This window comes from Tenacibaculum litopenaei (genome assembly GCF_964514025.1).
GTDB classification, from domain to species: Bacteria; Bacteroidota; Bacteroidia; order Flavobacteriales; family Flavobacteriaceae; genus Polaribacter; species Polaribacter litopenaei.
Genome location: NZ_CAZEQT010000009.1, coordinates 286851 through 402193, shown reverse-complemented (window position 1 = coordinate 402193; position 115343 = coordinate 286851). Strand labels below are relative to the sequence as shown.

Genomic DNA, 115343 nt, shown 5'->3' with positions numbered 1-115343 from the left:
TTTATGGGAAGCTGGAACAAGGATGCTTTTGTATACGCCATGTATTCCTGTCCTGATTTTTTTGGTACGATTACCAGTGATGTTTTAGGAAATACGGCGAGCTTAACTCCGAAATTCATCGGAGCTTGGACTCAGGACACCGTATTGTATTGTGTGTATGCTTTTGTTTTTTTCGGTGGATTATTGCGCTCCTTTTTCGGTCCAACCATCTTTTCTTTAATTGCATTAATCGTACCTAAAAAGTTGTATCCCAATGCCGCTACCTGGAGCAGTACTACCTGGCAAGTAGCCACAGTATTAGGGCCTGCATTTGCCGGATTAACCATCGCGTTGTTCGGAGTTGCACCTTCATTAAACATCGTATTTGGATTGGTAGCGTTGTCTTTTTTGTTCGTGTTTTTTATCAAAAAGAAACCGATAATGAATCACAAAAAAGGAGAACCTTTTTGGGACAGTCTCAAGGAAGGGGTGACGTTTGTTTTTAAGACCAAGGTGATTCTCGGTGCCATTACTTTAGATATGATTTCGGTGTTGTTTGGTGGAGCCATAGCACTCTTACCCGTATTTGCTAGAGATATTTTACACGTCGGGCCTTCGGGCTTTGGGATATTGAGAGCTGCGCCCGCCGTAGGAGCTTTTATTACGATGTTTGTATCCGCACATATTCCGTTGAGTAAAGATGCCGGGAAAAAGCTGTTAATGGCGATTTTCGGTTTTGGACTGAGTATTATTCTATTTGGAGTTTCCACGTCCTTTTACCTGTCTATTGTTGCGCTGTTCTTGAGCGGTGTTACCGATGGCGTATCGATGGTAATTCGTCAAACGATATTGCAGTTGAAGACTCCCGACCACATGAGGGGGAGAGTGGCTTCTGTAAATTCGATGTTTGTAGGATCGTCAAATGAACTCGGTGCTTTTGAGAGTGGATTGACAGCAAAGTTAATGGGAACAGTGACAGCGGTCGTGTTTGGTGGGTGTATGACCTTATTGACCGTAGGACTTACGGCCTTAAAAAATCCGACGCTGAGAAATCTCGATTTAACCAAAGATATCGAAGAGCACGAACGAGAAGAAAGTACAGAAACTTCCTAGGATACCTTCGTAAATAAATCCCATAAAACAACGCCACAGCTCACAGAAATATTTAACGAGTGTTTGGTACCGTGCTGCGGAATTTCTATGCAATTGTCAGAAAGTGATACGACTTCTTGCTGAACGCCTTTTACTTCGTTTCCAAAAACTACTGCGTAGTGTTGGTTGGGTTCTGGTTGAAACGCATTAAGCATAGTACTGTTTTCTGCTTGTTCTATGCTGAGCACGCGAATGCCTTTTGCCTGCAATTCTTTGACTAGGCTTACCGTATCTTCAGCGTATTCCCAGTTAACAGACTCGGTAGCGCCGAGGGCCGTTTTGTGAATTTCTTTGTTGGGAGGCGTCGCTGTAATCCCGCAGAGATAGATTTTATCGATGAGAAAAGCATCAGAAGTTCTAAACACCGACCCCACGTTATTTAAACTTCTAATATTGTCTAAAATCACCGTGATCGGTGTTTTACTAGATTGCTTAAATTCTTCGACGCTGATACGTCCTAGTTCGTTGTTTTTCAATTTTCTCATATACCAAATCATTTAGCGTTAAAAAGCTGCATTTTAATGAAAACTAGCTTTCTTGAACAGCCTTACTATGTCACTTTTTTCTATCTTCGCAAAACTAATCGAAAAAATCCATAAACTTGGCAAAAACAAAGGCAAAAAAGGTAACCCCATTAATGCAACAATACAATGGAATTAAAGCAAAATATCCAGATGCTATGTTGCTGTTTAGGGTGGGAGATTTTTACGAAACCTTTGGAGAAGACGCAATCAAAGCTTCCGAGGTATTAGGTATTATCTTAACAAAAAGAGGTGCAGGTTCCGAGAGTGAAACTGCTTTGGCAGGATTTCCACATCACTCGCTGAATACTTATTTGCCAAAATTAGTGAAGTCGGGCTTGCGCGTGGCCATTTGCGATCAGTTAGAAGATCCGAAAATGACCAAAAAAATCGTCAAGCGTGGAGTCACCGAATTGGTAACTCCTGGAGTCGCCTTAAATGACGATATTTTACAGTCGAAGTCCAACAATTTCTTGGCGGCTGTACACTTTGGAAAAAAGCTATTAGGAGTGTCATTTTTGGATGTATCTACCGGAGAATTCTTGGTGGCGCAAGGAAATGAGGAGTACGTAGATAAGTTACTGCAAAATTTTGAACCCAGTGAAGTACTGGTACAAAAGCAATTTAAGCAGCGATTTTTAGAACTCTTTACCAATCGCTACCACAGTTTTTATTTGGAAGATTGGGTGTTTCAAAAAGATTATGGTTACGAAACGATTAGCAACCATTTTAAGGTAGCGAACTTAAAAGGATTTGGTGTTGAGGAACTCGAAGAGGGCATCGTGGCAGGAGGTGCTGCCATGTACTACCTTTCAGAAACGCAGCACAATAAAATTGAACACATCCAGTCAATAAGCAGAATTGCTGAAGACCGCTATGTTTGGATGGATCGATTTACCATCAAGAATTTAGAATTGTACGGAGGAAATTCATTGAATTCCGTATCCTTATTGAACATCATTGACAAGACCATTTCACCGATGGGAGGACGTTTATTAAAGCGTTGGTTGGCCTTGCCATTAAAAGAATTGGACGCGATTAAGAAGCGTCATGAAATGGTGGCCTACTTTGTAGAAAGTGAGGAGTTCTACGATACCGTACAGTACCAATTGAAACAGATTTCAGATATTGAACGCTTGATTTCGAAAGCAGCCACAGGTAAAATTTCTCCTCGAGAAACCGTGCTGTTAAAAAATTCATTGAAAGCGATATTGCCTATTAAGGAAGCTGCAGAACACAGTAAAAATGCTTCCGTTAAACTGATAGGGAAACAGTTGAATGACTGTACTGCTCTGATTGCAAAAATTACGGAGAGCTTGTTGGAAGACGCTCCGGTAAATATTAATAAAGGGAATGCAATTGCCGCGGGAGTTTCAGTGGAATTAGACGAATTGCGCAGCATCGCAAATTCCGGTAAGGAATACCTAGATGCCATGTTGGAGCGCGAAAGTGAACGAACGGGAATTCCGAGTTTAAAAATAGCGTATAACAACGTCTTTGGTTACTATATCGAAGTGAGAAATACGCATAAAGACAAAGTACCTGAAAAGTGGATTCGCAAACAAACCTTAGTCAATGCAGAGCGTTATATTACCGAAGAACTCAAAGAGTACGAAGCGAAGATTTTAGGTGCGGAAGAAAAAATTCAAAGCCTTGAAACAAACCTTTTTGCCGAGTTGATTTCGTATTTAATCAGTTTTGTGCAACCCGTACAAGAAAATGCACAGTTGCTGGCACAAATAGATTGCTTGTTGTCTTTTGCTGCGTTGGCAATTGAAAGAGAATACATCCGTCCAGAAGTTGATAAGAGTACAGATATCGAAATAATCAAAGGACGCCATCCTGTAATAGAACAGCAATTACCTATAGGGGATGAATACATCGCCAACGATGTTGTGCTCAATAGAAAGGAGCAACAAATCATCATGATTACCGGACCGAACATGTCTGGTAAGTCGGCTATTTTACGCCAAACAGCCCTGATCGTATTGCTAGCTCAGATGGGGAGTTATGTCCCTGCTGAAAAGGCCCGAATTGGGTTGGTCGATAAAATATTTACGCGCGTTGGTGCTAGTGATAATATTTCTATGGGAGAATCGACCTTCATGGTAGAAATGAATGAAACCGCTTCGATTTTAAATAATATTTCTGAACGCAGTTTAGTGCTGCTCGATGAAATAGGAAGAGGAACGTCTACCTATGATGGAATTTCTATCGCTTGGGCCATTACAGAATACCTACACGAGCACCCTTCCAAGGCAAAAACCTTATTTGCTACCCATTACCACGAATTGAATGAAATGACGACCACCTTTGAGCGTATTAAAAATTTCAACGTATCGGTAAAAGAACTAGAAGACAGTATTATTTTCTTGAGAAAGTTAGTAGCAGGAGGTAGTAATCACAGTTTTGGTATTCACGTTGCAAAGTTGGCGGGGATGCCTCCAGTTGTTATTAAAAGAGCGAATAAGATTCTAAAACAGTTAGAAGAAAATCACGCACATAAAGAAGTTAAGGATACTCTTCAAGCGGTATCTAATGAGGAAATGCAATTGAGTTTTTTCCAATTAGACGATCCGCTATTAGAAGATTTACGCGAGGAGATATTGACTACGGATATCGATACCTTAACTCCGATAGAAGCCTTGATGAAGTTAAATGAAATCAAACGCATGCTCAGCAAAAAATAGCAGCGCTGCTACCGATGACTTCGGGTTAATTGATAAAACATAACGATGGGGGAACACGATATAAGTTTTAAGCGCATCAATAAACTTGCTATACCGGCACTGATTGCTGGAGTGGCAGAACCTTTGTTATCGACAACGGATTTAGCCATTGTAGGTAATATTCCGGTACAAGCCACGGAAAGTATTGCAGCCATAGGTATTGTAGGCGCGTTTTTATCGATGCTTATTTGGGTTTTTGGACAAAGCAGAAGTGCCATATCATCGATCGTATCTCAGTATTTAGGAGCCAATCGCCTGGATGAAATCAAAGACCTTCCTGCTCAGGCCGTCGTGCTGGTTGTGGGCGTGAGTTTGCTTATTTTGGGGCTGAGTTTGCCATTGGCACGGCAAATTTTTCAGTTTTACAATGCAACAGGAGACATTTTAGATTTGGCGGAGTCGTATTACAAAATTCGCGTTTTTGGATTTCCTTTTACCTTGTTTGTCATTGCCGTATTTGGAGTATTTAGAGGCTTGCAAAACACCGTTTATCCTATGGTTATTGCCTTGGTGGGAACAGTGGTAAACATCGTTTTGGATTGGATATTGGTTTATGGAATTGAAGGAGTACTTCAACCCATGAATATCGAAGGAGCAGCTTATGCCAGTGTGATAGCACAGGCCGTAATGGCGCTAATGTCAGCGGTTTTACTCGTAAAAAAAACGAGTATTCGACTGCGATTTCACTTACCGTTTAACAAAGAAATTCCTCGCTTTGTGACCATGATAGGGAATCTTTTTATCAGAACCATTGCCCTCAATGTCGCATTGTATTTTGCTACGTCTTATGCCACAGCTTACGGGAAAGCTCATATTGCAGCCTATACCATTGGTTTAAACCTGTGGTTGATGGGAGCTTTTATGATTGATGGTTACTCCAGTGCTGGAAATATTTTAGCTGGAAAGCTAAAAGGGGCCAAAGCCTTTGATACCTTGTTAATGCTAGGAAGACAATTAATGAAATACGGCTTTGTATTCGGATTGGTGCTGACGGCAATTGGGGGGCTTTTATACGGATACATCGGACGTATTTTTACCCAAGAGACCTCAGTACTCCAACAATTTGACAGTACGTTTTGGTTGATATTACTCATGCAGCCGATTTGTGCCATCGCTTTTATCTACGACGGAATGTTCAAGGGATTAGGAGAAACCCAATACCTCAGAAATTTACTATTGCTAGCGACCGGATTGGTATTTATTCCTGTACTGTTAGTCTTTGATTATTTAGGATATCAATTGTACGCTATTTGGATGGCCTTTTTTGCGTGGATTATAGCGAGAAGCTTCCCGTTGATTGTCCTTTTCAGACGTAAATTTTCAAAACTAGCCGAAGCGTCATAAGGGTAAAAGAGTCGTTGAAAATTCCTTATTTTTGAGGAATCATAGAAACAAACACACATGACAACGACAAGACCTAATGGTAGTTTATACACAAAAATTGAAGGAAAAATAGCAACAGTTGAGTTCGGACATCCTGCGAGTAATTCTTTTCCCAGTGAATTGTTAAACCGTTTAGCGGCTGAGTTTGATACTTTATCGGTCAACGATGAGGTGGCTGTTATTGTTCTGAAATCAGAAGGAGATCGAGCCTTTTGTGCAGGAGCTTCTTTTGACGAGTTAATGGCAGTAGAAAATTTGGAGCAAGGAAAGATCTTTTTCTCTGGCTTCGCAAAGGTGATCAATGCCATGCGCAGCTGTTCAAAATTAATTGTGGGTCGCGTTCAAGGTAAAACTGTTGGCGGTGGTGTAGGTTTGGCAGCTGCCTGTGATTACGTATTGGCTACAGAGCACGCTGCAATCAAATTATCTGAGTTTACCATCGGAATAGGTCCTTTTGTTATTGCGCCTGCAGTAAAGCGCAAAGTTGGAGTTAGCGGATTGGCAGAACTTACCTTGGATGCTAGCAGTTGGAAAAATGCCTATTGGGCTAAGGACAAAGGACTGTACGCTCGCGTTTTTGAAACGAGCTCCGAGCTAGACAAAGAATTGGAATTCTTTACCGAAAAACTGGCCTCGTACAACCCAGAAGCGTTAACAGAAATGAAAAAGGCACTTTGGATGGGGACAGAACATTGGGAACAACTCCTACTAGAACGTGCTGAAACATCGGGAAAACTAGTACTTTCTGACTTTACCAAAAGTGCCTTAGCAAAATTCAAGAGCTAAAGAGCTTTCTTTTTTTTAAAATATTCGGGCTTCCATACCAGGTTTCCAAAGATGATTTTTAATCTGTGTTTCCAATTTTTACATTGGAGTACCTCCTTGTAAATATTGTAGTATTCTATAAAATTGATCGTCATTGGATTGTTGGTATGGATGTTCTTTGTTAAACCGTAGCGAACGCTTTCTTCTTCTCGTTGGAAAGTACCAAAGAGTTTGTCCCACAGGATCAGAATCCCTCCGTAATTTTTGTCGAGGTATTTTCTATTGGAACCGTGGTGGACTCTGTGGGTAGAAGGGGTATTGAATACTTCGTCGAGCCAACCGAGTTTGCCTATGCGCTCTGTATGTATCCACGTTTGATATTGGGCAACCAAAACAAGCGCTACAAGCGTTTGAAACGGACTGAACCCTATCAGTACCATCGGAATCAGAAAAAGCCACTCAAATAGCCCCTCAACGATGCTGAGACGCATGGCTATGGTTAAGTTATAGTCTTCAGATGAGTGATGAACGCTGTGACTGGCCCATAAAATTCGGTGCTCGTGTTCTAAGCGATGCATCCAGTAATAGGTAAAATCAGCGGCAATCACTGCCAACACCCATGACCCAATGGTCATTTCTATCGTAAAGAACTGAAGGTATTGCACCGCAGTTAATCCGAGTAAACCCAGGGTACCCACGATGGTTTTTTCCAGTAATTGGTTCATAAAAAAGATGGCAATATTAGCTCCGGTGTCCTTCCATCTGCGCGTTTTTCCCTGGAGCAGATCTCCGATAATTTCGATGCATATCAATCCCATATTGATGATAAAGAAGTATCCGATATAACTGATGATTGGAGCTTCTTCTAACAGATAGCTGAGTTGTGTTAGGTCCATATTACTTGGCTGTTGGAATAAAATAGGAGAACCATAAAAACCAGAGTACATTGAGCAATACCCAAAAGGAAGCTCCACAGGTAAAAAAGCAAAGTATTTCCGGAAGTTTGTAAATACCAATAATTCCTAAGAATCCGAGGTACCAATGCCTATCGAAGGTGTAGTTTTTCATGAGGTTGTATTTTTTTTCAAAACTACGGTCGAGGTCGTTGTTTTTGTTTGTCCGATTAGGACATTTACTCCACGGGGATGTAAATCTCCGTTAATAGTTCTTCTTGAGGAGTATCTTCTTCGTCGTTCAAATAAAATTCTAAGATGGGTGCATCGGCAAATTCTAAAGCAACCTCGGTAAGCCAACAGGCATAGATGCGTTCGTAGGTTTCGTAACAGCTTTCATGGCTTCCTTTGTGAACGAACTTGGCGTATTTCTGGGGGCGGTGAACCTTGAGGGCAAAATGTCCTTTGGTAGTTACTGCTTGTGCGGGGTCAATGATCAAACCAGCGTGATAGCGACAATGTATGGCGTCTGAAATTTCGTCATCGTCTAGTATTTCTGCGACGGGAATGGAATTCTCATCTAGCAATTGTTGTCGATGGGCAAAGGTCAATAACTGATTCCAGGTTTTTTCGATAGCGGCGATGTTTTCGTACGAACCCTGATAGGGAAGGTAGAGTATTGTAAATTCCGGTAGGGTTTCGACTTCGAAATTGAGTTGTGGCTCGGTGGGGGCTACGGGTATGTGCAAGAGTTCTTTGGTAATATTGAGTTGTAGGGCAGCACTTCTGCGGAAATTCGATGGAGAGCTTCGAAAGTGTTTTTTAAAAGCTTTACTGAAGGCTGCTACATCACTGTATCCAATTTCTAGGGCTATATCTGAAATTTCGTGCTCCGAGTACTTCAGGTATTCCGCTGCTTTTTCCAAGCGCTTTCTCTTGATAAATTGTCCGATGGTTTCGTGTTGCAGTGCTAAAAAAATACGATTGATATTGCGATAAGAGTAATGCGCAATATCTTCAATATCATCCGTACTTACCGGCGATTTAAATCGCGTTTCCAAAAACTGTACGAGCTTTTGATAGCGAGCTAGTTGTGTCTCGTTTTTCATGGAAGTGTTTTTACAAAGGTACGGACTAATACCGGTACTCATTTGTCCAAAAGCGACAGTATATACGCTTGTAAACTGTCCGAAATTGACAAACGCTAAGCGCGCTTCGCTGGGTACTTTTGGCAAAAAAGAAAAAATGACTGGAATTTTAAAAGGGAGCTTAGCACTGATTTGGGTAGTGTTAAGTGGTATTGTTAAAATCGATACCAAACAAATGAAGGGCACTTGGATTTTAAAAGGATACGAGGTTCAAGGAAAAGTGTATCCACCAGAAACAGCAGCGCAAAAAGATTTTATCACCTTTTTTACGCAGGGTACTTTTTGTAGTGTTTCGGAAGGAGAAAAAGAGGTTGGGCATTGGAAGTTTAACGAACAAACATCGGTGCTTCGAATGCTCGTTAACGGTAAGGTGCATTTAGAGGGATCGATTGTTCATTTGACAGCGACTACGCTCGTGGTCCATTGGGAAGTTGCCGGCTTAGAAGAGGTAAATGTTCATTACAAAAGGGCGGTCCAATGAGAATACTGTGGTGGTTAGTACTGTTTCAAGTGGGGAGAGTAATGGCTCAGGAGCAGGGGACCCAAGAAACCAAAGCTCTTGAATTATTGACTTTTCGAAAAATGGTCAGTGTAGCTTATGAAGGATATCAAATACGCTATGAGCACTTTAAGAATGTGAAGGAAACTTGGGTGGTTCCTACTGTATTTGCCTTTAGTAGGTATCGAATGCGACCCGAAACCTTAAAAAAAAGAGGGTTTTCTGATCAAGATCGCTGGGTTTTTGATATTGGGTTTTCTGGGTATTGGGTGGCACATCCAACACTATTTATTGGGATGGGCGCTAAGGTTCCCCTCGGATATGAACGAGTCCGGGAATATTCAGGCGTGCGGCGTTCCAAATTTTTGATTGGTTTGGGACTCCAACAGGGAGTACGCTGGGTGGCCTCTGAAGATTGGGGACTTGTATTGGGGGTACACAGTTCACAATACCTGATGAATTCGGAGGTTACCCGAGGGGGAATTCGTTGGGAGTTTGAAGTCGGGATTCAATTCTAAAGGGCTTTTAAGGGGGGAAGTAAAATCTAATTTGTATTTTCGGCGGATAAATTATTCAGAAAATATGGGAGATTTTTTATTCCTCGGTTTGGCGGTTCTTCTCGTGGTTGTGTATTTTTACAACAAATTTAGAAATAGACGCCGATGAGTACAATTAGAATTACTAAGCAATTTAGTTTTGAAACGGGACATGCGCTTTATGGCTATGACGGAAAGTGTAAAAATGTACACGGGCATAGTTATAAGCTTTCTGTAACTGTTGTCGGTACGCCTATTAGCGATACCTCAAATGTAAAGTACGGAATGGTGATTGATTTTGGCGATTTAAAAAAGATCGTTAAAGAAGAAATCGTCGATGTATTTGACCATGCTACAGTGTTTAATAAAAACACACCGCATATTGAATTAGCTAAGGAATTACAAGTTCGAGGTCACCATGTGATCTTGGTCGATTATCAGCCTACAAGTGAGATGATGATCATTGATTTCGCAGCTAAAATCCGTCAGCATTTACCTGAGACGATCCAACTACACTCGTTAAAACTGCAAGAGACAGATACGAGTTATGCGGAATGGTACGCAAGTGACAATTCTTAAAACCCAATAAAAAAGAGCAGTGATTGATTTCATTGCTCTTTTTGATGTTACTTATTATTGAAAGCATTCATGGTATTGGCCATTCCTGCATTGATAAACGAATTGACAGCATTGACGCTTTGCGGAATGCGCTCGATTAAGGCACTTTCTTCCTCGGCACTCCATTGGCCTAAAACAAAGTCTACCTGCCTTCCTTTTGGATAGGCTGCTCCAACACCAAATCGGAAGCGAGGATAGCTTCCAGAATTGCACTTTTCTTGAATGTCTTTAAGGCCGTTGTGTCCGCCGGGGCTTCCTTTCGACTTAAAGCGAATGGTTCCGAAGTCGATGTGAATATCATCGGTGATAATCAACACGTTTTCTAAGGCGATATTTTCTTTCTTCATCCAATACAAAACGGCTTTACCGCTGAGGTTCATATAGGTACTTGGTTTGAGTACAAAAACCGTTTTTCCCTTAACGCGCAGTTGCGCGAGTTCTCCCAGTTTCTCAGACTCAAAAGAGGCGCTGTGTTCTTTGACAAAGGCATCAACGATTTTAAAACCGATATTGTGACGTGTATTGTCGTATTTTTCACCGATATTACCCAAACCGACGATGAGAAATTTTTTCATGGAATGTGGAGTTTTAGTACTGGTATTCCTACCAAAAAATTGCTGAATAAATTTGAAAAATGACATAATATCATAAAAAAAGCGTTACCAAAGTAACGCTTTTAAAATACTCTTAATGAGTTAGTTTATTAACTTTCTGCTTCAGCAGCAGCTTTAGCCGCGTTACGAGACATACGTACTTGAGCTACCACAGTGTTATCTGGGTGTAAGAACGTGTAGTTTTCACTTTTTAATTCAGTAACGTATAACTTGTTACCGATTTCTAATTCAGTGATATCAGCTTCGATAAAATCAGGTAAGTTTGCTGGTAAAGCTTTCACTTTTAATTTACGTAAGTTGTGACGTAAAGCACCACCAATCATAACCCCTTTAGAACTTCCTACTAAACGTACAGGAATTTCCATAGTTACCGCTTTGTCTTCGAATAACTGGTAGAAATCGATGTGTAAGATTTCATCAGAAACTGGGTGAAATTGAATGTCTTGTAAAACAGCGTTGTAAGTTGTTCCTTCAAGTTCAATCGTTGCTGTATATACGTTTGGAGTGTATACTAACGGTTTAAACGCTTTAGCTTCCGCTGAAAAGTGTATAGGTTGATCTCCTCCGTATAATACGCAAGGAACCTTTCCAGCATTACGTAAGGCCTTAGTTGCTACTTTACCTACGCTTTCTCTTTTAGATCCATTGATTGTAATAGACTTCATTACTTGTGTTTTGTTTAAAATTTACATTAAAAATTCATCGCTGATGGATGTGTTGTCTTGGACTTTATGCATCACATCTGCGAATAAAGTGGCGCAAGATACAACTTTTATTTTAGATACGTTCTTTTTTAAAGGAATTGTATCTGAAACAATTAGCTCTGTCAATTGCGAGTTTTGGATGCGTTCGTAAGCTTCCCCTGATAAAATAGGATGCGTACATATAGCACGTACACTCAAGGCTCCGCGCTCCATCATAAGATCGGCAGCTTTTGTTAAGGTTCCACCGGTATCAATCATATCGTCAACTAAAATGACATTTTTGTCTTTTACGTCACCGATGAGTTCCATATGAGAAATGACATTGGCTTTTTTACGCTGTTTGTAACAGATAACGACATCACTGCTTAAAAACTTTGAATAGGCATACGCTCTTTTTGAACCTCCCATATCTGGAGATGCCATGGTCAAGTTGGTCAATTTTAAACTTTCGATATACGGTAAGAAAATAGAAGAAGCGTAGAGGTGGTCTACTGGCTTTTCAAAGAACCCTTGAATTTGATCTGCGTGTAAATCCATGGTCATGATTCTCGTAGCACCTGCCTCCTCTAAGAGTTTTGCTACTAATTTAGCTCCAATGGCAACTCTTGGTTTGTCTTTTCGATCCTGACGTGCCCAACCAAAATAAGGCATCACAGCAGTAATGTGTCTTGCTGAAGCTCTTTTGGCAGCGTCCAACATTAATAACATTTCCATGAGGTTGTCTGCATTCGGAAAAGTAGATCCGATGATAAAAACGCGTCTTCCGCGAACAGATTCTTCAAATGCAGGTTGGAATTCTCCATCACTAAAGCGTGAAATCTTTACTTTACCGAGTTTTGTACCGAATGTTTTAGCGATTTCTTCTGCTAATTCTGTACTTTGAGAACAAGCAAAAATCTTTGGGCTTAATTTATTTGTAAGCATTTACCAAGGTGTATTTAGTTCGTGTTGTTGTTGTTGGCAAAAATAGAAACTATTTTTTAGAGAATTAAAAGATTTTTGTGTTTTAAACATAAAAATTTTATTAGATTTGCACACCCAATAACAAGCCAAAGTGGTGGAATTGGTAGACACGTTGGATTCAAAATCCAATGTTCGCAAGGACGTGTGGGTTCGAGTCCCACCTTTGGTACAGAAAGAGAGATAGTTTTTATAATTATCTCTCTTATTTTTTTATCCTTATTTGACGCATAGCCATGTGCGCTTTTACTTCTGATAGTTTTTAAGTTACCGCAGTTTATTTCGTTACTTCATTCCAATAGGTTAATCAAATATGATTCTTACATATTCGTTATCCTCTAAAATTAAGTCACGCCAACGGTTTAAGTTTTGAAAGGCGTAAGAATTGAGCAAGAAATCTAAGAGTCTGAAATTAGAATTCCTTTATCTAAAATTTGCTTTTTTTGTTCTCCTTAGGTGTCCAGTGAATAACATTCATACTTTCTTTTTTAAAGTACATGAATTTTGCAATGAGCTCCTTGTTTTCAGTTGTCCGTTCCTTTTTCAACTTGTCGATCTTCTCAAATACCATATCGCAATTGCTTTCAGCAAATTTGGTAAACTAGTTAACCTGTTCTATGGAATCAAGTATATTGGTATTATCCTTCGGTATCCCTTTTTTTTTATTGTCCTTATGATATAAAGTTTAGGTATTCGTAGTACTGAGCCTGCTTCATTTAAAACGGGTTTTTGTGGTAGTATTTTTTGTCAGTAATGAACGCGATAAGTAGCTTCTTTTTTGAATCATTTTAGTTGAATTTGCCTTGTTTTTTTCAATACTTTTTTGAACTGTTTTTTTTAGACTTGAATGATGATGTGACTTTTTGGACTAAAAAAAGAAGGATTTTTACGTCTTATAAAAAGTGTTAGTAGTACGTTTTTTTGCAATTTTCGAGGGAGTGATGATTGGCAATTTTCTCGAGAACTTTATTTACATAAAACAACGTGTTTTTATGGTTAATTGCTTGTTTTTGAGTTGTTTGTTGTTTGTGGTGAAATAATGAATTTATAAATTTAAACCTATTATTTATAAATGTAAATCACCCTTGTTTTTCTAGACTCTAAGTATTTGGTAGGTTTGAATCGATCAAAAAAACGAAATAACATGTCAAGTAAATTAAGTGTATCATTTTTACTATTTATACTACCCTTATTTACCTTCAGTCAAAAACTACTACAAGGAACTGTTAAGGATGTTCAAAAGGAACCTATCGCTTTTGCGAATGTATTGGTACTAGACCATCAAGGTACTTTAATTACGGGAACGGTTACTGATGAAAAAGGAACCTTTGAGTTACGTGTAAAAGACAAAACTACCTTTAAGGTTAAAATTAGCTTTATCGGTTTTGTTGATTGGGAGAAAGACATTCGAGAGGGAGCTGAGTTCCAATTAGGGACTATCCTATTAAAAGAAGCGAGTAATGAATTAGAAACGGTGGTGGTAACGGCAAAAAAGCCAACCATAAAAAGAAAGGTAGACCGACTGGTATTTTCAATCGAAAACAGCATTGTTGCTTCCGGAGGTGATGCCATGGATGTATTGCAAAAAACACCAGGAGTTCGCGTGGATGGCAGTAGTATTGGTTTGATAGGAAAAAGTGCCGTGAGAGTATTGATTAACGGTCGTATTTCTCCATTATCGGGTGAAGATTTGGCAAGCTATTTACGAACCTTAAGTTCCGATGAGATTACTAAGATTGAAGTGATTACTAATCCACCAGCAAAATACGAAGCAGAAGGAAACAGTGGGCTTATCAATATTGTACTAAAAAAAGTAAAACGCGACTACTTGGGAGGAAATGTGCACAGTACCTACAGACAGGCAACCTATGCCAGTGGTTTTCTAGGAAGTGGTATTACCTATCAAAAAGATAAGTTGGCACTCTTTGCGAATGTAAATTCGGGATTAGGAGCTATTGAAGTGAATGAAACCAACAAAATTTATTACGCAAAGCAAACCTGGGATACGGATACAGACATAAAATACCATACCAAATTTCTTTCGGGAAGGGCGGGAATAGATTATGACCTGGGTAAGAATACCACGATAGGAATTCAATATTTAGGAGCTACTAGCAGGCCCAACAACGATGAAGTCACGAACACAACGCTCTTTAATACGAGTCGTGCCGTTGATTCATTGTTAGCAACCACGGCGGCATCCGCTGTAAAAACCTATTACCACTCAATGAATGCACATTTTAAAGCTGATTTAGATACGCTGGGGAGGAATGTTAGTATAGATGTAGATTATTTCACGTATCACAACAAGCAGGAGCGCAATAATACAACAGATACTTATAAAAATGGAAGCTTGGTATCAGCTGCTAGAAACCGTTTTAAAAATGCCTCTTTTCAAAATCCAGTGTCTTTTACGGCCCGCTTGGATGTCGCATGGCCTTCTAGTTTTGCGAATTACGATTTCGGTACTAAGATTTCTCACATCAAAAGTAACAGTGATGTAAAAGCTTTTAATTTCAAGAATAATGCTTTTGTAATCGATAACAATCAGTCTAATATTTTCGAATACCGTGAAAATACGCAAGCAGTGTATGCCAGTGCGAGTAAGTCGATAAATAAATGGGATTTTAAAGTGGGGCTTCGTTGGGAGTTTACCCAAACGGAAGGAAATTCGTTAACCTTGAACCGCATCAACAAAAATCACTACAACAAGGTATTCCCAACGGCTTATATCACACACAATCCAAATGACAACCACTCGTTATCATTGAGCTATGGAAAACGTATTAACAGGCCGAGTTACGGTGATTTAAATCCATTCCGATGGTATTCTAATCCGTTTTCTTATACCGAAGGAAATCCATTTTTACAGCCTTCATTTACCGATAATTTTGAAGTATCACATACCTATAAAAACAATTTAAACACCTCCTTATACGCCTCGATTACTGAAAATGGGCAAGATCAGATTACTTTGACGACTCCCAATTCAACTATTCAGGCAACGGTAAGAAGAAACTTTTTAGAACAGTACGCCTTCGGAGTATCACAGTCGTATACGTTAAAACCTGTCAACTGGATGGAAAGTTATATACAGTACGATCTCAATTACTCAAAAATTAGTTCGCAATTACCCAATACCATTAATGCACAAACCGGATTTAATTTTTACACAGGAATAGACAATTCCTTTCAGTTTAATACCGACAAAACGTTTTTGGGAGAATTTAACCTGTGGTATTCATCACCAGGAGTGAGTGGAGTAGATTATATCACGGAGAGTTACGCTGTCGATTTAGGGTTAAAAGGATTGTTCCTCAACAAAGATTTACAGGTGAAATTGGTAGTGTCTGATGTGTTTAAAACCAATAGAAACACCATTCGAAGTGTCATTAACGGCATTCGACAAGAGTACAGTAATTACTATGATAACAGACGACTAGTACTCTCCGCAACCTACAGGTTTGGAAATAAAAAATTGAGAAGTAAGAGAAAGCAATTCAGTAACGAAGAAGAAAGAAGAAGAGCTAATTAAATTGGATGTATACGTGTCAACTTACAGTAAATGGCCATTAGTAAGGAGACACCTATAGATACGCCTTCGGGCACCAAAGTCCACAAGAAGTCAATGACTTAAAACTTATGACTTTATAAAATCATAAATTAACTAAAATGAAATTACAATCATTAGAAAACGTAGAAGTATTAAACAACGAAACCATTAACGTAATCGCAGGAGGATCGGCACAAGAATCTAAGAAAAAAGATGTGACCTCTACAAGTAAAGACTCTGCGAGTAACGATCACTTTGACGCTATTCAAGCAAGGTAATAGCTGAGGTATAGTAACTTAATTTACAAGGGTAGACGTACGGCGGTATGCTATCGGTACCGAAACCCTTGTAAGTTTAGGATTCCTGTAACCAGGCCTTCGGAAAGGATGCCAATCCATCATTTATCAAAACCAAAACTTATGAAAATGAAATTAACTTCAATGAATAAATTGAATACTGACGACCTACCTGTAATTCTCGGAGGTACATGCAGAGATTCGAAGAAAAAAGATCAACCATCAAAAGTGCGCGATTGCAATTCAGACTTTAAAAAGTTACACAAGTAAAAATTACTCTGAAGAACTAAAAGAAGAGGTAAGTAAAAAAGAGCAAGCTAAGGAGTAATATCAAAAACTCATGGGGTAGTTAGTAACTTCTTAGTAACGAGCAGAAAGAAAAACCAATGAATCGAGGAACTGAGGATTCCGCCAAGTATGAGGAGTTCTAGGGGGTGATTACCCTGGTGATTACCATTGCCAACAACCAGGTTCCTCGCTATTTAAATACGATTTAAAAATGTTGACTTACACTAAATGGCCATTAGTAAGGAAACATTTCTAGATAGGCTTTCCAGCCACCGGTCCCTAAGGAGTCTATGACCTAAAACTAGTGACTTATCATCATTAAAATTAACTAAAATGAAATTACAATCATTAGAAACATTAGAAGTATTAAACAACGAAACTATCAACGTAATCTCAGGAGGATCAGCTCAGGAGTCAAAGAAAAAAGACGTTACCTCGACAAGCCAAGATTCAGCGAGTAACGATCACTTTGATAAAATCAAGCGATAGTCAAAAAAATAGCGAAGAAAGCAGCAGCACCCTCGGTGAGGCTATAAAGAAAACTTAAAAAAACAAAAGACATGAAATTACAATCATTAGAAACCTTAGAAGTATTAAATAACGAAACTATCAACGTAATCTCAGGAGGATCAGCTCAGGAGTCAAAAAAGAAAGACGTTACCTCGACAAGCCAAGATTCAGCGAGTAACGATCACTTTGACAAAATTAAGCGATAGTCAATAAAATAGCGAAGAAAGTAGCAGCACCCTCGGTGAGGCTCTAAAGAAAATTTAAAAAACAAAAGACATGAAATTACAATCATTAGAAACCTTAGAAGTATTAAATAACGAAACTATCAACGTAATCTCAGGAGGATCAGCTCAGGAGTCAAAAAAGAAAGACGTTACCTCAACAAGCCAAGATTCGGCGAGTAACGATCACTTTGACAAAATTAAGCGATAGTCAAAAAATAGCGAAGAAGAGACACTTTCGGTGTATTCACAAACAAATTTAAAAAACAAAAGACATGAAATTACAATCATTAGAAAACGTAGAAGTATTAAATAACGAAACTATTAACGTAATCACAGGAGGTTCTGCAGAGGAATCAAAAAAGAAAGATGTAACCTCAACGAGTCAAGATTCAGCGAGTAACGATCACTTTGACACTGTAAAGAGATAATAGCAATATTGCTTAGCAAAAGGGCGCCTTTCGGGCGCTCTCCAAAAAAATTACCATAAAAGATGAAACCAATAGATATGAAATTACCAGGATTAAACGAGTTTGAAGTACTCAACAACGAAACCTTAAATGTAATCACAGGAGGAGCTGGACAAGACACTAAAAAGAAGGATGTAAAATCTGAAAAGCAAGATTCAGCTAGCAACGATCACTTCGGTTTAGAACTCGCTCGTTAAACACGGTATGACAGAGAGGATATGTGCATATGCTCTCTTCATTTTCCTTTGCAACCTAAAGAAAAAGTAAGTTACTATGGAATTAAAGTCACTGCAAACATTTGAAGTACTCAACGAGGAAACCGTTCATTTAATTACGGGAGGGGCAAGCCTTGAGGATACTAAAAAAGGAGATGTAACATCGAAGAGTCAGGATTCTAAATCAGATGATGGGACGCCTAAAATTCGCACGGTACAGCGATGAGAAAAAAGTGAAGGGTGTACTGGCCATAGTATTGACCCTTGCACTTAAAATGAAATAAAATCATTAATCACAAAAATATACATTATGAAATTAAAATCATTAAAAAATGAGATAATTCTTAACAGCGAAGAGTTGTATTTTATCTCAGGAGGAACGGCAACAACCGAATCAAAGAAAAACGATATCAACCACAACGACAGTGATCGTTCTGACGGTGGGGGGTGTATTCCGCCATTCAGAAAAAAATAAGTTATGAAGTTACCATCGTTACAGTCATTTGAAGTATTGTCAAAAGAGACGATTCGCATCGTTTCAGGGGGAAGCTTTGATGCACCATCGAAAAAGAGAGATTACACAAGTACCAACAGGTTGGACTCATCGAAAACAGATGCCATGAATTAATCCAACCACTGGAAATTTAAAATTTTAGGACTATGAAATTAACATCATTAAAGCACATAGAAAAAATTAACGAAGAAGATTTAGTATTCGTTAATGGGGGGGCTAGTTTTAGCTATAACCATACACGTGGCCATGACACACTCAGAAACGATTCTCTTAGACAAGACGGAGGAGGAATGGACAAAGAAATCATGTCACTTAAATAATCAAATTACTTCATTATAAACGAATAAATTAAACACTATGAAATTAACAAAATTAGATTCTTTTGAATCATTGAACAGTCAAGAATTACAATACATTGTTGGAGGAGCATTTGCAGCCGTAGAAAGCGAATGTTGGGAAGATTCTACCAGTAGAGATAGTTATAAGAAAGATACTGGAGGATGCAGTAAAAAAAGAGATAAAGAAGCTTTGGCCGTATTGCGCTAATAGGCTTAGTTAGGGATAAAAGGTAATCGCTTGCTGTCATTACTTTTTTAGCCTTTGCATGCAATTTTCGATGTACGTATCGATTCCAAACACTTCCCGTGAACAGCAACAACTGGGTTTCGTTTCTCATATGGTAAAGATCTAGGTATTCACAAACACTAGAGGTACCGAAAAGGAGTTACCGACGACACAGGAATAAAGATCAGATAAACATACTAGTAAACCGCAAGTATTGAGGTCCCCTAGGACCTCGATAAGGGAAACCTATGCATGGTTTACAGGAGATCAAGGCGAAACTAACATATTCGACGGGAAGAAACACAGGTATTAATCAGTAAAAAAAATCAAGATGAAATTAAAGAATTTAGAAAAATTTGAAACCTTAAACGAAGAGCAGTTAAATTTTATTGTCGCTGGAAATGTAGCAGTGGTTCACGATACAAATACACCGGTTAAAAAGGGGCAATTGGGGTGCAATGACACAAAAAATAACGATTCTCACATCCAAGATACACCAAGAGTAAGGGTGAGTTAAGAAGGCTCCGTTCAACAGGAGCAAATAGGGGGAGCACAGAAGTGTACTGTTGCTGTACTCAATCACGAATAGTAAGTGGTATAAAAACGACAGGCAAAGCACAGAGAGCAGTACAAATTGCTATGGAAGTAGGGGGAAGAGCTTTGTAAAAAAACGAATAGATCATGAAAATTAAATTGACAGAATTAGAACAGTTATCTAAAGAAGAGACCTTTTACGTCATAGGAGGACAAGTTCATACCGATAAGAAGAAAAAAGGCAAAGCTAAAAAGGCGGAAGGCAAGCGAAAAAAATCAGGACAAAAAGGGAGTAATCGAGTGAGTTCAAACACTACGGATACCACTAAAAATGACACTTTTAAAATTTAAGACATGATTTTAGTACTATCATTCGATCATTATGAGCAAGGTACCGATCCCGTAATAGATTGGCTGCTCTATCACGATGCAAATTTTGTAAAAATTACCATTCAGGACCTGATTCGCAAAGACACGGCTTTTAAAATCGATATCAATAGAGGTAGAATTTTTGTAGAAGGCCAAGACATCACCGATGAAATCAAAGTAGTTTGGTACAGGCGCTTTGAGGCCGATCTCATGATTGATTTGCCCAAAGGGAAACACAGTGAACAGGCATTGTTTGAACTGCGAAATGAGGTAGATGTTACCGTATCCTTTTTAAAGAAAATCTTATCCGATAAAAAATGGATGCCCTACAACGAAGGAATTAGGTTAGAAAAACCCGAAGTTTCTTTTATGGCAGAACAGCAAGGTGTAAAGACTCCTAAGAGTATAATTACCAATAACAAACAAGATGTTCTTGCTTTTCAAAATGAGGTCGCTGCCGATTTAATTACCAAACCTATTCGACACAGTTCCTACTTTATTGACGGTGAATACACCTATAGTATTTACACCCAGAAAGTAAGCAAAGAGAATATAGAAGAGCTTCCTGAAAAGTTTGTTTTAACCCTGTTTCAGGAATGCGTAGATACGGATTTTGAAATTCGTGTTTTTTACCTGGATGGAAAGTTTTATGCTACTGCCATTATCATTACCGAAAAAGAAAGCAATGTCGTAGACGTTAAACTAAACTACGAATCTGAGGCTATCAACTGGGTACCTTACCAGTTACCGGAAGCCTACGAACGAGAACTAGACGCTTTTATGAAGTCTATAAATCTCAATACGGGTTCACTTGATATTATAAAAACGAAAAGTGGTGAATACGTAATGTTAGAAATCAATCCTGTAGGGCAGTTTAGTGCTCCAGGCTACAGATGTAACTATAATCTAGAAGAGAAAATCGCTAAATGGTTGATACAATATGATGAATAAAGAAAAGAAAAAATCTGTATTTACAGAAGCAGAACTAGCCCACCTTCCTATCACGTATAAAAAAATGGAAGGAGAAGTAACCAACAGTATAGGAGAATTGTACGTAGGGAGTTTGTACAGCAAAAGTACCAAGCACTTCAGTAATAATTACATGGTATACAACGCTCATAAACCAATTTCAAATTTTTTAATTGATGATGACTCAATCTAACAGCAACTTTTTAGTACTCTTTAGTTTCTGTAAAGTAATACAGGGTAAAGAAAAAAGCATTATTTGTGATTTTCAGAAAGGAAAGATTAAGTTCATTCCCAATGAAATGGCAGCCGTGATAGGAATGCTTCAGAAAGATACCTTTGAAAAGGTGAAAGAACAGTTCTCAGCAGATGCGGAAATTTTTGATTCGTATGTAGCGTTTTTATTAGAAAAAGGCTTTGCTTTTTTTACAGCGTCAAAAGATAATTTTGTTCCGATAGAAAACAGCTGGTGCAGTCCAGAGGTAATAAATAATGCGATGGTCGAATACGGGTTTGAGCAGTACGATATTCTCGATGTGTTGCAGCAGTTAGACAGGCTATTTGTCAAATTTATCGAATTCCGATTCACAAAGCTTACAGAAGAAGACATTCCGACATTCAAACGCATATTGGACTATTGTACCAGTTCGGTATTGCGCAGTGCAAGAGTATACCTCCCTTACGAATCCAAAGCGATGTCAAAACAAATCCTCGATTTGGTAAAACAGTATCCAGTAATCGATTGTGCCATCTTTTACAATAGTAAGTTTAACAGACTTATAGAAAAAGATGAACACCAAACTTTTTACATAGAGCAAACGCTAGAAGAAATTACCAAAGCCAATGTCAATCGCAAGTTTTTAGTAAATAACATTGAGTATTTCCACGAGGCACAACAGTTTAACCCGTACTACAATAAAAAAGTAGCCATCACGGCTAAAGGAGACCTTAAGAACTGTATTAAAAACAAAGCCGTTTTCGGAAATCTTCACCGACAAAGCATACGAGAAGTGGTTGCTACTGGAGCATTTCAAGAGTTTTGGAAGGTAACCCACGATCAAATCGAAGAGGTGAGAGACAGTGAGTTGAGGTACAACTATGTTATTACGAATGATTTAGAAAAAATTAACGATGGGAACTACAAAATTATCATATAAAAAATTCCCGTATTTCAAACAATTAGAGTCCGCAGATTGTGGACCTACTTGTTTGAGAATGATCGCCAAATATTATGGGAAAAAGGTCGATATTCACAGTTTACGCGAACTGTGCTATATCAATAAAAACGGAGTAAACTTTGCTGATTTAATCAATGCAGCGAATTCTATTGGACTCGATACCGTTCCGGTAAAGCTCTCTGTAAATCAATTGCTTTTTGAGGCACCAAGGCCCTGTATCTTACACTGGAAAGACAACCACTACGTCGTGTATTTAGGAACGACCAAGAACGATGAAATTATCATCGCAGATCCCGGTTTTGGAAAACTAAAATTGAGCAGAGAAGATTTTTACAAATTTTGGAAACGTGATGCTAACGAAAAAGGAGTAGCACTCTTGTTAGAACCCGGAACTTCCTTTACTACCGAGGAAATTAGAGTGGAAGAAGAGTTTGACAAAGTCAGTTATTTTACAGCCTATTTAAAGCCGTACAAAAAGAAATTCTTGTTGTTGTTAGTGCTGCTCTTACTCATTGCTGGAATCAGTATTTTTTACCCGCTAATCAATGAAAGCTTGGTCGATGACGGAATTAGCAATAACAATATTCGCTTTGTAGTATACCTGCTCTTAGCCCAGCTTATCCTTTATACGAGTACCAACCTACTCGAATTTTTTCAGGGGTGGATCTTTTTAAATGTCAATACGAAGTTGAGCATTCAGTTGATTTCTGATTTTTTGAAGAAATTGATTACCATGCCCTTGTCATTTTTCGATAGCAAGTTGACAACAGATATCATGCTTCGGGTAGATGATCACAGTAGAATTGAAGAATTCTTTTCGAACCATTCACTACAATTTTTAGTATCAATTATTGTCTTTTTGATCTATTCTACACTGTTGTTAAGTTACTCGATTCCCGTCTTTGCATTTTTTGTGGGGGTGTCTGTCATCTCTATAGTATGGGTGTACAAATTTCAAAACCAACGAAAGTACATCGATTACAAACGCTTTGAAATTGAAACGGAAAACAAAAACATACTCTACGAAATAGTCAATGGAATTTCTGATTTAAAAATTAACAATGCTACCAACTACAAAACGGAACAATGGCAAAAAACCGAGCAAAATTTATTCCGATTAAACAAGGCTAATATGTTGCTCGAGTTAAAACAGAGCATTGGGGTTAACTATCTTTCTCAATTGAAAAATACTGCGATTATGGGGTATATAGCCTATTTGGTTATTGATCAGCAGCTAACTTTCGGAGCGCTGTTAAGTATTTCTTTTATCATTGGCCAGCTCACGCTACCTGTCGAAGGCTTTATCGCCTATTTGTACTCGTATCAAGACGCTTCTATTAGCATCGATAGATTGTCGGATGTGTACAGAAAAAAAGACGAAGAGCAAATGTTTGATAAGTATATCAACAGTAGAGAAGAGGAACAACACATTGTAAGTACCAATGCCATTCAGTTTGTCAATGCGAACTACTCGTACCTGGGGCCTAACTCGCCTTCACTATTCGATAGTCTCAATATTGAATTTCCGTTGAATAAGGTAACTGCAATTGTAGGTACGAGCGGTAGTGGTAAAACCACGATCATTAAATTATTGCTTAAGTACTACCAGTTATTAGACGGAGAAATCAGATACAAAGGTGAAAATATCGACGCTATCAAACCTGAAAAATGGAGAGATCTCATCAGTGTGGTTTTTCAGGAAGGATATATTTTTTCCGATTCTGTAGTCGGTAATATAACCTTAGGATCGGAGTATGATGATGAGCGTTTTTTAAAAGCCATCCAGCTTTCAAATAGTCAAGAATTCATCGATCGATTGCCACAAAAAGAATTGACAAAAATCGGTGAAAACGGCTTGGGCTTAAGCAAGGGGCAGGTGCAGCGCATACTCATTGCCAGAGCCATGTATAAAGATCCCGAGATCATTATTTTAGACGAGGCTACCTCAGCATTAGACGCTGAAAATGAAAAAATTATTCACGACAATCTCCAAGAATTTTTTAAGAATAGGACGGTTATTATTATTGCTCACCGTTTGAGTACGGTAAAAAATGCAGATAAAATCATCGTTTTGAAAAATGGAGAAGTAATCGAAGAAGGATCACATGTCGGATTGGTTGCGGAAAAAGGAAGTTACTTCCATTTGGTAAAAAACCAATTAGAATTAGGTAATTAATACGACGAAACTCAGCAATGGAGTACTAGCACGGTTTGCTACTTGACAACGGCAGTACTCCCCTTACTGGGGTAACCAGACCACCAGAGATAAAGACTGTTATTCACGAGCTCTTTTCAAAAATAGCTGACTATTTTTTACGAGTATATCCAAAAGGTGAAATTTGTTTTCTGGTTTTAAATAGCGAAGATGGATTTGCTGGCCCTCACAAAATTCGAAAAACAGGGAATGCTGGTGTTCGGGAATACCGAGAGTAGTACAGAGTAAAGATTCATTAAAAAAGGCATTGTCGGTAAACAGAGCAGTAAATTCATCGTAGTTGATGAATTCACGAGCTTTTGCTTTCTTTTTAAATAGCGAGCCTACAAAATTAACCGCATCGAGGAGTATAGGCGTGCTGTTGGCCGTATTTCGATAGGCATTTGGATTTCTTTTTATGTCCTCTGCTATCATCGTGGTGAGGTCGGTATTAAACTCTTTTGCATTGAATTTTTTTACCGATTTTTCATTGGTGATAATTACTTCTTCCAGCTGGTTATTGCGCTCTTTTAATTGCACAACAAAGGAAGCGTTGTATTTTTCTCTATCAATTAAAACGCTTTGTTTTTCGTAGAAATTGGATTCAAAATGCAAGCTATCTCCCAGGTTTGCACGTAGGTAAAAATCGCCCAATACATTGGAAAAGGAAACCTCTTCGGTAGTACCATTGGTAATTTTTACAAAGGGAGCTACTTTTGAAGGTCCGTAAACACGCCCAGTTATTTTTTTTTGAGCATGGCATACGCTGAACACGAGCAGGCAAAAATAGAGACAACAACTTTTCATAGACGATCCTGTTTGGTTGCTCCAAAACTACTTGAATTCTCCAGAGAGAACTGCTATTGAAATGTTAAGGTTTGCCGGATCTAAGGACGAGTTTCCTAAAGTTTGTTAAGAAAACCTACCTCATTCCTTGAATTCTTTGCAGTACCTCTTGTTTTGATATTCCGTTGTAGTAATCGTGGATAAACGGATGTTCAAAACTCTGATGAGGAATAATATGAGGGCGTTTATTACCGAGTTGGGTAACGACATTACAAGGAATGGCAGAGGTATTTTGGTATTCGGCAATTTCATTACTCAACCAACCGAAGTAGACGGTTTCGTGTCCTTCATTTCGGAAATTTTCATAGTAGTTGAGAAAGCTCTTTTCACTCAATGATACCCAAACGCCGTATTCCAAATGGTCGCAGGCATCAGTAACTTCTTGTATCAATACCCCTCGGATAAAAAATTGCTGCGAATCACGAAATTGAATTTTGCAAAAATCGGCATCGATTTGAGCGGCATTTTCTTTGTGTTCTTCAGGTAGATTAAAGTAATGAATAGGAGCATCAAAGGCTAATGCTGGCCATTGCTCGTGGAGTTCCCCGCAGGATGAACAGGTAAATTTAGGTACTTTAGTACTGTTTTTTTTGTTCCAAAACATGTGTAATAGCTTCTTAACTCGAGTTTGTAGGGGGGAACTCAAGAGTGTTTTTTTAATAGTGATTAGCGTAAAGATAATTTTTTTTTAACAAAACTTTATAGGTCGTTGACAATCGGATCGAGGCAGTAGTTTTACCTTTGCAAGTATGTTTGGTAAAAACCAACATAGGGTAGTCATAACAATACTCTTATTGTTACTCGGGTTTCAACTCATAGGAAACTCAACTGCTATACAAGCAGCCGAGGCTACTAATACCCCATTTGAACTTGTTTTTTCAGAAACGGAAGTATTCCCAACGAGTATTCAAAATACGACGGATACTGAGGACGAGCCTTTGTTTGCGGAAGTTGAAGAAGATCTTGAAGAAGAAGAAAATACGCAGCCCAAAAAGCTGTTGGCGACGAGCTCATTTTTTTCAGGCACCGATTTTGGGAGCCTTCTCCTTATTTTTGACAGTGGTGATGAGCAGTGGCCTCTAGTGTCAAAAGGGAACCACTTATACCTTTTTTACGAAGTTTTTAGACTGTGATGTACTGAGTTTCCCATACTTGAAGTAGTACCGCATTTGCCGTACGAATCTGAACTCAATAAACATCAAATACAGAATTAAAAACACGAACAATGAAACACTTAGCATTGTTGCTGGTTGCTTGCGTCTTGTGCGTACGCTGCAATCAACATGAGAAAAAAAAGCACGAACATTCAAAACACCTAGTTACCAACCCGATACTTAAAGATACTGCGATTACAAAAGATTACGTTTGTCAAATTCACGCCATTAGGCATATAGAAATTAGAGCACTAGAAAAAGGATACTTACAAAGCGTTTTTGTAGACGAAGGACAAAAATTACGCAAGGGGCAACCCATGTTTAAAATCATGCCTAGCGTATACCAAGCAGAAGTAGGGAGGGCCAAAGCCGAGGCTTCTATTGCAGATATCGAACTTAAAAACACGCAACTGTTGGCCGACAGTGACGTCGTTTCTCCCAATGAGCTGGCATTGTCAAAAGCTAAATTTAGCAAAGCAAAAGCCGTTTTGAATTTGGCAAAAACACATTTGAAATTCACGGATATTTACGCGCCTTTTCCCGGAATTATGAACCGATTGGAAGCGCGTAAAGGAAGCTTGTTAGACGAAGGTGAATTGCTGACAACGCTATCTGATAATAGTAAAATGTGGGTGTATTTCAATGTTCCAGAAGCCGAGTATCTCGATTTTATGAACTCCGATCAAAGAGAACGACAACGCAACGTATCCTTGCTCATGGCCAACAATCAAGTATTTGATCAGGAAGGGGTGGTAAAAACCATAGAGGGAGAGTTTAACAACGAAACTGGAAACATCGCTTTTAGAGCTACTTTTCCGAATCCAAAAGGCTTGTTGAGACACGGAGAAACCGGAAGTATCTTGATGAAGATTCCCCTGAATAATGCCTTGCTTATTCCGCAGAAAGCCACCTTTGAAGTACTCGATAAAACCTATGTGTTTGTAGTGAGCAAAGAGGGGACAGTACATCAAAAAGAAGTACAGATTGGCGCCGAGTTGCCACATCTTTTTGTCGTATCTAAAGGACTGACAACAACCGATCGCATTTTGCTAGACGGCCTTCGCCTCGTGCGCGATGGACAAAAAATAGAACAGCAGTATACCGCACCAGCTAAGGTGCTTACGTCACTGGATTTATACGCTGAGTAATCACCTTAAAACGAAAGAACATGTTTAGTAAATTCATTAAACGTCCCGTATTGGCAATTGTAATTTCAATTGTAACGGTGTTTACAGGATTGTTGTCGATTAATAAATTGTCCATTGCACAGTTTCCTCAGATAGCCCCGACAACCGTAAATATATTTATAGCCTATCCAGGAGCAAGTGCTGATGTATTGGTAAAATCGACCTTGATTCCTCTAGAAACTGCCATCAATGGTGTACAAGGAATGCGCTATATCGCTTCCGATGCTACCTCAGCAGGTGAAGGAACGCTGCGCGTAATCTTTGAACCAGGTACGGATCCTAACCAAGCCGTGGTTCGCGTGAAAACCAGAGTGGATCGCGTGATGCCCCTATTGCCAACTTTAGTGCAACGTGAAGGTGTAATTATTACGCCTATTCAACCGAGTATGCTCATGTATGTAAATCTCTTTAGCGAAAACAAGAGCAACGATGAGAAATTCCTGTATAATTATGCCTATACAAAGTTAGTACCCGAATTACAACGTATTAAAGGAATTGCAAGGGCTAAAATTCTGGGAAGTAGAAAATACGCCATGCGCGTTTGGCTAAAACCCGACAGAATGAGAGCTTACAACATCGCTGCTGAAGAAGTGTTGGAAGCCATGCAGGAGCAGAGTATCATTGCGCGCCCCGGTCGACTGGGACGAAGTTCCGGGAAAACAGCACAGTCTTTAGAGTATGTACTGACCTATGAAGGTCGTTATAAAGAGGCCAAGCAGTATGAAGATATTATTATCAAGGCCAACGAAGAAGGGGAACTCGTTAAGCTCAAAGACATCGCCGATGTGGAGTTGGGAAGTGAATTTTTTGATATCTATTCTAACTTAGACGGCAAGCCTTCTGCTTCGTTGGTGTTAAAGCAAACCTTTGGTAGTAATGCAAGTGAGGTTATCGATGCGGTCAAAGATAAACTGCAAGAATTAAAAGGAGATTTCCCACCGGGTATCGATTACAAAATTAGTTATGATGTGTCGAACTTTCTCGATGCTTCCATAGAGCAGGTAATTCACACCCTACGAGATGCTTTTGTACTGGTTGCCATTGTAGTATTCTTGTTTTTGGGGGACTTACGATCGACTTTAATTCCTATTATAGCAGTGCCTGTGTCTTTGATTGGTGCCTTTTTTGTCATGCAGTTTTTTGGACTGTCAATCAATTTAATTACACTCTTTGCACTGGTGTTAGCCATCGGAATTGTGGTCGACGATGCCATTGTGGTGGTCGAGGCTGTCCATGCTAAAATGGAAACAACAGGACTGTCTCCTTATGAGTCCGTAAAACAGGTAGTAGGTGAAATAGGTGGAGCCATTATCGCCATTACCTTAGTCATGGTATCCGTGTTTATCCCCATTTCATTTATGACAGGTCCGGTAGGAGTTTTTTACCGTCAATTCTCTATTACGATGGCAGGAGCCATTATTATTTCGGCGGTAGTTGCCCTTACCTTAACCCCGGTGCTTTGCGCCATGATTTTAAAAAACAACCACGGAAAGCCACGACGTAAATCACTTGTAAATCGCTTTATTGATGCGTTCAATTCAAAATTTGAAAAGCTTACAGGACGTTATGTTACCTTCCTAAACCACATAGTTAATAGAAGAACAGTGACCTTTGGTATACTCATTGCTTTTTGTATCGGAATTTACACGACCAATAAGGTATTACCAGCTGGGTTTATTCCGAATGAAGACCAAGGAACGATTTATGCGATTATTCAAACACCGCCTGGAGCTACCTTGGAACGCACCAATGCAGTAGCTAAAAAGTTACAAGACCTCTGCGAAGAATTGGACGATGTCGCTTCAGTTTCTTCTCTGGCGGGGTATGAGATTATGACCGAAGGAAGAGGTTCGAATGCCGGGACCTGTTTGATTAATTTAAAACCTTGGTCGCAGCGAAAACACAGTGTTCACGAGGTTATGGAAACTTTGGAAGAGGAGAGTAAGAACCTAGGAGCTATTATTGAATTTTTTGAACCTCCCGCAGTACCTGGATTTGGTTCTTCTGGTGGATTTTCAATGCGTTTGTTAGATAAGACAGACGAAACGGATTACCACGAGTTTGAGAAGATAAACAACGAATTTATGGAGGCGCTGGGACAACGTAAGGAGCTTACTGGACTCTTTACTTTTTTCGCAGCCAATTATCCGCAATACAAGCTGGAAATTAATAATAAGGTGGCGATGCAAAAGGGAGTTTCTATCGGAAAAGCCATGGAAAACCTCAACATACTGATAGGGAGTACCTATGAGCAAGGTTTTATCCGTTTTGGACGCTTTTTTAAAGTGTATACCCAAGCGGCACCTGAATACCGCAGATTGCCATCAGATTTAGGCAAGCTCTTTGTAAAAAATGAACTGGGTAAAATGGTTCCGTATTCTTCTTTTATGAAAATTAAAAAGGACTTAGGCCCCAATGAAATTACTCGTTACAACCTGTATAATTCGGCAGCTATTCGCGGGCTACCAGCTCCTGGATATACTAGTGGTGATGCAATACAAGCAATCAAAGAGGTCGCGGCTGAAAAACTGCCCAGAGGTTATGATATTGCTTGGGAAGGGCTGTCGTATGACGAAGCCCAAAGAGGTAGTGAATCGCTGTACATCTTTGCAGTCGTACTCATTTTTGTGTATTTGGTATTGGCGGCTCAATACGAGAGTTTTTTACTACCGCTAGCGGTAATTTTATCCTTACCTGTCGGAATTTTCGGATCCATGTTATTACTGAAACTAATGGGCTTGGCCAATGATGTATACGCTCAAATTGGTTTGATCATGCTCGTCGGATTGCTCGGTAAAAATGCGGTGTTAATCGTTGAATTTGCCGTCCAGCGACGAAGGGAAGGAGCGACCGTAGTCGCCGCTGCGATAGAAGGGGCAAAAATGAGATTTCGCCCTATACTCATGACGTCATTTGCTTTTATTGCCGGATTGATCCCCTTGGTAATTGCTTCTGGAGCAGGAGCCGTAGGAAACCGAACCATAGGTGGTTCAGCCATGGGGGGAATGCTAGTAGGAACCTTTATTGGAGTACTCATCATTCCAGGTTTATATGTAATATTTGGTAAGCTAGCCGAGGGTCGAGGACTCATCAAAGACGAATCTTCAGAACCCATTTCGGAAGAGTTTATGAGAGCTTCAGAAGAGCTGACAAGTACGCAACGTCAATTGAAACAACTCCGTGAATTGTTGGCGAAATTCATCGGTAAAAAACCTCAAAGTAAGTAGATTATGAAAAGAGTAGTGATACGATTATTGGTGGCTTCTATCGCGTTCATCGGAGCTTGTACTCCTGTAAAAAAAGTGAGAGAAGTACGAAGAGAAATGCCGGCGTCCTACGCGGTTCAACAGCAAGACAGTCTGAATTCAGCCAGTATTCCCTGGACTGATTTTTTTGACGATCCCCATTTAAAAGGATTGATAACAGAGGCACTTTCGAACAATCAAGAGCTCAATGTCCTTTGGCAGCGTATATCCATTGCGAAAAATGAAATCAAGGCGCGCAAAGGAGAATACTTGCCTTTTGTAGGGTACCGTGCTGGAGCAGAACTCGAAAAATCGAGCCGATACACTCGAAATGGAGCTGTAGAAGAACAGCTAGAGTTGGAAGGGAAACCATTTCCCGACCCCTTAGGAAACTTGGGGCTTGGACTTGAGGCGAGCTGGGAATTGGATATTTGGAAAAAATTGCGTTCCGCTAAAAAGGCTGCGGTCATGGAGTACTTAGCCACCGTGGAAGGAAGGAATTTTATGATGACACAGCTGGTAGCGGAAATAGCCGAGAATTATTTTGAATTAGTTGCTTTAGACACCAAATTGGAGATTATCAATCAAAACTTACGAATTCAAGGGGCAGCACTTGAGGTTGTTCGTCTGCAAAAGAAGGCAGCGAGAGCCACGAATTTGGCCGTGAAGCGATTTGAAGCGGAAGTACTGAAAAACAAAAGTGAAAAATACGATTTGAAACAGCGTATTGTTGAGGTAGAGAATGCTTTAAACTTTTTGATAGGGCGCAAGCAACAAGTGATTTCTAGAAATACTGATGACTTTTTAAGGAGGAAGTTGCTTCCGGTACACGCGGGCCTACCGGCGAGTTTGTTGAGCAACAGACCTGATGTTCGCAAGGCAGAATACGAATTGGCTGCAGCAAAGCTCAATGTCAAAGTTGCCAGAGCACGTTTTTATCCGAGTTTAGGGTTGAAAGCAGGCGTGGGGCTGCAGGCTTTCAATTCTCAATTTTTGACGCAAACACCAGGAGCACTGGTATATCGATTAGGAGCAGACTTGGTGGGGCCATTAATAAACAGAAATGCTATTAAGGCAGCTTATAGTTCTGCATCTTCCGAACAATTAGCACGTGTCTTTGACTATGAAAAAACACTGCTAAAAGCCTTTTTGGAAGTCGAAAACCAGCTGGCAAAGGTGGAGAATTTAGCGCAGAGTTATCAACTTCAAAGCAAACAGGTACTAGCCTTGACCCAATCGATAGGAATTGCTAATAAATTGTACCAATCAGCGCGCGCTGATTATATGGAAGTACTGCTCACGCAACGAGACGCCTTGGAATCAAAAATGGCGCTGGTTGAAACTAAAAAAGAACAGTTCGTAGCCAGAGTTTCGGTATACAAAGCTCTGGGAGGTGGATGGAAGTAATGGCCATTGAATATAAAATGATGTTTAACTAAAATTTGCAATCATGTCAGTATCAGATTTATTTGAATCACAGGCGCAAAAGAAAAATGTACTACACTTTGCGATACTCGTGAAAATGGCCTTGGTTGACGGGGCTATCAATATCACGGAACGAGAGATGTTAGTGAAGTTTGCGAGAAAACTGAGCATAGCTGAAGATCAGGTAGCGTATATTTTGGAGCATATCGATGCTTATCCGTTACCCAGTGTAGCATTTAAGTTAGAGCGTTTAGAGTATTTGTACGAGTTGTTTCAAATGATTTACAGCGACCATGATATGGATCGTGAGGAAGAAGCGGCAGTGTTTAAGTACGCTATAGGACTTGGGTTTACCGAAGAGGAAGCAGCGAAAGTTATTGCCTGCTCTATCCGAGTTTTTGGAAAAAAAATACGCTTTGACGAATACTTGTTACTACAAGAAAAGGGATTGAAAGAAAACAATTGATTTTTATTTGTTTTTGGTGGTTGAAGGTGCAGAGAGGTCTAAGGATGTCCTTAGGACTCTCTCACCTTCTTTTGAGATCCTTGAAGAGAAGAACCAAAATCACTTATTTTGAAATAAGAATTATCTATTATTAAAACACAAACTATAATAATTCTATATTTAGTTTTGTGGTAAATCAATTAAAAGTTTACCAATGAAAAAAACGATTCTTCTAGCAGCAGTAACAGCGTTAGCGGTTTCCTGTTCTTCGGGTCATGATGGTGATCAGAAGGAAAAAGGAGCATGTCCTTTCGGTTTCGATAAGGGACATCAAAAAGAACAAGCCACACGTGGGCAAAAAAATAAGGATTGGTGGCCTAACAAACTCAATTTAGAGGTGTTGGCTCAAAATTCGAATCTGGTAAATCCATTGCAAAAGAACTTTTCTTATAAAGAAGCCTTTGCTAGCTTGGATTATCAGCAGTTGAAAAAAGATTTAACAAAAGTGATGACAACTTCTCAAGATTGGTGGCCTGCCGATTACGGACATTATGGCCCTTTGTTTATCAGAATGTCATGGCACAGTGCAGGTACTTATAGAACAGGAGATGGTAGAGGAGGAACTCGAATGGGGCTGCAGCGTTTTGCACCACAGAATAGCTGGCCCGATAATGGTAATTTGGACAAAGCGAGAAGACTGTTATGGCCAATTAAACAAAAGTACGGACAGAAAATTTCGTGGGCCGATTTAATGATTTTGGCAGGAAACGTCGCTATTGAATCTATGGGCTTACAAACTATAGGGTTTGCTGGAGGTAGAGAAGATGTATGGGTACCACAAGAAGACGTGTATTGGGGATCGGAAAAAGGTTGGTTAGAGAGTAGGCGTTTGAATGAGAAAGGAGAATTGGATTTAGAGGTTGAAAATCCGTTAGCAGCAGTGCAAATGGGATTGATATACGTAAATCCAGAAGGACCGAATGGAAATCCAGACCCTGTTGCTTCGGCAAAAAATATTCGTATTTCTTTTGGAAGAATGGGAATGAATGATGAGGAAACAGTAGCGTTAATTGCCGGTGGACATACCTTTGGTAAAACCCATGGCGCAGGACCTGCAGACAAGGTTGGAGCTTCACCAGAAGCAGCTGGTATAGAAGAACAAGGACTGGGATGGAAAAGCTCGTACAAGTCAGGTAAAGGAAAGGATGCAATTACTTCAGGATTGGAAGTAATATGGACCCCGACACCTACGCGATGGAGTCACGCATTTTTGAATACTTTATTTGATAACGAATGGGAATTGACCAAAAGTCCTGCTGGAGCTCATCAGTGGGTAGCAAAAGATGTAGGAGAGGTATTCCCTGATGCTTTTGATAAAAATAAACGACACCGTCCAACCATGTTGACTTCTGATTTGGCACTGAAGTTTGATCCGGCCTATAAAAAAGTATGTGAGAAATTTTTAAACGAACCTTTGGCTTTTGATAAAGCCTTTGCTAGAGCTTGGTTTAAGTTAACGCACAGAGATATGGGACCTAAAACAACCTATTTGGGGCCTGAAGTACCGAAAGAAGATTTTATTTGGCAAGACCCTATTCCGGTGGCTACTCACAAGAGTATTGATAAAGCTGCGGTAGTACAGTTAAAGAAAGCCTTGCTAAATGCTGGAATTCCTGCCAATCAAATGATCGAAACAGCGTGGGCATCAGCAGCGTCGTATCGAGGATCTGATAGAAGAGGAGGAGCCAATGGAGCGAGAATTCAGTTAGCACCTCAAGTAGATTGGGAAAGCAATAACCCAGCGCAATTGAAAAAGGTATTAGCAGCCTATAAAACGGTACAAGAGAAGTTTAATGCGAATAATGCGAATACGCCTGTATCGATGGCCGATTTGATTGTTCTCGGAGGAACGGCGGCTGTTGAGGCAGCAATAAAAAAAGGAGGCTATGATGTAGCAGTCGGCTTTACACCGGGCCGTATGGATGCCTTGCAATCGCAAACCGATGTTGCTTCATTTGCAGTGCTTGAACCTATGGCCGATGGGTTTAGAAATTATCAAAAAAAGAAGTACACCCTAACTACCGAAGAGTTATTGGTAGACAAAGCCCAATTACTGGGATTGACAGCACCAGAAATGACTGTGTTGGTAGGAGGATTACGCGTATTAGATGCCAATTATAAGCAAGCTAAAGAAGGGGTGTTAACCGAGACTCCAGGAGTATTGTCGAACGACTTTTTTGTGAACTTGTTAGACATGGCAACCTATTGGGAGCCTAAAGATGAGGAAGGTGTCGTATTTATCGGAAAAGATAGAGAGACGAAAAAAGAAAGATGGACAGCCACAAGAGCGGATTTAATTTTCGGTTCAAATTCAGAGCTGCGCGCCATTGCTGAGGTGTATGCAAGTAGTGATGCAAAACAAAAATTTGCGGAAGACTTTGCCAAAGCATGGGAGAAAGTAATGAACCTTGACCGATTTGACATAAAACAGTAGTAGTAGTTTAATGGTAACCACCTGTACTTGGAAAATTATAGCCAGTATAGGTGGTTTTTTTATTACAAATTGTATATTTGTCTCACACTGGGGATGTAGCTCAGTTGGCTAGAGTGTTTGACTGGCAGTCAAAAGGTCGCGGGTTCGAGCCCCGCCTTCTCCACAAAAGAACCCCGAAATTTTTCGGGGTTTTGTTTTTTATAAATACTGTTGCCGTTGAAGTAGTGTGAACATGAATTATTCCGGGGCTTAGACTTTGCAGGTATCTCCGGGAAGTTACCGAGCACGTCGCTGCGTAGGCAATGAACAAACCATTAAAATGACAATTACGAAGGTTAATATTAAGAGTCCACATCTAGCTGTATTTTACGTGTTATTTCTGTGTTTAGCCATAGGGATGTTGGGATATTATTTTAAAACGGATAGAGTAGATATTCTCTATGTTTCAGGAGGATTATTTTTGTTTGTAGGTCTCTTGATTTTTATTGGGACGTCGACTAAAATTCGCATTGAAAGGAAGGGAATTACACAGCGTACCCTGATGAAAGATTGCGGATTGCAATGGCACGAAATTAAAACCATAGGTGTGTACCGTATTAATAAATTTGGCCTGAAGGTTATGCAACCAGAAGAGTACGATACTTTTAGTTTGCTAGGACAAAAGTTTATTTACGTATCCAATCAACCGGAGTATGTTCCTAAGCAAAACGAAGCAGCTTCAGAAGCCTATGTAAGTTTCCATTGGAGAAAAGAAGCATGGGATGAAATTCAGAAGTACAAAACTAAAATGCAATAGCGATTAAAAGAGTTACTTCTTTGTAAAGCAGGAAGTCGCTACGAAAAATAAAAAAAACCGAAGAAATTCGGTTTTTTTTGGTATTAATCGTGCTTAATCTTTTAGAAAATCAAGGAGATTTTTGATGTTTTGTTGGGTAAGATCTTTAAATTGATGCTTGTAATTGAAGGTATTGGTACCTGCATTTATTTGTAAGGCAAGTGGATGCTGCTGTCGCAATAAGGAATCTTCAGCCCTAATAAATGCTCCGAAAATATCAGGAGGCATTTGGAGATTTCCCAAGGCAGGGCCGATGAGTTTTTTTGATACCTTATGGCAACTTGCACAAAGTGCTTTAAAAAGTTTTTTCCCTTCTTTTGTTTTAGGATTTTCTAAGGTACTATCAATGAATTCAGTGCCGCAGGTGGCCACTGAACTTGTTTCCGACGGCATAAAAGAATACAGCACCATAAAAATCAAGGTGGCGAATACTACAGAGTACGATATTAGTATTTTGGTCTTGATAGACATGTTTATCTTAAGGCTTGTTTTGCTCGCTCGTATTCTTCGGGAGTGTTGATATTTTGGATGTATTTTTCATCTACAGTTACGAGAGCAACGTCGGCATTGATGAGCATTTTTCGAGGACAGGAGTACCCTTGTGCTAGGTATTGTAACAATTTTCCGTAAGCTTTGGGTTCGTAAATACAAATAAGAGGCTCTGGAAAAGGTTTGTCAGTTCCAATAATCGCGGTTGCCACCTTACTCGGATCCCTCTTTTCCAATAGTAATTGAATGAGCTCTTTATTTACAAAAGGCAAATCACTCGCGATTACCAACCACGCGGTATTGGGATTTTTCTGAAAAGCGGAACAGATGCCTCCAAACGGTCCTAGATTTAAAAAGGTGTCATGAATTTCATCATAAGCATTGCGATTGCTTTGAACTGAATAAAAGCTGGTTAAATTACAGGCTTCTAAGAGTTCTTTAGCGTATTCTTTTTGAGGTTTCCCGTGGTAGTCTAATACTGTTTTATCGGTCCCCATTCGCGTACTTTTTCCGCCGCTCAACACCAGTCCTTGAATGGGAGCAATGGCTCCTTTAATGAGGCGTTCTATATGGTTTGTGATGCCTTCGATATCTTCAAGTGCATAGCAGGTACTATTTTTTATAGTTGGAAATCGTTCTACTAAACAATCAAAGTATTCAGATTCGTCATCTAATTTAATAACGAACTCAATGTTTGTAAATTGGTCTAATCGCTTTTGTATAGAGGCTTCTTTGTTTTTGTCAAGGATGATGATTTGCTTTGCCGCTGGATAGTGATTTCCGTTTACAAAGACCAAGTCGTGATGGTAAAATTGCAGGCGTTGTTCGTAGTGGTTAATGGTACTTCGCGTAGTAAGGGTTAGGTTACCTTCGTGGTGAAATGTATATTCACTCAAGCTATTCGGAGTGACTTCCTTTGCGTGAGAAGCATCGAAATACCCCAAGTTGTATTGAGAAAGTCGTCGACTTACCTCATAAACTAAATCGGCGATGATGCCGCATTTGGTTCCTACTATAGCTAATTCGTTAGGTGCGTATTGATCGTTGTCTTTACGTGTAAGGTTGGTGTGTTTAGTGTGCTTTTTCTCCATAGTGATAATCGGATTTTCCTCCCGTTTTTTTCAGTAGTTTAATTTCTTCTATGCGCTGTTCATGGCTCAGTGCCTTGCACATGTCATAAATGGTAAGACAACAAGTAGAGGCTCCTGTAAGAGCTTCCATTTCAACTCCTGTTTTACCTTCGATACTCACGGTACACAGCACGCGAATACGCGTGGTACTGATGATGTCGATGTCGATGTCGACCCCGCTAATTAACAGGGGATGACACATAGGAATAAGCTCAGAAGTTTTCTTGACTGCTTGAATTCCTGCGATGATAGCAGTTTGAAAAACGGGACCTTTTTTCGTGGTTAATTCGTCGTTTTCAAAATGCTGAATAATCGATGTTCCTAAATACATGGTCGCCTGTGCTGTTGCACTTCGTTTCGTGATGTTTTTTTCCGAAACGTTGACCATTTTAGGATGATTTTTATCGTTGATATGTGAAAAACTACTCAAAATATTGTGGTTTTAGCTGTGTTTTAAAGCCAAGTATATGGCGTTGTTTTCTAGTACATTGTTCGGTATCCTACATAGGTATGGACGCTGCCTTTGGCATAGGTTGTGCCTTCCTTTTTAGGCAAGCAAATAAATCCGTCTGCTTGAACCAAACTCGCCAAGTCTCCTGAACCATTTCCTTTTACTGGAGTGGCGAATAATTGTCCATTTTCAACATGGGTAACTACTTGTAAGAAATACGTTAACGCCGGTTTAAAGTGGACCTCTTCGGTGAGAATTGCACTGATTTCAGGTACCGTAATACCTGTAGTTTGATAGTACCATGGCGTAAAATACATCATGCAGTTTACATAGGTAGATACCGGGTTTCCGGGGAAAGCAAAAATACGACACTGTTTGTAGGTTCCCATCCAAAAAGGTTTTCCTGGGCGTTGACTTACGCGGTGGAAGAGTTTTTGGACACCGAGCTCGTCAAAAACTTCAGGGAGGTAATCGAACTTACCTTTGCTCACTGCTCCACTGCACAAAATAGCATCGTACGCTTGTAAGTACTGTTTCATACTTGCTGTGATCTGAGCTTTTTCATCGTTTAAATGGATGAGAGTTACGGGAATCCTATGTGCTTCTAAAAGGGCTGCAAGGCTGTGAACATTACTCTTGCGTATTTGATGCGGTAGGGGTTGTTCTGAAATATTGACCAATTCATCACCGGTAGAAACAATTAAAACTTTAGGGAGTTTAGCTACTGTCACTACTGCTTTTCCTACAGTTGCCAACACGCCGATTTCTGCGGCTGTAATTCGCGTTTCTTTTGCGATCAGTAGACTGTCTTTTTCGGTGTCTGATCCTTGGGTATGTACGTTTTGTCCTTCTTTAATTTCTGTGAGGTTTACACTGGCCATCAGTGTTTGAATATCGAGATCTTCATAGCGAATAACGGTATCTGTATTTGCAGGTAAACAGGCACCAGTCATGACTTCATAGCAGTTTGCTGCGTTCTCTAAAGTTTGTTGAGCTGCTCCTGCGGCTTGTATACCTTCAATCTTAAAATCTCGTACCCCGTATTGAAAAAAACGGTAATTGATGGCTATTCCATCCATAGCAACGCGATTAAAGGGAGGAAAATCTCTATCGGCATAGATGTCTTCCTTTAAAATCCGTCCCAATGCTTGCGCTAAGGGAATGCATTCGGTACCGAAATCGCCGGGGTGTTGTAAAATGAGTTCTTTGGCTTCTGCTACGGTTATCATATTCGTTTGGTATATTAACCTCCAATGGTTGACATGCTTTCCGAAACGGAACCTCGTTTTCTGTTTTGTTCCGCTTCGAAACCGTTTTTTGGTTTCTGTTTTACCAATTGGAGAAACAATTGTTTTAAGTCATCGTTGCTAGCTCCCTCCCGTATAAAATCGCGAATATTAAAAACGCCATCATCGAACAAACAGTTCTTTAAGAGTCCGGTAGAGGTGAGACGTATGCGATTACAGTCATTGCAAATAGTTCTGGTAAAGGCAGGAATAATTCCAACAGTACCCAAATGATTTGCAGCGCGGTAATTTCTGGAGGTTTCCGAAGGAGCCCCCGGTAGTTTTGTCAGTGAAAATTCTGAGGAAATTTCATTTAAAATACGTTGGAAGTTCCAAGCTTCTTCCAAACTACGCTGTCCTTTACCGTTAAACGGCATTTCTTCAATAAAGCGAACGGCAATGGCTTTGTCACGCGTTAGGCGCACAAAATCGTTGATTTCATCCGTATTAAACCCGGATTGTACTACCACGTTGAGCTTGAGGTCAAGAGAGCTTTGCTCGAGCAGTTCGAAACTTTCAAAAACTTCCTTGTAAACATCGCGTCGGGTGATGGTATGGAACTTTTCTGATTGAAGGCTGTCAATACTGAGGTTGATACTTTTGATTTTTGACAGTTTTTCGAGCGTAGGAATGTGTTTTGCTATGAGTGCACCGTTGGTGGTAATATTGATGGTTTCTAAGAGGTCGTTAAACGACAGCATCTCCAAGAACTGAACAAAATCTTTTCTTACAAAAGGTTCTCCACCCGTTAAACGTACTTTTTGAACGCCGAGTTCAGTAAGTACGCGGATAATGCGGTACATTTCTTTATACGTCAACAGTTCCTTTCTCGGAACGATGTCGATTCCTTTTGCAGGCATGCAATACTGACAGCGCAAATTACAGCGGTCTGTAACTGCCAAGCGCACGTAATTTATTTGTCTACCAAAGTTATCAACGAGTTTCTGCATAAGACAAAGGTACGGATTTCGTACTGCTTCCGATACAGGAAAATGAAATTAAGGAGCCTAAACGAGTAGTCCTAAACGATTTCCATTTTTTTGAGTAAAAACGAAGCATTCATATTTTTACAAATTCCGGTTTTCATAGTATAGTCAAAACTCAATTCGTCCCCAGTAATCGTAGCTTCAAAAAAGTAATTGTGGATGCTCGGAACTTCCGTTGCGAGTTCACACAGGCTAACGTCGTGGGTAGCGATGATTCCCGTTGAATTAGAACGACTCAGCTTGTGAACGAACTGCTTTGAACCTTGTGCTTTATCAAAGCTATTGGTACCTTTTAAAATCTCATCGAGAATAATAAAATAACGATCTGTTTTAATGGTATCTACGATAAATTTAAGTCGCTTGAGTTCAGAGTAAAAGTACGATTCATCTTCTGCGAGCGAGTCGGCCGTTCGCATGCTGGTAATGAGTTTGATAGGACGGTATTTAAACGAGTTCGCACAAACAGGTAAACCGCAATTGGCGCTGACTATAGCCAGTGCTACGGTGCGTAAAAAGGTGCTTTTTCCCGCCATGTTTGCTCCAGTTACAATAAAGAAATCGGCTGTCTGTATTCCGAAATCATTGGCTACACGGACCGTTGGCTTCAGTAAGGGGTGAGCCAAAGAGGAGGCTTCAATTCCCGCATCGTGAGATTGTAACTCTGGGGTACAAAATTCAGGGTGGTTGTATTGGTAATTCGCCAGAGAATTGTAAGCGTCAAAAAACTGTACCGCTTCAAACCAAGAGGCTACTTGAATTTGATAATGTTGCAGCCATTGTTCAGCTTTGTAAGCTTGTTTCCAGTCCCATAAAAACAGCCCATTCCCAACAAGAGCAACAATGATATTATTGCGTTGATCAAAGGCGTCGAGTATTTTTGAGAATTGCTTGATAATTGCCGAGGCTTTGCGTTGTTCACTTTCAATAGCACGTTGTTTTGCGACGAGTAAAGAAGCTTCAAACTGTTGATTTTCGATCTCTTCGAGTAGCAGTTGGTACTGCTTAAACAAATCTTTCGCCGCGCTCGCTTGGGTGTAAATGGCTTGTGTTTTTTTTAGTTGGGTAACACTGATGGCAAGGCCACTGATTAGCAGGGCTACTAGCACTCCTATGGGGAGTATACCGAATGCTGTGAGTACTAGGGTAACTACTGAAATACCACCAAAAACTAAAGGTACAAAAGCACTGTATTTGGGCAAGTCACTACGGTAGTTTTTAATCCATTCTATAAGAGCATCGGTGGTCTTGTCAGAATTTACAGTACTGGCTTTGGCAGAAAAATCTTGACGCCATATAGCTTTTGCTGCCAATTCTTTTACAGCAGCTTGTTTATTGGCGATTTCAGTGATGTCATTACTTGTAAGCAAGGTTGCTAAATGTTGTTTACCATCGCGGGTAACCGTCCTGTTCACGTATTGGAAAAAAGATCCTTGTCCAAACAAATCAATGTCGTGACTGAAGGAATGTGAAGGATTGGAAAATTCTTTACCGGTGCTTGTGAGCACCGAAGTATCTCCATTGAGCACAGCCAGTTCTCGCAGGTTGTAGTCACGCTTGAAATTCAGGATTTTTAAGCGGTGCTTGAACTTTTGAAATTGGACGACGAGTACCGTAAAAACAGCGAGTCCGCAAGCACCAGAGCTCACGAGGATATACGGTTGAGAAAAATAGAAATACATACAAGCAGCAACACTTAAAAAGACAAGTAAGCGCCCTATGCGAAGGCTATTTAATGTTTTTTTTGTTTTCTCGAGTTCTTTATCTAAGAGGGATACCTGATTGGTATAAAAATTGATTGGACTAGTCATGCTATATTTTGAACGGATAAAAGTAAGCTATTAGCTGCATATTTTTTTATAAAATCGTATTTTCGTAGTATGCCAACAGCATTAGAATTACAAGTAAAAACACTCCCAAATCAGCCAGGAGTATATCAGTATTTTGACAAAAATGATACCATAATTTATGTAGGGAAGGCGAAGAATTTAAAAAAGCGCGTTTCCTCTTATTTTACCAAGAATCACGAACACGGTAAAACCCGAATTTTGGTACGAAAAATTGTGCGCATAGAACACATCGTGGTCGATACCGAGACGGATGCCTTGCTGTTGGAAAATAACTTGATAAAGAAGTACCAACCTAGGTACAATGTACTCTTAAAAGACGATAAGTCATATCCGTGGATATGCATAAAAAAAGAGCGATTTCCGAGGGTGTTTTCTACGCGAAGAGTCGTAAAAGACGGTTCGGAATACTTTGGTCCCTATACCAATGTAAAAACCGTTACAGCGCTTCTTGAACTCATCAAAGAGCTCTACAGCTTACGCACTTGTAATTACGATTTACACGAAACAAAAATCCAAGCAGACAAGTACAAAGTATGCTTAGAATATCACTTGGGAAATTGTAAAGGCCCTTGCGAAGGCATGCAAACAGAAGAAAATTACCAACGTGATATCAAAGCAATACGAAATATCATTCGCGGAAATTTTAAAGACAGTTTGGCGTATTTTAATCAGGTGATGATGGATTACGCCGCTGAAATGAAGTTTGAAGAGGCCCAAAAGATCAAGGAAAAGTTAGGGGCACTTCAAAACTATCAGGCGAAATCAACCATTGTAAATCCATCGATCAACAATGTGGATGTTTTTTCGATTATTTCGGACGAGCAACACGCCTATGTCAACTTTTTTAAAGTGATGAACGGGGCTATAGTTCAGTCGTATACCACAGAAATTAAAAAGAAGCTCGACGAGACAGATAAGGAAATCTTAGAGCTTTTTATTTTTGAAACACGACAGCGTTTTACTTCCCTTTCGCGGGAGGTGTACGTGCCTTTTGAGGTGGATTTAGGAGAAAAAATAAAAGTGATAGTTCCTAAATTGGGAGATAAAAAACGCATTGTTGACCTCTCAATACGGAATGCTAAATACTACCGTCAAGAGCAGTTTAAGCAGGTGAAAATTGTAGATCCTGAGCGTCATGTAAAGCGCATTATGGCACAGATGCAAAAAGATTTGCGTTTGCGAGTTGAACCGAGGCATATCGAGTGTTTTGACAACTCCAATATTCAAGGGACCAATCCCGTTGCTGCCTGTGTTGTTTTTAAAGACGGTAAACCCAGTAAAAAGGACTACCGCCATTTTAACATAAAAACCGTGGAAGGTCCAGATGATTTTGCATCGATGGAAGAAGTGGTGTACAGGCGTTATAAACGTTTGTTGGACGAAGACAAACCCCTGCCTCAGCTCATCGTGATCGATGGGGGTAAAGGACAGTTATCGTCGGCATTGAAAAGTTTGGATGCCCTGGGGTTACGCGGTAAAATTGCCATTATTGGTATTGCCAAACGCTTGGAAGAAATTTACTATCCCGGTGATAGTATTCCCCTGTACTTAGACAAAAAATCAGAATCGCTAAAAATTATTCAATTTTTGAGAAATGAGGCGCACCGCTTTGGAATTACATTCCACAGGAACAAGCGAAGCAAGAGCGCTATTCAATCAGAATTGGAACAAATACCGGATATCGGTAAACAAAGTATTACAAACCTGTTGCGAAAATTTAAATCGGCAAAACGGGTGAAAAGTGCTAGTTTAGAAGAATTAAAGGAAGTTGTAGGGCATGCAAGAGCCCAAAAAGTATATCAGTTTTACCACAAAGATTAACCTATGAAAAAGCTACTATTACTACTACTGTTAAGCACTGGGATTTTTGCCCAAGAAAAACCCCGCATCGGATTGGTGTTGAGCGGAGGTGGAGCTAAAGGATTTGCCCATGTCGGCGTTTTAAAAGAACTGGAAAAAGCCGGAGTGCAAGTTGACTATATCGGTGGTACCAGCATGGGAGCCATAGTAGGTGGACTCTACGCCGCGGGATATTCGGCGAGTCAAATTGAAAAGGTAATTGATGAGGCCGATTTTATGTCCTTGTTACAAGATAAGGTTACCCGTGATGCTAAGCCGTTTTTTAGGAAACAATACGGAGAAAAATACGCCATTACGCTGCCCATAAAAAAAGGAGGCGTAGGTTTGCCTTTGGGCCTCTCCAAAGGACAAAACGTACTTAACTTTTTGACAGAACTCCTCTCACCAGTAGACGAAATAGAAGATTTTTCTAAGCTTCCCATACCTTTTTATTGCATTGCCACAGATATAGAAGCCGGAAAACAGGTAGTATTAGAAAAGGGATCATTGCCCTTGGCGCTCCGAGCCAGTGGGGCCTTCCCATCATTACTTAATCCTGTAGAAATAGACGGACGTCTGTTAGTAGATGGAGGTGTGGTTAACAATTACCCCGTCGATATCATGCGTACCAAACCCGTTGATTTGGTTATTGGAGTCAACGTTCAAGGGCAGTTGCTAAAAAGAGACGAGTTGTCGTCTGTGGCGTCCTTGCTGCTGCAAATCATCAATTTCCAAATGTATAAGAAAGCAGATGAGCAGGTTAAATTACTCGACATTTCGCTCAAGCCTAATATTTTGGAATACAGCGTAATTTCTTTTGATAGAAAAGGAGAAATTCTGAAAGAGGGTATTCGGGCAGCAAAACCTTACCACGCGGTGTTTGACAGTATTGCTAAACTACAAAAGCGAAAGAAACGCATTTTGACACAGCCCAACAACAATGCTAAATTTTTGGTTGACAGAATTATTATCAATGGAAACAAAAACTACACGGACAATTACGTTTTAGGAAAGCTACAATTGCGTGAAGGAGACAGTGTGTCGTACAAAGATGTTTCAAAAAAAATCAGTTCGTTAACAGCTACTAATAATTTTGAACGCATTGATTATCACTTCCAAAAGTCATTTCAGGGTAAAAAACTAGTACTTACTGTAAAAGAAGATAAAATTAAATCGTATTTGCGTTTTGGACTGCATTACGACCTGTTGTACAAATCGGCGGTATTGCTAAACTACCACGATAAAAAAGTGCTGCGTCAGAACGACGAATTCAATTTTGATGTCGGTATCGGTGACCGTATACGTTACGAACTCAATTACTTTGTCGATAATGGTTTGCTGCCGAGTTATGGGGTTACCTCGCGATACAATTCATTTAAAGGTTCTTTTTTCTTCGATGAAGATGTGAACATCAATTCTATAAATTTGAGGTATTTAGACTTTACCAATGCCTTGTATTTACAAACGACTATTGATAAGAAATTTGCCTTTGGTGTGGGGGTTGAAAACAAGCGAATCAAAATCACTTCTGATACCTTTTTAACCAACGGAGAGGAAACTATTTTTGACAATAGTAATTATATCAACCTGTATAGTTTTTTAAAGTTAGACTCTTATGATCACGCCTATTATCCTACGCGAGGTGTCCATGCAGACATCGGGTTCAAATGGTATGTATGGTCTGACCGAAATCGAAAAATGGCACAATTTCCGCAAGGAAGCGATGGCTACAGTCAGTTTTCTCAAATTTCTGGAAGCATAGGTGTGGCGACCACATTTTTTGACCGATTGACTTTTCAATATACCTCTTCAGCGGGCTATACTTTGGGGAACTTATCCAATGAATTATTTGATTTCCGTTTGGGAGGCTATAACAAAAACTTCATCAATAATTTCGTGTCTTTTTACGGATATGATACGGGCATGCTCAACGATCAGTCGTACTTAAAGTCAGAATTTGCGTTTAGGTACCGCGTAATACCCAATCATTTTGCGAGTTTTATAGCCAACTATGCGCGTGTAGAAAACGATATTTTCGCTGGAGGAAAACTCTTTGACAATACCAAATCGGGGTATGCGATTGGTTATGGCGTAGATACCTTTATCGGGCCGATAGAAATTAAATATTCCTGGTCACCAGACCACGATGAACAGTATTGGTTATTCAACTTAGGTTTTTGGTTTTAAACGGCTTTTTCTAGGGTAAATGAGAACTCAGAACCTTCTCCGAATTTACTTTTGAGCAGGATGGTTTCTCCGTGTGCTTCGATGATGTGTTTCACGATAGAGAGTCCTAATCCTGAACCTCCTTGTTCGCGTGATCTACTTTGATCAACGCGGTAAAAGCGCTCGAAAAGTCGTGAAAGGTGTTCCTGTTTAATTCCCTCTCCATTATCGGTAACCTTGATGATGAATTTTCTGGAATTGTAATTTTCGATACTCACTGTAGTAATACCGCCTACTTTACCGTATTTGATAGAGTTTACAACGAGGTTAATGAGTACTTGTTCTATGCGTTCCATATCACCTTTTACGAAAAAGGGAAATTCATAAACGCGATCAAAAAGCAACTTGATTCCGCGTTTTTTTGCCTTCATCTCGAACAAATCAAACACGTTTTGGATAAGTTCTAAAATATTAAAGGTTTCGATATTCATTTTCATACCCTCTGTTTCTAGTTTGGCAATCATGTCCAAATCTTTGATAATTGAGGTCAAACGTTCGACTCCTTTATTGGCGCGTTCTAGGTATTTTGTACGAATTTCTTCATCGTCAGCCGCTCCTTCCATAAGCGTTAGAATATACCCTTGTACTGTGAATAATGGAGTTTTTAACTCGTGGGCAACATTCCCAAGAAAATCGCGTCTAAAAGAATCTCTTTGCGTCAAATGCGCAATTTCTTCACTCTTCCCCTCCACGTATTCCTGCACGGTTTTAGTCAATGCTTCTACATCGGTAGTAACTTTTTTTCGTTTGAGATCATTGACATCTAAAATAGAAATGTTCTCGTAGAGTTTTTTAATTCGCTGATAAATAAAATGTTCGGCGCGGTATTGAATGACAAAAAATGAAATGACAAATAGCAGGAGCCCAAAAATAACCACCGTCACAAATCCTAAGTATTTAAATAACAATAAATAAGACAGAACGGCAAAGGTAATTGACAGTATGGTCAAGTAAAGGGCTGAAGACAGCGCGTATTTGTAGGTTTTTTTAATTTTCACGAGTAAGAAATTTTACTTTTGCTGTGTAAATAATAAAAGTAGATTGCGGTAAGGCAATCTACTTAGTGTATGGTATTTTTTTAAGTTTTGGGGCTTATTTGTCTGCGTTTTCCAGTACAAATTTATACCCAACACCTTTTACAGTTTTAAAATAATCGTCTCCAATTTTTTCTCGGAGCTTTCTGATGTGAACGTCGATGGTACGACCTCCCACCACAACTTCATTACCCCAAACACTGTCTAAAATTACTTCGCGTTTAAAAACTTTTCCAGGTTTAGAGGTCAGCAATGAAAACAATTCGAATTCCTTTCTAGGTAAAGAAATCTTATTCTCTCCCTTGAAAACTACGTATTCATCGCGGTTGATAACAATATCACCAATCTTTGTCGTAGCGTCTGCTTGTTCTTCCGTTTTAAGCCTGCGGAGTAGTGATTTTACCTTACTTACTAGTACCTTAGGTTTTACGGGTTTGGTGATGTAGTCGTCAGCACCAGCGTCAAATCCGGCTACCTGTGAATAATCTTCTCCTCGTGCCGTTAAAAAGGAAATAATCACATCTTCTAACGATTTGATTCCCCTAATTTTTTCGCAAGCTTCAATACCATCCATCTCTGGCATCATGATGTCTAACAGAATTAAATGAGGACTTACTTTCTTCGCGGTTTTCACTGCTTCAGCACCGTTATTTGCTGTAAAAACTTGATATCCTTCAGATTTCAGGTTGTAACCAACTATTTCTAAAATATCTGGCTCATCGTCTACCAACAAAATCTTAATATCACTAGTATTCATACGTGTTTTTTTAGGTAATAATACCCAAAAGTAACGATAAAATAACAATTTGACTGCATCGTGCTTTAACTTAACGTTGATTTAATGTTACTGAAACTTCTACGAGTCCTAGCCTTTATTTTTCAGGTACTTAACGTTAAGTTAATATACAATGCGCTGCGGTTTTATAATTTTGTTCGACAAAAATTAAACCTACAAGCAAATGAAAAAAAATTACTTTTTTGTATTATTATTAATCCTTTGCCAAGCAACTTTTGGCCAGGCTACTGATTTGTACATTAGTATGTACGCTGAAGGGAGTAGTAATAACAAGTTTATCGAAATTTACAATGGAACGGGAGCGAATGTGGACTTATCGAAGTACAAAGTTCGCGGATCTAACAATGGAGGAGATTGGAAAGCCGAAAGAGATGTGGCTTTGACAGGAACTTTAAACGCCGGAGCCGTATACGTGATTGCAACAGATGCAGCCGATGCGACTATTTTAGCGAAAGCAGATTTAAAATTAGCCTATGAAAGTCCTGTTCACTATAATGGAGATGATGCTATAGGTTTGTTTAAAGACAACGGTTCAGGAGCCTTTACCTTAATCGATGTGGTAGGAGTTCCTACTACTGACCCAGGAACAGCTTGGGAGGTAGCAGGTGTTGCCAATGCAACCAAAGACCATACCTTAACGCGTAAAGCAACGGTGTGTAAGCCGAACGCAGATTGGGCAGCCTCTGCAGGAACCAATGCAGGAGATTCTGAATGGATAGTAACGGCTAAAGATTCAGAGTGGGGAAGTTTAGGAAGCTTTAACGGATGTTCTTCAACACCTTCGTTAAGCATTTCTTCACCTACCGAAAATCAAGTAGTACCTTATGCAGCTACCGTAACGGTGAAGTTTAACGTAACCAATTTTAACGTGGCTACCGGTGGTACTGGAGATGGATATATCAAATGGAAATTGAATGACGTAGCACAAGCAGCAAAATACGATACCAATGACATCAGTATTAATGTAACTGCTGGAACGAGTTATAAGGTTTATATGGAGTTGGTAGACAACAGCGGAAATCCTTTAGCTACAGCGGTGAATGTGACCAGAAATTTCACGGTAAATAAACCTTGTGATTTAGTTATTGGAGCTATCGAAACGACCTGTGATGCACTTACAGCAGGTACCGATACTTTCAGCGGATCAATTGCCTTTACTGGTGGAAATACAGGGGTTACTTATACGATTAAAGCACAAGTAGGCGGTTCAGATGTTGGAACCATCGGAGGTGACAACCCGAGCACTGTGGCTTCTGGTAAAATCACATTTACCGGATTAACGGAAGGGACAGACGTAAAAGTAACCATCGTTGGGGATGCTACGAGTAGCTGTGATTTTTCGAGAACTTTATACAGTCCTACCTGTACAGCATTTCCAATTGTAGAAACGTTTGATTACGCTGCCGACAGTAAATTAACAGATGCAGCTTTATGGCAAACAACGTCAACTTCAACGGACAAAGTAAAAGTAGTAGCGGCCACTTTAGGAAATCCTTACCAAGCAGCAGAGTTCCCAAATCCAACAGGAAACATGGTGAGTTTTGACGGAGCTGGAGCTGATCCATACCTAGAGTTTTACCAACAAAAGGCAGGTACTGTATATGTGTCATTTGTATTTACAGCTGCAGATATCACGAAATTGACCAATGCAAACGGCGGTTATTTTGCTGTTTTAGCAGAGCCAGGAGGATCGTATAAAGGTAGAATTTGGTTAAAGCAAGATGCTACCGATGCTACCAAGTATAAAATCGGAATGAGCACAGGAAGCAGCAGCGCGAGCTATACAAGTACTTTACACACTCCAAACGAAGAAGTGTTTTTAGTAGTTGGATTTGATTTTACGAGCAAAGAATTGTTGTTGTGGGAAAACCCAGCACCGGCTTCTTTTGCAGCAGCCTCAGCACCAGCAGCTACGTTAAAGGCAACAGCTACAGGAAACGATATTCCAAGTAGTTTAGGACGTTTCTTATTGCGTCAAGATTCAACCAGTGAAACACCGAGTATTTTATTCGATGAGTTGAGAATTGCAACTTCTTGGAAAGACGTGACTCCAAAAGGAGCAACAGCCTCGATAGATAAAAATAGCATCGCCGGATTTGCTGCCTATCCAAACCCAGTTTTGGATAAAGAGTTTGCGTTGACAACAGCGTCAAGCGAAGCAAAGAAGGTAGAAGTATTTACAGTTTTAGGAAGCAAAGTTCACACCGAAGTGGTAAAAGGATTGACAAACCGTATAGATCTTCACGGATTGAATGCCGGTATTTATTTATTAAAAGTTACCGAAGGAACTAAAACAGCGACTAAGAAATTAGTAGTAAAATAAAAGAACTGCCCGTCAGTTACACCAAAGAGAGTCATTAAAAAATGGCTCTCTTTTTTTGTGCTAAGAAATGCTACATTACCTAAAAAAGACCAAATGGGTAAGAAAAAGTTGGGGCTGAATTCCCCGTTTACACGGCGTTCGGAGAGGTCGAGTTGTCTGCGGACTTTGAGTACATTGCTATTTATTGATATTGAAACTGTACCTCGCTTTGAACACTGGAATGAGGTACCTGAAGCGGAGCGACAGTTGTTCGAAAAAAAGACCGCCTATCTGCGCAAAGACGTATTGCCAGAAATTTACTACGAACGCGCTGGTATTTGGGCAGAGTTCGGAAAGGTGATTTGTATTTCTACAGGCTTTTTTACAAGCCTAGAACCGACTCGAAAATTCTGTATGAAGTCATTTTATCACCGCGATGAACATCAATTATTAAAGGCTTTTAAAAGGTATTTGTACAAGGAGTTTAACTGTAATACCTTGTTGTTTTGCGCTCACAACGGTAAAGAATTTGATTTTCCGTATTTGGCAAGACGCATGCTAATCCATAATATCATTCTGCCAAAGGCATTGGAATTTTTTGGTAAAAAACCTTGGGAGATCCATCATATAGATACTTTGGAACTCTGGAAATTTGGTGATTTTAAACATTATACTTCCTTGGCGCTATTGAGCTATATTTTAGGAATTCCTTCGCCAAAAACAGCTATGGAAGGCAGCGATGTTGCAAGGGTGTATTATCGAGATAAAGACCTTCGAAGAATTGTGAGGTATTGCGAACTAGATATGCTAACGGTAGCTCAAGTGTACTTGCGATTGAACGACCTGCCTTTATTGCAAGTGGCAGAATTACAAGGGCAGTTTGGCTGAGGGTATAAAAACACCTCCAAGTAGCAGTATTGCTTTGGAGGCGTTATATTTGAACTAATTTACAGGTACTACCTTTTCCTCGTACAGATCTTGTCCGTTTGAATCTTTCCCTTTCCAAAACTTAAATACATAAGATTGGCGCTGAGTCACCTGAATTGGAACAATCAATTCGCGTTCAAATACTTGTTCTATACATGCCGATTCCAAATCTTCAAGAGCTCTGATAGCAATGATGCGTGCAGTATCTTGATATTGGTAATACAAACTGTGGTAGCTATGACAGCTATTGGGCAATGAATATTTTATTTTTATCGTATCGACAGTTCTATACGTGAAACTACTGGGAGTCTCAAACGAGTCGATAGGCAGGTATTTAGCAGCCAAGTTTTTATTGTCTAAACAGCTGGTTAAAAAGCTAAATATCAAGCCTAGTAAAAGTATTTTTTTCATGATGATTGGATTAAAATTGATAAATAAGTCCCGAATAAATTCCTAAGTTGTACGGTTGAAAACCGTTGGAATTTTTCGAGAAGGTTTGAAAGGGGACCTTAAACATAGGGTTGATACTCAATTGGAGCTTAGCGTTTAAGTCGTATTGAAAATCCAAACCTATATTTCCACTAAAATTAATACTGTTTAAGTTATTCGCTTTTCCGAGCACGCGCGAACTGCTTTCTGTGTGCAAGAGAATTTGGTTCTGTTGTAAAAATAAAGAACTGACACCTCCGACGAGTTTCGAACGGAATCGCGTTCCTTCCAAGAAGGTATACTGAACTTCTAAGGGAATTTCTATATAGCGATAGTCTTGCACTAACTGCGCATTTTGTGCGCTGACATTAGCGGTGTTCAAGGCTACAGCCTTATCCGTAATTTCTGAGTTATTCACGAGGTACACGGCTTCTCCTTCGTACTCGATTCCCGATAAGACACTATTGCGCACATTCGGCAAAACAGCGAGATTTCCATTAGAGAATCCCATTTTTTGCAGTATTACGCCCGATTGCAAGGTCCATTTTTTATCGAGTTGTAAAGCAACACGGAGTCCGTAAGCAAACGCATCTTTTCCTTGAGTTTTGGTAGTATTTAAACTGCGGTCAACAGGTGATGCATTGCCAAATGAATTGGCTTGGGTATAGGCAAAAACAGGGGCTACCGACCAGCTTTTTTTCGATTTTGACGGAAGGTCTATACTGTCTTTGTTTGCCATGGCCTTTACAAAGTCTTTTTTAGCTTTGGAATGCTTGGCTACGCGTTGCAAACTATCGTTGTCAACAGTAGAAATATCGGTACTAAAAATCTTTTCCATAGCGCTTTTTAGTACATCCGATACAACCCCTTCTTTTGCTGCATCGTAAGGTTTTTCATAAGCAATCACAGTACCAGTATCTCGTTGTTTTGGGATGTTAGTAATTTTAGTTGCTGTTTGAACTCCTCCGGAAGCGCCACCCATGGAACGCGGTTGAGGCGAATTGGTAGCGACTTCTACAGGAGCGTCATCAGACGTATGAATAGTATCAACCGGTACAACTAAACTAGGTTGATCTAGAGGTCTCTTTACGGGTTCTTCCGTGATAATTACAGGGATTTCAGGAATTTGCTGAGGACTGGTTCCGCTGAACAAAGGGTACAACAAATACGCTAAAAGCAAGAGGGCAGCCACACTGCCATACAACCACCACATAGGAAGTACGCGTCTTTTTTTCTTTTCAAGTCGCGCCTCGATTTGTTCCCAAACTTCTGGACGTGGCTGTGCCTCAAACCCTTCTAGTTTTTCCTGAAACAATCTATCTATGTCTTTTTGAGTATTCATTTACGCTTCTTTTTGTATTTTTTGCTGTACTTCAATTTTTTCTTTCAAAATCATACGAGCCCTAGAAAGGTTAGACTTTGAGGTTCCTACGGTAATTTTTAACAGTTCGGCAATTTCCTTGTGTGCGTACTTGTCCAATACGTAGAGGTTAAAAACCAAGCGATATCGATCGGGTAATTCTTGGATACAGCCGAGTAAAAAATCTACGGGTACACTGTTTTCATCATATACAACCTCTTCAATTTCTTCTACATCATCGTCTTTTACTATTTGCAAAGGCGTGTGTTTTCTGAATTTCTGTAGTGCCGTATGTATGGTCAATCGCTTTAGCCATCCCTCAAACGATCCGCGGTGCTTAAACTGGTGTATTTTTTTAAAAATATTGATAAAACTATCTTGTAAGGTATCTTCTGCATCCTGGTAATTCCGGGAATATTTTAGGCAAACGGCAAAGAGTTTAGCAGCGAAAAGTTGGTACAGTTCTGCTTGTGCCTTGCGGTCTTGCTGAATGCATTTTTCTATGATAGCCTGTAGGTTAATAGTTTTGAGTTTTTTTAAAAATACTAATAAATTAGTTCAGCGCTCCCGTTATTACAGCGAATTCCAACGGGTTTTTGAGTCATACTACAATCAGAAACGATCCCCCATTTTTCGTTGAAAGCTCGTTCTTTTTGCGTGTAGCGAGCTACCTTAGCTAAAAAGGAAGTAGTATCGATGTTGGTAGGGTAAGCTAGGTAGCCTTGTGGGCCACCACAAGCCTTATTGCCATAGGCGGTATACTTCCAGGTTGTCGCATCGGTACAAGGAGTGCTGTTCGCTGTACTTTTTATTTCCGTTAGGAGTTCTAACAGTGCTTTTTGGTCATTTTCCTGACTACTTGCAGGTACAGTATCTACCTCATTGCAACTGAAGAGGAGAAGTGTTATTACAACTGCGAGTAAGGGTGTTGTTATTTTGTCCATAAGATAATTTCATTGGTTTTGGTAGTTTCAAAATCAGGACAGGTGTTGAGGCCAGCAACCCCGCCAAATTCACATACTTTTTCACCGGTACAATTGTATACCGTAATTAAATTGTCAGCACAGCCTTTACAAGGGTTTACTAGGTAAACAGTTTGATTTTTATAGAAGTACTGAATGATTTCCTTTTGTCCGGCAGTGGTTGACTGCTCTAAGCTCGTTTTAATGCTTTGCAACCAGGGCAACTGTGTTATCGGATCGCTCGCGTTACAAGTATTGGTAAAGGGCTTGGAATCTTCGCACGACAGAAAACTGAGCGCGATAAGAAATACGATGAGTTTTTTCATGAGTTTACAGCTAAAGGTTGAGGTAAATTTCGAGAGTTTTTTTGCGTTTTGGTAAATATCCGGACTAAAGAATAGTTCGGGACGGTTGCATCGGGTGTAAAGTCTTTGCTTACCAATACTTCGTATTCATACGATAACTCGTAGTGAAATCCGTGAATGGGTAGGGTCCATCGCTGCCATTGTGAGCTTCCGCGATCTTTTACAAACCACCCTTTGTTTTCATCGTTCACCACCCAAGGTGTCGAGGCAATGGTGAGGTAGCGTTCTTGTCGCTTTTTCGAGTGCGCATTTCCATGGGCTACGCGAAAGAGCTTTTGTAATGTTGAGTATGCGGTTCGTATCATAGTTACAGATGTTTTTAGGTTGTAGACTACTTAAAAATGGTATTTATGAACGTTCTTTTATAGCTAGATGCGGAAAAACTAAAAAGGTTGCGTAGAATACTTGTATTTTTGTAGCGATTATGAAAAACAAGGTATTCAATATCCAGTCAGAGGAAGATTTTAAGGAATGTGCTTTAGAAATCTTTAAGTTTCAGTTTGCGAATAATAGGGTGTATCGTTCGTTTTGCGATTTGCTCTACATCCATCCATCCGATGTTCGTGAAGTACATCAGATTCCGTTTTTACCGATCCAGTTTTTTAAAACTAAAGAGGTGCTCGCCAGTAAGGATCCCGTACAACAGAGTTTTTCCAGTTCAGGTACTACCGGTACTGTGACGAGTAAACATCATATTACGGATCTCAGTTGGTACGAAGAGAGTTATAACAAGGGGTTTAACCATTTCTACGGTTCAGTTGAAGATTTGGTCGTACTAGCTTTATTGCCTAATTACCTCGAACGTCAAGGCTCTTCACTAGTGTATATGGTTGACGATTTAATTAAGCAGTCTAAACATCCTGAAAGCGGATTTTATTTGAATAATTTAGACGAATTGGCAACAACCCTGCGAGCGGTGGAGGCAGCAGGAAAAAAGACCTTACTCATAGGGGTGTCTTTCGCCTTGCTAGACCTTGTTGAAACCACACAATTTGAGCTAAAGAATACCATAGTAATGGAAACCGGAGGAATGAAAGGCCGCAGAAAAGAGCTCATTCGAGAAGAACTACACAGCATTTTACAAGATGGGTTTGGAGTTGGTGAAATCCATTCGGAATACGGAATGACGGAATTGTTAAGTCAAGGGTATTCTAAAGGTCAAGGCATTTTTAACTGTCCTCCTTGGATGCGCATACTTACCCGGGATCCAGAAGATGCACTCAGTATTCACGCACCGGGACGCTCAGGAGGTGTCAATGTCATTGATTTGGCAAATTACAATTCCTGCTCTTTTATTGCTACCCAAGACCTAGGTAAGGTATACGATGACGGTAGTTTTGAAATTATTGGTCGCTTCGACAATTCGGATATTCGTGGATGTAACCTCATGGTACTGTAGGGTATACACTGGAAAGTAAATACAGACCGACTGGTCTGTTTTTCGTTTTTTTTGCTATATTTGAGAGGATTAGCATAAAAAAATGGCAAGAAATCACAAAGAAGTCATCGTAGAGAAAGCTTTTGAGCTCTTTTTAAATAAGGGCTATGAAGCTACCAGTTTGCAGGCAATTATCACGGCTGCAAACAGTTCAAAAGGAGCGGTATACCATCACTTTCCCAGCAAGTACCACATATATTTGGCAGTGTTGGACTCGTATTTTTTTTCGCTTTTTGAAAGAATACAACTGAAGGATGTGGCCTTGTCTTTTGAAAAAAGAATTCAACAGCGTTATTTCTTTTTTGTTGAGTTATTACATTTTATTGAGCTAACCGGTTCAGGGGTTTCGTTTCCGATTCGCAAGTATTTTTTGTTTCAATTGTCAAGTGAACGCGATGCAGCTATTCACGAACGCATACAAGCTACTTTAGGAGTATACCACCACGAGGTACTTACCATAGTCACGCAAGCTAGAGAGTCGGGAGTGCTGCATACAGGTATTAGTACGAGCGCTGTTGCCCAGCAATTGATCAGTATGATTGAAGGCCTGGTAATTCACCACTCAACAGTTGAGCGTGGAGTGAAAGAACTGCTCAGTGAAAAATACGAAGAGGTAATAGCTCCGTACTTACAACTACTAACCAACCGTTCAAATCATGAGTAAAACTTTAAAAAACTGGGCACAGAATGTTCGTTGGAATCCCAATGAGGTAGCTTTTCCAAGCTCTCAAGAGGAGGTGCAACAACTCGTTCAGCAGGCGATTGAAAATCATCGCAGAATACGTTTAATAGGAACAGGACATTCGTTTACGCCGCTGTGCAGTACTGCGGAATTACTAATTAGCTTGGATAACTACCAAGGTATTATAGAGGTCGATAAAACGACAAATCAGGTTCGGGTGAAAGCTGGAACTAAGCTATGGAAATTAGGAGCCTTGCTGTTTCAAGAAGGTTTAGCCATGGAAAATCTCGGAGATATCGACGTCCAATCAATTGCGGGAACGATTAGTACGGGTACCCATGGTACGGGAACAGGATTTGGTTCTATTAGTACTCAGGTCGTTGCATTGCGGTTTATAAACGGAAAGGGAGAGCTCGTAAGTTGTTCTCCGTCAGAGCAACCTGAATTGTTTAAAGCAGCTCAAGTATCTTTGGGGTGTTTGGGGATTATAACGGAAATTACCTTGCAATGTGTACCTGCGTACCGCCTGCGTTTGGAAAATAAAAAAGAACCCATTCAAGAGGTGTTGGCAAGCTTAGAGGAACGAAAAAAGAAACACAGAAACTTTGAATTCTACTGGATTCCTCATACGGAAACAGCTTGGACTAAAACTTCGAACATCGCTGAGAATTCAGAGCCTGATAAATTGAATTTTTTCAATTACTGGACCGAATACGTTTTGGAGAATTACGTATTCAAACTCTTTTGTGAATACGCTAGGTGGTTTCCTTCTCAAAATGAGCTGGTTTCCAAAATAACTGCAGCCAGCATTAGTAATGTGGCAAAGGTATATCAGAGTCACAAGGTGTACGCTACCAAGCGAATGGTGAAATTTTACGAAATGGAATACAGCGTTCCTGCAGAGTGTTACCAAGATGTGTTTAAAGACATAAAGAAACTACTAGCAGCCAAAAAATTTCGCGTGCATTTTCCAATTGAAAATCGATGGGTACGTCAAGATGATATCTACATGAGCCCTGCCTATGGACGCGATGCGGCCTATATTGCCTGTCACGTATATAATAAAAAAGAGTACCGTGAGTACTTTGATGCCTTAGAACCGATATTTAAGAGTTACCAAGGACGACCACATTGGGGAAAAATGCACAACTTCACAAAAGAAGATGTGGTGCGCAGTTATCCGAAATTTATTGATTTTTTGAATTTTCAAAAGCAACAGGATCCCGATAAGCTTTTTGTAAATCCTTATGTACAGCAATTGTTCGGTTTGTAAATGATGACTATGGAGTATTTTGAAACACTGACACAAAGTTTGCAAGCTCAAAACAGAGCACTGCCTACTTTGTTGATTGATTTGGACAATCTAGATCAGAACATTGCGGCGGTATTGGCAAATTTTCCAAAGCAGAAAGGCTTGCGATGGGTTGTGAAATCACTTCCTTCTCCGGAATTGTTGCACTATATCATGAAGCGATCGCAAACGGAAAGGCTCATGGTTTTTCACCAACCCTTTCTGACGGCCTTGGTACCTCTACTGTCCGAAACTGCCGATGTTTTGTTAGGCAAGCCTATGCCCGTAACGACTGCGGAGTACTTTTATACGAACCTGCCCGAAACTGCGACCTTCAATGCGGTCAGTCAAGTGCAGTGGCTCATAGATACTGAAGAGCGATTGATAGCCTATGCAAATTTGGCGGAAAAGTTAGGTCAAAAATTAAGAGTTTCTCTCGAGATAGACATAGGACTACACCGCGGAGGGTTTTCTTTTAAAGCACTGTTTAGCGCTTTGCATACACTGCAATCGTATCAGCACTGTTTGGAGTTTAGTGGGTTTATGGGCTATGACCCACACGTGGTTAAATTGCCAAAAATACTGCGCTCTGCTTCAAAAGCATTTAGCATGGCCAATACGGAATACAAGCGATGCATTGACCTGGTTACCTCACAGTTTCCGGAACTCTGTAATTCGGAATTGGTATTCAATGGCGGAGGAAGCCCAACGTTGGAACTGCACAAAACGGGCCATACGGTACTCAATGAAATTGCAGTAGGATCGTGTATACTCAAGCCGAGTACCTTTGACATCCCGAGTTTAACCGCCTACCAACCCGCCTGCTTTATTGCGACTCCAATTTTGAAAAAATTAAACGGAACACGGATTCCTGCGATAGAATTTTTAAGTGGCCTCATGGGCTTTTTAAAAAAGAAATTGGGGCGTTCTTATTTTATTTACGGAGGCTATTGGAAAGCGAACTACTGCTATCCACCGGATGCCACAGAAAACGGGCTGTTTGGAGCGTCTACCAACCAGAGTTTGGTCAATACTACTAGCGATTTAGCAGTAGGTGATTACGTGTTTCTCCGCCCTTCACAAAGTGAATTTGTACTGCTGCAATTTGGGCAGCTTCAACCGGTTCGCAACCAGTTACTACAGGCTCCTTGGAATCTTTTAAAAAACTATTAACTGTAAGTTTATACAAACTTCTTCGACTTTTTTAGCAAACCCGATATCATGAAAAACACAATTCTACTCTTGTTCTTAACAATTTCTTGCGGGCTGTATGCACAGCAAATAGACTACAACACCAAAAACGGATTCATCGCTGAAGGCTATGATGTAGTATCGTATTTTACCAAACCGGCACCGGTAAAAGGAAAAAAGAAGTTTCAAACCACCCATGACGGTGTCAAATTTGCATTTGCAAATGCCGAAAATCTAAAAATTTTTCAAAAAAATCCGACGGCGTATATTCCACAATACGGGGGGTACTGTGCCTATGCAGTTGCCGCTAAAAAGAAAAAGATGTATATCGACGCCGAGGCCTATGAAATAAGGGATGGTAAACTGTATTTGTTTTATAATTCTTGGATTTCTAACAAGTTAACAGACTGGAAAAACGGTGATACAAAGCAGTTACAAAATCAAGGAGATAAAAACTGGAGCGAAATAAAATTTAAAAATTAAAAAATAAATGACTAAATTAGTATGGATTTTTTTACTGATAACTTCTTTGGTATCAGCACAAACGAGCTTTAATCAAAAGAAAGGAGCGGTAGCTAATGGTTACGATGTCGTAGCGTATTTTAACAACAAAGCCGTTAAAGGAAGTAAAAAAATCACCACAGTATACGAGGGGGCAACATTTCGATTTTCGAATCCGGAAAATCTAGCTGCATTTAAAAAAGACCCAACAAAGTTTGTACCGCAATACGGCGGTTACTGTGCCTATGCTATAGGAAAAAAAGGGGAGAAGGTGGGGATCAATCCAAAAACATTTGAGATTAGAGACGGAAAATTATATCTGTTTTACAACGCATGGGGTACCAATACCTTAGAGTTATGGTTAGAAGAAAAACCAAATGAACTCGTACGCCAAGCCGATAAAAACTGGAGGATGATTGGTCAATAGATAATTTGTTGATTTATTTAATCCGGGGGACCACGAAAAGAGCTGAATTTTTCAGCTCTTTTTATATTATATGCCTTTGAATTATGTTATTTTTGTTGGAAAACAGCTTACTACCATGAACACCTTTTCATTTTTCAACAGATCTAATTGTAAAAAAGAACTACAAGCTACCGAATTCGATATGCTTATTATTGGAGGAGGGATTACCGGAGCCGGGATTGCTTTAGACGCTGCCTCGAGAGGAATGAAAGTGGCCTTGGTAGAGAAAAATGATTTTGCTTCAGGTACCAGTAGTAAATCTACCAAACTGATTCACGGTGGTTTGCGCTATTTAAAGCAATTTGATTTTTGGTTGGTAAAAGAAGTCGGAACAGAGCGCGCCATTGTGCATAAACTCGCACCGCATTTAGTAATCCCAGAAAAGATGATTTTACCGCTAATTGAAGGCGGAACTTACGGGTCGTGGTTAACCTCCATCGGATTAAAGGTATACGACATCTTGGCTTCAGTAGAAGGGGATGATAAGAGAAAAATGTTAGACAAAGAGGAAGCACTTGAAAAGGAACCCTTACTTCCTGAAGGAATTTTAAACGGAGCGGGATACTATGCAGAATACCGAACGGATGACGCCCGATTAACCATAGAGTTGATGAAGACGGCTAGTCAGTACGACGCACAGATTTTGAACTACGTAGAAGCGGCGGAATTTTTGTACGAAGACAATCGCGTGGTGGGAGCCAAAGTAAAAGATGTACTCGACGGAGAGCAGTTTGACATCAAGGCCAAATACGTAGTCAATGCTGCCGGTCCTTGGGTTGATGAATTGCGACAAATTAACAATTCGAAAATAGGAAAACGCTTGCACCTGACTAAAGGAGTGCACTTGGTGGTACCTCACGAAAAATTACCTGTTCAACAATCGGTGTATTTCGATATTCCCGACGGTCGTATGATGTTTGCCATTCCAAGAGGACGTGTAACCTATTTCGGAACTACAGATACCAACTACCAACAAAACAAAGACGAGGTAACTACATCGGTGGTCGACGCTTTGTATTTGATAGAAGCTGTAAATAATATGTTTCCGGAAATAACACTAACACTTGATGATATTGAATCGTCTTGGGCGGGTTTACGTCCTTTGATTCACGAAGAAGGAAAATCGGCTTCAGAATTGTCGCGTAAAGATGAGATTTTTGTCTCTGATACCAAGTTGATATCTATTGCAGGAGGAAAGCTGACAGGCTATCGCAAAATGGCGGAGCGCATAGTAGATTTGGTTGCCAAAAAAATGTTGAGGCGTTTTGAGCAGCAATTTGACGAAATTCAAACGGAGGAGATTGTCTTGGCGGGAGGCCCTTTCCAAAACTACAAATCGGTACAACGCTATGCCAAGCAAGTATATAAACGCATAAAAGAAGATGGGTTTACCAAGGAAAATGCGCAGTACTTAGTTCACAATTACGGAAAGCAAGTAGATGTCATATTGGACAAATACGATGAACTCACCGATGCGAATAAGGAAGAGCGTTTACTGCATGCCGAACTGTGGTTTACAGTTCAGCACGAAATGACCTGTACTCCTACTGATTTCTTTATGCGAAGAACAGGACGCGTATTTTTTGACAAGCCAAGTGTAGACAAACACAAGGAATTTGCCTTAAAGGTTTTTGCGGAGTATTTTAACTGGGATGAAAGCTTGCAAGAGCAGCATCGAATGGAACTGGACAAACAGCTACAATTTGCCGTACAATTTAACTAATAGCTCTTCGATAAAGTTTTTTAAAACACCGCTACTCCTCGTATTTTTTTGGGGAGTTTTTGGCGTTTCTACTAGTTTTTCACAAGACTACCGCGCAGAATTTGACTCGGTAGTAAAACGAGGTCGAAATGCATTTTTTACGAAAGATTCTGTGGTTTTAAACCGAGCCATTGATAGGTTAGCCCAGCTGTATGCACTGCGGAATGATTCGTTGGTACTGGCGAAATATTTTCATTTTAGAGCTCTCTATAACAAAAATATCTATCGTCAGGATAGTGCCATGTATTATTACCAAAAATCGGCCGATGTTTCCATAGCAATAAGCGATTCACTAGAAGTAGGTAGACGTTTGTTGAGCATGGCTAATCTTCAAAGAGAAGTTCAAGATTACATAGGAAGTGAAGCAAACTCCATACTTGGGTTAAAATTCATAGAAAATAGATCGGATAAAAGGTTTGTTGTTTCCCTGTATACTAATCTTGGTTTAATAGCGATGGAACAATCAATGTTTAATAAGTCGTTAGGTTATTTTCACAAAGCACGGTTAATGTGTGAGAATGTGCGAGATGTTAGAAGAGGGGGCAGAGATGAATTACGATTAATCAATAATATAGGTTTGGTTTATCAAAGAAAGGGAAATCAGATTAGAGCATTACAGTTTTTCGAGGAAGGCTTGAGGAGTCAAAGTTTGGAAACTGACCACCCTTTGATTTATGCATTGTTAATAGAGAATTTTGCAGCGAGTTCATATTTGAATGGTGAAAGAAGGGGGATACTATCCATGTATAAGGAAGTGCTGGATATTAGGATGATTCATAAAGATTTTTTTGAGTGTAGTACATCTCACATTAACTTTACAGTCTTTTATAAAGCAATTGGGGATACTAAGAAAGCTTTAAAACATGCCAAACAAGCTTTGTTTTATGCTAAGAAGTCACATAATAATCGACGCTGGCTGGAAGCCTTAGAAGAATTATCAGATCTAACCTCAGGGGAGACCTCCAAAGCCTATATGCGTCAGTACATCCACTTAAACGACAGCTTGATAAAAAATGAGCGCACCGTAAAAAATCAGTTTGCGAGAATACGTTATGAAACTCAAAAAAAAGAAGAGGAAAATCAGCAATTGCTGGCAACAAATAAAGCCAATAAAGAAGAGATTCGTTTTCAAAAGCAGCAAAAGCTCTTTGGTTGGTTGTTTGCAGCCTTGAGTTTATTAGGGTTAATCATAGGTGGTTTGCTCGTTGTACTGCGAAGAAAAGAGCTCCTTCACAAAGCGCAATTGCAAAAAGAGCGAGCTCGTTTTGAAGAACGCGATCGCATAGCCAAGGAGTTGCACGACGGCATTGTAGGAAGGCTTTTTGGAGCGCGTTTTGGCTTGGGAATGGTACAGCTTCAAGAGGCACCAGAAGGCGTGTCAGAGGTATACCAACAATACTTAAACGAGCTTCAACAGATAGAAAAAGACATCCGTGATGTTTCGCACCGCTTGCAACAAGAATTACCCAAAGACGAAGATTTTATTACGGGCTTAAAAAGGTCGATGGAGCTTCAATGTGAAGCAGTATCCTTGGAGTACCAAATAACTACGGATCCTCAAATCCGTTGGGAACTGATAGAAACAACGGTTTTATGGCATGTACTCAGAGTGGTTCAGGAAGCGGTACAAAATGTAATTAAGCATGCGAACGCAACGGAGGTACGAATAGAATTTCAGCAGCAAAAAGAAATGCTCACCCTTAAAATTTCGGATAACGGACGAGGTTTTGATCCGGTGACTGCGAGTGAAGGTATAGGATTGCGGAACATCAAATCGCGATTGACGGAAATTGGAGGAGAATTGACCATTACATCCAAATCTGGGGAGGGGACAAGCTTGTTGATTTTTCTGGCTACTTAGTGGCGCTAAGCCTTATGAATAGTACTAAAAACACCAAAAATAGACTAAAATATACCTGTTAAACTGCTTTTTTGTTGAATTGTACAATAAAAACGATGAAAAAGAGTTAAAGTCTTTTGATTAATCATAGAAAGCGTTATTTTTAAGGAAACTTTATTAGATATAAAAAATAACAAAATGAAAAACGGTTACACTTTAAAACAGCAAGCTATGAGATTAGGTGGAGGCGATGACTTCCAAAATGGCGGAGGCCAAGGAACAGGAACTGGAAACGGAGACAACACTGGTGGAACTCACGGAAACGGTGGAGGAGAAGGAGGTGGTTAGGTACTATTTCTTTTTCATACTAAAGAATATTTGATTAATGAGAGCTTTTTAGCTCTCATTTGATGTTATTATTCAAAATAAATTTTTAATTTTTACATGTTAAAAGTATTTCAATTAAATACTGATTAGTTAATATGTTACCACGAATATTTTTCCTCTTTATTATATTTTCATTATCGTTAAATGCTCAGGTCAAGGATACAATTTATGAGAACAGTAAGCAAAAAATAATTGACATAGGGCTAAAGGCATATTTTGCCAAGGATACTATTGAATTAAAGAAGTCAGCTAAGCATTTACTTAATTTTTATAGGATTAAAAATGATTCGATGGCTTTGGCAAAACATTATCACTACAGAGCACTTTTTTATAGATTAAAGTTTATCTCTGATAGTGCCTATTATTATTATCATGAATCAAAAAAAACATCCATTAAATTAAAGGATTCTTTAGAAGTTGGCAGACGTTTATTAAGTTTGGCCAACATGCAGCGTGAAGCTAAGGATTTTATTGGTAGTGAAATTAGCTCGGTAGAAGCCCTGTTGTATTTAGAACCTGGGAGACATTATGGATTTGTCAGAAATGTTTATAATAATTTAGGAATAATATCTAGCGAGTTCAATCAGATTGATCGAGCAATAGAGAATTATGAAAAATCACTGAAATTTAATTCACTATCAAAGAAAACGAAGTTAAAGGATAGGGATTATTTATATACAATTAACAATCTAGGATTATTATATCAAGATATCAATAAGCATGGAAAAGCAATTTCTTATTTCAAGAAAGGATTATCTTTTGAGAATATTAAGGATAGTTTTCCTATTCAGTATGCCTTATTATTGGAGAATTTGGCAGCAAGTAACTTTTTGAGCGGAAATAAAAAGAATGTTCTTGAACAATACAAGGAAGTTTTAGATATCAGAGTAAAGCAAAAAGAATTCTATGATTTAAGTACCATTCATTTAAATTTAGCCGATTATTATAAGTCGGAAGGTAATATTGGTTTAGTTGATTCACATCTAAATAAGGCTGTTTACTATGCAAAAACATCCCATAATAATAAAAGTTGGTTAAAAGCTTTAATCTATTTATCTGAAATAAAAAAAGGAGAAGAGGCAAAATTGAATTTTAATCAATATTTAAAATTAAGTGATAGTTTACTGCAACAAGAGCGTGGATTAAAAAATCAATTTGCGCGTATACGTTTTGAAACTGGGAAAAAGGAAAAGGAAAATGCTTTTTTAAAGTCAGAAAATCAGCGTAACCAAGACGAGATTGTCCGTCACAAGCAACAAAAGATAATCGGTTGGCTAGCGGCGTTGTTAGCATTTGTAGGCTTAGGGTTTACCATTACTGTATTTGTATTTAGAAGGAGGAAATTATTGTTCCAGGCGCAGTTACAAAAGGCTGAAGCTCGGGAGCAGGAGCGCAAGCAAATTGCCAAAGCCTTACACGATGAGGTGGCGGGAGATTTGCGTTTGTTACATCGCAAGCTTGAAAAATCAAATCTTTTAGAAGAGGCGACAAAATTGAATGCTGTCAAAGACAATGTGCGTAATTTATCGCATCAGTTAAGCAGTGTTAGTTTCAAGAAAGTCGGTTTTAAAGATCAAATTATTAATTTGGTTTCTGACTATTTCGAGATGGATTTTCGAATTTTTGTAAAGGGCATCAACGATTATGACTGGGAAGAGGTAGACAGTGCTATTAAGCGCTTGCTTTATATTTGCTTACGTGAGACGATACAGAACAGTAAAAATCACGCGGAGGCATCAAAAGTGGAGGTCACTTTTTCAATACACAAAAAAAATGTACTTTTGAATGTTGCTGACAACGGTGTCGGATTTGACACGAGTAGTAGCAAAAAAGGAATAGGATTACAGAACCTACAAGAACGGGTAGAGGAGCTTCAAGGGAGTTTTGCCATTACCAGTGAACGGGGTACTGGAACCGAAACCCACATTCAAATACCATTAAATGTCTAAGAAAACCAAAATACTATTTGTTGATGACCATCAACTAATTATCGAGGGGATACTGTCGTATCTTCGTGATATTGATGGGCTGGATATCACGAGCACTAACTCTTGTGATGAAGCGTTAAGCTTGGTGAAAGCGCATGCAAAAACAGATCCTTACCACATATTATTTACAGATTTAAGCTTTGACAATGGCAGTGATAATATGAATATCGACGGCGGTGAGAGTTTGATTAAAGCCATACAAAAGGAGAATCTTCCTATTAAAATTGGGGTAATTACTGGGCATTCAGAAACGAATAGAGTATATAATGTAGTACACAATTTAAATCCTTTGGCCTATATATTAAAGGGACAATGCAACACTAATGAATTGAATTTTGCGATTCAAAAAATGTTGGCAGATCAGGTGTATTACACACATGAAATTCACGAAAAATTATTAAAAAGGGCTATGGTAGAGATCCAGATGGATGATGTAGCCATTCAAATTTTAAAAGAACTTCCTAAGCACACCAAAATTTCGAATATGGAAGGTGTGATTATGAAAGGTAATAATGCGGTTAAAATTCGTGCTATTGAAAGTAAATTGGCAAAATTACGCACGGACTTAAATGCAAATAACAACACTGATTTAGTGCTGAAAGCAAAGGAATTAGGTATTTTAGACTAGTACTTTGCGGAAAATTACATTTCTTTCTGCGGAAATCCCCTTTTCTACGCTGCAGTTGTCAGCTATCTTTGTATCAGAATTACTAAAAGGGAGAAATTCTAACGAAAGAAGAGGAAAGATAAAAAACCTTTGAGGCAGCAGTCTTAAAGGTTTTTTTATGCTTTAAAACTACGCTACGGAAATCCGCATTTTTAACTGCGGAATTCCCCTTTTGCATGTTTGGGGCTCGGTATATCTTTGAAGTATCTCTCAAAACAATTGAGCGGATAATTTAAGAGGAAAAATAGACCTTCTGATCGGAATGATGAGAAGGTTTTTTTGTTTTTTTAGGTTTTTGACAATCAGTTTTTTAAGTGTTGATTATCAATTTTGTGGTGAATATTGAACTTTTTTGGCAAGGAGTTTGTAAAATATAAAATAAGTGTCACTCAAAATAATTGAGCGATCTTTAAGGGGAAATCAAACTTCAGTCTTTTGACTGAAGTTTTTTTGTTTTTGTTCATTTTGTTGGTTAAATCAATAATAACACATAACTGGAAGGTCCAGGTAATAAAAATACTCTATCAGGATACTTAACCTATGAGTAAGCATATTTGTCGGTCAGGACTCTCACCGCAAGAGTGAGTAACTAGTCTGTGCGACATTAACAGAGTATGAGTAAGCGTATTCGTCGGTCGGGACTCCCGACGCATGAGTGAGTAATTAGTATGTGCGACATTAACAGAGTATGAGTAAGCATATTTGTCGGTCGGGACTCCCGACGCATGAGTGAGTAATTAGTATGTGTGTGATTCGCACTGCGGAAAAACACAAAAATAGATGCGGAAATCCCTTTTACGTAATTGAAAATGAGTTGTATATTTGCGGTGTCACTCATATAAGTGAGCGGATAATTTAAGGGGAAAAATGAATAAACTTCAGGCAAGATGTCTGGAGTTTTTCTTTTTTGGATGATATATGATTAATAAAAGAATAGTGGGTCGAGACTCTCACCGCAAAAGTGAGTAACTAGTCTGTGCGACATTAACAGAGTATGAGTAAGCATATTTGTCGGTCGGGACCCCCGACTATGAGTCAGTATAATTGTCAGTCGGGACTTTCACCGCAAGAGTGAGTTATTAGTCTGTGCGACTCGCACCGTATGAGTGAGTAATTAGTATGTGTATGATTCGCACTGCGGAAAAACACAAAAATAGATGCGGAAATCCCTTTTACGTAATTGAAAATGGGTTGTATGTTTGCAGTGTCACTCATATAAGTGAGCGGATAATTTAAGGGGAAAAATAAAAAACTTTAAGCTGAGGGCTTAGAGTTTTTTTTTGCGGTTTATTTATGGCGGTACTCGTTAAAATTCAATACATCTTGATAGGACTATAGTTTGTCAGGACATGCTATAGATGAATAACAATAATTTCACGCGAAATTAACAGAGTATGAGTAAGCATATTCGTCGGTCGGGACTCCCGACGCATGAGTGAGTAATTAGTCTGTGCGACTCGCACGCGGATACTTTAAGGGGAAAAATGAATAAACTTCAGGCAAGATGTCTGGAGTTTTTCTTTTTTGGATGATATATGATTAATAAAAGAATAATGGGTTGAGACTTTCACTGCATGAGTAAAATAGTCAGTACGACATTAACAGAGTATGAGTAAGTATAATTGTCGGTCGGGACCCCCGACATCAAAAACTGTATGACTTATATTTTTCGGCAAGAGTGAGTAACTAGTCGGTGCGACATTAGCAGAGTATGAGTAAGCATATTTGTCGGTCGGGACTCCCGACGCATGAGTGAGTAATTAGTGTGTGTGATTCGCACTGCGGAAAAACACAAAAATAGATGCGGAAATCCCTTTTACACAATTGAAAATGAGTTGTATGTTTGCAGTGTCACTCATATAAGTGAGCGGATAATTTAAGGGGAAAAATGAATAAACTTCAGGCAAGATGTCTGGAGTTTTTCTTTTTTGGATGATATATGATTAATAAAAGAATAATGGGTCGAGACTTTCACTGCATGAGTAAAATAGTCAGTACGACATTAACAGAGTATGAGTAAGCATAATTGTCGGTCGGGACCCCCGACATCAAAAACTATATGACTTATATTTTTCGGCAAGAGTGAGTAACTAGTCTGTGCGACATTAACAGACTATGAGTAAGCATATTTGTCGGTCGGGACTCCCGACGCATGAGTGAGTAATTAGTATGTGTGTGATTCACACTGCGGAAAAACACAAAAATAGATGCGGAAATCCCTTTTACGTAATTGAAAATGGGTTGTATGTTTGCAGTGTCACTCATATAAGTGAGCGGATAATTTAAGGGGAAAAATAAAAAACTTTAAGCTGAGGGCTTAGAGTTTTTTTTTTGCGGTTAATTTATGGCGGTACTCGTTAATCCATTAGATCTCGAAGGTCCTTGAAGGAATACTAGTTTATGGCGACTCTCACGGTGGGAGTCCCACCTGACAGGTAAAGTTAGGGGGTGGGTAATATCAAAAACTGTATGACTTATATTTTTCGGCAAGAGTGAGTGATAAGTCTGTGCGACATTAACAGAGTATGAGTAAGCATATTTGTCGGTCAGGACTCCCGACGCATGAGTGAGTAACTAGTCTGTGCGACATTAACAGAGTATGAGTAAGCATAATTGTCGGTCGGGACCCCCGACTATGAGTAAGTATAATTGTCGGTCGGGACTCCCGACGCATGAGTGAGTAATTAGTATGTGTGTGATTCACACTGCGGAAAAACACAAANATAGATGCGGAAATCCCTTTTACACAATTGAAAATGGGTTGTATGTTTGCAGTGTCACTCATATAAGTGAGCGGATAATTTAAGGGGAAAAATAAAAAACTTTAAGCTGAGGGCTTAGAGTTTTTTTTTGTGGTTTATCTATGGCGGTACTCGTTAAAATTCAATACATCTTGATAGGACTATAGTTTGTCAGGACATGCTATAGATGAATAACAATAATTTCACGCGACATTAACAGAGTATGAGTAAGCATATTCGTCGGTCGGGACTCCCGACGCATGAGTGAGTAACTAGTCTGTGCGACATTAACAGAGTATGAGTAAGCATAATTGTCTGTCGGAACCCCCGACTATGAGTAAGCGTATTTGTTGGTCGGGACCCCCGACATCAAAAACTATATGACTTATATTTTTCGGCAAGAGTGAGTGATAAGTCTGTGCGACATTAACAGAGTATGAGTAAGCATAATTGTCTGTCGGGACCCCCGACTATGAGTAAGCGTATTTGTTGGTCGGGACCCCCGACATCAAAAACTATATGACTTATATTTTTCGGCAAGAGTGAGTAACTAGTCTGTGCGACTCGCACCGCATGAGTGAGTGTATTTGTCTGTGCGACTCGCACACGACAGGTGCCTGATAGGTGTTATTATAAAACACTGATACTACAAGGGTTAAAAATGGAATTGCGGAAAACCGCATTTTTTTCTGCGGAAATCCCCTTTCTAAAAAGGGGTATGTCAGCTAACTTTGTCTTGTCACTCATTTAATGAGCGGATAATTTAAGGGGAAAACAAACCTTCTAGTACTACTATCTAGGAGGTTTTGTCATTTTTATACTCCTTTAATTTTGAAAATCAGCAATCTAATAATGAATGATGAAAGGTTGTACAAGAACTCTTACACCTTATAAGCATAGTAGATTAAATAAAACAGGCAAATTTCAGCGGAATTGCTACAGGTTAACTGCAGTGGTGACACCAATAAAATAGAACGACAGAAATTTACCTCTTCATACTGCGGAAAACTGCAAAAGTATCTGCGGACTTCCCCTTTTAGGTATTCAATGATAACTGTAATTTTGGACCATCACTCAATGCAATGAGAGGATATATTTGAAGGGGAAAAAAACTTCTGGTTTCGTCGAAGCTGGAAGTTTTTTTTATGTTGAAAATCAATATTTTAGTTCTTGCGGAATTTTACATTTTTATCTGCGGACTTCCCCTATTTTAACCTGATTATCAGCTGTATATTTGTAGTGTATTTATTCAAATGCAACACTTAAGGGAAACTAAAAATTTTATTAAAATGGGGAAAAATTTAGTAAAAAAAGCCAACGATGTTTTAGGTAATGTTTTAGCAACTTTAGCTGAGTTTGGAAAAGGAGCAAGCTACGCACTAAGAAACTAAAAACTAATCAAACAAACTTGTAGACCTTCCAGAATTCATTTTCTGGGAGGTTTTTTGTTTTTATAGTATGTAATTAATTGTACCTTGGGGGGGTAAAATGCTAGTAACTACATGGAAAATAAATACATTCTTGCCCTTGACCAAGGCACTACGAGTTCCAGAACGGTATTGATTAATGAACAAGGAGCAATTGTTGGTATGGAGCAACGCGAGTTTGCACAGATCTTTCCGACCTCTGGTTGGGTAGAGCACGATGCCACTGAAATTTTAGAAACACAGCTTGAAACCTTAACCACACTGTTAAAAAAAACGGGGGTTCGTCCTTCGGAAATTGCGGGAATAGGAATAACCAATCAGCGTGAAACAACGGTAGTTTGGAATCGGCATACGGGGGCACCTGTGTACAACGCCATAGTATGGCAAGACAAGCGCACTTCTGATTTTTGTATGCAACTAAAAGAGAAAGGACTCACAGAGCACGTTCGAAAAACTACAGGATTGGTAATAGATAGTTATTTTTCGGGAACCAAAGTACACTGGATACTTGAAAATGTTCCTGGAGCAAAAGAGCTGGCTGCTGAAGGAGCTCTTTTATTTGGAACTATAGATACCTGGTTATTATGGAATATGACAGAAGGAAAAACTCATGCTACAGACTACAGTAATGCCTCCAGAACTATGCTATTTGATATTCAAAAATTAGACTGGGATCCGACCATGCTTGAGGCTTTGAACATACCTAGCAATATGTTACCTGAGGTATGTCCTTCATCCCATCATTTTGGCGACTATGAATTGCAAGGGGTAAAAATTCCAATTGCGGGTATTGCAGGTGATCAACAGGCGGCATTATTTGGCCAGGCGTGTTTTGAGCGCGGAGAAGCGAAAAATACCTATGGTACGGGGTGTTTTATGTTACTAAATACTGGGGAACAGTTAGAATATTCACAAAACGGACTGCTCAGCACTATTGCTTGGGGTATAGGAGATAAGGTATACTACGCCTTGGAAGGAAGTGTTTTTGTAGCTGGTTCGGCCATACAATGGCTACGCGATGGCTTGCAAATAATACAGTCTGCCAGTGAGAGTGCACAATATGCTCAGGAGGTGACTGGAGAAAACCCAGTATACGTAGTTCCGGCCTTTGCTGGTCTTGGTGCTCCTTATTGGGACATGTATGCTCGAGGAGCGGTGTTTGGACTGACGCGTGATACGGGAAAGGCTCATCTCATCAAAGCTACACTTGACTCTTTAGCCTACCAAACCAAGGATGTTCTTAAAGTGATGGAGAAAGATGCTGCGACGCATTTGAGTAGCTTAAAAGTTGACGGTGGTGCTTGTGCGAATGATGTACTGATGCAATTTCAGGCAGATCTTCTCGACGTGCAAGTAGAACGTCCTGAAGTTATTGAAACCACGGTTATGGGAGCGGCGTATTTAGCAGGAATATGTGTAGGACTTTGGCAATGGGAACACATTGCTAAAAACAGGAAAATCAACCGAGTATTCACACCGGCTATCGAAGCAGAAAAACGTACTAGGCTTTATGCCAAATGGCAAAAAGCGGTAGCGAGAACTAAAGACTGGTTAGACTAATAACAAAACAAGTTGACATGGCTAGATTTTATAAAAAAATTCCGACGAGAATTCAGCAGTTTATCAAAGCGCAAAAAATGTTCTTTGTCGCTACGGCACCTGCGGAGGGGCGAGTAAACCTCTCTCCGAAAGGGATGGATTCATTTCATATTATTGACGAGCATCAAGTTGCTTGGTTGAGTGTTACCGGAAGTGGTAATGAAACCTCTGCGCACTTACTAGAAAACGGACGCATTACCTTGATGTTTTGTGCTTTTGAAGGTGCGCCTAACATTGTGCGACTTTATGGAACGGGAAAAGAAATACTACCTTCAGATGCAGCGTGGGAACAGTACAAACCGCTGTTTCCTGATTATCCTGGCATGCGTCAAATATTCTTAATTTCTGTCGCAAGTGTTCAAACATCTTGCGGATCGTCTATTCCCTTTTACGACTATAAGGGAGAGCGCAATCGACTCAATGAGTGGGCGAAAGAAAAGGGCGAAGAAGGTATACGGGAGTACTGGGAAGAAAAAAACCGCGAAAGTATCGACGGTTTACCTACAAAACTTTACAAATCCTGATAAATGTCATATTCTAAGCGAAGCACCAAAAGTATCTTTGTATAAAAGTTTACGATATGATGCAATTAGTTAATATTCCATCAGTCTCATGGACAAATGGGACTATTATGATAATTGTTTTTGGTATTGTTAGTTTAGGATTAATAGTTACTTTATTAATACTACTAAACAGTGGATCCAAAAAGAAGTAACTATTGACTTAGTGATTTTTAATAGTTGATTGTAAGAAGTGTTCCAGTACTCCGGGTTGTTTTTTGTATGGAACACTTCTTTTTTATTTTTACTTATTTAAAGGCGTTTAAGCCTGTGATATCGAGTCCGGTTATCAGTAGGTGAACATCGTGAGTTCCTTCGTAGGTAATAACACTTTCTAAGTTCATCGAGTGGCGCATGATCGAATAATCTCCGGTAATTCCCATAGCTCCTAACACTTGTCGTGCTTCGCGTGCTATACGGAGTGCCATCTCTACATTATTTCGTTTTGCCATAGAAATTTGTGCTGAACTCGCTCTATTTTCGTTTTTAAGAACTCCCAAACGCCAAGTTAGTAACTGTGCTTTGGTAATTTCGGTAATCATTTCAGCCAATTTCTTCTGTTGCAATTGAAACTGTCCAATAGGTTTCCCGAATTGTGTGCGTTCTTTTGCATAGCGCAAAGCGGTATCGTAGCAGTCCATTGCGGCACCGATAGCTCCCCAAGAAATTCCATAGCGAGCAGAATCTAAGCAGCCTAAAGGGGCTCCCAATCCTGACTTGTTAGGAAGCAAATTTTCTTTAGGGATTTTGACATTGTCAAAAATCAACTCACCGGTAATAGAAGCTCGCAACGACCATTTATTATGAGTTTCAGGCGTGCTAAATCCTTCCATTCCACGTTCTACAATCAGTCCGTGAATACGACCTTCTTCATTTTTTGCCCATACCACAGCAACATCGCTTATGGGAGCGTTGGAAATCCACATTTTAGCACCGTTTAACAAATAGTGATCTCCCATATCCTTGAACTTGGTTTCCATACCACCGGGGTTGGAACCGTGGTTAGGTTCTGTTAATCCAAAACAGCCAATCCATTCACCACTGGCAAGTTTGGGTAAGTATTTTTTACGTTGGGCTTCATTTCCGTATTTAAAAATAGGATACATTACCAAGGACGATTGAACAGAGGCTGTAGAACGAATTCCACTATCGCCGCGTTCTAGTTCTTGCATAATTAAACCATATGAAATTTGATCGAGTCCAGCCCCTCCGTATTCTTCTGGGATATACGAGCCAAAGGCACCGACATCAGCTAGTCCCTGCACCAATTCGGTAGGGAACGTCGCTTTTTGAGCGTACTCTTCAATTATAGGTGATAAGTTTTTCTTCACCCAATCACGGGTTGTGTTGCGAACTAACTTGTGTTCATCCGTTAACAATTCATCAAGGTGATAATAATCAGGAGCTTGAAATAAATCAGGTTTCATATTGTTTGTTTTTAGGTTGGTACTTACTAATAAAAAGTTTAACGATAAGGGTATTAGTAAAGTAAAATTGAATTGAGAATAGCTAAAAAACTCGTACTCAATCCTTTCAAAAATAGTCAAAAAAATGGTTATTCCTAAAGGTTTGCGTATGTTTGTATATCATGAGATTTACTTTAGGCAAAGAAGAGCGATTAAAAAGCAGAAAATTAATCGGGAAATTATATGAGGAAGGAAAGTCTATTAAGGTATTTCCTTTGCGCATGGTATACGTTCCGGTAGCGCACGGTACGAAATTCCCAGTACAGGCAGGATTTTCTGTTCCCAAACGAAACTTTAAAAGAGCGGTGCACCGCAACAGAATTAAACGTCTTTTAAGAGAAACCTACCGTCTGGAAAAATATACGGTATATTCAGAAGTAAAAGAACCCTATGTGTTCATGATTTCTTATATTGGCAGAGAGGAGTGGAAATACGAGGCTATTTCTGCGAAAATGAAAAAACTTTTGGCGCAGTTTGTCGCCGAAACAACAACAAATATCCATGAATAAAAAGCGTATCATTATCGGGTTGAGTATTGCGGCGGTTTGTTTTTCGTTTCAATCTCGATTTTTCGAAATAGCCAAGCAAATCGAAATTTACAACAGCGTTTTTAAGGAGTTGAATGTCAATTATATCGATGAAATCAACCCCGGAGACCTCACGGATAAAACCATCAAAAGCACCCTAAAAAATTTAGATCCCTATACTAACTTTTTCAACGAACAAGATGTAGAAGAAGCTAAAATTCGACGCGAAGGGGAGTATGGTGGCATCGGAATTCGCTCCTATTATTCAAAGAAAGGGATTTTAGTAACGGAAGTATACAAGGGGTTTACTGCTGACAAAGCAGGTATTAAAGCAGGAGATCTCATTGTTTCTGTAGACGGACAGTCAGTGGTTGGCTTGGAACGCGATGCCTTGTCTCAGGTGCTCAAAGGATCGCCAGGCAAGGAGCTTTCGTTGACTATTATGCAAGGGAAACAACGCGTAGAAAAAGACTTGATGCTCGACAAGGTCATGGTGAATCCAGTACCGTTCTACGAGATGATAGACGAGGAAACAGGCTATATCGTGCTGACCCGATTTACGAGTCAGAAAGCTACAGAGGGAGTGATGCAAGCATTTAAGGCACTCAAGGAAAAAGGCATGAAGAGCTTGGTATTTGACTTGAGGAGTAATCCTGGAGGTTCCCTGTTTGACGCCATCAATATCACCAACCTATTTATACCTAAAGATAGGGTTGTGGTTGATACTCGTGGAAAAGTAGCGAGTAATTCAAGAGTATATAAATCTAGAAATACGCCTTTAGATACAGAAATACCAATGGTTGTATTGATAGACAACAGGTCGGCATCAGCGTCTGAAATCGTATCAGGGGCATTACAAGATTACGACCGAGCAGTGATTATGGGAGAACGTTCGTTTGGAAAAGGATTGGTACAACGATATTACGATTTGAGTTACGGAACACAAATTAAAATCACCATCTCTAAATACTATACGCCGAGTGGTCGTTGTATTCAAGAATTTGACTACGAAAACAGAGATCCTAAAACCGGGAAAGTCCCTAAGTTTTCCGACGGGAAAGTGAATGCCTTTACAACGCAAAATGGTCGTATGGTGTACGACGGAGGAGGGGTTACCCCTGATGTAAAAACCAGAGTGGAGGCCCGTGAGGGAGTCGTAAACAATTTGTTGAGGTCTAATGCAGTATTTAATTTTGCAACTGAATACTGGCGTTCGGGAAAACCAGTAGATTCACTGGAGTTTAAAGTGACCACTGCTGATTTTCAGCAATTCAAGGATTACTTAATGCAGCGCGATACCACTTTTGTAACCGAGCAAGAAAAACTATTCAAACGCGCCTATACTGCCGTAAAAAAGAACGAGCAAATCAAAGACGAGTACAGCCAACTCGTAACCAAGCTCAAAACAGCTAAAATAGCCGCTTTGAATGCGCATGAAAAGAGACTGCTAGCGAAAATAGAAAAAGAAATAGTAAAGCAAGTGCACTATCGTGAAGGAATGTATCGCCATCAACTGCGAAACGATGCGGAAATTCAGCGAGCTACAGCTTTGTTAAAAAATAAAACAAAGTACCGTGCAATACTTGCGAAATAGAAGAGTTTATAATTTAATTTGATTTATAGAATATGTCGAAACCTAACCAGAAAGAAAGAACAAGAGCACAGGAGTCAACAAATGCCATTGAGCGTTTATACATTTCAATGAGGCATTTGTTTAGTAGAGGTTTTTATAAGCCGATGGGTGTATCTGGAGAAACGTTAAGAAAGTCTTTATTAGCGTTGCGTCCCGAAATTTACGGGTCTATCGCCGAAGATAAGACAGAGTTAAATGGGTTAAAATATATTATCGAACGTTTACCGGAAGGAATTGAAGAATGTCAGTTTATCAACTTAACTGCTGATGAAGGTTACAGACACTCTAACTTTAAAGTGATAGTTCCTCCAAAAAGACGTAGAAACTGTTATCGAATCGATAAAGACCAAATGAATATCGAAATTACCAGAGGACGATCTGAGATTTACGATATTCTTACACATCTTACCTTTTTATTTATCGAGTCTTATAAGATTAAAGACAAAGTAATGATTGGTAATTCTGGTGAAAAATTTATCAGAGAATGGGTGTATTTGGAAGATGTGGTACTCAATAACCGCAACTTGAATGACGAAGATCGCGATGTGATGATTGCGCATTTAGGAAACGTTTTAGGTCGTACCTATGACGAGGTGTACGAAGCGTACAATTCCTATAGTACAGAGGAGAGTCCTAGTAGATTTTTACACTTGATTTATTGGTTAGGAAAACTAGCTATCAATGAAGTAGTACACAACGAAAAACGTTCAATCAAGTTCAGTTCAGTACTCAATGAGGAAATAGGACATCACTATTACGGAGAAATCTGGGCGAACAATATCAAAGAAAACCTACTTTCAAACGGCTTAATTGAGCGACCTATACACATTATAAGTGCCAACATGCACAGTGTTATGAACAGCTTATACGCTCCAAAGGCATTGCCTAAAGAAGCAAAAGCAAACGCAGGATTTGAATTGTTCGAACTATTGAGTAGTCCGAGCAGTGGAACCCAGCAATCAAAAGTGAAAAACTACGCTTCTGAAAATGGATTGATTTACTTAAAAGATACCTCAGGTACCAATATCAACGTACAAATCATTGACACGGCTAAAATTGACCTGTCGGGAAGTTTGTACAGTGAAGAAGTAGCAAAAGCTGAGAAGCCGGTGATCATAGTTATGGATTACGCATTCGGTGAACAAGCGTATGAAACGATGGATGAGCTTTTAAAACCTTACAAAAAAGGAAGTGAAAACATTCACCTAAACGTGACTTCGGTTTCGATTATGGGGAAAGCTGGAATTTTGGAAGGAGGAAAAGGAGATATCATGATTCCTTCGGCACATATTTTTGAAGGAACGGCTGATAATTACCCATTCCACAACGAATTATCGAAGGAAGATTTAGAAGGTTTTGGAGTAAAGGTATTTGACGGAGCTATGGTTTCTGTTTTGGGTACTTCCTTACAAAACAAAGATTTGTTGAAATTCTTCCACGATTCTACCTGGCAAGTGATTGGGCTAGAAATGGAAGGGGCTCACTATCAAAAAGCAATACAATCGGCATCAAAAATTAGAAAGACCATTCGTGAAGATGTGCAAGTACGTTATGCGTATTACGCATCGGATAACCCACTTGAAACAGGAGCTACTTTAGCTTCTGGAGGATTAGGAATGAGTGGAGTAACGCCGACGTATGCGATTACACAGAAAATTTTAGAACAAATTCTATAACAATGGAATACAAAAACAACGAAGAGGAAGCTGATTTAGGTTCCGTGTTTTCCGTAATTGGAAAGGGAATTGCGAATCTGGCTAATTTTATCGGGGGGATATTTAAAGGGCTGTTTCACTTTTTAATGATTTCTTTACTTTTTGTAAAGCAAAACATGATCAAATTGGGAATTGCTTTTGTTCTGGGAGCTGGTTTAGGATTGATTATTGAACTCAATGAGGAAAATCAGTTTGGTTCAAACTTATTAGTACAAACCAACTTTAACAGTGCACGACAGTTGTACAGTAATATCGATTACTACAACAACTTGGTTAAGCAGCAAAAAACACCACTGCTAGCCGAAATCTTTAATATCTCCGAAGAGGAAGCTCTATCGTTGAAAGAATTTACCATTTTACCTATAAAAAACGGCAACGACATCATCACTACTTATGATGAGTTGTTGCTGTCTGTGGATAGTTTGACCGTAAAGAGTTATTCGTTTGCCGACTTTAAACGTGCCTTTACAAAGTTTAATTACAAGGTACACGACATAGAAGTTAAATCGACCAGAAATAACGTGTTTCACAAGTTAGACGAGGTGATTATTGCTGCAATCGTAGAGAACAATTACTTCAATAAACTGAAGGAGTTAACCAATGAGAATTTAAATAGAACGGATAACCTACTCAGAAGAAACCTAGCACAAACGGACAGTCTGCACCAAGTATACAAGGCAGTGCTCTTAGAAAAGGCAAAGCACGGTAGCCAAGGAACTACTATTGAAATGGGAGGAAAAGAGCAGCAGGCAGCAGAGCTGGAATTGTTCAAAACCACCTTAAAGTTAAACAAAGAGCTAAAAACGGTTAGTAAAGAAAAAACAGAAAAGTCTGAAGTTGTAAATATCATCTCTAATTTCCAGCCTGTTGGGTATGAAATTAAAGGGGTATACGAAAACAGATCGGTACAATTGGCCCTGTTGTTTTTGGTGGCAATGATCGGTTATTTATTACTGTTAAAGCTCAATCGTTATTTAGATACTTATAAGCAGTAATTTATGAAGCTTATTTCTACTCCCTTAGAGGGGTGCTTTATTCTGGAACCCACATTGTTTGAGGATGCCAGAGGTTATTTTTTTGAAAGTTACAATCATCAAAACTTCAAAGATCAATCGGGTTTGAACGTGAATTTTGTTCAAGATAACGAAGCCTATTCGCATTTGGGAGCCCTGCGTGGCTTGCATTTTCAAAAAGGAAAACACGCGCAGGCTAAGTTAGTACGTGTCATCCGTGGAAAAGTACTGGATGTAGCCGTTGATTTACGTGCGAATTCTTCCACCTTTGGTCAGTATTTTTCAGTAATTTTATCAGGAGAAAATAAGAAACAGTTATTTGTACCTCGAGGCTTTGCTCACGGGTATGCTGTTTTAGAGAATGATACGGTATTTAGCTATAAGTGCGATAACTATTATTGCAAAGATGCCGAAGGAGGAATTCGATATGACGATCCTACCTTAGCTATCGATTGGCACTTGGAAAGTTCGCAGATTACCTTGTCTGAAAAAGATGTGGTACTGCCCTTTTATGATGCCGATTCTTATCAGAATGTATTCTGATTTTTAGGGTTTTTGTAGCTATTAATGTTTTATTAACAGAGCTTTAGTTAGCAAAACCCAACTAATTAACTAACTGACTAAAAAATAGAACATGAGAATTTGTCTAGACCTCGATGGGGTTATTTGCGGATTTAAGCAAAAGGGAGATACATACCTCGATGTAAAACCGATCCCTGGAAGTATTGAGAAAATCAAGAAGTTAAAAGAAGCTGGGCATTATATAATTATCAATACTGCCAGACACATGAAAACCTGTGAATCTAACTTAGGATTGGTAAATGCGCGTGTCACTAAAATGACCTTGGAATGGTTGGAAAAGTACGAGATTCCTTACGATGAAATCTATTTCGCCAAGCCTTGGGCACACGTGTACATAGATGACAATGCATTCCGTTTTGAATCGTGGGATGCGATTAATGATACAGGAGACAATTTACCTAATTACAGTGACTAGCCTATGAATTTCGTAATACCGATGGCCGGTAGAGGAAGTAGGTTTCAGAAAAAAGGATACGCGCAGCCCAAGTACCTCATAGAGGTAAATGGAAAATCGCTGTTGCAGTACTCCTTAGAAAGTTTGCCCTTGAATTTGGCCACAAAACTTATTTTTATCCTACTAAAAGAACATCAAACGTCTTTTGATGTGATTGCTCATATACGACGAGAAGTACCGAACAAAGTACTTGAGTTTGTCGTTATTGATGAGGTAACTCGCGGGCAAGCAGAGACGGTTTTACTGAGTAAACCCTATGTAGATATGGATAAAGATTTGTTGGTATTCAATATCGATACGCATTTTAAATCGGAAGGCTTAACGGCGGTGTTGAGTGATGAAAAAAGAAAGAAAGACGGTGTTTTAGGAGCTTTTCAAGCCGAAGGAACCCACTGGAGTTTCGCGGAACTCAACGAGCAACAGGTGGTGGTTAAAACCGCAGAGAAAGAACGGATTTCTGAGAACGCACTCACCGGTTTGTATCACTTTACAAATCCTGATGATTTTTTTAGTGTGGCAGCCTATTGTATCGAGCGTGGAATTACGGATAAAAATGAATTTTACATAGCACCTATGTACAATCAGCTCATCGCAAATGGAAAGGAATTTGTATTGGACTTCGTGTCTGAATTTATTCCGTTGGGTACTCCAGAAGAAGTAGAACAATACAAGGCTAAACTATGAAAGGAGTAGTATTGTCGGCAGGAAAAGCCGATCCTAGTATTTGTCAAGTTTACGGTAACATCCCTACCGCGTTAATACCGATTTACGGTAAACCTATTATCTTTTATATTCTGCAAAACTGCTTGCAATTAGGGCTAAAAGAAGTCTATATTACGGTTGGTTTCGAAGGAGATAAGGTAAAGAGGTTTGTCGATAAATTCTTTAAGTCAGCGGCTCTAAAAATACACTTTGTACCTGTTGACGAACAAAAAAAACCGGGAAACTCTCTTTTCGCAGCACTGAAAGAAATTGAAAAAGGCAAGGTTTTTATTTCGCTAGCTGATACGATTTGTTCCGTGACCAAGGATGACTTGGCCGATGGCAATATCATTATGGCCTCCAAAAATTTTGATAGGGCGGAATTGTGGTGTACCGTAACCAAAGACCAAGATGGTACTTTGATGCACATACGTGATAAAGAACGCCACCTGTCGAAGAATGAACTGGCACTCACGGGAATTTACTTACTTGAAAATTGTGAGATTATCAGTGAGCTTGAGGCAGAGAACATGCCAGAAAATTTTGAGATTTCTCACCTGTTAGCCACCTATAATAAAAAAGCACCCATACAGGTAAAAGAAACGGATCAATGGTTAGATTTTGGACATATAGAAAAGTACCAACGATCAAAAAAACGCTTATTAGAAGCGCGCTCGTTTAATCATTTGAGCTTTAACGATGTATTGGGTACCTTGACGAAAAAAAGTACGTATACCCATAAGTTCGTAGCGGAAATTGAGTGGTTGTTAAACCTACCAAAATCACTTAAGGTACTTTCACCTCGAGTGTTGGACTATTCACTAGATCGTGAAAATAGCTATGTTACCATGGAGTACTACAGCTATCAAACCATGACGGAAATTTGGTTGTTTTCCAATTTTAACAAGCGTGTTCTAAAGAGTATTGTCGATAAATTATTAGACATACTCTACTTGTTTGAGACGGAAAAAAGAACGGTGCGCAAAGAAGACTATCAGAAAGTGTACCTACAAAAAACTACAGATAGGGTAGCGCTCATTGATACGACAAAAGTTCCTGCTTTAAGGCATTTATTAGAAGGTAACGACCAAGGATTGGTTTGTATTAACGATGTGTATTACAAAAGCTGGGAACGCCTACAAGAGGACATACTGCAGTTTGCAGACGAGCAGTTGTTTAATGAAGCACATAACTGTTTGATACACGGTGATTATTGTTTTTCAAATTTGTTGTACGATATCAACAGTGGAGTGGTTCGTTTGATAGATCCAAGAGGAATTTGGGGCAGCAGTGCCGCAGGGGATATCAAATACGATTTGGCGAAGTTGAGGCATTCTATTAGTGGAGATTACGATTTTATTGTCAACGATTTATTTTCATTGGACATCAATGAGAAGGAGATTAACTATACCATAGAAAACAACGAAAATCAACAGCGTATCAAAAAGTACTTCGATAAAAAATTGGCCAAGCGTTTTGATCTGGCTCACATTAAACTCATAGAAGGGTTGCTGTTTTTATCCATGATTCCATTACATGACAATGCGCCCAGAAGACAGGTGGTACTATTGTCAAAAGCCATAGAGAAACTGAATACATTTGCGGATGAATAAGGTGTTAAAACACATAAATGTTTCCAAGCTATTTATCCTTTTAAATTACGTGGCACTGTTTACGGGCTTGCTGAACACCTATTTTCGCCCTAAGTTTTTTGAGCGTTATTTTTCTAGTAGTAATTTTGCCTTTTTGTTGTTGATATTCGGTTATGCCGTGTATCTAACCTTTTTAGATGGAGGAGTGTCAAAGCCATTTTACGCGGTTTTGAGAGCTGCATTTGTGAAAAAGGGACAAGCGGATAAAAAACTATTGATACAAGCGTTCTCCTTTTACAACATCGTGTTTTTAGTAGCGCTGCTGTTGTTTTTCTTGCTGTTACTAGGCGTGAGCTTGTTTGTGCCCACTAGCTTGGGCATGGGAATCCTCTTTTTATTAGCGCTGCACCTAGTACTCAATTTTCAATTATTGAATTACAAACACGTACTACAGGCTGTAGATGCTTATGAATTTTACCAAAAACTGGAAGTGCTAAGGCGTCTTATAAATTTAGGAATGTTACTGTCGTTACTGGTCGATCCGAGCTTGCTAACAGGAAGTGCAATTGCGAATATTTTACTCTTAGTCCTAGTCTGGAAAGTTCATAAACAACAGGGAGTTTCCCTGAATCAACTCAGCTTTTATAAAGCCGTTAACTGTTATCGGACCTATTTTCCAATGGCGAAAAACTTTTTTCTATTCACTGTTAATGAAACGCTCATTTACAATAGCGGATTTATTTTGGTTCCCCTGTTTTTTGGAGAGCGAGAAATCATAGTTTTTGGTCTATTGCTAACAGTGTACAATGGGGTTGCTTTGTTTTCAAGGTCTATCATTGATATGTCTATTCACGAAATTACCAAATCCTACCTAGAAGGAAATACGCGAAAATCGAAAAAGGTTTTTAGCTATTCACTCTTGGTATCTGGAGTTATTACCTTGCTGATGTTTACGGGTATTTACCTGTTGGCGAGCCCTATTTTCTCTGTGTGGGTAGGTACGGAATACTTGTTTTCTGATGCTATGTTTATCGGAATTCTTATATTTTTGTTAGGAAATGTGTTGCAACACGTTTCAGGAACTTTTTTATTGTCGGTAAATAATAATTACAAGACCATGAAAAAAATGAGTTTTTGGATTTTGTTGGGCATTGCAATAAGTCAATTGCTTATCTGTTGGTTTCAAAAGTCCTTAGAGTACTTTTTTGTGGTTACTGCCGTTATTTACGCATTGGGTTCTTTTGTGTACTTCGTGAAGGCGCAGCAGCAATACGCACTCAATAAAACTTAGTTTAATACGTTGAATTTTTATGAAGATTACAGTTGGTATTCCCGTATATAATCGCAAGTCTCGAATTGCAGCTTGTATTGACTCTGTACTTACACAGCAGGTGAATTCGGCCTTTACCTTTTCGGTATTAGTAGTAGATAATGCTTCTACTGACGGAACTCCTGAGGTGTTGGAAGGCTATGCTTCAAACGAGCAGGTTCGTGTTGTTTACAACGAAAGTAATGTAGGCATGGCACCGAATTGGACGAAAGTTTTTGCAGAGGCCGATGCTGATTACATCTATTTATTGCATTCTGATGATTTTTTGTTACCGGGGACACTACAAAAAGTAGCGGATTTTGTAACGGAACACCCTGATTGTGATTTCGGATTTGGAGCTGTTCATATCGATACTGGTAAATCCATTCGAAAAGATATTTTTAAACTCAAAGGACAAGCAACAGGCATCGTACCAAACTCCTGGCTATTGGAGGAGTATTTTTACAAAGCCAGCCATCCTTGCCCTCCGCAAACCTGGTTTGTTAAAAAGGGGGTTATTGAAGCTATGGGAGGTTTTATAACGAACAATATGTGCTGCGATTTTAACATGTCATTTAAAATTGTAGCTTCCAATTATACCATAGGATACATCAATGAAAGTTTGAGTATGTGGGTACTTCACGACGAAAATATCGGAGGTGGTGATATCAGAAAACACAAGAAAGACTTGTTGGCTGCTATTGCTGATATTCAAGAAAATGCAGTAGCGTTAAAATTGGATACTTCCAAACTGGCCGGTATTACCGATTGGGTAGCTAAGGAAGAATTATTGAAGTTCTTAAAAATAGGTGATCGCGCAGAGGCGAGTTTGAAAGCTGCGGACTTAACAGGACCTACTTTTGATAAATCATCCTTAAAAGAGTTGTTAATGTGGCTGTTTAAATACACCAAAATTAACTTGATCCGCCCATTTTATAAGGTGAAAACACTATTGGATACGCTGTAAAAGCTTATGAAACTAGCCACGATACTCCTTTTTTTTATTTTGCTATTTGCCGTTTATCAAGATTTTCCTCTGGTAAACTCTTTTGGTGAACTGGCAAAAAGCCCCATCGTTTTTCTGATGCCTTTTTTCTTGTTGTACATACTCAATGCAAGAAAAATGCCCGTATCTGAATACGTACAAGTGTATTTGCTGTACCTCGGATATGCCTTGGTGATGTCGGTGATATACACGCTGTATTTGGTGATTAAAAACCAGAGTTTTTACGTTTTTGATCAGCACTTGGTAGTCAAGAATATTAAAATGTTGGCCTATCCTATCTGTTCGCTATTGTTTTACCAGTTTGTCTATGTTTTTCTAAAAAGGACTCAAAATCTACTGCGTTTGTACCAGGTAGTTTTTGCGATACAAATAACCATGCTGGTTTTCCTCTTATTTGAGGCACAGGTGTATAAAACCAGAGAGGTATTTTTACCTTTTTTACATTCCAACCCAGAGAAGTATTGGAGAATTCGACTCTTGACATTTGAATCGAGTTGGTCGGGTTCTGTAGTAGTAATTCTCACTTTTTTACCCGTGTTTTTTACGGAGTATTTAAAGCGTACCACCACCGAAAAGTTGTGCGTATATGTGATATCAGCATTTTTCTTTTTCTATTATACCCTGCACAGTGAGTCAAAGGGATATTTGTTTTTGGTACTGATATCACTCTTGCCGATGTTGTTGGCCTATATGTATAAAAACAAACGCTTGCGCTACGTGCTTTTTGCGGCGCTAATTCCGTTGGTGATAACTTTCGGAATTGTGTTTGGCGCTTTGCGCGATGAGATTTTGATACAGCTGAATACGAGTATCACTTTCGGAACTAGGTTTACGGGGTACTTGGCATCGTTACAAACATTTTTTAACCATCCTTTTGGTATCGGATTTGCTCCTTACACGGAAATTTATACCCAATCTATTGAGCGTATTGTGCAAACGGAGTTTATGCAACAATACAATTTGAACGAGGTAAAAATGTACTTAGAATCGCCACAATTTTTATCGTCAAAAACCTATTTCTTCGATCATTTACTGTTTGGAGGCCTAGGGTTTTTACTGTTTTTTTATTTGTTTTTTATCAGGCGATTAAGACGTATAAGTAAAATTAAAAATATTTATCCGTTGCGTATCGTGCTAGTATATATCATTTTGGCCAGTATTTTTTATTTGACATTTCACATCAAATACGAGGTCTGGTTCTTTTTAGCTTTTTTAGATTATTTTGAAAACAACCACGCCCATGAAACCAGCTAAAATAGTTGTTGTAACTGGATTTTTCCCTTACCCACCCTTGCACGGTGGTATGGTTGATGTATGGAAACGCATCGAGGGACTAAAAGAGTTGGGGTTCCAAATAGATTTGGTGTATACTGCCAAGGAGTCTCCCTTAGATGCCGATAAACAGGCTGCTTTAGCATGTGTTAATACGCTTATTGAAGTACCGAGATCGAATAGTGTTTGGGGATTGTTTTTGAAACAACCCTTGCAGGTAGTTTCTAGGAGAGCATTAAAAACAGTACCTCTCGAACGAACGTATGACGCCGTGCTTCTCGAAGGAGATTACGTGGGGATGTTTTTGGAAAATGAGTCGGTGAATTATCAAAAAAGTATCCTTAGAGTACACAATAATGAGGCAGTGTATTTTAAGAATTTGGCTAAAAGTACTCGTAGCATTTTGAAGAAAATCTACTACCGTATCGAGGCCTTTAAATTCGGATTGTATTCGGAAAGATTGTTTAAAAAAGTGTCGAGTTTGTGGTATATATCACAGGAAGAGTTGGCTCAAGACAGCCGTAAGGTGAAAACAATCGAAAAACTGTGGATGCCGCCTCCTTTTAAATTGACAGAATTGGGTGCTCCCTCTCTCCATGGAAAGAAAGTATTGTTCGTAGGATCTCTATTTATGGACAACAATAGTGAAGCACTCCGTTGGTACTTGGAAAAAGTACATCCGTTGTTACGAGAGAAATACGATGATTACCAGTTGGTAATAGCAGGAAGTTCCGGAGATAGAGACGAGTTTGATTTACGAACGCAGTACGAAAGTTATTCGCAATGCGAACTGCATATCAATGTACGAGATTTGAGTAATATATATCAGGAAGCCACCGTATTTATCAATCCGATGCAACACGGTGCGGGGGTCAAGATAAAATCGATTGACGCCTTGGTTAGAGGTCTCCCTTTGGTGTCGTCGTCAGTAGGTGTAGCAGGAATTGGTTTGGATAGGCAACGGCATTATTACCACGCCGATAAACCAATGGAATTTTATGAGCGTATTGTTGAGGTTTTTGAAGGCAAGACTCTTGCGAAAGAGAAAGTGCAGGCGGCTCAAAATTATTTGAAAACGCACCATTACAAGGAAGTACTTAAAAGAGAATTAGATGCAGTTACAGAAGGTTTATAATTACAGCTTTTTAGGCATTGCGATGTTTCCGGTGCTGGGATTAAAACTGGCGACAAAGGCAATTATTATCTGGGCATTACTGGCAATAGCGGTCGTTTTCAAAAACAAAAGCTATCGGAATATAAATCGAAAATCGCTGAGAGACTTAGTGATGTTAAGCGGATATTACTTGTTTTTGATCGCCAATTATGTTTGGAGTGGTTTTGATGATTCACTCTTGAAATTTTTGGAAACAGGAGCTCCGTTTTTAGTGTTCCCTCTTTTTATCGTATTGACCAGGGATGAGATTTCTAACAAAACATTACATCGGAGTTTAGCCGTGTTTTACGCGGCCAATACGATATTGGCACTGCGCTGTTGGATGCGAATTTTACAAGAGGGCTTTCTTGAACTACAAGCGCAGAATACGTTCTATAAGCCGGTGTTTAGAAATTTGTTTTCAGAAGTGACAGGCATACATTTACCTTATTTAGGCTTGTTGTTTGTCTTTGCGATATTCATTGGTTTTTGGAGTATCAAAGAGTTGAAGCTAGCGCTGTATACCAAAGCTGTACTCTTAGCAGTTAATGCCTTGTTATTGGCGTCTATTGTGACCTTTTCCGCTCGAATGGCCTTGGGGATTTTTGTCGTAGGAACGCTGTATGGAATAGCTACCCAATTAAAATCGAGAAAAAGTAAGATTGCAGGGGTTGGCCTACTGACCATGGTGGTACTAGGACTGCTCGTTTTTACCCCTATTAAAGCCCGAGTCCTTGAAGTAATCAATACTAAAATGGAATTACCGAGTGAGCGCATCAAAGACGAAGAGCATACCGTCAACTTCAGGTACGGAATTTATCATTGTGCGCTTGGTATTGTTAAAGAACATTTCTGGTTGGGTGTAGGAAAACAAAATGTGTCAAAAAATATGCAAGCTTGCTATAATACTTTTACCTTTACAGGAGTAAATGATTTTAAGAATGTAAGATACAATTCCCATAACCAGTATCTAGACTGGTTGATGTCTTTTGGAATATTTGGTTGTCTTTTATTGGTAATCAGTGTTTTCTGGGGATTTGGTAGGGTTACGAACTCATTGTATGTTATATTGTTACTGAGTATTGCTCTGGGCCTACTCACTGAAAATCTGTTTGCTAGACAAATAGGAGTCGTATTTTTTACATTTTTTAATACGCTCTTTTTTATTAATGATACTAAACAAAACTAACCCCATGAAAAAAGCATTAGTACACGATTGGTTTTATACCCATGCAGGTGCAGAAAATGTGGTACAATCAATTACCAATGTTTGGGATGATTTTGATTTTTATTCACTAATTGATTTTCTGAATGATGAGGACCGCAAAGCGGTTTTAAAAGGAAAGCACTGTACAACTTCGTTCATTCAAAAATTTCCAACGGCAAAATCCAATCACCGTAAATTTTTGCAGTGGTTTCCAAGAGCTATTGAAAGTTTAGATGTCTCGCAATATGACGTGGTCATTTCGTCGTCGTCGTCGGTAGCAAAAGGGGTGCTTACCCATCAAAATCAATTGCATATTTGCTATTGTCACTCGCCCATGCGTTATGCGTGGAATTTGTATTTCGAGTATTTGAAAAGTAAAGGTTTAGAGCGTGGTATAAAAGGATGGTATGCTCAAAAAGTGCTGCATTACATTCGTCAATGGGATGTTATTAGTACACCTCGAGTGGATTATTTTATCGCAAATTCAAAGTATATTGCTCAGAGAATAAAGAAAATTTACAACCGTGAGGCTACTGTTATTTATCCGCCTGTAAACACTGATGTATTTACCTTAGAAAATGACAAAGAAGAGTATTATATAGCGGCTTCTCGTTTGGTTGCGTACAAGCGTATTGATGTTATTGTTGAGGCCTTTAGTAACTTGCCAAACAAAAAATTGATCGTCGTTGGTGATGGGCCGGAGATGAAGAAGTTAAAGAAGTTGGCAAAGAAAAATGTTCAGTTTGTAGGTAAAGCCGATCAAAAGGCTATGATTGTGTATTTGCAAAAAGCAAAAGCTCTGGTGTTTGCCGCCGATGAGGATTTTGGAATTCTGCCAGTAGAAGCTCAGAGCTGCGGTACTCCTGTAATCGCCTTTCAAAAAGGAGGCCTACTAGAAACTGTAATTGACGGTGAAACAGGCGTGTTTTTTGATCGACAAACCCCTGAGGCTATTGAAACAGCCATTGCTGCTTTTGAGTCGATGAAATTCTCTCCAGAATTGATACGTAAGAACGCACTTCGCTTTAGTAGAGATCGTTTTGAAAAGGAATTGAACGCGTTCGTAACTGAAAAAATTAATGAATTTTACCCTTGGAAAAAAGATATTCTAAATACATAAACAGTCTATTTTTGCTGCTAGATTTATCAGTACTTGTCGGGGTTGTTTATTTTTTGAACGACCTGGAACATACTTCATACAAGTTTTTGGGGTATATGCTGGTTTTTTGGGTGTTTTCCACACTGTTTACCGGGTATTATCGCGTATTCCGATATACGTCTTATTACCGTGTTTTAGGGCTCTTGATCAATCAAATAATACTTGTTGTTTTAGGGTACTATACGTATTTTTCAGTTTTTCGTGAAGGAGTACTCGTAGGAAATCAAGCCCTGTTTCTGAGTTACTTTTTTACAGGACTGACTGCTGTGAAAGTAGTAGGTGTTTTTCTGCTAAAAAAATACCGAACCTATGGAAATAACTACCGAAAAATTATTGTTTTAGGTAGTGATAGTTCTTCCAGAAAATTTGTGCGATTAATACGTAAAGAAAAAGAGTTGGGATATCAATATTGTGGTTTCTTTAGTAAGCAAACAAAGCGTTCGGAGGATTATATGGGGGTTTTAGAAGAAAGTTTTGCATATGTTCTCGAGCATGAAATAGACGAAATTTATTGTTCCGTTACTGAGCTTACCGAAAAAGAAATTAAAAAAGTCACGAAGTTCGCCAATGAAAATAACCGGATTGTAAAGTTGATACCGAATACGAATGAGCTCTATAATAAAAATACGGTAACGGAATACTACAGTAATTCTACATTGGTATTACGAGTAAAAGAATTGCCGTTTGAGTTGGTTGAAAATCGATTGATTAAACGTGTATTTGATATCGTATTTTCTTTGTTGGTATGCGTATTTGTGCTATCGTGGTTGTACCCTTTGTTGTTTGTGTTAATCAAGTTGGAGTCCAGAGGACCGGCAATATTTAAACAAAAACGAGAAGGATTACACGGAGGGGAATTTGTGTGTTATAAGTTTAGATCTATGTATCTCAATGACGTTTCTGACAAGGAACACGCCCGCAAGGGAGATGAGAGAATTACAAAGATTGGTGCATTTTTAAGAAGTACGAGTTTGGATGAATTTCCGCAGTTCTTTAATGTGCTTATAGGTTCGATGAGTGTCGTAGGTCCACGACCTCATATGAACAAACAATCGGATCTCTTTACCAAAGAGGTTCGAAATTATATGAAAAGGAAATCAGTAAAGCCAGGAGTAACAGGACTCGCTCAAGTAAGTGGTTACCGCGGTGAAATAACTAAAAAAATAGACATTGACAACCGGGTACGTTTGGATATTTTTTACATCGAAAATTGGTCGTTGGCCCTTGATGTAAAGATCATCGTACAGACGATGTTGAATGTTTTTAAAGGTGAAGAAAAGGCGTATTAAAGATTTGAATAATAAAGTAAGCATATCGGCCGCTATAGTACTTTACAAGGAAGACCTTGAAGAGTTAAGAGATACTATACACAGTTTTCTCGAGGTACCACTGTCAAAAAAATTGTACTTGATTGATAATACTCCTAACTCGGAGTTCGAAGATCAATTTGCAGGGAGTAAAGATGTCGTATATATCGCGAATAGTGAAAATGTTGGTTTTGGTAAAGCACACAATCAGGTAAAAGAATTGATTGCTGAAACATCTGAGTATCATTTGATATTGAACCCAGATGTCGCCTTTGAAGCAACTGTAATTCCGAACTTAATTGAGCGTTTTTCAGAAGATAAAGAACTCGCAATGATTGCTCCAAAGGTGTTGTTTCCAGATGGAAGGCATCAGTATTCTTGCAGGAAGTATCCGAGTTTTTTTGAATTGTTGATCAGACGACTAGGACCTCTAAAAAGCCTGTTTAGAAAGCAGATAGAAAAAGGAGAATACAGAGATTTAAACCTGTCAAAAAGTTTTTATCCCGAGTATATTACAGGGTGTTTTCAGTTGTATAAAACAGTTGATTTTATGGCTATAGAAGGTTTTGATGAACGTTACTTTCTGTATATGGAAGATGTAGATATCTGTAAAAAAATTGATGAGCTCGGTAAGAAAAAGCGATATGAGCCTTCTGAAATTGTTGTTCATAATTTAAAACAAGGCTCGTCAAAAAGTCCGCTATTGTTTATCTACCATTTAAGTTCTGCAGTAAAGTATTTTAAAAAGTGGACTTAGGTGACTATCCCTAATTTTATAGCCAATTTAACCAAGCCAGCACTGGTTTTAATTTGAAGTTTATTGTAAATGTTTTTTTTATGAGTTTCCACGGTGTGTTTGCTCAAAAATAAGAGTGCAGCAATTTCATCGACAGTTTTCTCTTCGGTTATCAGTCGGATGATATCTTTTTCTCGTTTGGTAACGATGTTGTTTTTAAATTCAAACTGTGCAGCTTTAAAGTCCTGATCAAAAAAGTAGCTCTTTTCATCCCAGACAATAGTTTTAATAGCCTTTGTCACCTCGTCTAGACTGGCATCTTTTAACAAGTAGCCGTCGTAAAATCCGGTTTCATCATGTAGGGGTTTAAACATGCTAATCACCAATGTTTTTGCAGTGGGCTGTAACTTTTTAAGTTTTTTTATCAGCTCAATGCCGTTCATGTCTGGCATGGAAATATCGGTAATAACTAAATCAACGGGATGCTTTTGAAGGTATTTGAGCGCTGAATTACCATTACTAAATGTATTTTTTACTTCGATAAAGTCAAGCTTGCTCAAGGAGGTACTGAGTCCGTCTAAAAATAATTGATGGTCGTCGATAAGTAGTACAGAGATGTTATTCATGGTTAATTCGGAATTTCAATAATGACTGTTGTTCCTCTTTGAGGGTGCGAATCTATATGTAGGGTTCCCTCTAAATTAGCTACGCGTTCTTGAATATTTAATAGGCCTATTCCCTTGTTGTGGGCTTCGGTGTTAAATCCAATTCCGTCATCTTCTACCACCAGTGTTATTTGGTGATCGATGGAAATAGAAAGACTGACCTCTGTAGCTTTTGCGTGTTTGTAAATATTGGTAACGAGCTCCTGAGTACAACGGTATAAGAAGTGCTTTTGCCTATCGTTGAGCTCCGAAAGTCTGTTTTGAGGGTAAATACTAGCTTCAAGAGTGAAATGATTGCTGTATTGCTCTTTTAATAACTGCAACAGATCGGGAAATGACTGATGTTTACTGTAGTTGTAACTCAAGCTGTGTGAGAGTAAACGTACATTTCTAGCAACCTGTTGTAGGTCCTTGCTGAGTTGTTCGGCATTTTTATCGGAGCTGAGATGGTTGGCCAAATGCTGAATACCTGCAAGCTGTCCGCCAATGCCATCGTGCAGTTCCAAGGCGATTCTGTTTTTTTCCTTTTCTTCACCTTCTATATATCCTTCAATACGTTTTATTTTCTGTTCTTGTTGAAGTTGTGCAATTTCTTGTTCGTGCAGTTGATCGGCCTGTTCTTTAATAGTTTTTTGTATGCGCATGCGGTAACGGTAAAAGAAAACCAATAAGAGCAGGGGTATTAAAAGCAAACTTCCACCGATAATGGCGGTATTTCTTCGTTGACGTTCTAAGTCTTTTTCCTTTTGAAGCAGTGCTATTTTGCTGTTTTTGCGTTCTACTTCATACTCTGTCGTTAAACGCTGAGTAATTTCACTTCGTTCTCTATTAAAAATACTATCTCTTAAATAGATCACCTTTTCTTGATAGATATAACTTTTTTCAAATTGCCTATTAAAATAGTAAGCATCGGCCAATACCCAATAGCTATAAGCCTTAGTGTCATCAGGGACATATTCTCCATATTTATTAAAGGCAATAGTATAGTTTTCAATACATTTGGGGTAATTTTTTAGGTCGTAGTGATAATCTGCTATGCTCGCATAGATATAAAACAGTTTTGTTTCGTAATTCAATTCATGAGCAATTTTTTTAGCTGATTTCAAGAATTTAAAGCCTTCATTAAACCTTTTTGTTTTGAGCAAAAAATCACCATAACTTGAGTAGATCGATAGTTTTAAGTCCAGAACGTTTAACTTTTTGACAAGTTCAAGCGCTTTTAGTTTGTTCTTCTCATGTTCTTTGTAGTTTTTATTGTGTAATCCACCAAGTATATTATAGGTGCATGCCTTTAAATAAGTATCTGTGTATTTAGGATTACCTAGTAAATTTGAAAGATACTGAATGGTATATTTTTTACCTTTAGTAACTCTGTGTATAAAAGATCTGTTAAGCATTATCTTGTGCTCAAGGAATGATAAGTTATAACTCTTTGCTATTTTTTCAGCTTTTAAGGAAGATGATAAGGCATCATCATATAAACTTAAACGTCGCTTGACATTTGCATTTAGTTCTAAATATGAAGCTAAATGCTTGGGTATTTTCGTTTTCTCTGCCAGTAGGCGTAAGCTATCCAAACTCTTGTTGACTTTTTTTATTTGCTTTTTTTTAAAGAGATTGTCTAGTTTATTATACAAACTAAGAAAAATTAAGGAGTCATTTTTACTGAGAATACTGAGTTTATAGCTTTGTTGGACAATCTGACTAGATTTTTTATAATTATTATGTTTCCATTTCTCGTATTCTGTATGTAGCGAGTCGATGGTTTTTTCTGTGCTTTGTGCAAAGCAAGCACTCGTGATTACTGTAAAAACAAAGAATAATTTAAAAGCCGTATTCATTCTAATCCTATATTTGGGTCGAGAGGTAAAAATACCATAATTCCGGTATTTTTTTGAATGAACTATAACTAGATATTTGTAACATGAGAACAAAGGGGGCTATTTTATTATTATTATTAACACTTCTATTGTCGTTTCAGGACTTAAGAGGACAAAATTCAGGGAATTGCCCGCAGGTAGGACCTGTGGTCGTAAGTGGAGAAGTGAGTTCCATCAACTTTTCTGAGTGTGATGTGGATTTGGAAATCACCACCAATGGCAAGCATACAATTGTAGAGGGCGAGATTTATGTTAATTTGAAGAACGGACATTCCATACGTTTTATACCTAAGAATGGACATCAAATTAGAATTATTCCTTATTTATCGCGGCAAATGATGCCGGGTAGTAAGACCACGGTAGGCGGGACAAAAAATGAGGAGGAAAGTTTGCCAAATGGAGATGCTGGTAAAAAGACGAGATTGTATCCTAATCCGGTGCGAGAAACGCTAAATATAGATAGTAAAGAACAACTGAATTCATATAAAATCATCAACCTTCAAGGAGTTACCTTACAAGAAGGAAAATTGAATTCAAATTCAATATCGGTAAGTCAATTGCCAATTGGGATTTATAGAATTGTATTTAGTACTCCAACAGGGATAATCACCAAGAAGATAGTAAAAAATTAAGTATATATGAAAAAAGTTATTTTAACGGCTGCCGTATTGTTTACCGGCTTAGCCAGTCAAGGACAGGATTTAATAAGTGGAGGATCGAATTCTTGGATTTTACATACGCCAGATGGAGGAAGTTTACCGCATAAGCTACACATTGCGCCAAAAGTAAATGGAAATTGGTCGTGGTCAAGTGAGTTGGAGTATACTTCTGACGGAGTACTGAAAGTACCATCTAAATTGGCGATTGGTATGGGAGATGATAACCCTTCTGGATCATTCGCGGCTCAAACAGTTACAAACATGAAGTTGGTACTCAACAAAAATAATGCATCGTCTATTTCGTTCATTCCTAACAATTCCGATTCTTGGTTTCATTTTGGGCATGGACTCAATAATAGCTTAGAGTTATCGCAAGGACCTAATCCGGGAGATATTAAATTAATGACTTTTAAGAATACTGGATATATCGGTATTGGGACACAGAATCCTGATCAATTATTGACTGTAAAAGGAAAGATTCACAGTGAGGAAGTGATTGTAGATTTATCAGTACCGGCAGATTATGTATTCGAAAAGTATTACGAAGGAACATCGGAGTTAAAAGAAGACTACAAGATGCCTAGCTTGGAGGAGGTTGAGGCTTTTACCAAAAAGAACCACCACTTACCATCTGTTCCATCGGCGGCAACCATCCAAAAAGAAGGCTTGCAATTGAAAGAAATGACCAATTTATTACTTCAAAAAATTGAAGAGTTAACGCTGTATACCATTGAACAAGAAAAGCGCATCAAAGCATTGGAAAAAAAATTAGCTGAAAAGAAATAAATCGTTGCTTAATTGCTTGAAAAGTAAACTAGAAAGTTATGATGAAGAAAAAACATGTATTGCTGTGCGTGCTGTTACTGACTGGGAAATTTCTCTTTGCCCAGTATATTTCTCCCAAAAGTAAATATGTAACAGTTCGCAACGGCGAATACAAAACAGTGAGTTTTACGCTGTTTAACCCAACAAGTACCGATTTTAATTGGTATTTGTCAGGTGCAGCAGAAGCGAGTATTAGTAAGACTTCAGGAAGGCTATTTCGCTATGGTTCTGACAGTTTTAGTATTACTGTTAACAATGTTGCGAATGCAACCTACACGACTACGTATCACTTCGGAATTAATTTTTCGAGTAAGAGCGGAAATCATTACGATGCCGGCTTTTTAACGGTAGCGTACGTAAAGGGTTGTGTAAATGAAGTAACGCTAAAGCACACAGTATCTGCAGGTCGTAAAGATTACCAATCAGCTATTGTTGCTATCAATGCCCAAAACACTATTGAAAACGGGGCAGAAGCGTATTTTAGTGCAGGAACTAGAGTTCGATTAATACCGGGGTTCAAAGCCCTTTCAGGAGCTAAATTTAAGGCCTTTATTCAAGGTTGCTCAGCAAGAACAGCTCAGGAAACAAATGAAAAAGAGTTGCCTGTAGCCGGTAAAATAAATGTGGAATCGGATAAAATGAGCTCGAGGTTCGAAGTGTATCCGAATCCGTTTACAAATAAAATAACTATACAAACAAGAAAAGAAATCGTCGTGTGGAAGCTAAGAACATTATATGGTACAACGGTTGCCTCAGGCAGGGAAAAAGACGTTTTGACCACTGAGTTACCAAAAGGTATGTACCTACTACAAATTGCATTAGCATCCGGGGAGATTGTTACGAAGAAGGTGATTAAGGAATAAATGTTGGTTCTTTAGTTTGAAAAAAAGAGAGGCTTTTTTAAGTCTCTCTTTTTTCTTTGGAATATATTTGCAGGAACAAAACAACACAACAAATGAATATTTTAATTTTAGGATCTGGAGGTAGAGAACACGCCTTTACCAAAAAGATTACAGAGAGTGCAAAAGTAACGAAGGTATTCGTAGCTCCAGGAAATGCAGGAACTGCAGCTATTGCAGAAAATTTAGCTGTTGACCCTACTGATTTTGAGTCGGTAAAAGCTGCAGTAGTAGCCAATGAGATTCAAATGGTGGTCGTAGGACCTGAAGCTCCTTTGGTTGCCGGAGTACACGATTATTTTTTAGCCGATGAAGAACTAAAAAACATCCCCGTAATCGGGCCTAAAAAAGATGGAGCTTTGTTGGAAGGAAGTAAAGACTTTTCAAAACAGTTCATGCAAAAACACGGTATTCCAACAGCGCAATACCAGTCGTTTACCAAAGATTCTCTAGAGGAAGGGAAAGCTTTTTTAACCACATTGACACCGCCATTTGTGTTGAAAGCAGATGGTTTAGCAGCAGGAAAAGGAGTACTTATTATCGATGATTTAGCCGAAGCACAGGCCGAATTGGAAGACATGTTGACGAATGAGAAATTCGGGGCAGCCTCATCTACTGTTGTTATTGAGGAGTTTTTAAGAGGAATCGAATTATCGGTATTTGTATTGACCGATGGGAAGAGTTATAAGGTATTGCCATCTGCTAAAGATTACAAGCGTATCGGAGAAGGAGATACCGGGTTGAATACAGGAGGCATGGGGGCTATTTCGCCAGTTCCTTTTGCAGACGATGCTTTCCTAGCAAAAGTAGAAGAACGCGTTGTAAAACCTACTGTAGAGGGTTTACAGAAAGATGGTATTGATTACAGAGGGTTTATTTTTATCGGATTGATGAATGTAGCTGGTGATCCTTTTGTGATTGAGTATAACGTACGTATGGGAGATCCGGAAACGGAAGTAGTACTCCCGAGAATCCAATCGGATTTGTTAGAGCTCTTTGAAGGAGTGGCTAATCAAACCTTAGATTCGAAGTCGTATGAGGTTACTAGCCAAACCGCAACGACGGTAATGTTGGTATCTGGAGGTTACCCAGAGGCTTACGAAAAAGGGAAGCAAATCAGCGGTTTTGAGCAGGCAGAAGGTTCGATCGTTTACCACGCCGGAACCAAGTTAGACGGCGATAAGGTACTTACCAGTGGAGGAAGAGTCATGGCAATTACCACATTGGCAGATACCATGGGAGAAGCCTTAGCTACCTCGTATAAAAACATAGAAAAGATAACATTCGATAAGATGAATTATCGCACAGATATTGGGTTTGACTTACAATAAGTCAGTACCCTATACAAACGAAAAATCCCTACCATAACGCATGGTAGGGATTTTTTTTCGTAATAAGATTAAGCCTTACTTACCTTTTTTCTTCTTAGGTCTTTTATAGAAAAACTTATACTGTAAGTATTGGTAGGCATCACGAGGTAAAATTTTAATCCACTTTTTGTGCTTTAGAAACCACTTAAAGCGTATTGAATTGAACCCGTTGGTAAGGTAACCGGCGATAAAAGGATGAACATTTAACGTGATGTTCGTATAATTTTTATCGCTGTTTAACAAGCGTTCTAATTCAGCTTCTATTTTATCCAATAAAACGATAGGAGCTTCAACTTCTCCATTTTTATTCGGATTTGGTTCTCTTGTTTTTATGTGTAATTCAGGTCGTACACGTTGTCTTGTTATCTGTACTAAACCAAACTTACTCGGAGGTAAGATTTTGTGTTTTGTACGATCAAAAGACATAGCTTCTTTTAAGTGTTGAAATAACTTTTGTCTGTTTTCAGCACTTTTCATATCAATAAAGTCAACGACTATAATTCCTCCCATGTCGCGCAACTGTAACTGGCGAGCAATCTCGGTAGCGGCAATTAGGTTGACTTCTAAGGCAGTTTCTTCTTGGCTTAAGGCTTTGTTAGAGCGGTTTCCACTGTTTACATCAATTACGTGTAAAGCTTCGGTGTGCTCTATTACCAAATAAGCACCTTTGCTCATAGAAACTGTTTTACCAAACGATGTTTTTATTTGTCTTTCAATGCCGTACTTTTCAAAAATAGGCATCTGTGATCTGTGTAGTTTCACTATTTTTTCTTTTTCAGGATAAATTTCTTGAAGGTATTCCTTAATCTCTACCTTCAGTGCTTCATCGTTGGTGACTATACTTGTAAAAGAATCGTTCATCACATCTCTTAAAATAGAAGATGCTCTATTTAACTCACTTAAAATTTTCGTCGGAGTATTGTTGTTTGCTATGCGCTTACACATGGTTTTCCAACGATCTAGTGAATTTTGTAAATCTTTGTCAAGTTCTGCTACTTTTTTTCCTTCAGCAACAGTACGTAAAATAAGTCCAAACCCTTTAGGTTTGATACTTTTTGCTAATTTTTTTAAGCGTTCTTTTTCCTTGTTATCTGCTATTTTTTGCGATACAGATACGCGGTTCGAAAAAGGAACTAATACTAAATACCTACCGGCAATAGACAGCTCAGAACTAATTCTAGGCCCCTTGGTAGATATGGGTTCTTTTACAATTTGTACTAATAAATTTTGACCTGACTTTAGTACATCGTTAATGCTTCCGTCTTTGTCGATGTCCTCTTCAAAGCGAAAGTTTTTTAAAGTGAATTCTTTAAATTTACCTGTGCTTACCTTTTTAATGAATTTGTTCAAAGATTGAACTTGAGGTCCCAAATCGTGATAGTGTAAAAAACCGTCTTTTGGGTAACCTACATTGACAAACGCAGCGTTCAGCCCAGTCATTACCTTTCCTATTTTTGCAAGGAAAATATCACCTACTGAAAACTTGTTGTCGCTCGTTTCTTTGTTTAATTCTATAAGTTTTCCATCTCTTAATAAGGCAAAATCAATATCAGAAGAATTGGAACGAATTATTAATTCTGTTTTCATCTGAAGTTGTTTTTATGCCTTGTATTTGCATACAAGACGGATTAAAAATTGTAAACAGGTATTGTATTTTAATACCGTTTAAGGTGTTGAAACCTTAATGTCAATGAACGTTTTTAAGCTATTTAAGCAAACGGAAAAAGTAAGCTATTGCTTACTTTTTCTTATGACGATTTGCTCTTGCTCTTTTCTTTCTTTTGTGTGTAGAGATCTTAGCTCTCTTTCTTTTCTTACCACTTGGCATAATTAAAATGTTTTAATAAAGCTTGCGCTTCAGGTTAATACTTTATTTACAGATATTATTTAACTGCTACTTTCGCTTTTACACCTTCAGTAAATACTTTAGATGGCTTAAAAGCTGGAATGTTGTGAGCAGGAATTTTAATAGTAGTATTTTTAGAGATATTTCTTCCTGTTTTCTCAGCTCTAGTTTTGATGATAAAACTTCCGAATCCTCTTAAATAAACATTGTCACCGTTCTCTAACGCCTCTTTAACCTCTTCCATGAATGCTTCAACAGTCGCTAAAACATCTGCTTTTTCAATTCCACTTTTATCCGAAATTTTAGATACGATATCTGCTTTTGTCATTATAAATATTTTTTGATTTGTTTTCTTTAAAATTTGAGGATGCAAATATATGATAATTAATCTATTCCGAAAAAGTTTAAACTTAAAAAAAAACGAGGGAAATACTGTAATTTTGCAAAACTAAATTTTTAAAATGTCTTTTGGTAACAATTTAATACAGTGGTATTTAGAAAATGATCGGGATTTGCCTTGGCGAAAATCTAAGGATCCTTACGTGATTTGGTTGAGTGAAATTATGTTGCAACAAACACGCGTAGCCCAGGGTTTACCGTACTTTTTGAGCTTTATTAAGCATTTTCCGACCGTGTTCGATTTAGCAAATGCCCCCGAAGCAAAGGTGCTTAAACTTTGGCAAGGACTCGGCTATTACTCCCGAGCACGTAATTTGCACTTTACCGCAAAATACGTGGCCAATGAGTGTAATGGCATTTTTCCAGGAACTTATAAAGATTTGTTAAAATTAAAGGGAGTAGGGGATTATACCGCCTCAGCCATCGCTTCAATTTGCTATCAGGAGCCCGTTGCTGTAGTCGATGGAAACGTATATCGCGTACTTGCTCGATACCTGGGGATCGCAACTCCCATAAATACGACGAAGGGAATTAAGGAGTTCAAAGCAGTTGCCCAAGAATTGCTGGAGCCCAGTGAGCCCGGAAATTACAATCAAGCACTGATGGACTTTGGCGCACTTCATTGTAAACCCCAAAACCCGCTGTGTTCAACCTGCATTTTTTCGGAATCCTGCGTGGCCTTTAGAAGTCATCAGGTAAAAGAACTTCCGGTAAAAGAGAAAAAACTCAAAGTAAAAAAACGTTACTTTAATTATCTAGTGGTCGACACGGAGAAAGAAGCGACCGTTTTAGAGGAGCGCAAAGGAAAAGGTATTTGGCAAGGCTTGTATCAGTTTCCGCTCGTAGAAGGAAAGGGCGAAGTGTCGGAAGAGGAGTTGCTGCAGTCGGCCCGCTTTCAAGAACTCGTTCACCATAAAGAAGTATCCGTATCGCTCTTTAATGAAAAGGCAGTAGTTCACAAGCTGTCACATCAGCATTTGTACACGAATTTCTGGATAGTGAACACGCCGAGCGTTACCGAAGAAACCATCAGTTGGAACGAGGTAAAACAAAAACCCGTACCGGTGCTTATCGATAAGTTTTTGAAGGAATATTTAAAGGAGGAATTGTAATTTTTGTATATTTGATGTTACACAAATTTAAAGCATATGGCAGGTACCGTTAACAAGGTAATACTTATTGGACATTTAGGAGATGAAGTGAAGATGCACTATTTTGAAGGAGGAAATGCCATCGGTCGTTTTCCTATTGCTACGAATGAAACCTATACCAACAGGCAAACAGGAGAGCGAATTACAAACACGGAATGGCACAATATAGTCGTGCGTAATAAGCTGGCTGAAATATGTGAAAAATACTTGACCAAAGGAGATAAAGTATATGTGGAAGGACGATTGAAAAACCGTCAATACGAGGTGGACGGACAAAAGCGCTATACTACCGAAATTCAAGTGCAAGACATGACTTTTTTATCGACTAAAAAAGATCCCGCTGCAATGGGACGCCCAGCAGAGCAACCGTTATCAGGAAACCCTGCGAGCCCAACCGGTGCAGCACCTCAGGTGAATCAGACACCTATGAATGACGATGATGATTTACCATTCTAGTTTAACTTAAATTTTAATTTTGGATCCAGAACCCGAACCTTTTCTTCATTTTCTCAGCGCTATTGATTGGTTAACAACCCTCAATGCGACGCTTTTGCTGGCCTTGCTTATATGCTCAGCACTCGTTTCAGGAGCTGAAGTGGCCTTTTTTTCCATCTCCAATACCGAGTTGGAACAACTTAAAGACAAAAGCAAAGGAAAGAGCGTGGTGGCGAATTTGTTGGCGAAACCACAAAAATTGCTCGGTACCATTTTAATTACTAATAACTTTATCAATATTCTCATCGTACTACTCTTCGCAGCTTTGGGAGAAGTGGTTTTGGAAGGGATTGATAAAAAGTGGAAATTTGGTATTGAGGTTATTCTCGTTACTTTTTTGATTTTACTCTTTGGTGAGGTGCTACCTAAAGTCTACGCAACCAGAAAATCACTGCAGTTTGCGACTTTTATGTCGAGGCCTATACAGGTATTGAATACCGTTTTGACCCCTTTAAGTGCTCCCTTAATCAAGCTGACCTCTGTCGTGGAAAACCGCTTGGGGAACAAGAATAATAATTTATCGGTTGAGCGCTTGTCACAGGCATTGGAACTCACTTCTGACGATGCGACGACCAAAGATGAACAGAAAATATTAGAGGGAATCGTCACCTTTGGAAATACGGAAACGGTACAAATTATGCGACCGAGAACCGACGTTTGTGCCATCGAAGAAAATACCAGTTACGAAGAGGTACTGCGTATTATACTAAAAAACGGCTACTCAAGAAATCCAGTATTTAGCGATAATATCGACAACGTCATTGGCGTTTTATATGCAAAAGACCTGCTCAAACACCTGGACAAAGAGACCTTCGATTGGCAATCGCTAATTCGCAAGCCCTTTTTTGTCCCTGAGAACAAAAAGCTAGATGACCTGCTAGGAGAGTTTCAAGAGAAAAAGAATCACTTGGCTATCGTGGTAGATGAATACGGCGGAACCAGTGGTATTGTTACCCTAGAAGACGTAATTGAGGAAATTGTAGGAGATATCAATGATGAGTTTGACGATGAAGACTTGAGCTATTCAAAGCTCGATGAGAATAATTATGTGTTTGAAGGGAAAACGACCATCAAAGATTTTTGTAGGGTCTTAGACGACGAGCATGAAGAAGATTTTGAAGAAGTAAAAGGGGAAAGCGAAACGATTGCTGGATTTATCCTAGAAGTATCTGGAAAGTTTCCGAAGAAAGGTGAGAAAATAAATTTTAGTAAGTATACGTTTACGGTAGAAGCGATTGATAAAAAACGAATTAAACAAGTAAAAGTAACCAGAGATGCGTAAATTAATTGGTATTGTGATGTGTGTAGTGTTGTGGGGGTGTGGAGCCGATCCGTTTCCGAAGCCCAAGGCCTACCTGAGTTTGAATTACCCTAAAAAGGAATTTCGCAAATTGCCAGTGAAACGCCCGTATCAATTTGATATTCCCGAGAATACAGAAATTAAAGATTTACCTAAGCAGTGGTTGAAAATCAAATACCCCGCATTAAAGGCTTCCGTTGATATTACTTACCGCCCCGTACAGGGTAATTTGAGAGAGTTATTGCTTGAATCTGAGAAACTTGTGCTAGAACATACGGTGAAAGCGGATAATATTTCTTATATTAATTACTTCAATGACGAAACCAAGGTTTTTGGAAAGCTCTGTGAGATCAGTGGTAATGCTGCTTCTCAGGTGCAGTTTCACGTAACCGATAGTACAAAACATTTTTTAAAGGCTTCGTTGTTCTTCTATGCCAAGCCTAACTACGATTCGATTTATCCGGCTGTTGAATACATCAAAAAGGATATGATACGAATGATGGAGACTTGTGAATGGACGACGAAGTAGGGATTTGCCAATCGCTATGAGGACATTTTTTTTGTTATTATTTAATTCAGAGCAAGCAGCAGTTTCACTTAAAGGTGAAGATAGTCGTGCTGCCTATCAACGAACACTTTGGTTGTTTGCCGTATTAGGTGTACTGCGTTATGTGTTGTTTATAACGCCAGAGGAAGAAAACCGGCTGTTCGTTGTCAATCTAGGCTTTACCATACTACACGTGTTCTTAATGCTTTGGTTTGCTTTAGTACTGGGCTTTTCCCTGTCTGTATTAGCGAACTGGTTGGGAGCCAAACAGCACCGCGAATATGTGATCCCATTGCTCGGATACGCTTTTGTCCCCATAGTACTCTTCAATGCGATTGCCGTATTAGAGCACTATATTTCACAGCTCAACGAGCTCATACCACATCACGTTTTAGCGATGTTGAGTTATATCGCCTGGTTGTTAGCCTTGTGGATACTGCTAGTGGGAGTTAAGCGGCTGTTCAACTTTTCTTATGCCAGAAGTGTTTTTTTACCGCTGTCTTTAGTGCTTATTAAGTGTGCTACGATTGTGTTGTTTCTATGGCTTTAGCGGGCTTTTTACTTTGCAACCAAAGGTAAAATTGAAGTCCAAACAGCAATGCTCCTGCCAATAAGTGCGTCGCTTGGGTACCGAGCGGAAATTCTGCGTAATACATTAAAATCCCCGTAATCGTTTCAAGGAAAATTAAAAACACGATCCAATTGACTAATTGATATCCAAGATTTTTGATTTGATTTAAGTAAAACATTCCCAAATTCACCAAAACGATAGCGATGGTAAACGAGCGGTGAAAGTAGAACTTAAAATTAGGATCCATTAAGCTGTATTCTTTGTTGGCAAAACCAAATTGCTTTACCTGTTCGTCGATAAATTGTCGAACCTGAGTTCCCATAGCAATTTGTATCAATGAAAATACAACGGATACGATGAGTAGCTTGTTGAATAAAGCATTGTATTTTCTGTTGTTTTCTGTACTTGGGTTGATAATGAAGTGCAAGTATAACAAAAGAGCTACAATCACTAAGCCTGCAACCATATGTATGGTGATGATGGTGGGTTTTAGGTTGGTGTCTACTACTGTTTTTCCCAGCCAAGCTTCGAACAGCATTAACAAGAAGGCTCCGTAGGCCAATAGCGGAATACGCTTGTCGCTATTCCAGTATTGACTGGCAGAGACGATTAGGAACAAAAAGACAAAACCTGCAAGTACGGATGCCAATCGGTTGATGTACTCCGTCCAAGTATGGTATTTGTTGAATTTTGCGTAATCGTGTTTGGTGTATTTTTCCCAGTTACTAGGGTTAAAACTAGCTGCCGTGGTCACATCGTTTTGCGCTACAAATAAGGTTTCGTCTTTGATGATAATCATGCCTTTTTCATAACTTTTATTCGCTTGCCACGTAATTTGGGTTTCTGAGGTAGGCGGAATGTAATATCCAAAACACTTTGGCCAATCTGGACAGCCCATACCTGAACCAGTCATGCGAACTACAGAACCTGCAATAAAGATTAAATAGACTGAAATTATCGATAATTTTACCAGTAGTTGTAAACGATTTTTCATGGGAAATAAATTTTTACAAAGGTACGGAAAACCCGAAGAAAAAGTATTTGAAGCCATTCTAATTAAGTATAAAAAAACGCCTCAGTAGATTTCTATGAGGCGTTTTTTATTAGAGGTGTATTTTTATACTTGTTTGACTTCTATGATGTTCACAGGACAGGCTTTTTTTGCATCGTTTGATGCATCGTAAATGCTTTCGTCATGCGACTTGATGGTATAGAATCCTTTTTTTTCCGTGGCGTGCAACAAAACAGACTTTCCGTCCTTTTTAGACATTTGAAATTGACCCGGTGCCAATTCCACACAGTAGTTGCAACCAATGCACTTGTTTCTTTGTAGGGTGATGACTACCATTAGTTTTTGGCAAATTCAGTTTTTACTATTTTGTACAGTTTGTCAGAAGGTCTAATTCTGAAATCGAGTTTCATAGTAACTTCGTCTCCTTTACTCGCAGTAGTAGCGTCCTTATCGTTTACGTACATGCTCTGTAAGGTCATTTCACGTGCACCAGTAGTTGGGCCCGTAATCAAAATAGTATCACCAACAGAGACGTCATAAGCTTCTATTTTAAACTCTCCAATGGAAGGTTTAGGGAAAAAGTGTACTCCTTTACCCAAGTAAACTTTTTTCTGGGTTGCGTGTGAGCCGGGTTCTTTACTCCATTCACCGAGTTTTTGACCTAAGTAATAACCATTCCAAAAACCGCGGTTGTATACCTTTTCTAATTCTTGCATCCAGCTAATGACCTTGGCTTTGTCATAACTTCCGTCATACAAGCTGTCGATAGCGTCTCGGTAGCACTTAATTACCTTGGCTACGTACTCAGGAGCTCTACCGCGTCCTTCAATTTTTAAAACCTTAATTCCGGCGTCAGCCACCTGATCTAGAAAGTCAATGGTACAGAGGTCTTTTGGTGACATGATATACTCGTTGTCGAGCTCCATTTCAAAACCAGATTCCTGATCGATAACCGTGTATTTTTTGCGGCAGTTTTGCTTACAGGCACCTCTGTTTGCCGAGGAATTATGTGAATGTAAACTCATATAACACTTACCAGAAACGGCCATACACAAAGCACCGTGTCCGAAAATTTCGATCTCGAGTAACCTACCTGAAGGCCCTTTGATTTCTTCCTTGGCAATTTGATCGGTAATTTTCTTAACCTGTCGTAAACTCAATTCTCTACTCAACACAACCGTATCGGCAAACATCGCGTAGAATTTCACGGTTTCGATGTTGGTAATATTGATCTGCGTAGAGATGTGTACCTCCATTTGTTCGGCACGAGCCATAGCAATTACCGCCTGATCCATGGCAATGACGGCTGTAATATTAGCTTCTTTTGCCCTTTTGATCAGTGTTTTTACGATTGATAAATCGTGGTCGTATACTATGGTGTTTAAGGTCAGGTAGGTGCGTACGTTTTTTTCGGTACACCTACGTGAAATTTCCTCTAAGTCGTCTAAGGTAAAATTGATAGAGGCACGTGCTCTCATATTGAGCTGTTCCACACCAAAATACACCGAATCACATCCGTTGTCGAGTGCTGCCTGTAACGATTCGAAGTTACCGGCAGGAGCCATTAATTCAATCTTCTGCATTACTTCTTGTACTTTAATGCTTCTGAACGTCCTTTTTTGAAAATTTTATTGCTGGCGTGCTTTCCTTTTCTCAATGCTTTTTGCTCTTCGTAAGGAAGTTGAATGATGTCTTGACATTCAGGAGAACAGGTGTTTTCTGTTTTTTCAGCACAGGCCTCACACTGAATGAAAAGTAAGTGACATCCTTCGTTGGCACAGTTGGTATGCGTGTCGCATGGAGTTCCACATTGATGGCAATTAGAAATGACATCGTCAGAAATACGCTCAGCTCTTCGGTGGTCGAAGACAAAGTTTTTACCTAAAAACTTGTTTTCGAGACCTTCGGCTTTTACTTGACGCGTGTATTCGATAATTCCACCTTCAAGTTGGAAAACATTTTTAAATCCTTTGTGCTTGTAGTAGGCAGAGGCTTTTTCACAACGAATTCCTCCCGTACAATACATCAATAGATTTTTATCTTCTTTGTGGTCTTTTAAGTCTTCCTCAATGATGTCTAGTGAATCTCTAAACGTATCTACATCTGGAGTCACGGCACCGTCGAAATGGCCAATTTCACTTTCGTAGTGATTGCGCATGTCTACGCACACTGTATTCGGATCGGCCAACATTTTGTTAAATTCAGCGGCAGATAAATGAACTCCTTTATCCGTTACGTCAAAAGTTTCATCGTTTAATCCGTCAGCAACAATCTTATCACGTACCTTAATCTTTAACTTTAAAAATGACTTGTTGTCTTGTTCAACAGCTACGTTTAATCGAATGTCCTTTAGAAACTCAATAGCATCTAATTGATCTTTTAATTTGAGAAAATTTTCTGAAGGAACTGATATCTGGGCGTTGATTCCTTCGTAAGAGACATACGTTCTCCCAAGTACATCGAGCTTCTCCCATTCGATAAACAGCTTGTTTCTAAATAAGGTTGGGTTTTTTATCTGAAAATATTGATAAAAAGAAATAGTAAGACGGTCTTTTCCCGCTTCGTCAATTAATTGAGCGCGTTCTTCCGCGCTTAACTTGTTGTACAGTTGCATGCTATACCATTTAAGTTAAACAAAATGTGTTGATTTTGTAAAAAATCGCTGCAAAGGTACTGATTTTTTGTGGTTTGCTGTTTAATTTGCTACTTTTTGTTTAAAATTGATAAGAATTAAACCAAGGGCTAAAAAAACACAAATTTAATATACAACCAATCTGATTTTTTTAAACCTTTGTAACTGTTAGAGAAACAGTTTAAAAGAAAAAACACGTTAAAATTTAAATATAATGAGAGTAGCAGTAGTCGGAGCTACCGGAATGGTAGGAAATGTAATGTTACAGGTATTAGCTGAACGTAATTTCCCAGTAACAGAGTTAATCCCCGTAGCATCTGAGAGATCAGTAGGTAATAGTATTACGTATAACGGAACCGATTATACGGTTGTCGGGTTAGAAACGGCCGTTTCGATGAAACCCGATATCGCTTTGTTCTCAGCAGGAGGAAGTACTTCTCTGGAGTGGGCACCAAAGTTTGCCGCAGTAGGAACTACGGTTATCGATAATTCTTCTGCTTGGAGAATGGACCCTGAGAAAAAGTTAATCGTTCCAGAAATAAATGCCGATAGCCTTACGGAAAACGATAAAATTATCGCAAACCCAAATTGTTCTACCATACAAATGGTGTTGGCTTTAGCGCCATTGCACCGTAAGTACGGAATTAATAGGTTGGTGATTTCTACGTATCAATCCATTACAGGAACAGGAGTTAAGGCCGTTCGTCAGTTAGATAATGAAGCCAATGGAGTGGAAGGAGAAGCTGCCTACCCACACCAAATTCATAAAAACGCCTTACCACACTGTGATGTCTTTGAAGACGGAGGGTATACGAAAGAAGAACTTAAGTTAGTGCGTGAAACGCATAAGATTTTGAATGACGATTCGATTGGAGTAACGGCAACAGCTGTGCGTATTCCTGTTGTTGGTGGCCATTCAGAGTCTGTGAATATCGAGTTTGACAGTGCTTTTGAAGTAGAAGATATCAAGCAGTTATTATCGGAAACAGACGGAGTTATCGTACAAGATAATATCGAAAACAACGAGTATCCTATGCCGTTTTTCGCGGAAGGAAAAGACGAAGTTTTTGTAGGGAGAATCCGTAGAGATTTCTCTAGAAACAATGCATTGAATATGTGGATTGTTGCCGATAACCTCAGAAAAGGAGCAGCGACAAATACAATACAAATTGCGGAGTACTTAGTGAGTAACGACCTCGTAAAGAAGGAAGTTTTAGCCTAAGATATTTTCGAAATAAAATTACAATCCTGAGCGCTTGCTCAGGATTTTTTTGTGCTATTTTTGTGTGATGGATACAAAAAAAATTATTGAACATACTCAGAATTACGTCAGAGAAACCTTGAAAGGAGCTGAAGGAGGACACGATTATTTTCATATAGAACGCGTGTATAAAAACGCCTTACTCATCGCTGAAAATGAAGAGGTCGATACGTTTGTGGTTGCCTTAGGGGCACTGTTACACGATATAGCAGACAGTAAATTTTACAATGGTGATGAAACAGTAGGTCCTAAAAAGGCAAGGGACTTTTTGAGCGGCTTGGAAGTGGAAGATTCAATTATTGAACACGTAGTGCAAATTATTCGAAATATCTCTTTTAAAGGAGGGAATTTTACTCAAGATTTTCACTCACCAGAACTCGATGTCATCCAGGATGCGGATCGTTTAGATGCTATTGGCGCAATTGGAATTGCGAGGTGCTTTAACTACGGAGGTTTTAAAAATAGAGCGTTGTACGATCCGAGTATTGCTCCAAATTTAAACATGACAAAAGAAGAATACAAGAAATCTACCGCTCCGACCATTAATCATTTTTACGAGAAATTATTACTCTTAAAAGACAAGATGAATACAGCGACAGGGAAAGCGATTGCCGCTGAAAGACATTTGTTTATGGAAAAATTTCTAGATCAATTCTATATGGAGTGGGAGGGGAAAGCATAATGTTAATTTTTTGTGCTTTTTAAATAAAATTTATGTTAATTTTTGTTTTTTATGAAAATTAGTGTATGTTTGGAACTCAATCCCCATAATAAAATTTATTCCCCTTAAGTAAAAAATAGCATCTAAAATCTTTTTAGGCGCTATTTTTGTTTTATGGAGTTACTACAAACCGAGATTATTTACGACCAGCCGTCTAAAGAGCATTACCGAGTTCTAAAATCACTCTACAGCGAAATTTTTACCGATGCCGACGAGGGTTTTTTTGATCAGCGCTTTCGCAAAAAAGAGCGATTCTTAACGCTTGTTGCCTTCTGTAAAGGGAAGCCAGTAGGATTTAAAATAGGATATTTATACGACGAGGATACTTTTTACAGTTGGTTGGGTGGAGTGTTGCCTGCGTTCAGAAAAATGGGAATAGCCGATATGTTGCTGCGAAAACAGCACACACTGGCCAAAAAAATGGGGTTTTCGAGAATAAGAGCCAAATCGATGAATCGATTTAAACCCATGATGATATTAAACCTTCGTTCGGGGTTCAATATCACCAAGGTATATACCAATGCTACAGGGCAGCAAAAGATTGTTTTTGAAAAGGAACTTTAGTTTCCTGGAAACGAAGGTTTTCTTTTTTCTAAAAAGGCAGTAGTACCTTCTTTAAAATCTTCGGTAGCAAAACAAGCACCAAATTCTTCAATTTCAGTCTCAAATCCGTTAACACCGTCTACGTAGTTATCATTGACAGCTCTAATTGCTGCAGCGATAGCCACTGACGAGTTTCTCATAATTTTACTCGCTAATTTCTCTCCTAAGGCTAGCAATTCGTCTTGTGGAGTTACGTAGTTTACCAAACCACATGATAGTGCTTCTTCAGCAGAAATCATACCAGCAGTCATAATGAGTTCCATCGCTTTTCCTTTACCGATGAGTTGTGCCAAACGCTGCGTACCACCATACCCCGGAATAACTCCTAATGATACTTCAGGTAAGCCCATTTTTGCGTTGTCTGAGGCAATTCTGAAATGACAGGCCATAGCGAGCTCTAATCCGCCTCCTAAGGCAAATCCATTAACAGCGGCAATTACAGGAGTACTTAAGTTACTTACAAAGTCAAAGAGCTTTTCTTGTCCTTGCTTGGCTAAGTGTTTTCCTTCTTCTTCAGAGAAATGAGCAAATTCTGAAATATCAGCTCCAGCAACAAAGGCCTTCTCTCCACTTCCCGTTAACAAAATAACTTTGGTGTCGGCATCGTCCTCGAGTGCTTTAAAAGCTTCGTGTAACTCTTGTATGGTATCTTTGTTGAGTGCGTTTAGTTTTTTAGGTCTGTTAATCGTTAGCTGTGCTAAACCGTCGTGTTGTTCTAAAATTATATTTTCAAAGTTCATATGCTTTGTATTTGAATGTGCTGATTCGTTTGATTTATGTTCTCGGTAGTATTACTGTAAATACGGTTCCAATTCCTTCGGTAGAGCTAAATCCAATAGTTCCGTCGTAGGTTTCAATGATTTTTTTAATCATGGGGAGTCCTAACCCCATACCACTGGTTTTGGTGGTGAATTTAGGCTCAAAAATAAGGTCTTTATTTTCCTCTTTAATTCCTTTTCCATTGTCGGAAATCGTAATCTTTACATTGTTGCCGTCCAGTGATACTTTTACATCAATCTTGGGTTTTTGCTCTCCTTTTTGCATGGCTTGCGTGGCATTTTTTACCAAGTTGGTGACGATGCGAATGAGCTGTGTTTTGTCGAGATGTGCCATGAGAGAAGTCTCTTCAGGTAAGTATTCGATATAGTCTTCCGTAAAGATGTCTAAAGCGTGTTTTACTACGTCAATAACATCGAGCTTTTCACGTCGTTGTGTAGGCATTTTTGCAAAATCTGAAAAGGCAGAGGCAATAGAGCTCATGACATCTATTTGCTGGATGAGCGTTTGACTGTATTCTGTGAGCTTTTCACGAATGTTGGGATCCTCTGGGTTAAACTTTCGCTCGAAACTCTGTACGGATAAGCGCATAGGGGTCAGCGGATTTTTAATCTCGTGGGCTACCTGTTTTGCCATTTCTTTCCAAGCCTGTTCACGTTCACTTCGAGCGAGTCGAACAGCACTTTCTTCCAATTGGTCAATCATGTTGTTGTACGCCGTTACTAAGGAGCTTATTTCAGAACTCGGTGTTTTTAAAGTGATTTTTTCATTGCGTTTGTTCAGGCTAGTTTCTTTAATTTTTTCCGAAATGGTTTGGATAGATCGGGTAATATAACTCGATAAAAAATAAGCGAGTAATATGGCGAGGATAAACATGATGACGTATACCAACGTGAGGCGAGACATAAATTCTTGTAGCTCTTTTTTCTGATCTTCGTTGTCTTGGGCTATCTGCAATTGTAAAATCCCGATGCGTTTGAATCGAGAGTCGTTGATGTAGGTATACGACGACTGGTAGGTAACTCCTTTTTCTCTTCTCGATTTTAATATGCGGTGATTGGAGTTGATGGCGAGTTCTTTGACCGTTTTCCTCGATAACGGAACGTCTTCGGCTTTGTCGAAATTGTAGGGAATCGACGATTTTATCAGTTTCCCCTGCATGTCGTACATCGAAATGGTCAGTTTGTGAACACTGGCGATTTCATAAATGCGATCTTGAAAAATTTTAGGTAAATTTTCAGAAGTTACAGGGTAGGTTGTTTTGTCTAGTTCAATTTCAATATTGTGCTTGGTCGCCTGCTCTTTACGCCCAAAACGTTGCACATTATAATCTTTAGTCTGTTCGTTGTATTGATAGATGGTAACGGTTACAATCAGGATAGAAGCCAATAGGATGAGGAGTATCATTGACAAAAATATCCGGATGCGCAGTGAAATATTACTTAGTGGAATCAAGGTGTGTATTTATTCGTTTAGTTTTCATAAAAAGTGTGTCGTCAAACTGCTGGTCTTTGTCCCAATCGTATTGCACAGTACCTTCAAAGCCTGTTTCTGTTGGGCGAATGTGGTACCAAGCTTGAACTTGTTGTCCTCCGTAATGGTAATCGACGAACAAACTGTCATTTTTAGTGCTGTATTTCCCAGAGGTTTCTCCAACTTTCTCTCCGTTAGGTTGCAAGAACCATGCCTTAAACGTTCCGTCTGCGGCGTAACTCGATTGCGCTTTCCCCGAAGCAGGGTTCGAAAAGTTATCTTCAAACACATGGGTACTGTCACTACCTCGATAGCTAGGCATATTGATTTTGATATAGGTGGTTTCCCAGGATCCTTCTATAAATTTCGCCAACTTTTCGGTATTGGCAGTACTCGATTCCTCTTTTTTAGGGGTGGTTTTACATTGCGTAAAAAGGCATCCACTAAAAAGAATCAGTGCTAAAAGAGATGAACGTAGCTTCATTAGGTGCTTATTTTTTCTTCTTTTGTATGCAAAAGACGGGTTAATTTAATGGATAAATCTAGTAAAATAATTTTAGCATTTCCGTTTCTTTCGATGTGATATTGAGCATCATCCAATTCTTTTTGAATGGATAAGATGTTGCCGCTATGCACAAAAGGAGCAAACTTTTCCAGTTGGAAATTTGCCGTTTTTGTTTGAAGAAATACCAAATCAGGAGTGCCGTAATTGAGCAGTAATGCCTGTCTAAAAAACTGAATGCAGTACTGTAGAAATTGCTTTTGAGTTTCTCTACCCGATCCGGCAATGGTCTCTGACCATTCGATGAGGTCTTGGATTACCGCAGCATTCCCCTTGGCTTTAAAGGCACTTCGAATCCAAACGATAAACCACTTTTCAAAGAGGTCGTCATTGGAGTCGTTTTTGAGTATGTGTACTGCTTTGTTGTAATTTCCTTCACTGCGATGTGCAATAGTAACCGCTTCATTTTGAGTAATTCCCTCTCGTTGTTGTAAAGCCTGAACGATATCGGTCTCTCCTAAAGCCGGAAAGTGCAGTGCCTGGCATCTCGATTTTATGGTGTTAATAATCTGTCCCTCATTTTCCGTAACCAACAGAAAAATAGTGTTTTCAGGAGGCTCTTCAATGAGCTTGAGCAATTTGTTGGCAGCAGCATTGTTCATCTTTTCTGCCATCCAAATAATCATGACTTTAAATCCGCCTTCATAGGCTTTAAGTTGGAGTTTTTTAACGATGTCTTCTGCTTCATCTACACCAATTTGCCCCTGTTTGTTTTCTACGCCAATAAATTGCAGCCAATTAAACAAACTACCATAGGGTTGTGTGGCAATAAAGGACCTCCAGTCGTCTAAAAATAAATTGCTGATAGGATGTTTTTTTACCTGGTCGGTACTGGTTACAGGAAAAGCAAAGTGCAAGTCAGGGTGCTGTAGTTTAGCACATTTTAGCGCACTGGCTTCAGGATTTGGAACATCCGTGGTGAGTAGGTGTTGTGCGTAGGCAATTGCCATGGCCAAAGTTCCGCTTCCTTCATTTCCTACGAATAACTGTGCATGTGGGATGCGTCCGTTTTCCGTAGCTTTTATCAAGTGTTTCTTGATGTGGTCCTGTCCAATTATATCCTCAAAAGTCATAGTACAAATATACTAGGTTCGAGGCGAGTCAGCAAAAGCTAATTGCTAAATGAAACACAATGTTTTAGCAGTTAGTTTAGAACTGTTCTATTTTAGTATATTTGCATGCTAACACAATTTTTTATTTTTTGAGTACTATTGCCACACTAAACATTGGGGAGAAAGGAATTATCTCGGAAGAGAGCTTGGATAGAATTCCGTTAAAGTTATTGGAAATGGGGTGTTTGCCCGGAACAGAAGTAGCTCTGATTCAGGTAGCGCCACTCAATGACCCGTTGTATATATGTGTCAATGGAAGCCATTTGGCTATTCGAAGAGAAACGGCAGGGAAAATTTTAATTACTAAGATGTAAGCATGGCAAATACGTTACAAGTAGCACTGATAGGAAACCCGAATACGGGAAAAACTTCGTTGTTTAATCAGTTAACCGGCTTAAATCAAAAGGTAGGAAATTATCCAGGAGTGACGGTCGACAAAAAGCAAGGAACGTGTAGGTTAACTGCTGACCTGACCGCGACGATAACAGATTTACCAGGAACTTACAGTATCAATCCGACTTCTATTGATGAGAGTATCGTTTTAAAAACGCTGCTCAGCCAGGAAGAATCGGAAGTACCTGATGTTATCGTAGCTGTTGTCGATGTCGTAAATATCAAACGCAATTTGTTGTTGTTTTCTCAGGTGAGAGACTTGGGGATTCCGATGATTTTGGCAGTGAATATGGCCGATCAGATGGAACAAAAGGGAATTGTCTTGAATACCGAGGCTTTGAGTGATGATCTCGGTGTGCCTGTAGTGCTTATTTCAGCTAGAAA

Annotated in this window: 116 protein-coding genes and 2 tRNA genes (2 of these 118 cut by a window edge); 82 read left to right on the top strand and 36 right to left on the bottom strand. The window is 39.1% G+C overall.

Annotated features, from left to right (window positions below):
- Positions 1–1092: the 3' portion of an MFS transporter gene (locus ACKTS5_RS20110; protein WP_408045680.1), read on the top strand. The gene continues 306 nt to the left of window position 1, outside the view; the window shows 1092 of its 1398 coding nt (coding positions 307–1398); its start codon lies beyond the left edge, outside the window; the stop codon is at positions 1090–1092.
- On the opposite strand, the gene ACKTS5_RS20105 is transcribed toward ACKTS5_RS20110, so the two are convergent.
- Positions 1089–1616, bottom strand: a complete 528-nt coding sequence (locus ACKTS5_RS20105) for an RNA methyltransferase (RefSeq protein ID WP_408045679.1) — start codon at positions 1614–1616, stop codon at positions 1089–1091. The two genes, ACKTS5_RS20110 and ACKTS5_RS20105, sit on opposite strands and share 4 nt — an antisense overlap.
- A gap of 116 nt (positions 1617–1732) precedes the next feature.
- On the opposite strand from ACKTS5_RS20105, the gene mutS reads away from it, so the two are divergent.
- Genes mutS through ACKTS5_RS20090 form a run of 3 tightly spaced genes read left to right on the top strand, consistent with a single transcriptional unit; the run spans position 1733 to position 6550 of the window.
- Positions 1733–4342 (top strand): DNA mismatch repair protein MutS, encoded by a 2610-nt coding sequence (gene mutS, locus ACKTS5_RS20100; RefSeq protein ID WP_408045678.1) that lies wholly within the window; start codon positions 1733–1735, stop codon positions 4340–4342.
- Positions 4343–4387: 45 nt separating this feature from the next.
- Positions 4388–5725, top strand: coding sequence for an MATE family efflux transporter (locus tag ACKTS5_RS20095; protein ID WP_408045677.1), 1338 nt, complete (start codon positions 4388–4390; stop codon positions 5723–5725).
- A 57-nt stretch (positions 5726–5782) separates the two neighbouring features.
- A complete protein-coding gene (locus tag ACKTS5_RS20090) occupies positions 5783–6550 on the top strand; it encodes an enoyl-CoA hydratase/isomerase family protein (protein WP_408045676.1) in 768 nt (255 codons plus the stop codon).
- On the opposite strand, the gene ACKTS5_RS20085 is transcribed toward ACKTS5_RS20090, so the two are convergent.
- From ACKTS5_RS20085 to ACKTS5_RS20075, 3 genes are all read right to left on the bottom strand, one after another.
- On the bottom strand, positions 6547–7425 hold the full coding sequence (locus tag ACKTS5_RS20085) for a sterol desaturase family protein (protein WP_408045675.1): 879 nt from the start codon (positions 7423–7425) through the stop codon (positions 6547–6549). The genes ACKTS5_RS20090 and ACKTS5_RS20085 overlap by 4 nt on opposite strands.
- A gap of 1 nt (position 7426) precedes the next feature.
- Positions 7427–7597 (bottom strand): hypothetical protein, encoded by a 171-nt coding sequence (locus tag ACKTS5_RS20080; protein ID WP_408045674.1) that lies wholly within the window; start codon positions 7595–7597, stop codon positions 7427–7429.
- Between the two features lie 64 nt (positions 7598–7661).
- Positions 7662–8531, bottom strand: a complete 870-nt coding sequence (locus ACKTS5_RS20075) for an AraC family transcriptional regulator (RefSeq protein WP_408045673.1) — start codon at positions 8529–8531, stop codon at positions 7662–7664.
- A gap of 136 nt (positions 8532–8667) precedes the next feature.
- Between ACKTS5_RS20075 and ACKTS5_RS20070 the strand changes: the two genes are divergently transcribed.
- The 3 genes from ACKTS5_RS20070 to ACKTS5_RS20060 all read left to right on the top strand — a co-directional run bounded on the left by ACKTS5_RS20070 (position 8668) and on the right by ACKTS5_RS20060 (position 10184).
- On the top strand, positions 8668–9051 hold the full coding sequence (locus tag ACKTS5_RS20070; protein ID WP_408045672.1) for a lipocalin family protein: 384 nt from the start codon (positions 8668–8670) through the stop codon (positions 9049–9051).
- Complete coding sequence (locus tag ACKTS5_RS20065; RefSeq protein WP_408045671.1) at positions 9048–9587, top strand: hypothetical protein; 540 nt, start codon at positions 9048–9050, stop codon at positions 9585–9587. Before ACKTS5_RS20070 ends, ACKTS5_RS20065 begins: the two co-directional genes overlap by 4 nt.
- A 144-nt stretch (positions 9588–9731) precedes the next feature.
- Positions 9732–10184, top strand: coding sequence for a 6-pyruvoyl trahydropterin synthase family protein (locus ACKTS5_RS20060; RefSeq protein ID WP_408045670.1), 453 nt, complete (start codon positions 9732–9734; stop codon positions 10182–10184).
- A gap of 47 nt (positions 10185–10231) precedes the next feature.
- On the opposite strand, the gene pth is transcribed toward ACKTS5_RS20060, so the two are convergent.
- The 3 genes from pth to ACKTS5_RS20045 form a co-directional block, all read right to left on the bottom strand.
- Positions 10232–10798 carry an aminoacyl-tRNA hydrolase gene (pth, locus tag ACKTS5_RS20055; protein ID WP_408045669.1) on the bottom strand — a complete coding sequence of 189 codons (567 nt, stop codon included), beginning with the start codon at positions 10796–10798 and terminating at the stop codon, positions 10232–10234.
- Positions 10799–10926: 128 nt separating this feature from the next.
- Positions 10927–11502, bottom strand: a complete 576-nt coding sequence (locus tag ACKTS5_RS20050) for a 50S ribosomal protein L25/general stress protein Ctc (RefSeq protein WP_408045668.1) — start codon at positions 11500–11502, stop codon at positions 10927–10929.
- 21 nt (positions 11503–11523) lie between these two features.
- Entirely contained in the window at positions 11524–12465 is a 942-nt protein-coding gene (locus tag ACKTS5_RS20045) for a ribose-phosphate pyrophosphokinase (protein WP_408045667.1), read from the bottom strand.
- 124 nt (positions 12466–12589) lie between these two features.
- Between ACKTS5_RS20045 and ACKTS5_RS20040 the strand changes: the two genes are divergently transcribed.
- The 20 genes from ACKTS5_RS20040 (at position 12590) to ACKTS5_RS19945 (ending at position 24355) form a co-directional block, all read left to right on the top strand.
- Positions 12590–12673, top strand: a tRNA-Leu gene (locus tag ACKTS5_RS20040).
- A gap of 972 nt (positions 12674–13645) precedes the next feature.
- On the top strand, positions 13646–16036 hold the full coding sequence (locus ACKTS5_RS20035) for a TonB-dependent receptor domain-containing protein (protein ID WP_408045666.1): 2391 nt from the start codon (positions 13646–13648) through the stop codon (positions 16034–16036).
- Positions 16037–16173: 137 nt separating this feature from the next.
- Complete coding sequence (locus tag ACKTS5_RS20030; protein ID WP_408045665.1) at positions 16174–16332, top strand: hypothetical protein; 159 nt, start codon at positions 16174–16176, stop codon at positions 16330–16332.
- Positions 16333–16473: 141 nt separating this feature from the next.
- Positions 16474–16620 (top strand): hypothetical protein, encoded by a 147-nt coding sequence (locus ACKTS5_RS20025; protein WP_408045664.1) that lies wholly within the window; start codon positions 16474–16476, stop codon positions 16618–16620.
- A gap of 351 nt (positions 16621–16971) precedes the next feature.
- Positions 16972–17127, top strand: coding sequence for a hypothetical protein (locus ACKTS5_RS20020; protein ID WP_408045663.1), 156 nt, complete (start codon positions 16972–16974; stop codon positions 17125–17127).
- Positions 17128–17198: 71 nt separating this feature from the next.
- The gene (locus tag ACKTS5_RS20015) at positions 17199–17354 is read left to right on the top strand and encodes a hypothetical protein (RefSeq protein WP_408045663.1); all 156 of its coding nucleotides are present in this window, start codon (positions 17199–17201) and stop codon (positions 17352–17354) included.
- Positions 17355–17424: 70 nt separating this feature from the next.
- Positions 17425–17580 (top strand): hypothetical protein, encoded by a 156-nt coding sequence (locus tag ACKTS5_RS20010; protein WP_408045663.1) that lies wholly within the window; start codon positions 17425–17427, stop codon positions 17578–17580.
- Between the two features lie 64 nt (positions 17581–17644).
- The gene (locus tag ACKTS5_RS20005) at positions 17645–17800 is read left to right on the top strand and encodes a hypothetical protein (RefSeq protein WP_408045662.1); all 156 of its coding nucleotides are present in this window, start codon (positions 17645–17647) and stop codon (positions 17798–17800) included.
- 62 nt (positions 17801–17862) lie between these two features.
- The gene (locus ACKTS5_RS20000; protein ID WP_408045661.1) at positions 17863–18036 is read left to right on the top strand and encodes a ComC/BlpC family leader-containing pheromone/bacteriocin; all 174 of its coding nucleotides are present in this window, start codon (positions 17863–17865) and stop codon (positions 18034–18036) included.
- A gap of 76 nt (positions 18037–18112) precedes the next feature.
- Positions 18113–18280 carry a hypothetical protein gene (locus ACKTS5_RS19995; protein WP_408045660.1) on the top strand — a complete coding sequence of 56 codons (168 nt, stop codon included), beginning with the start codon at positions 18113–18115 and terminating at the stop codon, positions 18278–18280.
- Positions 18281–18364: 84 nt separating this feature from the next.
- The gene (locus ACKTS5_RS19990) at positions 18365–18529 is read left to right on the top strand and encodes a hypothetical protein (protein ID WP_408045659.1); all 165 of its coding nucleotides are present in this window, start codon (positions 18365–18367) and stop codon (positions 18527–18529) included.
- A gap of 3 nt (positions 18530–18532) precedes the next feature.
- Positions 18533–18682, top strand: coding sequence for a hypothetical protein (locus ACKTS5_RS19985; protein WP_408045658.1), 150 nt, complete (start codon positions 18533–18535; stop codon positions 18680–18682).
- 32 nt (positions 18683–18714) lie between these two features.
- Positions 18715–18888: a hypothetical protein gene (locus ACKTS5_RS19980; protein ID WP_408045657.1), complete on the top strand. Its 174-nt coding sequence runs from the start codon at positions 18715–18717 to the stop codon at positions 18886–18888.
- 37 nt (positions 18889–18925) lie between these two features.
- Entirely contained in the window at positions 18926–19114 is a 189-nt protein-coding gene (locus ACKTS5_RS19975) for a hypothetical protein (RefSeq protein WP_408045656.1), read from the top strand.
- 349 nt (positions 19115–19463) lie between these two features.
- Positions 19464–19649, top strand: a complete 186-nt coding sequence (locus ACKTS5_RS19970; RefSeq protein WP_408045655.1) for a hypothetical protein — start codon at positions 19464–19466, stop codon at positions 19647–19649.
- 164 nt (positions 19650–19813) lie between these two features.
- Complete coding sequence (locus tag ACKTS5_RS19965; RefSeq protein WP_408045654.1) at positions 19814–20017, top strand: hypothetical protein; 204 nt, start codon at positions 19814–19816, stop codon at positions 20015–20017.
- 3 nt (positions 20018–20020) lie between these two features.
- On the top strand, positions 20021–20986 hold the full coding sequence (locus ACKTS5_RS19960; RefSeq protein WP_408045653.1) for an ATP-grasp domain-containing protein: 966 nt from the start codon (positions 20021–20023) through the stop codon (positions 20984–20986).
- Positions 20976–21197 carry a hypothetical protein gene (locus ACKTS5_RS19955; protein WP_408045652.1) on the top strand — a complete coding sequence of 74 codons (222 nt, stop codon included), beginning with the start codon at positions 20976–20978 and terminating at the stop codon, positions 21195–21197. Before ACKTS5_RS19960 ends, ACKTS5_RS19955 begins: the two co-directional genes overlap by 11 nt.
- Positions 21181–22158: an SPASM domain-containing protein gene (locus tag ACKTS5_RS19950; RefSeq protein WP_408045651.1), complete on the top strand. Its 978-nt coding sequence runs from the start codon at positions 21181–21183 to the stop codon at positions 22156–22158. The genes ACKTS5_RS19955 and ACKTS5_RS19950 overlap by 17 nt, the downstream gene beginning before the upstream one ends.
- Positions 22133–24355 carry a peptidase domain-containing ABC transporter gene (locus tag ACKTS5_RS19945; protein WP_408045650.1) on the top strand — a complete coding sequence of 741 codons (2223 nt, stop codon included), beginning with the start codon at positions 22133–22135 and terminating at the stop codon, positions 24353–24355. Before ACKTS5_RS19950 ends, ACKTS5_RS19945 begins: the two co-directional genes overlap by 26 nt.
- A 99-nt stretch (positions 24356–24454) precedes the next feature.
- Here the strand turns inward: ACKTS5_RS19945 and ACKTS5_RS19940 are convergent, their stop codons facing one another.
- Together ACKTS5_RS19940 and ACKTS5_RS19935 are read right to left on the bottom strand one after the other, a co-directional pair.
- Entirely contained in the window at positions 24455–25180 is a 726-nt protein-coding gene (locus ACKTS5_RS19940) for a hypothetical protein (protein ID WP_408045649.1), read from the bottom strand.
- A 115-nt stretch (positions 25181–25295) separates the two neighbouring features.
- A complete protein-coding gene (locus tag ACKTS5_RS19935; RefSeq protein WP_408045648.1) occupies positions 25296–25823 on the bottom strand; it encodes a DUF2199 domain-containing protein in 528 nt (175 codons plus the stop codon).
- A 145-nt stretch (positions 25824–25968) separates the two neighbouring features.
- Between ACKTS5_RS19935 and ACKTS5_RS19930 the strand changes: the two genes are divergently transcribed.
- The 8 genes from ACKTS5_RS19930 to ACKTS5_RS19895 all read left to right on the top strand — a co-directional run bounded on the left by ACKTS5_RS19930 (position 25969) and on the right by ACKTS5_RS19895 (position 35965).
- Positions 25969–26352 carry a hypothetical protein gene (locus ACKTS5_RS19930; RefSeq protein ID WP_408045647.1) on the top strand — a complete coding sequence of 128 codons (384 nt, stop codon included), beginning with the start codon at positions 25969–25971 and terminating at the stop codon, positions 26350–26352.
- A 92-nt stretch (positions 26353–26444) separates the two neighbouring features.
- Positions 26445–27521 carry an efflux RND transporter periplasmic adaptor subunit gene (locus ACKTS5_RS19925; RefSeq protein ID WP_408045646.1) on the top strand — a complete coding sequence of 359 codons (1077 nt, stop codon included), beginning with the start codon at positions 26445–26447 and terminating at the stop codon, positions 27519–27521.
- A gap of 20 nt (positions 27522–27541) precedes the next feature.
- Entirely contained in the window at positions 27542–30787 is a 3246-nt protein-coding gene (locus ACKTS5_RS19920) for an efflux RND transporter permease subunit (RefSeq protein ID WP_408045645.1), read from the top strand.
- 3 nt (positions 30788–30790) lie between these two features.
- Complete coding sequence (locus ACKTS5_RS19915) at positions 30791–32212, top strand: TolC family protein (protein WP_408045644.1); 1422 nt, start codon at positions 30791–30793, stop codon at positions 32210–32212.
- 43 nt (positions 32213–32255) lie between these two features.
- Positions 32256–32696: a TerB family tellurite resistance protein gene (locus ACKTS5_RS19910; protein ID WP_408045643.1), complete on the top strand. Its 441-nt coding sequence runs from the start codon at positions 32256–32258 to the stop codon at positions 32694–32696.
- A 193-nt stretch (positions 32697–32889) separates the two neighbouring features.
- Positions 32890–35169, top strand: coding sequence for a catalase/peroxidase HPI (katG, locus tag ACKTS5_RS19905; RefSeq protein WP_408045642.1), 2280 nt, complete (start codon positions 32890–32892; stop codon positions 35167–35169).
- An 89-nt stretch (positions 35170–35258) separates the two neighbouring features.
- A tRNA-Ala gene (locus ACKTS5_RS19900) sits at positions 35259–35332 on the top strand.
- Between the two features lie 156 nt (positions 35333–35488).
- On the top strand, positions 35489–35965 hold the full coding sequence (locus ACKTS5_RS19895; RefSeq protein WP_408045641.1) for a hypothetical protein: 477 nt from the start codon (positions 35489–35491) through the stop codon (positions 35963–35965).
- A gap of 93 nt (positions 35966–36058) precedes the next feature.
- On the opposite strand, the gene ACKTS5_RS19890 is transcribed toward ACKTS5_RS19895, so the two are convergent.
- The 6 genes from ACKTS5_RS19890 to ACKTS5_RS19865 all read right to left on the bottom strand — a co-directional run bounded on the left by ACKTS5_RS19890 (position 36059) and on the right by ACKTS5_RS19865 (position 42154).
- Positions 36059–36475, bottom strand: coding sequence for a c-type cytochrome (locus ACKTS5_RS19890; RefSeq protein ID WP_408045640.1), 417 nt, complete (start codon positions 36473–36475; stop codon positions 36059–36061).
- Positions 36476–36477: 2 nt separating this feature from the next.
- Complete coding sequence (locus ACKTS5_RS19885) at positions 36478–37584, bottom strand: NTP transferase domain-containing protein (protein WP_408045639.1); 1107 nt, start codon at positions 37582–37584, stop codon at positions 36478–36480.
- On the bottom strand, positions 37565–38053 hold the full coding sequence (gene moaC, locus ACKTS5_RS19880; protein ID WP_408045638.1) for a cyclic pyranopterin monophosphate synthase MoaC: 489 nt from the start codon (positions 38051–38053) through the stop codon (positions 37565–37567). Before moaC ends, ACKTS5_RS19885 begins: the two co-directional genes overlap by 20 nt.
- A gap of 50 nt (positions 38054–38103) precedes the next feature.
- On the bottom strand, positions 38104–39303 hold the full coding sequence (locus ACKTS5_RS19875; RefSeq protein WP_408045637.1) for a molybdopterin molybdotransferase MoeA: 1200 nt from the start codon (positions 39301–39303) through the stop codon (positions 38104–38106).
- A 14-nt stretch (positions 39304–39317) separates the two neighbouring features.
- Entirely contained in the window at positions 39318–40310 is a 993-nt protein-coding gene (gene moaA, locus ACKTS5_RS19870) for a GTP 3',8-cyclase MoaA (RefSeq protein WP_408045636.1), read from the bottom strand.
- Positions 40311–40381: 71 nt separating this feature from the next.
- Positions 40382–42154: a MutS-related protein gene (locus ACKTS5_RS19865; protein WP_408045635.1), complete on the bottom strand. Its 1773-nt coding sequence runs from the start codon at positions 42152–42154 to the stop codon at positions 40382–40384.
- A gap of 69 nt (positions 42155–42223) precedes the next feature.
- Here ACKTS5_RS19865 and uvrC point away from each other — a divergent pair, with 69 nt between their 5' ends.
- The gene (uvrC, locus tag ACKTS5_RS19860) at positions 42224–44014 is read left to right on the top strand and encodes an excinuclease ABC subunit UvrC (RefSeq protein ID WP_408045634.1); all 1791 of its coding nucleotides are present in this window, start codon (positions 42224–42226) and stop codon (positions 44012–44014) included.
- A gap of 3 nt (positions 44015–44017) precedes the next feature.
- Positions 44018–46219 (top strand): patatin-like phospholipase family protein, encoded by a 2202-nt coding sequence (locus ACKTS5_RS19855; RefSeq protein WP_408045633.1) that lies wholly within the window; start codon positions 44018–44020, stop codon positions 46217–46219.
- On the opposite strand, the gene ACKTS5_RS19850 is transcribed toward ACKTS5_RS19855, so the two are convergent.
- Positions 46216–47256, bottom strand: coding sequence for a sensor histidine kinase (locus tag ACKTS5_RS19850; RefSeq protein ID WP_408045632.1), 1041 nt, complete (start codon positions 47254–47256; stop codon positions 46216–46218). The two genes, ACKTS5_RS19855 and ACKTS5_RS19850, sit on opposite strands and share 4 nt — an antisense overlap.
- Positions 47257–47350: 94 nt before the next feature.
- Positions 47351–48049, bottom strand: a complete 699-nt coding sequence (locus ACKTS5_RS19845) for a response regulator transcription factor (protein WP_408045631.1) — start codon at positions 48047–48049, stop codon at positions 47351–47353.
- Positions 48050–48251: 202 nt separating this feature from the next.
- Here ACKTS5_RS19845 and ACKTS5_RS19840 point away from each other — a divergent pair, with 202 nt between their 5' ends.
- Both ACKTS5_RS19840 and ACKTS5_RS19835 read left to right on the top strand, forming a co-directional pair.
- Entirely contained in the window at positions 48252–50411 is a 2160-nt protein-coding gene (locus ACKTS5_RS19840) for a T9SS type A sorting domain-containing protein (RefSeq protein WP_408045630.1), read from the top strand.
- Between the two features lie 93 nt (positions 50412–50504).
- Complete coding sequence (locus tag ACKTS5_RS19835; RefSeq protein WP_408045629.1) at positions 50505–51278, top strand: ribonuclease H-like domain-containing protein; 774 nt, start codon at positions 50505–50507, stop codon at positions 51276–51278.
- A 54-nt stretch (positions 51279–51332) separates the two neighbouring features.
- Here ACKTS5_RS19835 and ACKTS5_RS19830 read toward each other — a convergent pair whose 3' ends face one another.
- The 6 genes from ACKTS5_RS19830 to ACKTS5_RS19805 are packed head-to-tail and all read right to left on the bottom strand — an operon-like array spanning position 51333 to position 54738.
- Positions 51333–51728: a hypothetical protein gene (locus tag ACKTS5_RS19830; protein ID WP_408045628.1), complete on the bottom strand. Its 396-nt coding sequence runs from the start codon at positions 51726–51728 to the stop codon at positions 51333–51335.
- 10 nt (positions 51729–51738) lie between these two features.
- A complete protein-coding gene (locus tag ACKTS5_RS19825) occupies positions 51739–53088 on the bottom strand; it encodes a hypothetical protein (RefSeq protein ID WP_408045627.1) in 1350 nt (449 codons plus the stop codon).
- On the bottom strand, positions 53089–53628 hold the full coding sequence (locus tag ACKTS5_RS19820) for an RNA polymerase sigma factor (protein WP_408045699.1): 540 nt from the start codon (positions 53626–53628) through the stop codon (positions 53089–53091).
- Between the two features lie 23 nt (positions 53629–53651).
- Entirely contained in the window at positions 53652–54050 is a 399-nt protein-coding gene (locus ACKTS5_RS19815) for a hypothetical protein (protein WP_408045626.1), read from the bottom strand.
- Positions 54038–54394, bottom strand: a complete 357-nt coding sequence (locus ACKTS5_RS19810; RefSeq protein WP_408045625.1) for a DUF6970 domain-containing protein — start codon at positions 54392–54394, stop codon at positions 54038–54040. The genes ACKTS5_RS19815 and ACKTS5_RS19810 overlap by 13 nt, the downstream gene beginning before the upstream one ends.
- The gene (locus ACKTS5_RS19805) at positions 54391–54738 is read right to left on the bottom strand and encodes a DUF4377 domain-containing protein (protein WP_408045624.1); all 348 of its coding nucleotides are present in this window, start codon (positions 54736–54738) and stop codon (positions 54391–54393) included. Before ACKTS5_RS19805 ends, ACKTS5_RS19810 begins: the two co-directional genes overlap by 4 nt.
- A gap of 119 nt (positions 54739–54857) precedes the next feature.
- Between ACKTS5_RS19805 and ACKTS5_RS19800 the strand changes: the two genes are divergently transcribed.
- From ACKTS5_RS19800 to ACKTS5_RS19740, 13 genes are all read left to right on the top strand, one after another.
- Entirely contained in the window at positions 54858–55832 is a 975-nt protein-coding gene (locus tag ACKTS5_RS19800) for a LuxE/PaaK family acyltransferase (RefSeq protein WP_408045623.1), read from the top strand.
- A gap of 82 nt (positions 55833–55914) precedes the next feature.
- The gene (locus ACKTS5_RS19795; protein ID WP_408045622.1) at positions 55915–56535 is read left to right on the top strand and encodes a TetR/AcrR family transcriptional regulator; all 621 of its coding nucleotides are present in this window, start codon (positions 55915–55917) and stop codon (positions 56533–56535) included.
- A complete protein-coding gene (locus ACKTS5_RS19790; RefSeq protein WP_408045621.1) occupies positions 56528–57826 on the top strand; it encodes a D-arabinono-1,4-lactone oxidase in 1299 nt (432 codons plus the stop codon). The genes ACKTS5_RS19795 and ACKTS5_RS19790 overlap by 8 nt, the downstream gene beginning before the upstream one ends.
- 9 nt (positions 57827–57835) lie before the next feature.
- Positions 57836–59017, top strand: a complete 1182-nt coding sequence (locus ACKTS5_RS19785; protein WP_408045620.1) for an alanine racemase — start codon at positions 57836–57838, stop codon at positions 59015–59017.
- Between the two features lie 48 nt (positions 59018–59065).
- A complete protein-coding gene (locus tag ACKTS5_RS19780; protein ID WP_408045619.1) occupies positions 59066–59518 on the top strand; it encodes a YHS domain-containing (seleno)protein in 453 nt (150 codons plus the stop codon).
- A 7-nt stretch (positions 59519–59525) separates the two neighbouring features.
- A complete protein-coding gene (locus ACKTS5_RS19775; protein WP_408045618.1) occupies positions 59526–59963 on the top strand; it encodes a YHS domain-containing (seleno)protein in 438 nt (145 codons plus the stop codon).
- Positions 59964–60078: 115 nt separating this feature from the next.
- Positions 60079–61725, top strand: a complete 1647-nt coding sequence (locus ACKTS5_RS19770) for a glycerol-3-phosphate dehydrogenase/oxidase (protein WP_408045617.1) — start codon at positions 60079–60081, stop codon at positions 61723–61725.
- A complete protein-coding gene (locus ACKTS5_RS19765; protein WP_408045616.1) occupies positions 61706–63625 on the top strand; it encodes an ATP-binding protein in 1920 nt (639 codons plus the stop codon). The genes ACKTS5_RS19770 and ACKTS5_RS19765 overlap by 20 nt, the downstream gene beginning before the upstream one ends.
- 177 nt (positions 63626–63802) lie before the next feature.
- The gene (locus tag ACKTS5_RS19760) at positions 63803–63952 is read left to right on the top strand and encodes a hypothetical protein (protein ID WP_408045615.1); all 150 of its coding nucleotides are present in this window, start codon (positions 63803–63805) and stop codon (positions 63950–63952) included.
- A gap of 134 nt (positions 63953–64086) precedes the next feature.
- On the top strand, positions 64087–65940 hold the full coding sequence (locus ACKTS5_RS19755; protein ID WP_408045614.1) for a tetratricopeptide repeat-containing sensor histidine kinase: 1854 nt from the start codon (positions 64087–64089) through the stop codon (positions 65938–65940).
- Positions 65933–66607, top strand: a complete 675-nt coding sequence (locus tag ACKTS5_RS19750; RefSeq protein ID WP_408045613.1) for a response regulator transcription factor — start codon at positions 65933–65935, stop codon at positions 66605–66607. Before ACKTS5_RS19755 ends, ACKTS5_RS19750 begins: the two co-directional genes overlap by 8 nt.
- A gap of 4282 nt (positions 66608–70889) precedes the next feature.
- Positions 70890–72374 carry a glycerol kinase GlpK gene (glpK, locus tag ACKTS5_RS19745; RefSeq protein ID WP_408045612.1) on the top strand — a complete coding sequence of 495 codons (1485 nt, stop codon included), beginning with the start codon at positions 70890–70892 and terminating at the stop codon, positions 72372–72374.
- Positions 72375–72391: 17 nt separating this feature from the next.
- A complete protein-coding gene (locus tag ACKTS5_RS19740; RefSeq protein ID WP_408045611.1) occupies positions 72392–72937 on the top strand; it encodes a pyridoxamine 5'-phosphate oxidase family protein in 546 nt (181 codons plus the stop codon).
- 284 nt (positions 72938–73221) lie between these two features.
- On the opposite strand, the gene ACKTS5_RS19735 is transcribed toward ACKTS5_RS19740, so the two are convergent.
- Positions 73222–74400: an acyl-CoA dehydrogenase family protein gene (locus ACKTS5_RS19735; protein WP_408045610.1), complete on the bottom strand. Its 1179-nt coding sequence runs from the start codon at positions 74398–74400 to the stop codon at positions 73222–73224.
- A 161-nt stretch (positions 74401–74561) separates the two neighbouring features.
- Here ACKTS5_RS19735 and rnpA point away from each other — a divergent pair, with 161 nt between their 5' ends.
- From rnpA to ACKTS5_RS19655, 16 genes are all read left to right on the top strand, one after another.
- Positions 74562–74948: a ribonuclease P protein component gene (gene rnpA / locus ACKTS5_RS19730; RefSeq protein ID WP_408045609.1), complete on the top strand. Its 387-nt coding sequence runs from the start codon at positions 74562–74564 to the stop codon at positions 74946–74948.
- Complete coding sequence (locus tag ACKTS5_RS19725) at positions 74941–76560, top strand: S41 family peptidase (protein ID WP_408045608.1); 1620 nt, start codon at positions 74941–74943, stop codon at positions 76558–76560. The genes rnpA and ACKTS5_RS19725 overlap by 8 nt, the downstream gene beginning before the upstream one ends.
- Before the next feature lie 32 nt (positions 76561–76592).
- A complete protein-coding gene (locus ACKTS5_RS19720) occupies positions 76593–78275 on the top strand; it encodes a DUF6909 family protein (RefSeq protein WP_408045607.1) in 1683 nt (560 codons plus the stop codon).
- 2 nt (positions 78276–78277) lie between these two features.
- Positions 78278–79309 (top strand): hypothetical protein, encoded by a 1032-nt coding sequence (locus ACKTS5_RS19715; RefSeq protein WP_408045606.1) that lies wholly within the window; start codon positions 78278–78280, stop codon positions 79307–79309.
- A gap of 3 nt (positions 79310–79312) precedes the next feature.
- A complete protein-coding gene (rfbC, locus tag ACKTS5_RS19710; RefSeq protein WP_408045605.1) occupies positions 79313–79870 on the top strand; it encodes a dTDP-4-dehydrorhamnose 3,5-epimerase in 558 nt (185 codons plus the stop codon).
- A 91-nt stretch (positions 79871–79961) separates the two neighbouring features.
- Positions 79962–80324, top strand: a complete 363-nt coding sequence (locus ACKTS5_RS19705; RefSeq protein ID WP_408045604.1) for an HAD family hydrolase — start codon at positions 79962–79964, stop codon at positions 80322–80324.
- Positions 80325–80327: 3 nt separating this feature from the next.
- Complete coding sequence (locus tag ACKTS5_RS19700; RefSeq protein WP_408045603.1) at positions 80328–81047, top strand: glycosyltransferase family 2 protein; 720 nt, start codon at positions 80328–80330, stop codon at positions 81045–81047.
- Positions 81044–82678 carry a phosphotransferase gene (locus tag ACKTS5_RS19695; RefSeq protein ID WP_408045602.1) on the top strand — a complete coding sequence of 545 codons (1635 nt, stop codon included), beginning with the start codon at positions 81044–81046 and terminating at the stop codon, positions 82676–82678. Before ACKTS5_RS19700 ends, ACKTS5_RS19695 begins: the two co-directional genes overlap by 4 nt.
- Positions 82671–83948: a lipopolysaccharide biosynthesis protein gene (locus tag ACKTS5_RS19690; RefSeq protein ID WP_408045601.1), complete on the top strand. Its 1278-nt coding sequence runs from the start codon at positions 82671–82673 to the stop codon at positions 83946–83948. Before ACKTS5_RS19695 ends, ACKTS5_RS19690 begins: the two co-directional genes overlap by 8 nt.
- Positions 83949–83967: 19 nt before the next feature.
- Positions 83968–84933, top strand: a complete 966-nt coding sequence (locus ACKTS5_RS19685; RefSeq protein WP_408045600.1) for a glycosyltransferase family 2 protein — start codon at positions 83968–83970, stop codon at positions 84931–84933.
- Between the two features lie 6 nt (positions 84934–84939).
- The gene (locus ACKTS5_RS19680; RefSeq protein WP_408045599.1) at positions 84940–86226 is read left to right on the top strand and encodes a hypothetical protein; all 1287 of its coding nucleotides are present in this window, start codon (positions 84940–84942) and stop codon (positions 86224–86226) included.
- Positions 86213–87379, top strand: coding sequence for a glycosyltransferase (locus tag ACKTS5_RS19675; protein ID WP_408045598.1), 1167 nt, complete (start codon positions 86213–86215; stop codon positions 87377–87379). The genes ACKTS5_RS19680 and ACKTS5_RS19675 overlap by 14 nt, the downstream gene beginning before the upstream one ends.
- Positions 87357–88586, top strand: a complete 1230-nt coding sequence (locus ACKTS5_RS19670) for an O-antigen ligase family protein (RefSeq protein WP_408045597.1) — start codon at positions 87357–87359, stop codon at positions 88584–88586. The genes ACKTS5_RS19675 and ACKTS5_RS19670 overlap by 23 nt, the downstream gene beginning before the upstream one ends.
- Positions 88587–88590: 4 nt before the next feature.
- Positions 88591–89724, top strand: a complete 1134-nt coding sequence (locus ACKTS5_RS19665) for a glycosyltransferase (RefSeq protein WP_408045596.1) — start codon at positions 88591–88593, stop codon at positions 89722–89724.
- 11 nt (positions 89725–89735) lie between these two features.
- Positions 89736–91052: an exopolysaccharide biosynthesis polyprenyl glycosylphosphotransferase gene (locus tag ACKTS5_RS19660; RefSeq protein WP_408045595.1), complete on the top strand. Its 1317-nt coding sequence runs from the start codon at positions 89736–89738 to the stop codon at positions 91050–91052.
- A gap of 4 nt (positions 91053–91056) precedes the next feature.
- Positions 91057–91827, top strand: coding sequence for a glycosyltransferase (locus ACKTS5_RS19655; protein ID WP_408045594.1), 771 nt, complete (start codon positions 91057–91059; stop codon positions 91825–91827).
- Here the strand turns inward: ACKTS5_RS19655 and ACKTS5_RS19650 are convergent.
- Both ACKTS5_RS19650 and ACKTS5_RS19645 read right to left on the bottom strand, forming a co-directional pair.
- Positions 91824–92432, bottom strand: a complete 609-nt coding sequence (locus ACKTS5_RS19650) for a response regulator transcription factor (RefSeq protein WP_408045593.1) — start codon at positions 92430–92432, stop codon at positions 91824–91826. The genes ACKTS5_RS19655 and ACKTS5_RS19650 overlap by 4 nt on opposite strands.
- Positions 92433–92434: 2 nt before the next feature.
- Positions 92435–94312, bottom strand: a complete 1878-nt coding sequence (locus ACKTS5_RS19645) for a sensor histidine kinase (protein WP_408045592.1) — start codon at positions 94310–94312, stop codon at positions 92435–92437.
- 83 nt (positions 94313–94395) lie between these two features.
- Between ACKTS5_RS19645 and ACKTS5_RS19640 the strand changes: the two genes are divergently transcribed.
- From ACKTS5_RS19640 to purD, 4 genes are all read left to right on the top strand, one after another.
- Positions 94396–94983, top strand: a complete 588-nt coding sequence (locus ACKTS5_RS19640; protein ID WP_408045591.1) for a T9SS type A sorting domain-containing protein — start codon at positions 94396–94398, stop codon at positions 94981–94983.
- A gap of 6 nt (positions 94984–94989) precedes the next feature.
- The gene (locus tag ACKTS5_RS19635; protein WP_408045590.1) at positions 94990–95796 is read left to right on the top strand and encodes a hypothetical protein; all 807 of its coding nucleotides are present in this window, start codon (positions 94990–94992) and stop codon (positions 95794–95796) included.
- A gap of 38 nt (positions 95797–95834) precedes the next feature.
- Positions 95835–96698 (top strand): T9SS type A sorting domain-containing protein, encoded by an 864-nt coding sequence (locus tag ACKTS5_RS19630; protein ID WP_408045589.1) that lies wholly within the window; start codon positions 95835–95837, stop codon positions 96696–96698.
- A 92-nt stretch (positions 96699–96790) separates the two neighbouring features.
- The gene (gene purD / locus ACKTS5_RS19625) at positions 96791–98065 is read left to right on the top strand and encodes a phosphoribosylamine--glycine ligase (RefSeq protein ID WP_408045588.1); all 1275 of its coding nucleotides are present in this window, start codon (positions 96791–96793) and stop codon (positions 98063–98065) included.
- Between the two features lie 75 nt (positions 98066–98140).
- On the opposite strand, the gene ACKTS5_RS19620 is transcribed toward purD, so the two are convergent.
- On the bottom strand, positions 98141–99691 hold the full coding sequence (locus ACKTS5_RS19620) for an Rne/Rng family ribonuclease (RefSeq protein ID WP_408045587.1): 1551 nt from the start codon (positions 99689–99691) through the stop codon (positions 98141–98143).
- A gap of 296 nt (positions 99692–99987) precedes the next feature.
- Positions 99988–100278: an HU family DNA-binding protein gene (locus ACKTS5_RS19615; RefSeq protein WP_408045586.1), complete on the bottom strand. Its 291-nt coding sequence runs from the start codon at positions 100276–100278 to the stop codon at positions 99988–99990.
- A gap of 133 nt (positions 100279–100411) precedes the next feature.
- Between ACKTS5_RS19615 and mutY the strand changes: the two genes are divergently transcribed.
- Genes mutY through ACKTS5_RS19590 form a run of 5 tightly spaced genes read left to right on the top strand, consistent with a single transcriptional unit; the run spans position 100412 to position 104392 of the window.
- Positions 100412–101461, top strand: a complete 1050-nt coding sequence (mutY, locus tag ACKTS5_RS19610; RefSeq protein WP_408045585.1) for an A/G-specific adenine glycosylase — start codon at positions 100412–100414, stop codon at positions 101459–101461.
- A 36-nt stretch (positions 101462–101497) separates the two neighbouring features.
- On the top strand, positions 101498–101956 hold the full coding sequence (locus ACKTS5_RS19605) for a single-stranded DNA-binding protein (protein ID WP_408045584.1): 459 nt from the start codon (positions 101498–101500) through the stop codon (positions 101954–101956).
- Between the two features lie 19 nt (positions 101957–101975).
- Positions 101976–103277 (top strand): gliding motility-associated protein GldE, encoded by a 1302-nt coding sequence (locus ACKTS5_RS19600; RefSeq protein WP_408045583.1) that lies wholly within the window; start codon positions 101976–101978, stop codon positions 103275–103277.
- Entirely contained in the window at positions 103270–103824 is a 555-nt protein-coding gene (gene gldD / locus ACKTS5_RS19595) for a gliding motility lipoprotein GldD (RefSeq protein WP_408045582.1), read from the top strand. Before ACKTS5_RS19600 ends, gldD begins: the two co-directional genes overlap by 8 nt.
- A 16-nt stretch (positions 103825–103840) precedes the next feature.
- Positions 103841–104392, top strand: coding sequence for a YIP1 family protein (locus ACKTS5_RS19590; RefSeq protein ID WP_408045581.1), 552 nt, complete (start codon positions 103841–103843; stop codon positions 104390–104392).
- Here the strand turns inward: ACKTS5_RS19590 and ACKTS5_RS19585 are convergent.
- From ACKTS5_RS19585 to trhO, 4 genes are all read right to left on the bottom strand, one after another.
- Complete coding sequence (locus tag ACKTS5_RS19585; RefSeq protein WP_408045580.1) at positions 104364–105407, bottom strand: COX15/CtaA family protein; 1044 nt, start codon at positions 105405–105407, stop codon at positions 104364–104366. The genes ACKTS5_RS19590 and ACKTS5_RS19585 overlap by 29 nt on opposite strands.
- A gap of 123 nt (positions 105408–105530) precedes the next feature.
- Entirely contained in the window at positions 105531–105761 is a 231-nt protein-coding gene (locus ACKTS5_RS19580; RefSeq protein WP_408045579.1) for a ferredoxin, read from the bottom strand.
- Positions 105761–107008, bottom strand: a complete 1248-nt coding sequence (locus ACKTS5_RS19575) for a U32 family peptidase (RefSeq protein WP_408045578.1) — start codon at positions 107006–107008, stop codon at positions 105761–105763. Before ACKTS5_RS19575 ends, ACKTS5_RS19580 begins: the two co-directional genes overlap by 1 nt.
- Entirely contained in the window at positions 107008–108039 is a 1032-nt protein-coding gene (gene trhO / locus ACKTS5_RS19570; RefSeq protein ID WP_408045577.1) for an oxygen-dependent tRNA uridine(34) hydroxylase TrhO, read from the bottom strand. Before trhO ends, ACKTS5_RS19575 begins: the two co-directional genes overlap by 1 nt.
- Positions 108040–108271: 232 nt before the next feature.
- Between trhO and ACKTS5_RS19565 the strand changes: the two genes are divergently transcribed.
- The 3 genes from ACKTS5_RS19565 (at position 108272) to ACKTS5_RS19555 (ending at position 110603) form a co-directional block, all read left to right on the top strand.
- Positions 108272–109279 carry an aspartate-semialdehyde dehydrogenase gene (locus ACKTS5_RS19565; RefSeq protein WP_408045576.1) on the top strand — a complete coding sequence of 336 codons (1008 nt, stop codon included), beginning with the start codon at positions 108272–108274 and terminating at the stop codon, positions 109277–109279.
- A gap of 67 nt (positions 109280–109346) precedes the next feature.
- The gene (locus tag ACKTS5_RS19560; protein WP_408045575.1) at positions 109347–110000 is read left to right on the top strand and encodes an HD domain-containing protein; all 654 of its coding nucleotides are present in this window, start codon (positions 109347–109349) and stop codon (positions 109998–110000) included.
- Positions 110001–110153: 153 nt separating this feature from the next.
- Positions 110154–110603: a GNAT family N-acetyltransferase gene (locus ACKTS5_RS19555; protein ID WP_408045574.1), complete on the top strand. Its 450-nt coding sequence runs from the start codon at positions 110154–110156 to the stop codon at positions 110601–110603.
- Here ACKTS5_RS19555 and ACKTS5_RS19550 read toward each other — a convergent pair.
- Genes ACKTS5_RS19550 through ACKTS5_RS19535 form a run of 4 tightly spaced genes read right to left on the bottom strand, consistent with a single transcriptional unit; the run spans position 110600 to position 114527 of the window.
- On the bottom strand, positions 110600–111382 hold the full coding sequence (locus tag ACKTS5_RS19550; protein ID WP_408045573.1) for an enoyl-CoA hydratase/isomerase family protein: 783 nt from the start codon (positions 111380–111382) through the stop codon (positions 110600–110602). The two genes, ACKTS5_RS19555 and ACKTS5_RS19550, sit on opposite strands and share 4 nt — an antisense overlap.
- A 34-nt stretch (positions 111383–111416) precedes the next feature.
- On the bottom strand, positions 111417–112826 hold the full coding sequence (locus ACKTS5_RS19545; protein ID WP_408045572.1) for a sensor histidine kinase: 1410 nt from the start codon (positions 112824–112826) through the stop codon (positions 111417–111419).
- A gap of 31 nt (positions 112827–112857) precedes the next feature.
- Positions 112858–113376 carry a hypothetical protein gene (locus ACKTS5_RS19540; RefSeq protein ID WP_408045571.1) on the bottom strand — a complete coding sequence of 173 codons (519 nt, stop codon included), beginning with the start codon at positions 113374–113376 and terminating at the stop codon, positions 112858–112860.
- A complete protein-coding gene (locus ACKTS5_RS19535; RefSeq protein WP_408045570.1) occupies positions 113376–114527 on the bottom strand; it encodes a DNA polymerase III subunit in 1152 nt (383 codons plus the stop codon). Before ACKTS5_RS19535 ends, ACKTS5_RS19540 begins: the two co-directional genes overlap by 1 nt.
- A gap of 128 nt (positions 114528–114655) precedes the next feature.
- On the opposite strand from ACKTS5_RS19535, the gene ACKTS5_RS19530 reads away from it, so the two are divergent.
- Both ACKTS5_RS19530 and feoB read left to right on the top strand, forming a co-directional pair.
- The gene (locus ACKTS5_RS19530; RefSeq protein WP_408045569.1) at positions 114656–114880 is read left to right on the top strand and encodes a FeoA family protein; all 225 of its coding nucleotides are present in this window, start codon (positions 114656–114658) and stop codon (positions 114878–114880) included.
- A gap of 2 nt (positions 114881–114882) precedes the next feature.
- Positions 114883–115343 carry the start of a ferrous iron transport protein B gene (feoB, locus tag ACKTS5_RS19525; protein WP_408045568.1) on the top strand. Its footprint extends 1642 nt past the window's final position, so the window shows 461 of its 2103 coding nt (coding positions 1–461); its start codon is at positions 114883–114885; its stop codon lies off the right edge, out of view.

Excerpts from the sequence above, each read along its gene's own strand:
- ACKTS5_RS20020 (WP_408045663.1), top strand. The coding sequence starts at position 16,972 with ATGAAATTACAATCATTAGAAACATTAGAAGTATTAAACAACGAAACT.
- ACKTS5_RS19885 (WP_408045639.1), bottom strand. The coding sequence starts at position 37,584 with ATGGAGAAAAAGCACACTAAACACACCAACCTTACACGTAAAGACAAC.
- ACKTS5_RS20035 (WP_408045666.1), top strand. The coding sequence starts at position 13,646 with ATGTCAAGTAAATTAAGTGTATCATTTTTACTATTTATACTACCCTTA.
- ACKTS5_RS20030 (WP_408045665.1), top strand. The coding sequence starts at position 16,174 with ATGAAATTACAATCATTAGAAAACGTAGAAGTATTAAACAACGAAACC.
- ACKTS5_RS19965 (WP_408045654.1), top strand. The coding sequence starts at position 19,814 with ATGAAAATTAAATTGACAGAATTAGAACAGTTATCTAAAGAAGAGACC.
- ACKTS5_RS19940 (WP_408045649.1), bottom strand. The coding sequence starts at position 25,180 with ATGAAAAGTTGTTGTCTCTATTTTTGCCTGCTCGTGTTCAGCGTATGC.
- ACKTS5_RS20075 (WP_408045673.1), bottom strand. The coding sequence starts at position 8,531 with ATGAAAAACGAGACACAACTAGCTCGCTATCAAAAGCTCGTACAGTTT.
- ACKTS5_RS19975 (WP_408045656.1), top strand. The coding sequence starts at position 18,926 with ATGAAATTAACAAAATTAGATTCTTTTGAATCATTGAACAGTCAAGAA.
- ACKTS5_RS19705 (WP_408045604.1), top strand. The coding sequence starts at position 79,962 with ATGAGAATTTGTCTAGACCTCGATGGGGTTATTTGCGGATTTAAGCAA.
- ACKTS5_RS19810 (WP_408045625.1), bottom strand. The coding sequence starts at position 54,394 with ATGAAAAAACTCATCGTATTTCTTATCGCGCTCAGTTTTCTGTCGTGC.
- ACKTS5_RS19840 (WP_408045630.1), top strand. The coding sequence starts at position 48,252 with ATGAAAAAAAATTACTTTTTTGTATTATTATTAATCCTTTGCCAAGCA.
- ACKTS5_RS20060 (WP_408045670.1), top strand. The coding sequence starts at position 9,732 with ATGAGTACAATTAGAATTACTAAGCAATTTAGTTTTGAAACGGGACAT.
- ACKTS5_RS20010 (WP_408045663.1), top strand. The coding sequence starts at position 17,425 with ATGAAATTACAATCATTAGAAACCTTAGAAGTATTAAATAACGAAACT.
- ACKTS5_RS19925 (WP_408045646.1), top strand. The coding sequence starts at position 26,445 with ATGAAACACTTAGCATTGTTGCTGGTTGCTTGCGTCTTGTGCGTACGC.
- ACKTS5_RS19915 (WP_408045644.1), top strand. The coding sequence starts at position 30,791 with ATGAAAAGAGTAGTGATACGATTATTGGTGGCTTCTATCGCGTTCATC.
- ACKTS5_RS19535 (WP_408045570.1), bottom strand. The coding sequence starts at position 114,527 with ATGACTTTTGAGGATATAATTGGACAGGACCACATCAAGAAACACTTG.
- ACKTS5_RS20090 (WP_408045676.1), top strand. The coding sequence starts at position 5,783 with ATGACAACGACAAGACCTAATGGTAGTTTATACACAAAAATTGAAGGA.
- ACKTS5_RS19685 (WP_408045600.1), top strand. The coding sequence starts at position 83,968 with ATGAAGATTACAGTTGGTATTCCCGTATATAATCGCAAGTCTCGAATT.
- ACKTS5_RS19620 (WP_408045587.1), bottom strand. The coding sequence starts at position 99,691 with ATGAAAACAGAATTAATAATTCGTTCCAATTCTTCTGATATTGATTTT.
- ACKTS5_RS19950 (WP_408045651.1), top strand. The coding sequence starts at position 21,181 with ATGATGACTCAATCTAACAGCAACTTTTTAGTACTCTTTAGTTTCTGT.
- ACKTS5_RS19795 (WP_408045622.1), top strand. The coding sequence starts at position 55,915 with ATGGCAAGAAATCACAAAGAAGTCATCGTAGAGAAAGCTTTTGAGCTC.
- ACKTS5_RS19945 (WP_408045650.1), top strand. The coding sequence starts at position 22,133 with ATGGGAACTACAAAATTATCATATAAAAAATTCCCGTATTTCAAACAA.
- ACKTS5_RS19540 (WP_408045571.1), bottom strand. The coding sequence starts at position 113,376 with ATGAAGCTACGTTCATCTCTTTTAGCACTGATTCTTTTTAGTGGATGC.
- katG (WP_408045642.1), top strand. The coding sequence starts at position 32,890 with ATGAAAAAAACGATTCTTCTAGCAGCAGTAACAGCGTTAGCGGTTTCC.
- ACKTS5_RS19990 (WP_408045659.1), top strand. The coding sequence starts at position 18,365 with ATGAAATTAAAATCATTAAAAAATGAGATAATTCTTAACAGCGAAGAG.
- ACKTS5_RS19545 (WP_408045572.1), bottom strand. The coding sequence starts at position 112,826 with ATGATACTCCTCATCCTATTGGCTTCTATCCTGATTGTAACCGTTACC.
- ACKTS5_RS19605 (WP_408045584.1), top strand. The coding sequence starts at position 101,498 with ATGGCAGGTACCGTTAACAAGGTAATACTTATTGGACATTTAGGAGAT.
- ACKTS5_RS19680 (WP_408045599.1), top strand. The coding sequence starts at position 84,940 with ATGAAACTAGCCACGATACTCCTTTTTTTTATTTTGCTATTTGCCGTT.
- ACKTS5_RS19835 (WP_408045629.1), top strand. The coding sequence starts at position 50,505 with ATGGGTAAGAAAAAGTTGGGGCTGAATTCCCCGTTTACACGGCGTTCG.
- ACKTS5_RS19760 (WP_408045615.1), top strand. The coding sequence starts at position 63,803 with ATGAAAAACGGTTACACTTTAAAACAGCAAGCTATGAGATTAGGTGGA.
- ACKTS5_RS19775 (WP_408045618.1), top strand. The coding sequence starts at position 59,526 with ATGACTAAATTAGTATGGATTTTTTTACTGATAACTTCTTTGGTATCA.
- ACKTS5_RS19740 (WP_408045611.1), top strand. The coding sequence starts at position 72,392 with ATGGCTAGATTTTATAAAAAAATTCCGACGAGAATTCAGCAGTTTATC.
- ACKTS5_RS20095 (WP_408045677.1), top strand. The coding sequence starts at position 4,388 with ATGGGGGAACACGATATAAGTTTTAAGCGCATCAATAAACTTGCTATA.
- ACKTS5_RS20025 (WP_408045664.1), top strand. The coding sequence starts at position 16,474 with ATGAAAATGAAATTAACTTCAATGAATAAATTGAATACTGACGACCTA.
- purD (WP_408045588.1), top strand. The coding sequence starts at position 96,791 with ATGAATATTTTAATTTTAGGATCTGGAGGTAGAGAACACGCCTTTACC.
- ACKTS5_RS19700 (WP_408045603.1), top strand. The coding sequence starts at position 80,328 with ATGAATTTCGTAATACCGATGGCCGGTAGAGGAAGTAGGTTTCAGAAA.
- ACKTS5_RS19930 (WP_408045647.1), top strand. The coding sequence starts at position 25,969 with ATGTTTGGTAAAAACCAACATAGGGTAGTCATAACAATACTCTTATTG.
- ACKTS5_RS19565 (WP_408045576.1), top strand. The coding sequence starts at position 108,272 with ATGAGAGTAGCAGTAGTCGGAGCTACCGGAATGGTAGGAAATGTAATG.
- uvrC (WP_408045634.1), top strand. The coding sequence starts at position 42,224 with ATGCCAACAGCATTAGAATTACAAGTAAAAACACTCCCAAATCAGCCA.
- ACKTS5_RS19560 (WP_408045575.1), top strand. The coding sequence starts at position 109,347 with ATGGATACAAAAAAAATTATTGAACATACTCAGAATTACGTCAGAGAA.
- ACKTS5_RS19645 (WP_408045592.1), bottom strand. The coding sequence starts at position 94,312 with ATGAATACGGCTTTTAAATTATTCTTTGTTTTTACAGTAATCACGAGT.
- ACKTS5_RS19575 (WP_408045578.1), bottom strand. The coding sequence starts at position 107,008 with ATGCAGAAGATTGAATTAATGGCTCCTGCCGGTAACTTCGAATCGTTA.
- ACKTS5_RS19910 (WP_408045643.1), top strand. The coding sequence starts at position 32,256 with ATGTCAGTATCAGATTTATTTGAATCACAGGCGCAAAAGAAAAATGTA.
- ACKTS5_RS19890 (WP_408045640.1), bottom strand. The coding sequence starts at position 36,475 with ATGTCTATCAAGACCAAAATACTAATATCGTACTCTGTAGTATTCGCC.
- ACKTS5_RS19650 (WP_408045593.1), bottom strand. The coding sequence starts at position 92,432 with ATGAATAACATCTCTGTACTACTTATCGACGACCATCAATTATTTTTA.
- ACKTS5_RS19805 (WP_408045624.1), bottom strand. The coding sequence starts at position 54,738 with ATGATACGAACCGCATACTCAACATTACAAAAGCTCTTTCGCGTAGCC.
- ACKTS5_RS19825 (WP_408045627.1), bottom strand. The coding sequence starts at position 53,088 with ATGAATACTCAAAAAGACATAGATAGATTGTTTCAGGAAAAACTAGAA.
- trhO (WP_408045577.1), bottom strand. The coding sequence starts at position 108,039 with ATGCAACTGTACAACAAGTTAAGCGCGGAAGAACGCGCTCAATTAATT.
- ACKTS5_RS19895 (WP_408045641.1), top strand. The coding sequence starts at position 35,489 with ATGACAATTACGAAGGTTAATATTAAGAGTCCACATCTAGCTGTATTT.
- ACKTS5_RS19875 (WP_408045637.1), bottom strand. The coding sequence starts at position 39,303 with ATGATAACCGTAGCAGAAGCCAAAGAACTCATTTTACAACACCCCGGC.
- ACKTS5_RS20050 (WP_408045668.1), bottom strand. The coding sequence starts at position 11,502 with ATGAAGTCTATTACAATCAATGGATCTAAAAGAGAAAGCGTAGGTAAA.
- ACKTS5_RS19985 (WP_408045658.1), top strand. The coding sequence starts at position 18,533 with ATGAAGTTACCATCGTTACAGTCATTTGAAGTATTGTCAAAAGAGACG.
- gldD (WP_408045582.1), top strand. The coding sequence starts at position 103,270 with ATGCGTAAATTAATTGGTATTGTGATGTGTGTAGTGTTGTGGGGGTGT.
- pth (WP_408045669.1), bottom strand. The coding sequence starts at position 10,798 with ATGAAAAAATTTCTCATCGTCGGTTTGGGTAATATCGGTGAAAAATAC.
- ACKTS5_RS20015 (WP_408045663.1), top strand. The coding sequence starts at position 17,199 with ATGAAATTACAATCATTAGAAACCTTAGAAGTATTAAATAACGAAACT.
- ACKTS5_RS19665 (WP_408045596.1), top strand. The coding sequence starts at position 88,591 with ATGAAAAAAGCATTAGTACACGATTGGTTTTATACCCATGCAGGTGCA.
- ACKTS5_RS19770 (WP_408045617.1), top strand. The coding sequence starts at position 60,079 with ATGAACACCTTTTCATTTTTCAACAGATCTAATTGTAAAAAAGAACTA.
- ACKTS5_RS19935 (WP_408045648.1), bottom strand. The coding sequence starts at position 25,823 with ATGTTTTGGAACAAAAAAAACAGTACTAAAGTACCTAAATTTACCTGT.
- ACKTS5_RS19555 (WP_408045574.1), top strand. The coding sequence starts at position 110,154 with ATGGAGTTACTACAAACCGAGATTATTTACGACCAGCCGTCTAAAGAG.
- ACKTS5_RS19955 (WP_408045652.1), top strand. The coding sequence starts at position 20,976 with ATGATGAATAAAGAAAAGAAAAAATCTGTATTTACAGAAGCAGAACTA.
- ACKTS5_RS19550 (WP_408045573.1), bottom strand. The coding sequence starts at position 111,382 with ATGAACTTTGAAAATATAATTTTAGAACAACACGACGGTTTAGCACAG.
- moaA (WP_408045636.1), bottom strand. The coding sequence starts at position 40,310 with ATGCAGAAACTCGTTGATAACTTTGGTAGACAAATAAATTACGTGCGC.
- ACKTS5_RS19590 (WP_408045581.1), top strand. The coding sequence starts at position 103,841 with ATGAGGACATTTTTTTTGTTATTATTTAATTCAGAGCAAGCAGCAGTT.
- rfbC (WP_408045605.1), top strand. The coding sequence starts at position 79,313 with ATGAAGCTTATTTCTACTCCCTTAGAGGGGTGCTTTATTCTGGAACCC.
- mutY (WP_408045585.1), top strand. The coding sequence starts at position 100,412 with ATGTCTTTTGGTAACAATTTAATACAGTGGTATTTAGAAAATGATCGG.
- ACKTS5_RS19720 (WP_408045607.1), top strand. The coding sequence starts at position 76,593 with ATGTCGAAACCTAACCAGAAAGAAAGAACAAGAGCACAGGAGTCAACA.
- ACKTS5_RS19715 (WP_408045606.1), top strand. The coding sequence starts at position 78,278 with ATGGAATACAAAAACAACGAAGAGGAAGCTGATTTAGGTTCCGTGTTT.
- ACKTS5_RS19755 (WP_408045614.1), top strand. The coding sequence starts at position 64,087 with ATGTTACCACGAATATTTTTCCTCTTTATTATATTTTCATTATCGTTA.
- ACKTS5_RS19695 (WP_408045602.1), top strand. The coding sequence starts at position 81,044 with ATGAAAGGAGTAGTATTGTCGGCAGGAAAAGCCGATCCTAGTATTTGT.
- ACKTS5_RS19675 (WP_408045598.1), top strand. The coding sequence starts at position 86,213 with ATGAAACCAGCTAAAATAGTTGTTGTAACTGGATTTTTCCCTTACCCA.
- ACKTS5_RS19640 (WP_408045591.1), top strand. The coding sequence starts at position 94,396 with ATGAGAACAAAGGGGGCTATTTTATTATTATTATTAACACTTCTATTG.
- ACKTS5_RS19970 (WP_408045655.1), top strand. The coding sequence starts at position 19,464 with ATGAAATTAAAGAATTTAGAAAAATTTGAAACCTTAAACGAAGAGCAG.
- ACKTS5_RS19690 (WP_408045601.1), top strand. The coding sequence starts at position 82,671 with ATGAATAAGGTGTTAAAACACATAAATGTTTCCAAGCTATTTATCCTT.
- ACKTS5_RS19725 (WP_408045608.1), top strand. The coding sequence starts at position 74,941 with ATGAATAAAAAGCGTATCATTATCGGGTTGAGTATTGCGGCGGTTTGT.
- ACKTS5_RS19855 (WP_408045633.1), top strand. The coding sequence starts at position 44,018 with ATGAAAAAGCTACTATTACTACTACTGTTAAGCACTGGGATTTTTGCC.
- rnpA (WP_408045609.1), top strand. The coding sequence starts at position 74,562 with ATGAGATTTACTTTAGGCAAAGAAGAGCGATTAAAAAGCAGAAAATTA.
- ACKTS5_RS19920 (WP_408045645.1), top strand. The coding sequence starts at position 27,542 with ATGTTTAGTAAATTCATTAAACGTCCCGTATTGGCAATTGTAATTTCA.
- ACKTS5_RS19845 (WP_408045631.1), bottom strand. The coding sequence starts at position 48,049 with ATGAATACTAGTGATATTAAGATTTTGTTGGTAGACGATGAGCCAGAT.
- ACKTS5_RS20080 (WP_408045674.1), bottom strand. The coding sequence starts at position 7,597 with ATGAAAAACTACACCTTCGATAGGCATTGGTACCTCGGATTCTTAGGA.
- ACKTS5_RS19790 (WP_408045621.1), top strand. The coding sequence starts at position 56,528 with ATGAGTAAAACTTTAAAAAACTGGGCACAGAATGTTCGTTGGAATCCC.
- ACKTS5_RS20065 (WP_408045671.1), top strand. The coding sequence starts at position 9,048 with ATGAGAATACTGTGGTGGTTAGTACTGTTTCAAGTGGGGAGAGTAATG.
- ACKTS5_RS19830 (WP_408045628.1), bottom strand. The coding sequence starts at position 51,728 with ATGAAAAAAATACTTTTACTAGGCTTGATATTTAGCTTTTTAACCAGC.
- ACKTS5_RS20000 (WP_408045661.1), top strand. The coding sequence starts at position 17,863 with ATGAAACCAATAGATATGAAATTACCAGGATTAAACGAGTTTGAAGTA.
- ACKTS5_RS19635 (WP_408045590.1), top strand. The coding sequence starts at position 94,990 with ATGAAAAAAGTTATTTTAACGGCTGCCGTATTGTTTACCGGCTTAGCC.
- ACKTS5_RS19670 (WP_408045597.1), top strand. The coding sequence starts at position 87,357 with ATGCAGTTACAGAAGGTTTATAATTACAGCTTTTTAGGCATTGCGATG.
- ACKTS5_RS19980 (WP_408045657.1), top strand. The coding sequence starts at position 18,715 with ATGAAATTAACATCATTAAAGCACATAGAAAAAATTAACGAAGAAGAT.
- ACKTS5_RS20070 (WP_408045672.1), top strand. The coding sequence starts at position 8,668 with ATGACTGGAATTTTAAAAGGGAGCTTAGCACTGATTTGGGTAGTGTTA.
- ACKTS5_RS19995 (WP_408045660.1), top strand. The coding sequence starts at position 18,113 with ATGGAATTAAAGTCACTGCAAACATTTGAAGTACTCAACGAGGAAACC.
- ACKTS5_RS19630 (WP_408045589.1), top strand. The coding sequence starts at position 95,835 with ATGATGAAGAAAAAACATGTATTGCTGTGCGTGCTGTTACTGACTGGG.
- ACKTS5_RS19580 (WP_408045579.1), bottom strand. The coding sequence starts at position 105,761 with ATGGTAGTCATCACCCTACAAAGAAACAAGTGCATTGGTTGCAACTAC.
- ACKTS5_RS19735 (WP_408045610.1), bottom strand. The coding sequence starts at position 74,400 with ATGAAACCTGATTTATTTCAAGCTCCTGATTATTATCACCTTGATGAA.
- ACKTS5_RS19585 (WP_408045580.1), bottom strand. The coding sequence starts at position 105,407 with ATGAAAAATCGTTTACAACTACTGGTAAAATTATCGATAATTTCAGTC.
- ACKTS5_RS19615 (WP_408045586.1), bottom strand. The coding sequence starts at position 100,278 with ATGACAAAAGCAGATATCGTATCTAAAATTTCGGATAAAAGTGGAATT.
- ACKTS5_RS19780 (WP_408045619.1), top strand. The coding sequence starts at position 59,066 with ATGAAAAACACAATTCTACTCTTGTTCTTAACAATTTCTTGCGGGCTG.
- ACKTS5_RS20085 (WP_408045675.1), bottom strand. The coding sequence starts at position 7,425 with ATGGACCTAACACAACTCAGCTATCTGTTAGAAGAAGCTCCAATCATC.
- ACKTS5_RS19865 (WP_408045635.1), bottom strand. The coding sequence starts at position 42,154 with ATGACTAGTCCAATCAATTTTTATACCAATCAGGTATCCCTCTTAGAT.
- ACKTS5_RS20045 (WP_408045667.1), bottom strand. The coding sequence starts at position 12,465 with ATGCTTACAAATAAATTAAGCCCAAAGATTTTTGCTTGTTCTCAAAGT.
- ACKTS5_RS19800 (WP_408045623.1), top strand. The coding sequence starts at position 54,858 with ATGAAAAACAAGGTATTCAATATCCAGTCAGAGGAAGATTTTAAGGAA.
- ACKTS5_RS20105 (WP_408045679.1), bottom strand. The coding sequence starts at position 1,616 with ATGAGAAAATTGAAAAACAACGAACTAGGACGTATCAGCGTCGAAGAA.
- ACKTS5_RS20005 (WP_408045662.1), top strand. The coding sequence starts at position 17,645 with ATGAAATTACAATCATTAGAAAACGTAGAAGTATTAAATAACGAAACT.
- glpK (WP_408045612.1), top strand. The coding sequence starts at position 70,890 with ATGGAAAATAAATACATTCTTGCCCTTGACCAAGGCACTACGAGTTCC.
- ACKTS5_RS19785 (WP_408045620.1), top strand. The coding sequence starts at position 57,836 with ATGGAGTATTTTGAAACACTGACACAAAGTTTGCAAGCTCAAAACAGA.
- ACKTS5_RS19960 (WP_408045653.1), top strand. The coding sequence starts at position 20,021 with ATGATTTTAGTACTATCATTCGATCATTATGAGCAAGGTACCGATCCC.
- ACKTS5_RS19750 (WP_408045613.1), top strand. The coding sequence starts at position 65,933 with ATGTCTAAGAAAACCAAAATACTATTTGTTGATGACCATCAACTAATT.
- ACKTS5_RS19815 (WP_408045626.1), bottom strand. The coding sequence starts at position 54,050 with ATGGACAAAATAACAACACCCTTACTCGCAGTTGTAATAACACTTCTC.